Source organism: Bradyrhizobium sp. USDA 3397, from assembly GCF_054060965.1.
The window spans coordinates 5,243,262-5,356,043 of record NZ_JBSSDS010000001.1; the positions used below are offsets into that span (position 1 = coordinate 5,243,262).

Sequence of the window (112,782 nt, forward strand, 5' to 3'; positions counted from 1 at the left end):
GTGTGGTCGCGACCGCCGAAGCGGCGGCCGATCTCGGGCAGCGAGCGCAGCGTCAGCGTCTTGGCGAGATACATCGCCACCTGGCGCGGGCGAACCACATTGGCGGTGCGGCGCGAGGACAAGAGGTCGGAGCGGCTGACATTATACTGCCGCGCCACCACGCGCTGGATGTCCTCGATCTTGATCCGCTTGGGCTCCTGCGGCCGCACCAGGTCGCGCACCTCGTGCTCGGCCATCTCCAGCGTCACCGGCCGGTTGTTGAGCTTGGAATGCGCCAGCAGGCGGTTGATCGCGCCTTCGAGGTCGCGGCCGTTATGGGTGATGGTGCGCGCCAGATAATGCAGCACCTCCTCGGGCACCTCGAACGTGGCGTGATGGGCGCGGGCCGCCGCGACGCGCGACTTCAGGATGCCGTGGCGCAGCTCCTCGCCGAGCGATCCCATCTCGACCACGAGCCCGCCGGCGAGCCGCGAGCGGACGCGATCGTCGAGGCTCTCCAGATCCGACGGCGGACGGTCGGCCGCGATCACGACCTGGCGGCCGGCGTCGATCAGCGCGTTCAGCGTGTGGCAGAACTCGGCCTGCGTCGACTTGCCCTGCAGGAATTGGAGGTCGTCGATGACAAGCACGTCGATGCCGCGCAGCGCTTCCTTGAAGGCCAGCGCCGTCTGCGTCTTCAGCGCGGCGACGAAGCCGTACATGAATTTTTCGGCCGTGAGATACAGCACCTTGCGCTCGTTGCCGGAATTGCCGGCCCAGGTCACGGCCTGCAAGAGATGCGTCTTGCCGAGGCCGACGCCGGCATGGATGTAGAGCGGGTTGAACATCACGGGGTCGCCCCGACGCCCTTCGGCGACCTGGCGCGCGGCCGCATGGGCCAGCGTGTTGGAGCGGCCGACGACGAAGCTGGCGAAGGTCAGGCGCGGATCGAGCGGCGAGCCGCCGAGCGCGTCGTGATTGGCCGAGACCGGCGCGGTCGCGGTCGAACGCAATTCCGGCGTCGGCGCGCGGCGCGCCTCGACCGGCACCGGCGCTTCCTTCGGCTGCGCCGAGGGGCGCACGGCGGAGCGCACCGTGAGATCGATGCGATGCACTTCCGGCATCTCGGCCTGCCAGCACGACAGCACGCGCTCGGCATAATGGGCCTGAATCCAGCTCTTCAGGAACCGCGTCGGCACCGAGAGCCGCACGCTCTCGTCCTGCACGCCTTCCAGATCCATGCGTGCAAACCAGCTGGTGTAGACGTCCTCGCCAACGCTCGAGCGCAGCCGACCCTTCACGCGTGACCAGCGATCCTGTTCCATTGTCATCGTCAGAAAACTTCTCTTGAGAGATATAGTTGCGTTTGTGAGCGCCATGCAGGGTTCTTGCCACGGTCCCTGAAGTGGCGCGACCTCGAGCGAGTCCATCGTCGGGCATAGCTCGACCGTTCGGCGCGAACGCCGCGGGTCAGATCAGCGATGTCAGAGATGGAGGGGTCGCGAGGTCAGCGCGTACTCGGCGCTCCGTCACACGCGGGAGGCTGGAGATCCGACGGAGCTGAAACGGCATCGTTGGAAAAGGAAACGTGCTGAAATACCGCGTTGAGTCCGTAAGACATGATACCTCCCCGTCCTGCCGTGATCGCTCACGACAAGGTCCTGCGTGTCCTGAAGACAACCGCGCCGTACTCCTGTCGCGGATGCCTGCCCAAATGTACTAGCCGTCCGCTCGACTTCGCCACCTTGTGTGCCGGGATAGCTTCGCGATGTCTCTCTTGTACGCCTTGGCGCGACGGGATGGATAAGAACCCGCTTGGAGACATTCAGACAAAGTACTACCCTTCCCACATTGCTATGGGTTCGTCCGACAATCACTTGTTGAAGCGTCGCCTACGTGCACATCGCCGCCGATTTGCACGCTCGCCCCGTTTCCGATACCGCGCTGGTCTCAAGATCGTGGGCGCCGCTGACGACCTAAGGAATACACTAAGCGGAAAGACTCGCAACGAATTGATTCACACTTGAGCCAGCAAAAAAACTTGACGTCAGTTAACGTCGCACGTGGGTTGTGCACAGGCTCGGAGCAAGTTTTTGGATTCGTGCACAGAATCGAAAATGCCGGACCTCATGTGACAATTCTCCGCCACCGCCGATTTTTTTTACAAATTTGTCACGCGTTCGACGCGCGGGCCGAATTTTCCAAATGCTTGCGGTCGCTATGTCGATAAGTGATTAACGAGACATCGTTTTTTGAGTCTCGTTTCACAGGGTAACTCCATCGTCACACGCATTCCTGTGAATCTACGGTGTGCAGAACTCTCGTCCGCCACCGATTCAATTCGCGCCCGCCTCACAGGGGTTTTTTGCAACGCAGTGAAGTTTCCGCTGTTGCAGAACATCAGCAGGTAAAATTACGAAACGAAGACTGACGGACGATGCAAATCGTCCAAGCGACGCGTGAGCCTCGCGCGACTGCTTGCGTAAATATGACAGCCAACGAAAAAGCCCGGCGCGAGGCCGGGCTGTTTGACGCGCTGACCGGATCGACCGATCAGGCGATGTCGCCAAGATGACTTAGCAAGATTTACTTCGCGAGCTTGGCGATCTGCGCGGTGAGGCGCGAGACTTTGCGGCTGGCGTTGTTCTTGTGAATGATGTTGCGCTGGGCGGCGCGCATCAAGGCGGGCTCGGCCGTCGCGAGCGCCTTCACGGCAGCGGCGCGGTCGCCGCTCTTGATGGCTTCCTCGACGTTGCGCACGGCGCCACGCATCTGGGTGCGGCGCGACTTGTTGACGGCGGTGCGGCGGGCGATCTTGCGCGTCGCTTTCTTGGCGGAAGTGGTATTGGCCATGGTCTCAATGTCCTTTGCGGGTACCGGTCGCGTCTTGGTCGGGTAGCGCCGGCTTGCTTGACCGCGGAATCGACGCTCGGATTTAGGGTGTTCGGTTGCTGGGCCGTTCCCGGAACATGAGCGACCGCCTTGCGGCTGTCTCTGAGGCTCCAAGGTGTCTTCAAGCTCGGATGAGTCCTGAAGCCCAGGGTGCCTGCAACTGCTCAAAGAACAGCGGCGGCAGGATTGCGCCCACCGCCAGTTGGCGCCCTTATAGAGAGGGTCTTTCGCACCGTCAACGCTTTAGGGCGCCGGAAACGCGCCTTTGGCGGCCTGGATGAGTGCCGTAACGCCCTGAAGAGGTTGAATTTCTGCCGTCGGCCGGCTATTGGCTGGCATCGTTCCGAAAAGGTCGTCCGCTCGGACGGCCATCGTAGGTGAGGCATGATCCGCGGCTTTTTCCGACTGATTGGGCTGTTGCTGCTCGCTGGCGGGTTCATCTTCATGGTCTATGACGGCGCCCGCTGGGTGGCCGACCAGACCCTCAAATTCACCCGCTTCGGCCAGTTCTGGAACGACATCAATCAGGCCAGCCAATCGGCCTTCCGCACCTGGGTCGAGGCCAAGGCGCCCTGGCTCTGGACATCGGTGATCCGCCTGGTGCTGGAGCAGCCGGTCTTCGCCGTCCTCGGCATTCTGGGAATCCTCCTGATGATCCTGTTCCGCCCGCGGAAACCGCTGATCGGCTATTCCCGGGATTGAGCTCGCGTGAGCGCGTAACCGAGCTGCCTCTTACCCTCCCCTGGAGGGGGAGGGTCGGCTCACATTTGAGCGCAGCGAAAATGTGAGACGGGTGGGGTGACAGTCTCTCCACGTCCACACTGCCCGAGTGGAGAGATCACCCCACCCCGCTCGCGCTGCGCGCGATCGACCCTCCCCCTCCAGGGGAGGGTTGGAGCCTCCACTCAACGCTTTATTAACCATAACCGGTGCATCACTGGAGCTGTCTCGTTTCGAGGATGGGTCCGGTGCCGGTTGCACGCGCGTTTCGATGGTCGAACTTGGCGTCCTTGGCAGCGTCCGCCGCGCTCGCTTTGGGCGGCTGCATGCAGACCGCAACTCCCGTCGCGATGGTGCAGCCTCGTCCCGATCTCGATGCCATGGCCTATGGCCAGCCCTATAATGCGCCGCGGCCGGTCGTCGTCGCCAACAACGGCGGTGGCGCGATCGCAGCGCTCAGCAATTCTTTTGCCGCTTCACCCGCACCGATGCCGGTCGGCTACGCCGCGCCGATGGCGGTGCCGGTGCGCAATGGCACCTCCTATCATCTCGACGCCGGCGACAAGCTTCGCGTCGTGGTCTACGGCCAGGAAGGTCTCACCAACAGCTATGCGATCGACGCCGGCGGCTCCATCACCATGCCGCTGATCGGTGCGGTGCCGGCCCGCGGCCGCACCACGGCGGGGTTGGCCGGCGAGATCGCCGCACGCCTGCGCAACGGCTACATCCGCGAGCCTTCGGTGGCGGTCGAGATCGAGACCTATCGTCCGTTCTTCATCCTCGGCGAGGTCCTCGCGCCCGGGCAATATCCTTACGTGCCGAACATGACGGTCGAGAGCGCGGTCGCCATCGCCGGCGGCTTCTCGCCGCGCGCCAAGCGTGACATGGTCACCGTCACGCACACCGAGAACGGCGGCGCCATGCGCGCCGTGGTGCCGCTCGGCACGCCGCTCGCGCCCGGCGACACCGTGTTCGTCGGCGAGCGCTGGTTTTAGGACTCTCTCCCCTCGTCATTCCGGGGCGCGCGTTAGCGCGAACCCGGAATCCATTCCTCTACCAACTCTGCCGCCTGATGGATTCCGGGCCCGCGCCTGTCGGCGCGTCCCGGAATGACGGTGGAAAGAGGCGGGGCTCTACCTCAAATGCTTCGCAAAAAACGCCATGCTGCGCGGCCAGGCGATGTCGGCGCTGGCCTTGTCGTAGCTGGCGCGCTCGTCGCAATGGAAACCATGCTGGGCGCCCGGATAGATGTGAACTTCGACCTCGGGCCGCTTGGTCTTGATGGTCTCGACATCGGCGAGCGGAATGCCGGCATCCTTCTCGCCGAAATGCAGTTGGGTCGGCACCTTCGGCACCTCGTCGGCGAAGCGCACGACAGCGCCGCCGTAATAGCCGATTGCCGCCTTCAGGCCGGTCAGTCGCGTCGCCGCGACGAAGGCGATGCTGCCGCCTAAGCAGAAGCCGATGATGCCGATGGGCCCGACGCTCTTCACCGCATCGATCGCAGCTTGCGTGTCGCGCAGCATCGCGGCCCAGTCCGGATTGGCCACGAACTTGCGCGCCTCTGCGATCTCGTCGGGCGAATAGCCCGACTGGAAGTTCGGCGCCGTCCGATCGAAGATCGACGGCGCGATCGCGACATAGCCTTCCCCGGCAAGGCGGTCGCAGACCGAGCGGATGTGGTGATTGACCCCAAAGATCTCCTGGATCACCACCACCGCGCCCTTCGGCGTGCCGGCGGGATCAGCGCGATAGGCGCCGAGCTGGAAATTGTCCGAGGCCGTCAGCTTGATGTCCTGTCCCACGCGGGTTGTCCTTCTTGGTTGGTCGTTGCTATGAAGTTCGATCGTTCCACGAACTCGTCATGCCCGGGCTTGTCCCGGGCATCCACGTCCTTCGTGCTGCACCAAAGATCTTGGATGGCCGGGACAAGCCCGGCCATGACGATGGCAACTTCAACGCAGGAAAGCGCGAATACGACTTCTCCACGACTTGAAAAACCGATCTCACTCCCACATCCAGTTCTCGCCGTAGTCCTCCTTCCATCCGGCCAGCCGGCCGTGACGGAACTGCAGAAACAGGCGATGGCGATAGGGGATCAGGCCGCTGCCGCCGATGTTGCGCAAGGCGAGATAGATCTCGTGGCCGGGACGTCCCCGCACATATTGCAGCTGCTGCCCGAGGGCGCGCGCGGTCTGTTCGGCATCCATGCCGAAGGCGAGCGGAATGTTGTTCGACAAGGTCGTGACGAAAGGCTGGCGCTGCGGCACGGCGCCGATCGGCTCGGCCTGTGCGGATAGCGACAGCAACATCGTCCCCGCAGCCAGCATCATCAGCTTCATCGCCTGTGTCCCTGCTCGATCGGCCTATGCCGGCAAGTTCTTCAGGAAAGGCACGACCGCGTCAACAAAAGCCTGGGGCTGATCGATGTTGACGGCGTGGCCGGCGGCGGGGATCACGACCTTTTGTGCGCCCGGGATCTTCGCGGCCATGTAGTCGGACGCGGCGAGGAACGGGGTGTCGTCGGCGCCGACAACGATCAGGCTGGGCACCTTGATCTCAGGCAACAGCTCCATCACGCGCGCATCGCGCTGGGTCAGCATGCCGCGCGCGGCGAGCGCAAGGCCCCTAGCGTTGCGATGGCTCGCGGTTGCGCGCTCGCGCGTCGCCGCTTTCAAGACCTCGAGGCCTTCGCGGTCGAGCCGGTCGGCGGTGGCGAGCGCCCGCGCGTTCCAGGCTTCGCGCGCATCGTCCTTCCTGAAGCCGGGGCCGGTGTCGATGATCAGCAGCGCGCGGGCCCGCTCCGGATGTGCGCGGTAGAACGCCAGCGACATGTAGCCGCCGAGCGAAAGCCCGCCGATGATGGCGCGCTTGGCGCCGACCGCATCGAGGATCGCCGCCATGTCACCGACCGTGAGGTCTTCGCTATAAGCACTCGCATCGTCAGGGTAATCGGACTGGCCGTGGCCGCGCATGTCCCACAGGATCAGCGTGTGGTCCTTCGCCAGCGCGTCGATTTGCCCATGCCACATCGCCGAGGTCGAGGAATAGCCGTGGGTGAGCAGCAGCGGCGGCCCGTTGCCATGAACCTCGTAGTAGATGTTGACGCCGTCGCGATTGATCTCCGGCATTGTTTCCGGCCCTTTCTTTTCTCGCCACCAACTCGGTGCTTCACCCTCCCCTGGAGGGGTCCGGGACGAGCGCAGCTCGCCCGCGGGTCGGCTCACATGGAGCGCTGCGAAATGTGAGACGGGGTGGGGTGACGGTCTCTCCACCTCCAACAGTGTTCGTGTGGAGAGATCACTCCACCCCGCTCGCGCTCCGCGCGATCGACCCTTCCCCTCCAGGGAGGGTAAGGTTTGCGTGCGGCTGCACCTTAGCTCGCCAAGTTACCTCGAAGAAACTGCCTGAATGCGATGGCACGCATGCCGGAGCACGCGCTGTTGTGTCCAGTGGCTGCGTCGCGGCCTTTGGCGCGGCGCACAACGAGCGAGTGTGGCGGTCGTTTTTTCGACTCGTTCCAAATTGCGTTTGCCTCCGCGTCGGAACGCGATCATTCTCGCCGGCAAGGCTGACGCCAGCCCGGTGGGCGTCCGCCATTCAAGTTGCCGCCGTAAGCGGCTTCATGCACCGGCAGGGAAAGACGCCTATGCCAACTCTCACCATCAACGGGCGGAGTCTGTCCGTGGATGCGGCGAACGATACGCCGCTCCTCTGGGCGATCCGCGAGCAATTGCAGATGACCGGCACCAAGTTCGGCTGCGGTGCCGGGCTGTGCGGGGCCTGCACCGTGCACGTCAACGGCGAAGCGGTGCGCTCGTGCCAGACCATGCTCAGTGACGTCGCCGGCAAGAAGATCACCACCATCGAAGGTCTCTCCGCCAAGGGCGATCATCCCTTGCAGAAGGCCTGGATCGCCGAGCAGGTGCCGCAATGCGGCTATTGCCAGTCCGGCCAGATCATGCAGGCGGCCTCGCTGCTCGCCAAGAATCCCAATCCAACCAAGGAAGAGGTGGTCGCCCATATGGACGGCAATCTCTGCCGCTGCATGACCTATTCGCGGATCCAGAAGGCGATCATGCGCGCCGCATCCGAGATGCGCACCGCCTCGGCCACCTCGAGCGAGCGGAGGCCCACATGAACGAGCATGTGAAGAAATTGACACCCGAGACGACGGATCTCAGCCGCCGCTCCTTCCTCGTCGGCACCGCCGCGACCGGCCTCGTGCTCGGCTATGCCGGCGTGCCCGGCATCGAATCGGCAGCCGCCGCGCCCGCCAATTTCGAGCCGAGCGTCTGGTACGCGATCGCGCCGGACGGGCTGGTCACCGTGACCTGCGGCAAGGCGGATATGGGCCAGCACATCGCCTCCACCATGGCGCAGATCGTCTGCGAGGAATTGGGCGCGAAATGGAGCGACATGCGCGTGCAGCTCGCCTCCAACGATCCCAAGTTCAACGATCCCGTGCTCGGCGCGCAGATCACCGGCGGCAGCTGGTCGACCATGATGAACTTCGAAGCGATGAGCCGGGCCGGTGCGGCCGGGCGCATCGCATTGACTGAAGGTGCCGCCGCCGCCATGGGCGTGCCGGCATCGGAGCTCGTGGTGCGCGATTCCATGATCGTGCATCCGAAATCGAAGAAGCAGATGTCGTTTGCCGATGTCGTGAAAAGCGGCAAGGCGACGAAAACCTTCACGCCCGACGAGCTGAAGGCGATCAAGCTGAAATCGCCGGACCAGTACACCATGATTGGCGTCTCGGTTCCGCAGCTCGACATCCCCTCCAAGACCAACGGCACGGCCAAGTACGGCATCGACGTGATGCTGCCGGGCATGGCCTATGGCGCCCTGGTCACGCCGCCGGTGCGCTTCGGCGCCACCGTGAAATCGGTCGACGACAGCGCGGCAAAGAAGGTGCCGGGCTTCATCAAGGCCGTCACGCTCGACGACAAGACCGGGACGACGTCGGGCTGGGTCGTCGCGGTCGCCAGCACCTACGCCAACGCCAAGAAGGCCGCGCAGGCGCTGAAGATCGCCTATGACGCGGGTCCGAACGCGAAGCTGTCGAGCGAGTCGCTGCTCGGCGAGGCCAAGCGGCTCCAGAAGCTGGACGATTCCGGCCAGTTCTTCGTCAAGGACGGCGATCCCAATGCAGCCTTCGGTTCGGCGGCCAAGGTGGTGGAGGCGGAATACACCACCAGCATCAACATCCACGCGCCGCTGGAGCCGATGAACGCCACTGCGGAGTTCAAGGGCGACATCCTGCACATCTATTCCGGCAACCAGTTTGCGACGCGCTCCGGCGCGATCGCGGCGGGAGCTGCCGGGATCGATCCGAAATTCGTGGTCATGCACCAGATGTGGCTGGGCGGCGGCTTCGGCCGGCGTCTCGATGCCGACATGATGATTCCGGCGGTGCAGGCGGCCAAGGCCGTCGGCAAGCCGGTGAAGGTGATCTATTCGCGCGAGAACGACATGACGATGGATTTCTCGCGTCCGCTCACCTATCAAAAGGTGAAGGCCGGCGTGGACGGCGATGGCAAGCTCATTGCGATCAGCCACGACGTGGTCTCGGCCTGGCCGACCGCGCGCTGGGGAATTCCCGATTTCCTGACGCCCTCGGTCGACAAGAAGGGCCCGCTCGATTCCTTTACGGTGAACGGGGCGGACTTCTTCTACACCGTGCCCAACCATTATGTGCGCGCGATCAAGAACGAGCTCGCGCACAACGCCACGCCGTCCGGCCAGCTTCGCTCGGTGGCGCCGGGCTGGACCTTCTGGGCGGTCGAAAGCATGATCGACGAGATCGCGGCAGCCACGGGCAAGGATCCCGCCCAGTTCCGCATCTCGTTGCTCGACGGTGCCGGCAAGAACGACGGCGGCGCGCAGCGCTTGCGCAACACGCTGCTCGCCGCGATGGGACTGTCCGGCTATGGCACCAAGCAATTGCCGAAAGGCGAGGGCATGGGCGTCGCCTGCGTCTCCTCGCAGGAGCGGGCGACCGCGAGCTGGACGGCGTGCGTGGCTCACGTCGCCGTCGCGCCGTCGGGGGAGGTGACCGTGAAGAAGCTCACGGTCGCAACCGACGTCGGCACGCAGGTGCATCCCGACAATGTCCGCGCCCAGGTCGAGGGTGCGGCGCTGTGGGGCCTGTCGCTGGCGATGTACGAGAAGGCGACGCTGAAGGACGGTGGCATCGAGCAGACCAATTTCGATGGCTACACGCCCTTGCGCATGAGCCAGACGCCCGAGGTCGCGATCGCCGTGATCGCCAATGGCGAGAAGGCCACCGGCGTCGGCGAGCCCGCGGTCACCGTGGTCGCGCCGGCCATCGGCAACGCCATCTTCAATGCCAGCGGCGCCCGCGTCCGGGCGCTACCGATCACCGCGGAGGCCGTGAAGGCGAGCATGAAGGCGTAAGCCGAGCCGCTATGGCTGAATGAGCTGATCCGCCGGAGGGCATGCCCTCCGGCGGATTGGTTTTGGGTGCGCTCGGTATTTATTTCGTCGTCATGCCCGGGCTTGTCCCGGGCATCCACGTTCTTCGCACGTCTAGCCCAAGGCCGTGGATGGCCGGGACAAGCCCGGCCATGACGGAGAGAAAATTCCTCTTTTCCATCAATGCCCGTTCTACTGTGCATGGGGTTGTTTGGCCGGTTGTGAAATTCCCCCCTGAACCCCAATCCGTAAAATTGCGTGCAATTCCCCAAGGTTCCATTGAGCACGCCTCTTAAGGGCCAGAGAACCTGATCCGGCTTAGGCTCATCGGCCAATACGCCCGAGTTTCCGGTCCTTGTGGGGAAGCCATGAACGCCACAGCCAAATCCGCCGCCAAACGCCGGCTCCTGCTCGCCTCCGATCGGAGCGACGGGAGCAGCGAGCTCGCCAGCATCCTGAAAGCGGTCGGCGACGTCTCCACGGTGAAGACGGACGAGATCCCCGCCCAGCCCTCGCGCGATCTCTCCGGCCTCGTGGTCGACATCAACCTGCGCTCGCCCGACAGCGTGCAGCGGGTCCGCAACAAGCTGCGCGGCGACGCCTATCGTTCGATGCCGCGGCTGTTCGTGCTCGCGGACGCCCTGCATCACGGCACCATGCAGGCCTGGGCGCTAGGAGCCACCGACACCATTTCACGCCCGCTCCAGGCTGAGGCCATCCTGCAGCGCATCCGCGCCGCCTTCCCGGACACCGCGGCCTATGACGCGACCGATCGCGGCAAGACGCTCAACCGCGGGGTCGAGGCGGCGCATGCGGTGCTGACCAAGATGTTCGAGAAGCTGCCGCTCGGAGTGCCTCTGACCTTCGACGACGTCATCGCCGCCGAGAGCAAGATCCTGAAGGCGATCAAGCATTCCTCGCTGCGCGAATGGCTCACCACGGTCGGCTGTCACCATGTCGGCAGCTACCGCCATTGCCTGTTCGTCACCGGCTTCGCCGTCGCCTTTGCCCAGCATCTCGGCATGCGCGAGGACGACCAGCGCCGCCTGACCCGCGCCGCGCTGCTGCACGACGTCGGCAAGGCCTTCGTTCCGGCCTGGCTGCTCGACAAGCCCGGCAAGCTCACCGACGAGGAGATGGCCGAGGTCCGCCAGCATCCGCGCCGCGGCTATGACGCGCTCGCCGCGCAAGGCGGCTTCCCGCCGGAGATGCTCGACGTGGTGCTGCATCACCACGAATTCCTCGACGGCTCCGGCTATCCGAACGGCCTGTCGTCGAACCAGATCAGCGACATCGTGCGCCTGACGACGATCGTCGACATCTACGCCGCGCTGGTCGAGAAGCGCGCCTACCGCATGCCCTTCACCCACTCCCGCGCCTTCACGATGATGGAAGGCATGGGCGGCAAGCTCGACCAGCAGCTGCTGCAGGCGTTCCGCCCGGTCGCGCTGGGGTCGTTCTAGCCGGGATGCCGTAGGGTGGGTTAGCCTCGCGGCTGCGCGAAGCGCAGGCGCCAGGCGTAACCCACCATGCCTCCGCAATTGCCGAACAAAGTTGGTGGGTTACGCCTTCGGCTAACCCACCCCACGAGCTCACCCCACCAGCTTCCGCAGCTCCGCCTTCGCCACCTTCTCCAGTGTCGAGCGCGGCATGTCGTCAACGAGCCTGATCTCGCGCGGCAGCTTGAAGTCGGCGAGGCCCTTGCGGCAGGCTTCCATCACGCGATCATGCAGATCGGGTGCAGCGCCCGCGACGCCGCCCTGCGGGATGATGAAGACCACCGGCACCTCGTCCAGCATCGGATGCGTCTTCGCCACCACTGCGGCCTCGCGCACGCCCGGCACGAGTGCGATCACCTGCTCGATCTCTGAGGCCGCAACGTTCTCGCCGCCCACCTTCAGCATGTCCTTGGCGCGGTCGCCGAACTTGATGAAGCCGTTCTGCAATCGCTCGACGCGGTCGCCGGTGAGAAAGAAGCCGTGCTCGTCAAAACTCTCGCGCGTCGCCTTCTCGTTGTGCAGGTACTCGGCGAACAGCGACAGGCCGGGGATGCCCTTGATCGCGAGGTTGCCCGTGCCGCCGACCTCCGTCGGTCGTCCGTCGTCGTCGGTGATGCGGATCTGATATTCGGGCGCCGCGCGGCCGATAGACATCGGGATGTTGGGCTGATCGACCTCGCCGACGATGCCGTGGGTGATGGTCTCGGTCATGCCCCACCAGCCGATCATCTTGACGCCGAAGGCGGCAAAGGCCGGCGGCTCGTTGATGGCGGTGCCCCACAGGCGGAACTTGTGGTCTTTCGGGATCTCCTGCTCGAGCAGCGCCTTCATGCAGAACGGAATCGTCGAGGTCCAGGTTGCGCCATGCTCGCGCGCGACGCCCCAGAACCGGCTGGCGGAGAAGCGCGGCTGGATCACGCAAGTGGCGCCGACCCACAGCGTCGCCAGCATGGAATAGGCCAGCGCATTGGTATGGAACAGGGGCAGGTAGGCCTGGTGCACGTCGCCGGCGTGAAGGTCCTCGTGCGCGGCGTTGATCTTGGCGCCCCACAGCGCGTTGGCATGGGTCCACAGCACCGCCTTGGGTCGCGACGTCGTGCCCGAGGTGTATTGCACGCTGCATGGCGCCAGCGGATCGGACGCGCGCCGGGGACGATCGGCACTGTCGGCGAACAGCGATTCGAAGCTGTCGCCGGGCGAGACGCCCCGCGCGGGGGCCGCGCCCGCATCGTGCGAGGTCACCGCCAGCCACCTTATGTTGCGGCAGTTCTGCGCGACGGCTTCCGCATAGGCCGGCTGCGTGATCGCGGCGACCGCGCCGCAATGATCGGCGAAATACGCGATCTCGGCCGGCGCCGAGCGCGTGTTGGTGGTGACCGCGACGGCCCCGAGCTCGACGCAAGCGAACCAGGCCAGCATCGCCTCGATGCAATTGTCGAGATGGATGAGCACATACTCGCCCGGCTTGATGCCGCGCCTGGCGAGGCCGGCCGCGAGCGCGCCGACGCGCTCGTGAAATTCGCCGTAGCTCCAGCGCCGCGCCGGCGCGTCGAACGGCGCCCAGATCAGGAATGGATGATCACGCCGGACTTCGGCGCGCAGCTTGAGCAGCCAGGGCACGTCGAGCCCGTCGAACGGGCCCACGATTCCGGCTGTGATCTGTTGAACTGGCATGGCTCCTCCCGGTGCAGCCTGCATCCTGCTGGCGGCTGCCTTTTGATTATTGCGTCTTCCTGCCATTGGACGACGCGGGAAGCAAATCGGGGGTATGCGTGAGCGCGCTCTCTCGGCCGTCATTGCGAGCGCAGCGAAGCAATCCAGACTCTCTCCACGGAGGCAGTCTGGATTGCTTCGTCGCAAGCGCTCCTCGTAATGACGGCGTTCGGGGGCGCGGCGGCTCTAGCCGGCGTCCCCGTACGACGAGATTTCGATCAAACTGCCATCGGGATCGCGGCAATAGACCGAGCGCAGCGTGCCGCGGGCGCCTTGCCTCGGGCCCGGACCTTCCTCGATCGCGACGCCATGTGCCTGCAAATGCGCCACCACCTCGTCCGGTGTGGCCGAGGTGAGAAAGCACAAATCTTCGCTGCCGGCGGTCGGATGGCTCGCGGTGAACCACTCCACCTTGTCGGCATCGCGTTGTCGGACGTTGATCCTCTGGTTACCGAATTCAAGGAAAGTCCGCGGCGCTTTGCCGCCGCCGGGATCGAACACCTTGACTTCCATGCCGAGAATCCTGCCGTACCACGCAGCACTTGCCGCGACGTCGCTGACATTGATCACGAGATGATCCAGGGCATGAACCTTGACCGGCATGTCTCATCCTTTCGTCGTGATGTGCCCCGCGCACTTTCCGCACGCGGCAAGCTTTGTTACAACCGCAGCGACGCGGCTTTCAAGCCATCCGACTTCAAGAACAACACTGGGAGAACCCTTGAGATGATCACTCGCCGTACCGCGCTGGGCCTGCTCGCCGCCAGTCCGCTTGCAGCCACCCCGCTGTCGAAGGCCCTTGCCGCCGATTATCCGGTCCGTCCAGTGAAATGGGTGGTGGGCTATCCGCCGGGCGGCGCCACGGACATCCTGGCACGGCTGATCGGCCAGCGCCTGTCGGAAAAGCTCGGCCAGCAATTCGTGGTCGAGAACAAGCCCGGCGCCGGGAACAACATCGCGACCGAATCGGTCATCAATGCCGAGCCCGACGGCTACACGCTGCAGCTGGTCAATCCGGCCAACTACATCAACGCCTCGCTCTACAAGAATCTGAAGTTCAACTTCGTGAACGATATCGCGCCGGTCGCCTCGTTCCAGCGCGTGCCGAACGTGATGACCGTCAACAAGGACGTGCCGGCCAAGAACGTCGCCGAGTTCATCGAGTACGTGAAGGCCAATCCCGGCAAGGTGAACATGGCCTCGTCCGGCAACGGCACCTCGGTGCATCTGTCCGGCGAGATGTTCATGGCCATGACCGGCTGCAAGATGCAGCACGTGCCCTATCGCGGCGCCGCGCCCGCGATCACCGACATGCTCGCCGGCCAGGTGCAGGTGATCTTCGACAACATGCCCTCGATCATTCAGCACATCCGCTCCGGCAGCCTGCGCGCGATCGGTGTCACCACCACGGAACGCTCGCCGCAGCTGCCCGACGTGCAGCCGATCGCCGACACCGTCAAGGGCTATGAGGCGAGCGCGTTGTTCGGCATGGGCGCGCCGAAGAACACGCCGAAGGAAATCATCGCCAAGCTCAACGCCGAGGTCAACGCGGTGCTCAAGGACCCCGACATGGCCAAGCGCCTGGTCGAGCTCGGCGGCGAGCCGCGGGTGCAGACGCCCGAGGCGTTCGGCGAGGAGATCAAGGCCGAGACCGAGAAGTGGAAGAAGGTCGTCGACTTCGCCGGCCTGAAGGTCGAGTAGAAATCTCGTGATGACGAGGAAGAGAGCCCTGCCGTTCGGCAGGGCTTTTTTCTTGGCTGCATTGCCGGCAACCCGATCACGCTCTCGTGCGGATCCGCGCCTGCGCCTTCCGGCTTGACGTTGCCGCGCTCGCGTCTATACTAAACCACATGGTTAAGTATCAGGACGAGACGCTGGACCGGACTTTTGCGGCGCTGTCAGACCCGACGCGGCGTGCCTTGCTGGCGCGCCTCGGCGAGCAGGACGGCCTGTCGGTGAGCGAGCTGGCGGCCCCGTTTGCGGTATCGCTGCCGGCGATCATGAAGCATCTCGACGTGCTCACCGATGCCGGGCTGATCGTGCGCGAGAAGACCGGGCGCACGGTCGCCTGCCGGCTGACCGCGCAGCCGATGGAGCAGGCGATGAACTGGCTCAATCGCTATGCGCAGTTCTGGTCCCACAATCTTGATCGCCTTGCCGCCTTCGTGGAGGAAGAGACATGGCCAACGCAGCCGCCAACACCGCCGAACGCCCGGCAGAACGACCAAGCCTCACGCTCACGCGCCGGCTCCGCGCACCGCCGCAAAAGGTCTACGCCGCCTGGACGCAAGCCGCGCAGCTAGCGCAATGGTTCGGGCCGCCGAACATGAAGCCGGCGACGCTTCAAGCCGAGCTCGACGTTCGCGTCGGCGGCCGGTTTCGCATCAGCTTCACCGGGGACGACGGCGAATATTTCGAGGCCGGCGGCCGCTATCGCGAGGTGGTGCTGAACGAGCTTCTGGTCTTCACCTGGGCCTGGCACTCGACGCCGGAGCGTGAATCGCTGGTGACGATCTCGATGAAGCCGGACGCTGCCGGCACCTTGATGATCTTCCATCACGCCCAGTTCTTCGACGAGACCGCGCGCGACAACCACGAGCGCGGCTGGAGCTCGATTTTCGACAAGCTCGATGCTTTCGTCGCCTGACCCCAAGGAGAACGCCATGCAGCAACATCAGATCGTCTCGCGCGAGCAATGGATCGTCGCGCGCAAGGCCCTTCTGGCCCATGAGAAGGAATTGACCCAGGCCCGCGAACGGCTTGCCGACGAGCGCCGCCGGCTCCCCTGGGTCAAGGTCGACAAGGCATACGAATTCGAAGGGCCGAACGGCATTGTGTCCCTGGGCGATCTGTTCAAGGGCCGGCCGCAGCTCATCGTGCAGCACGTGATGTTCGCACCCGATTGGGACGCGGCCTGCAAGAGCTGCTCGTTCTGGGCAGACGGGTTCGAGCGCATGGTGCCGCATTTGGCCGCGCGCGACACCGCCATGGTTGCGGTCTCGCTGGCGCCAAGCGCAAAGCTCGAAAACTTCAAGAAGCGGATGGGCTGGACCTTCGACTGGGTTTCCTCGGGCGGCAACGACTTCAACCGCGATTACGGCGTGACGTTCTCACAGGAAGAGGTCGCGACCGGCAAGCCGATGTACAATTTCGGGACCACGCCGCTCTACGGCCCCGAGCTGCCCGGCATCAGCGTGTTCTTCCGCGACGAGGCCGGCGCGATCTTCCACACCTATTCCTGCTTCGCCCGCGGCCTCGACATGATGAACGCCGCTTATCAATATCTCGATCTCACCCCGCTCGGCCGTCATGAGGAAGGCCTGCCCTATCCGATGGACTGGGTGCGCCTGAGCGACCAGTACGAGCCGCAGCCGGCGAAGGGTGCGTGCTGCCACGGGTGAGGGGAGCGCTCGACGCACATCAAAGGTGTCATCGCCCGGCTTGACCGGGCGATCCAGTATTCCGAGACGGCGGTGATGAATCGAGAGGCCGCGGCGTACTGGATTCCCCGCCTGCCGCCTACGCTAAAGCTTCGGCGCCCCTGGACCTCAACCCCGGCGAAGCCTTGGCGTAGCCGGGTCGCGGGGAATGACAGCTACGGGTGAGCTGCAGGGTGTGCGTTGCCCGATAGCTACCGCTTCGCTTCCGCCTGCTCCGCCGCGTTGCACGAGATCAGCATCGTGTAAGGCCGGGCGTTGGCGGCGATGTCGGTGGTCTTGCGCTCGCTCTTTGGCTCGGCGGTCTGATAGGGCACGATCGAATTGTCGAGGAAATCGCGCAGCACTCCGGTCTTGATGGCGAAATTGATGTTTTCAGGGATGTTGCCGGTCGCCACCGCGATCCGCAAGGCTGGAATCTTGCCCGTGACCACGCCGACGACCTGACCCGTGTTGTCGAACAGCGGCCCGCCGCTATTGCCGGGCTGCACGGGTGCGCTGATCTGCAGGAAGCGCGAGTCGTTGCGCATGCCGCTGAGCGAGCTCACGATCCCGGTGGTCACGCTGAAGTCCGAGGTCAGGATGCCGTGATAGGGAAAGCCGATCGCGATCACGGAATCGCCGGAGCGGATCGAGCGGTCGCGGATCCGGGCAAAATCCTTGAAGGTCGTTGTCGACGGCGCCTGCAACAAAGCGAGATCGTTGTTGGCGTCGCTCGAGACGACGCGCAGCACCATTGCGGCCTCGCCGGTGAGATTGCCCTTGATGTCGCCGACGCAGCCGTCGATCACATGATGGTTGGTGACGATGTGCCCGCTCGTGCTGACGACGAAGCCGCTGCCGCTCCTGGCTCGGGCAGGTTTGCCGCCGGCCGGCCCTGCCGCCTGCTTCTCCGCCGTGACCGCCGGCTTGGCCGCACCCTTGGTGAAATCGCCTGCCTTGCTGAGCCCATCTGCCTTCACCCGCGTGACGCAGTTCGCCAGCGCCGCGATCAGGGGCGCCGTCGACGTCAGCACAAATTGGAGTGGCTTGCTGCCGTTGGTCGTCACCACCATCAGGCTTGCCTTCTGGAAGGTGCGAGCGACGTTGGGGGGCAGGATGGTCGTCACCATGTTGGTGGTGCCGGCGGTCGCAAACAACCTCGCCTGCTCCTGGCCGTCGAAGATGAAGTCGATGGGCGCGGTATCGCCCTTGTTAAAGCGAAAGCTGGGGCTGGCAAAGCTCAGCAGCCAGGAGCCGGCCGCATTCTGCGCGACGAAGAGACTCACGCCGTTGGCGTAAGGTGCGGTCGCCGCGCAATGGGAGAACGCGCCCGTCTCGTCATTGCTGAATGCGCCGCCAGCCCAGTTGCCGACATTGACGGTGCCGAACGGCCCCGCCGCGTTCGCCCCGACCAAACTCACCTGCAACACGAACGCAACGACCAACGACCTCAACCACATACCCCAGCCCCCGGCAAACGCACTTGCATCCATCTTATCCGCGAGGGCAGGTGAGGCGCAACCGTCAGTTGTCCGCTCTCGTCCGGCTGGCCGCGACAATTCAGGCTTGCATATACTTTGCAGTACCGTATACTTTGCAATACAAAGTAACGAGGCTCTTGCCTCGTAATGTCCGGGTGGAACGAGGTTTTGGCGTTGCCGATGCGCGATCTCGACAAGGCGCTGGCCGACATCGTGACGATCCGCAGCCAGATCGCGGCGGGTACCGCCTTCCGCGGTTACGGCCCGGCGACGATGGCGGCGACCGGTGCTGTGGCGCTCATCACCGCCCTCCTGCAATTCTGGTTGTTGGATGATCCCACCGGCGAGCCGCTCGTTTTCTTCATCGGCTGGTTCATCGCCGCCGCGCTGTCTGGGCTGATCATCGGCATCGAGATGCGCGCCCGGTCGCGACGCCATCATTCCGGTCTCGCCGACGCGATGATCCACCAGGCGGTCGAGCAGTTCCTGCCGGCGGGCATTGCCGGCGTTCTGCTCGCGGTGGTGATGTGGAAGTTCGCGAGCGAGACGCTGTGGCTGCTGCCGGGCCTGTGGCAGATCCTGGTGTCGCTCGGCATCTTTGCCTCGGTCCGCTCGCTGCCGCGCACCGTCGCGCTCGCCGGCGCCTGGTATTTCGTGTCCGGCTTCGCGGTCGTGGTGCTCGCGAGCCGAACCCACACGCTGTCGCCATGGACCATGGGCCTACCTTTCCTGATCGGCCAATCGCTGATGGCGGCCATTCTGCATTTTGCGTCGGGAGACAACGATGTCGAAGACTGACAGCGCGCCCTTCTCCTATGAAGGGCTCGACCGCGTGATCCACGAGAAGGCGAGGCTCGGGCTTCTGACCTCGTTGATGGCGCATCCGAAGGGGCTGGCGTTCGGCGATCTCAAGCAGCTCTGCGGCCTCACCGATGGCAATCTCAGCCGGCACCTTGCCGTGCTGCAGGAAGCCGGCCTCGTCGAGGTGACCAAGGGCTACGAGGGCAATCGCCCGCACACCAGCTGCCGCCTCACCAAGGCCGGCCGCCGCCGCTTCCTCGACTATCTCGCCGTGCTCGAGCGGCTGGTGCGCGACGCGGCGAAGGCCGCCGGCCGCGAAGCGCCGCCGCTCGGCCGTCTCGGCATCGCCTCGACCTGATCTCCCCCTTTTTTGACCGGAGACTTTGCAATGCAAAGTGACATCACGTCCCATAACGAGAAGCTTCATGTCGGCATCATCATGGACGGCAACGGCCGCTGGGCGACGCGGCGCGGCCTGTCGCGCGTGCGCGGTCACGAGGCCGGCGTCGAGACCATCCGCCGCATCGTCGAGGCCGCGCCCAAGCAGGGCATCGGCACGCTGACGCTTTACGCCTTCTCCACCGACAATTGGCGGCGGCCGAAGGCCGAGGTCGCGGCGCTGATGACCTTGCTGCGCTTCTACCTCGCGAACGAAGTGCAGAGCCTCGTCAAGAACGGCGTGCGCCTCTCCGTCATCGGCCGCCGCGATCGCCTGCCCGACGGCATCGCCGCCGCGATCGCGCGCGCCGAGGCGGCCACCGCCGATGGCCGCACGCTGCACGTGCGCATCGCCGTCGATTATTCCGCGCGCGATGCCATCCTCCATGCCGCGGCCAAGGCGGCCGCGCTGACCAGCCTGACGCGCGAAGCCTTCTCGCAGCTCGTGACGGGCGAGGCTGGCCTTCGCGACGTCGACCTCATCATCCGCACCTCCGGCGAGAAGCGGCTGTCGGACTTCCTGCTGTGGGAAGGCGCCTATGCCGAGCTGTACTTCACCGAGCGGATGTGGCCCGAATTCGACGCGGGCGATCTTGCCGAGGCGCTCGCCGCCTTCCATTGCCGCGAGCGCCGCTTCGGCGGGCTGCAAGCCATTATGCCCGAAGAGGCACCCTCGCTCTCGCGGGTGTGACGCGCCTCGCGCACCAGCCGGCTCTCTGCCGATTGCCGCCTGGCTTGGATCGTGCTCTAGTCTTCCGGCGTTGTGTACGGGAGCGTTCGCACCATGCGCGCAGTCCTCGATTATTGCACCGGCGGAACGGAGCGGCAGCTTGCCGCCGGCACCATCATCGTCGCCGAGGGTGGCACCTCCGGCCATCTCTACGTGCTGATGCAAGGTAGGCTCGAGGTGCTCAAGGGCGAGATGGTGGTCGCCACCGTCACCGAGCCCGGCGCGGTGTTGGGTGAGATGTCCGTGCTGCTGGGCCAGCCGCACACCGCAACGGTACGGGCCTGCTCCGACGCCATCGTCTACGAATTCGAGGATGCCGCCGCGTTCCTCGAGAGGGAGCCGGGCGTGGCGCTGCTGATCGCAAAAATGCTGGCGCAGCGGCTCAACGTCGCCAACACCTACCTCGCCGATCTGAAGCGGCAATATGCCGGCCACGGCACGCATCTGGCAATGGTCGGCGAAGTGCTCCAGAGCATGATCAACCTACCGCCGGCTGAGGTTTCGCCAGGCTCGGATCGGCAATCCGATCCAAGAATGTGAGCCAGTCGGGCGGCGCCTCGATGGGGGTGGCGGGCCGCCGCAGCGGCGCCTTCAGGTCGATCCATTGCGCCTCGCCGGCCGCCAGCCAGAATGCCTTGTCGGCATCGAGATCGAGCACGATGCAGGTCGGGGGACGGCCAGGTTGCAGGCCCGTGTTGAAGACCCAGGTCTGGCCCAGCCGGTCGAACCACGATCCATTGCTGATGAAGGGCGATTGATGCACATGGCCCGAGATCACCATCGACGGCTGGTATTGCATGATCCACTGCACCAGCTCGACGTCGCCGAAGAAGCGCTTGCCGCCCCAGCTCGTCGGTGAATCCGCCGGCGGCGCATGATGCGCCCAGATCCAGCGCTGCGGCCTGATGGCTCCGGCATCGCGCAACTGCTCGATGAGGCGTTGCTTGACCTGGGGTCCGTCCCACCACGGGCACACCGTGAACAGGGTATCGCCGACCGTCAGGCCGTCGCCGTCGCAGGCGATGCCGAGCTCGCGCACCTCCGAGATCCAGCGCGAAATCTTCTCACCTTCGGCGTTGCGCTCGTCGAGATCGTGATTGCCGGAGCAGAGGATCACGCGGGTCGTCGCGGCCAGCAGCGCGAGATACTTCTTCACCACCACGATCTGGGCGCGGAAATCCACCATCGAGCCGATGTCGAGCGCGTCGCCGGCGAAGATCACGAGGTCGAATTGCGGCGCCGCGCTGACCAGCCAGTCGAGCTGCGGCAGAGAATAGTGCAGGTCGGCCACGACCAGGCAGCGCATGGAAAATCCGACGGCCAGAGAGCAAAATGTCAGGGAATTCCAAAAACGGCATAAAGCAAGAAGCAGACCAGCCCGGCCGCCCCTTTGCATCAATCCAATGAGCGACAGCATGCTGCGTCCCGTCGCAGAGCGCAAGGGGCGGCAATGCGGGGCTGGACCGGATCGCCGAATTCTGGTGTCGTGGCCTGCTCTCAACACCTGTGTTCACATGACCTCCTTCAAGACCATTCGCGCCCGCGCCGAGAAGCGCAAGGGCGGGCCCAAGGCGCTGGACAAGTTGATGCCGGCCAAGCCGGACCTCAAGCAGCTGGCCAAGCTCGGCGACGATCGTATCCTCGCCGAAATGACCAAGCGGGTGTTCTGCGCCGGCTTTGCCTGGAGCGTGATCGATTCCAAATGGGACGGCTTTGAGCAGGCCTTCCTGCATTTCCAGCCCGCCAAGCTCACCTTCCAGCCCGAAGACTATTGGGAGGGCCTATTGCGCGACGCGCGCATCGTGCGCAACGGTGCCAAGATCATGTCGGTGCGCGACAACGCCGCCTTCGTGCAGGAGATCGCGAAGGAGCACGGCAGCTTCGGCAAGTTTCTGGCGAAATGGCCGTCCTCCGACGAGATCGGCCTGCTCGACCTCCTCAACAAACGCGGCAGCCGGCTGGGCGGCAACACCGGCCAGATGCTGCTCCGCTTCGTCGGCTGGGACGGCTTCGTGACGTCGAAGGACGTCGTGGCCTGCCTGCGCGCTGCCGGTCTCGACATCGCCGAGGAGGTCAAGTCGAAGGGCGATCTCGCCAAGGTGCAGGCGCAGTTCAACGCCTGGGCCGAGGAGACCGGCCTGCCGTACACATATCTGTCACGCATCTGCGCGCTGTCGGTCGGCGAGAACAGCAGCGAGTAGCGCGTCGATCGACAGATCGTGTGCATCCTGTGGCGATCTTGTGCTGCGAACGCGGCCGATGAAACCCGCGATCACGAAATACATTTCGCAGGAACATTTATCCGCAGCACCTGTTCGGGACTCTGAGCCAGGCGCATAAGGGCGCAGGGAATGCTCGCTCCCGCCTGGCTCGATGAAACCGGATACAACAACGGAGCAGTCCATGAAGCTCACATCTGAACAGGTGAAGCAGACCGTCAACCAGCTCGGCGCTCAGGTGCTGCCCGACGAACATCCGGCGATGCCGCAGCTCAACAGCATGTTCGGCGAGCACACCTTCTTCGTCGACGAGATGGGCCTCAAGGTGCTCGAGCCGACGGGGTCGCTCGGCAGCGACCGCCAGAGTGGCGAGGTCGTCAGCCTCGCCGATTGGGGCGATTCCGACCTGACGCGCCTGATGGCGCATGAGCCCGAACCGACCGGCGTGATCGTGGTGTTCGAGCATGTGAGGCATTGAGCAGCCCGACGGGACGTTTTGGAGACACGTGCGCCACGGCACTCCCGTGGCGCGCGGCTTTGGCGTGACTGGTGACGTGGTGATCAGCTCCACCGTCTTGCGAACGATCTGGTGCCGATCGCATTATCTGCCGCGAATGCTCTGTGCGTAGCGCCACATTTCTCCGCGACAGGCCGGAAACAGCGCAACGATCGTGAGCGAAACCGCATATGAAAGGCAGAAGCAGGCTGCCAATTCCGGGATCCCTCCGATCGAACGCGCTAGCCAGCGATGCAGCAGAGACACCGTCACCACGGAAGCGAGCGCTCCGGCGAGATGAGGCCCGACCACTTTCATGAGGTCTCGATGATGCACCGGGCCGCGTCGCCCAATCAGCCACCACAGGATGGGCGTGCGCACGCACTCGCTGATGGAATATGCGCTGGCGACGCCGACTGGTCCGAACGGCAGCCCGCATATGAAGGCGAGAATCGATGTTGAGACATTGAACAGGCCCCATCGCATGTATTCCTTGGCGCGGCCCTGGCTGAGGAAAAGCCAGTTGGCGGGGCTGTTGCTGGTCTGCAGCAGACCGGCGATGCTGAGGGCGACGAAGATCGGCGCAGCCTCGCTCCATTGGTCGCCGAGCAGGGTTTCGACCAGCGTATCGGCGGTCGCGATCATGAAGCCGACGCCAGGCAACACGAGCAGGAGCGCCGGCAGCACCGCGCGACGGAACGAATCCCGATAGCGCTCCGGCTCCTTCAGCAGGCCCGACAGCGTCGGCAGCATGATTCGCACCATCGGATTGCTGACTTGCTGAAGCGGAAACAGCAGCAACCGGTAGGCGCGGTTATACGCGCCAAGCGAGGCAGCCCCCCAGACCTTGCCGATCAACACCCCGTCGGTATTGCGGGACAGGAATTCGGCAAGATTGTAGCCGGTCACGCCGAGCCCGAAGTTCAGCATGTCGCGTGCAGCCTTGATCGAGCCGGGCCTCGACGGCAACCATCCCGAACTCAGCCACGCGCCGCTCGCGAGCACCAGACCTGATGTCAGGCTGCCGGCGAGAATGGCCCAATAGCTGTGATAGACGTACGCGACCGCGGCAGAGGTCAGTAATCCAGTCAGTGCGGCCGCGGACTCCAGGCCTGCCAGCGTCCAGAATCTCATCTGTCGCGTCAGCAACGACAAATGCTGGACGTCAGCGCCGCTGAGCAGCAACGTGACGCTCATACCAGATGTCAGTGGGGCGAGATTTGGCGCGCTGTAGAACCTGGCGACGAGCGGCGATAGCGCCACCTGTGTGGCCGCCAGTAGCGCGCCGACCGAGAGGTTCACCCAGAACAGCGCACTCAGCTCGTTGTGCGTCAACTCGTCCTTCTGCACGGTCGCGTGTCCAAGACCGAGATCCTGGAACAGCACCGCGAAGGCGAGCACCGGCGAAGCCATTGCATAAGTACCAAAGTCGACTGGCGTCAGTAGGCGCGAGAGCAGGATCACAGATCCGGTCTGCGTCGCTACACGCACGACCTGAGTGACGATCGCAGCGAGCGCACCTTTCCGTACGTTCCGGGACTGCTCGTCCTCGGACAAGCGCATGTTGAGTTGAGTCACGATCAGCTCCTCGAGCGGCGAACAACGAAAATTTCAAGCGCAGTTCGAAAGCAAGACGGTGAATCAAACGACAGTTTATCTTTTCGATTTCATGCGATTGGCGCTTCATTCATGTGCGATCAACCGGACGCCCTCATGCGCGGATCACCGCACGAGAGGGACATCGAGGCTATCGCGCGTGAGCAGCGTCGCGAAACGCCGACGACTATCCGTCAGTACGTGTCAATTGAATGGCGCGACCAAACTGCGTTCGCAAAAAACTTTACGTCGATCGCGCTCGAACGAACAGCCAATGGAGTGCATCTTGCTCAGAGCAGCGCGTCGAAACCGAAAAAGAGGCTGGTCTGTCAGCTTCACGTCAGGCAGTGCCTCGAAGATCGACACAGAACCGCTCGCAATAGTGTCAAACCTCTAGTCTTCGCGGTTCTCGTGCAACGTGTTCTTCAATGGGAATTTCGATGACGATCTGAGTTCCCGGACTCGCCTTGCTCTCGAGCAGCAAGCGCCCGTTGAGCGATGAGATGACGAGATTGAACGCGATGTGCAGTCCCAGACCGGCATTGCCTTTCTCGCGGCTTGTCGTGACGAATGGATCGAAGATGTGCGCCTGCAGGTGGTCAGGGATTCCGACGCCTTCATCAGCGCAGACAAGGCGGACTAATGTCGGATTCGGTTGGCTGACCGTGATCACGAACCGGCCGCCTCTCTTGTCAGGATACGCATGCGCTGCAGTGTTGAGGGCGAGATTGCTGATCACCTGAGCAAGCGCTCCGGGATAGCTGTTGAGCTTGATTCCCGCCGGGCAGTGTACCTCCACGGTCAGGGCATGATGCGACAGCAATGGCCCGAGCCGGGACATCAACTCCGATAGCCAATCCCTGAGCTCGAAACTGCGCCGGTCCTCATCGGCTTGATGGACCGCGACCTGCCTGAAGCTGTGCACCATTTCGGATGCTCGGTGCAGATTTTCGAAGGTCAGGTTGAGCCCCTGCTTGAGCCGGTCAATGCCCTTGGTTAGATCGGACCGCCGGACCGATGCTCCGCCCAATGCATCACTCATCGTTTGCAGGTCATCCTGCATGGCCGTCGAGGTCGTCAAGGCGAGGCCGAGCGGGGTGCTGACCTCGTGAGCGACACCTGCCACCAATTGCCCGAGCGAGGCGAGCTTTTCCGCCTGCACGAGATGCTCCTGGGTCGCGCGCAGATCGCGCAACGATTTCTCGGAGCGTTCCTTTTCGCGTTGAAGCGCCTCGGATGTCCGGAACTGCTTTCGCGCCCGGTACTCGCGCGCAGCCACCGCGTAGAGCGACAATGCGTAGGCGTTGCCGACGAGAGAGTGGTTGATGAAGCTCAGGCCGGTCGGCATTGTCGACGCGAATGTCTCGGCGACCAGCAACGCCACCCACGACAGCAGGCAGAAGATCGCCAGCGAGCCGATCCGCAAGGGCAGCATGGTCGAGACGAACAGTATGATCATCATCATGCCGGGCGCGGCAAAGGTGAAGCCCGAGGGAAGCACGAGATAGATGCTCGGCAGAATGCAGCCGGGGATGACGCAATAGATGAGAAAGATCGTCTCCGCCCATGGCTTCATCCGGCGCCGCGACAGCAGCGCCGTCAGCGGGAGCAGGATGAACACGGCGGTTCCACCGCGGATTGCGAGCGTGGTCGGCACGACTTCGGGGTAGAGCACCCAATCCCAGAGCGTGTAGCTGGCATAGGTGGCGGCGCCGAGCAGCATCGCGATCTGCGTCCATCCGAGACTGCCCCGGACATATTGGTCGACAAACCGGCGTTCCTCGATGCTGTCTTCGAAGCGCAGTCCGAGGCGTATCAATAAGGCAAGCATCCAAACTCAATCGCGAAAAGTCATGTCTGGTGTATCTACGACAGGTTTGGCGCCGCGTCGCGGATAAAGATGCCGCGTTCACCGAAGGGGCCTCAAGCCGCGTTCAGATGCCCAGCGTCAGCTGCGGCTCCGACTCGCCGGCGGCGTGGAGCGACGACAGCGAGACCCCCAGCAGCCTGACGCGCTTGGGCAGCGGCATCTCGGCTTCGAGCAGGCCGCAGGCCAGCCGCTCCAGATCGTCGCGCCCGGCAACGGCCGCCGCGACGGATCGGCTGCGCGTGATGATCTCGAAATCGGCGAACTTGATCTTCAGGGTGACGGTGCGGCCGCGATTGCCCGTCGCCTCGCAATGCCGCCAGACCTTGTCGACGAGCGGCCTTAGCTCGGCGGCAAGCGCGTCGAACGCATCGAGGTCGGTCGAGAACGTGTTCTCCGCGCCGACCGATTTGCGGATCCGGTTGGCGCGGACCGGCCGCTCGTCGACACCGCGTGATATCCAATAATAATACGCGCCCGACTTGCCGAAATTCGCGTTCATGAACTCCAGCGATTGGTTGCGGATGTCCCGGCCGGTGAACAGGCCGAGCGCGTTCATCTTCGCCGCCGTCGCCGGACCGATGCCGTGGAATTTGCCGACCGGCAGCGGCTCGACGAAGGCCGGCCCCATCTCCGGCGAGATCACGAACTGGCCGTTGGGCTTGCGATGATCGGACGCGAGCTTGGCCAGAAACTTGTTGTAGGAGATACCCGCCGACGCGGTGAGGCCGGTCTTGGCCTTGATCTTCGCGCGGATCTCGAGCGCGATGTCCCGCGCCAGCGGGATGCCTTGCAGGCTCTCCGTCACGTCGAGATAGGCTTCGTCCAGCGACAGCGGCTCGATGACGGGCGTGTGCTCGGCAAAGATGTCGCGGATTTGCCTGGAGATCGCCTTGTAGACCTCGAAGCGCGGCCTGACGAAGATCAGGTCGGGACATTGCCGCTTCGCCGTCACCGACGGCATGGCCGAGCGAACGCCGAACTTGCGGGCCTCGTAGCTCGCGGCAGCAACGACGCCGCGTTCCGCGGAGCCGCCGACCGCGACCGGCTTGCCGCGCAGCTCCGGATTGTCGCGCTGCTCCACCGATGCATAGAACGCATCCATGTCGATATGGATGATCTTGCGCACGGGCGAGGGCTCGCCGGTCGTCGGGTCGGATTCGCTCATCGCAAGATGATACAATCGCGCGGGGAGATGCGCGAGCCGAGGATGCTTCCGTCGATCAGGCGGTTGAATTTGAGCTGCACTATCGCGGCAGGGCAAAGCCATCTCAGGCTTGCGACGACAGCCGCTCGTCAGTTCCGTTCAGTCGAGATAGTTTCGTCTCGGCCGCGATCGCTTGGGAGAGGCGGAGGCTCTTACTTGCCACGGATGAACTCGAGGAGCTGGCTTGAGGCTCCGTCGCCAACGCGCTGCGCACCTGCGACCGTGAGGTGATTGACGTCCCAATAGAGCCAGAGGCCGTCCATGGCGGTCGGACACTCGGCTTCTCCGCACAAATAACGTTCTGGATAGAGCAGAAATATCTGGTTCGGGTAGCGGCTCCGGATCTCCTCGAGCATGGCATGGAATTCGCGATTGTCGGCCTGCACGCGATCGAGGGGCACGGCAGGACAGGGCTTGGTTGGTGCGTGCCAGAGGGGTCCCGGTGCGAAGCGGGACATCGGGCTGCGGCAGCCCGGCTCGACTCCGGGCGCTATGATCAGGATGCGCCGTCCGCTGCCGCCGAGCTCATTTATCGTGTTCTCGATGCCGGCCCGCCAGACTTGCAGGGCCGGTGCATCGACCTCCGGCGTGAGCTCGTTGCGGAGCGCATTGCCGTAAGTCATCCAGGATTGGCTGAGCACGATTGGAGCCTGGTTCTGCCTGATCGCGGCGAGGTAGGTATCGCGCTGGCGTTTGCAGTCCTGCGAGCCGTCGAACGCTGTTCGCACCAGCCCGACGAGCAACGGACAACCTTCGGCCGTATAGGCCTCTCCCCGGACGGCGGCGCGCTTTGCCGCCGGGTCCAGCGCTGCGACATAATGCTCGGCGAAGGAGTCGCCGAACACTTGCACGCCAACGGGGTCGCTCAATGAACCGAAGGCACATTTCGATTGTGCGCTCTTGGCGCACGGCCAGAAGCCGAATCGCTGCAGATCGGCGACCTCGCGGGCCTGTGCCGGGAGCCGCCATGGCCAGCCATCTTGACGGTTGGCCACAAATGCAACAACCGCGAGCGCGACGATCGTCGCAGCGGCGGGGCCGGCGACTCGCAACAGTGACGAGCGACCCGCGCGATACGGCTGTTCGATCAGCCGATACATCAGCGCAGCCAGCGCCATCGCGAGGGCGACGATCAGCACTTTAACCGCAACCGACTTGGCGTCGTCGCCCATGATGTAGTTTGCGTAGACGATCAGGGGCCAGTGCACGAGGTAGAGCGAGTAGGACACCAGCCCGATCCCCGTACTCAGCGGATTGGTCAGGACAGGCGAAAGGACGTGACGCTCGCCCGCCAAGATCACGCAGGCTGCACCCAGGCATGGGATGAGGGCCGTCGCGCCAGGGAAGGAGGTCGCATTGTCAAAGCTGACGACCGCGTAAGCGATCAAGGCGAATCCGGCGGCAGCCAACAGCGAGCGCGCTCCGGCCGAGAAGGTCAGCCTCTGCTCCGCAAAGACGACCAGGGCTCCGATCGCAAATTCGAAGGCGCGACAGGTCGGCAGGTAGAAAGCACCCGAGCTGTCGGTTGCGAGTGTCGCTTGCGCGACGCCAAGCGAAAGGATTGCAATGCCAAGAATGAGCAAAGGTAGTGCGCGACCGAGTTGTCTGCGTCCCAGCAGAATGAAGACGGGCCAAAACAGATAGAATTGCTCCTCGACAGCCAGCGACCAGAAGTGAAGTACGGGGCTGGGATCGGTCGAGCTGGCAAAATATGCGTGGCTGCCGCGCCAGAAGTAGAAATTCGAGACCGATACCAGCGTAGCCACGACGTCTTGAGTCAGGCCCTTGAATAGCTCCGGGGAGAACCAGAGGCCGCCGACGGCCAAAATGCCGATGATGGTGACGATTGCTGCGGGAAAGAGGCGCCGGATGCGGCGCTCGTAAAATCGGGGAATCGAAAATTCGCCGCGGTCAGCCTCGCTGAGAATGATCCGAGAGATCAGATAGCCGGACACGACGAAAAACAGGTCGACCCCCACAAAGCCGCCGCCGAACGGCGGAACGTCCAGGTGATAGAAGAATACGCTCAAGACGGCGATCGCCCGGAGCCCGTCAATGTCGTGTCGATGGGATAGCTTTGTAACCAAGTGCTGGATCCACTGGCGGCGGTTCGTCCGACTACGGATACACGCGCGCCGCTTGCCTTTAGCGCGCCTGCATGCGTTCCTCAACTGCGGAACGGGCTGAGTTCTCCCCCAATCGGGCTCGCCCCGGTCAAGCCGTTCTCCGTCAAAGCCGGCAACCCATCCGGCGCTGCTGCGAAAAGACGCAGGACTTTGCCATGGCGCGCAGCGCATCGCTTCTCGTCGCTCGCAGCCGCAACGACGCTGCGTTCCGCGGAGCCGCCGACCGCAGCCGGCTGGCCGCGCAGCTCCCGATTGTCGCGCTGCTCCACCGATGCATAGAACGCATCCATGTCGATATGGATGATCTTCACGGCCGCGGCTGCGCCAGGCATCGTGTCGGATTTGCTCATGGCTAGATGATACAATCCGGTGATGAGAAGCGAGGTGATGGATGTTTCAGTTGTTGATCTTCGTCGCGGGCGTGGTCGGCACGGGCTGGCTGATCGGCGCGACCAATCCGCCCGGCGCGTGGTATGCGAGCCTTGCCAAGCCCGGCTTTGTCCCACCGAACTGGGCGTTCCCGATTGCGTGGACGATCCTTTACGTCCTGATCGCTGTTGCGGGATGGCGAACCTTTCGCCGTGAGCCCAGGGGCAAGGCGATGCTGGCCTGGGCGGCGCAAATGGCGCTGAATTTCATCTGGTCTCCCGTCATGTTCACGATGCACCAGATCGGCGCCGCGCTGGTCATCCTCATCGGCCTGTTCGTCGCGATCGTAACTTACATTGCCATTGAGATGTCACGCGACAGGCTGGCCGCCGCCTTGTTCATGCCCTACGCCGCCTGGGTCGCGTTCGCCGGCGTGCTCAATGCGGCGATCTGGCGATTGAATTGAGGCGTTCACTTGAGAGTTCTTCAAAGAAGAATCTCAGGCTTGTGAGTGGCAAGCATGGCCGCGAAACCTAATATGTGCCCGCGGAGGACAAGCCAATGCAATACAGCTCCGAGCTCATTCACACGATGCGTCAAGCGCTGGAGACCGTGATGGCGAGCGTACCCGCCCATCAATCGGTGTTCGGCCTGAAAGCTGCCGTCGCCGAATGCATCCTGAACGCCGCCGCACACGGCCAGACCTCATATGACGGGCTGGTGACGTCCGCCTCCGACCAGATCCAGGCGATCGTCGCGATGCTGACGTGAGGGCGAGGCAGGTGGTACTTGGCCAGGTGATACTTGGCCAGGTGATACTTGTCCGTGATGCTTGGCAACCTCTGCCTGTCTGAGCGCGTCACGGCGCTGACGTAAGCTGGTCTGCAACATGCTGGCAACTATGCCCGCCGCCGCGCCGACACCCGCTAGGCACGCGGTGATAACTTGCTGCGTCGTCCGATCGGTCGGCGGCTTCTCCAGCATCTCCATGACCTGAGCGAGCGAAATCGGTCACGCGAAGTGGACGGTGCAGCCTGCAATGGCAACGCAGCAGGAAGCGCAGCGGCGAAGGTGACGAGGCGACCGCGAATTTGGTCGGAAGACGGGACATGAGCTATGAATGCGTGCAATGCACGGGTCAGGCTTGGCGCAGGAGTCTCTACAACGGGTCCATCGGCGACGAGCGTGCACGTTGTCGATCCGAAGCTTCGAAAACGTACAGCGAATATCAAAAAGGGCAGATACCAATCGCGAAACGTGAGTCAGCCGATGGAAAACCAGCAGGCCTTGCGGCGTCCTGCGAACAACTCGTTGTCGAAGAAAAGGCGGCCGGCCGAAATCCGGTTCGAATAGCGTTCGCAGCTGTCACTCTCATAGGTAGGCTCAGGGCATTCGCCGATCCCGCGTCCGCTTCGCCGACTGCAAAAGGAGCGTTATCTATGAGCACCGCGAGCGACGCCCGTTTCTGGGACAGGTCGTCACGGAAATATGCCAAGAGTGCGGTCGCGGATCCGGCTGGATATGAGCGCACGCTCGATCGGACCAGTGCCTTGCTAAAGCCGGGCGACCGGGTGCTTGAGCTGGGCTGCGGAACCGGGACGACGGCGCTGAGGCTCGCAGCCGATGTGCAAAGCTATCTTGCGACGGACTTTTCCGCCGAGATGATCGAGATCGCCAGGGAGAAGCACGGCGCCTCCTCCATCCCGGGGCTTGCCTTCCAGACCGGGACGGTGGAGACGCTCGCCCCTGAGGCCGGGCCGTTCGATGCGGTCCTGGGCTTCAACTATCTCCACCTGGTCCGCGACCTGCCCGGCACCTTGCGGCGCATCAATGCGCTGCTCGCACCGGAGGGCCTGTTCATTTCGAAGACGCCGTGCCTCGGGGACATGAACCCGCTCATCCGGCTAGCGTTGCTGCCTGCAATGCGCGCGATCGGCATGGCGCCTTATGCCGGTGCTTTCCGGGCATCGGAGCTGGGCGAACTGATGGAGGCCGCGGGCTTCGAGATTCTAGCCACGGAAAACCACGCGACCAAAGGCAACGAGGCCCGGCCATATATCGCGGCGCGCAAGCGCCAAGGCAGGATGCGATGAAGCTGCCGAGCGGCCAGTCTGTCGACGCTGCGATCCACGCAGTGCCGCTCGACCACTGGCGCACCCGACACGATTCGAACGTGTGACCTTTGCCTTCGGAGGGCAACGCTCTATCCAGCTGAGCTACGGGTGCAGAGAGGCCTGATGTAGCCGATTGGCGCGGGGCGGGCAACCGCTTCTCGCAGGATCAAGCTCAAGCCGTTTTGCGCCTGACCAGGGCCGGAACCGCCTCTCCGTCGCGGGTGGCGATTTCGGCAAGCACCCGGTCGGCGCAGATGACGCGGTTGCGGCCGAGGCGTTTGGCGACATAGAGCGCCTCGTCGGCCGCGCCGAGCAGCCGGTCGGGGCCGCCGTCGGCACCGCCGGGAATATGGCTTGCGACGCCGACGCTGAGGGTAACGTGGTCGCCGGCGCCGATCGCGCCATGGGCGATCGCCAAGGCCATCACGGCGCAGCGGATCGCCTCGGCCACCATGCAGGCGCTGTCGCAATCCATGTCGGGGAGGATCAGCGCAAACTCCTCGCCGCCATAGCGGCTGGCGAGGTCGAGCGGGCGCACCGCGTGCCGGTTGACGACGGAAGCGACCGCGCGCAGGCACTCGTCGCCGCTCTGGTGGCCGTGCTGGTCGTTGAACAGCTTGAAATGGTCGACGTCGACGAACAGCAGGGCCAGCGGCTTCTGCGTGCGCTGGGCGCGGGCCCATTCGCCGAGCAGCATCTGGTCGAAGGCGCGGCGGTTCGCGAGGCCAGTGAGCCCGTCCTTGGTGGCGAGCTCCTTCAGCGCCATCTCGGCGCGCTTCTGGTCGGTGAGGTCGCGCAGAGTCTCCACCACCGCGATCAGGTTGCCGGCCTCGTCGTGGATCGGGCCGGCGTCGATGGCGAGATAGAGCTGGCTGCCGAGTTTGGGCATCACGCACCAGTTCTCCGCGGAGAAGCCGAGCCCGTTGTGGCCGCGCGCGGCATATTCCGAATAATACTCCGGCAACTGCTCGGGCCGGTCGAGCGCGACGAGGTCGGCAAGGCAGGGGCGCTTCGTCTCGTAGAACGCCTGCCAGTGCTTGCTGGTGCCGATCACTTCGGCGGCCCCGACGCCGGTCAGCCGCTCGCAGGCTCTGTTCCAGATCACGACGCGGCGCTTCGGGTCGATCACGAACGTCGGCACCACAAGGTGCTGCATTAGCCGCACGGCGTAGGAATCGGCGACATCGAGAATCTTGCGCGACTTCGGCATCAGGCCACCGCAGCCACGGGTAAGGCCCCGGGCGAGCCATCGCCGGCGCCGAACAGCTTGCGTACCTCGCTGGCCGGCTTCGGTGCACTGAACAGATAGCCCTGCATCTGCGTGCAGCCGAGCGCGCGCAGCATGTCGCGCTGCGCCTCAGTCTCGACGCCCTCGGCGACCGTGGTCATGCTGCTGGCGGCCGCGATGTTCACCACCGCCTGCACGATGACGGGCGAGCCGGTGGCCTCGGCGATGTCGACGACGAAGCAGCGATCGATCTTGATCTTGTCGAACGGGAAGCGCTTCAGGTAGCTCAGCGAGGAATAGCCGGTGCCGAAATCGTCGAGCGCGATGCGCACGCCGATCGACCGCAGCTGGTGCAGGATCGAGAGCGCCGCCTCGTCGTCGCGGATCAGCACGGCCTCGGTGATCTCAAGCTCGAGCCGGCGCGGGTCGAGGCCGGAGGCGGCGAGCGCGCCCGCGATCCGCAGCGCCAGCGTGTCGCATTTGAGCTGCACGGGCGAGACGTTGACCGCGACGCGCACATGCGCCGGCCAGGTCGCGGCCTCGTTGCAGGCCATGCGCAGCACCCAGTCGCCGAGCTCGTTGATCAGGCCGGTGTCCTCGGCGACCGGAATGAACTCGGCCGGCGACACCATGCCGCGCTCGGGATGGCGCCAGCGCAGCAGCGCCTCGCAGCCGGACACTTCGTTGGTGCGCAGGTCGACCAGGGGCTGATAGTGGATCTCGAAGCCGCCGTTCACCAGCGCCTGGCGCAAATCCTGTTCCATGCTGAGGCGCGCCTTGGCGCTCGCGTCCATCGCCGGCTCGAAGAAGCGGTGGGTGCGGCGGCCTTCGGCCTTGGCGCCGTACATCGCGAGGTCGGCGTTCTTGATGAGTTGATCGAGGTCCGAGCCGTCCTGCGGCGCCAGCGCAATGCCGATGCTGGCATCGGTCGAGAGCTGGTGGCCGAGGCAATGATAGGGCTGGCGGATCGCCTGGTAGATCTTCGTCACGAAGGACAGCACGTCCGCGGGGGACTGGATCCCGGTCTGGATCACCGCGAACTCGTCGCCGCCGAGCCGCGCGATCAGGTCGCCCTGCGTCAGGCAACCGCGCAGCCGGGCCGCGATCGCCTTCAACAGCTCGTCGCCGACATGGTGGCCGAGCGAATCGTTGATGCCCTTGAATTCGTCGACGTCGATGTAGAGCAGCGCGAATTGGCAGCCGTCCGCGACATGCGCAAGCTGGCGTTCGATCTGCTCGCGGAACAGCGTGCGGTTCGGCAGGTCGGTCAGCGCATCGTAATGCGCCATATGCGCGATCTTCTCGTCGGCACGCCGACGCTCGGTGACGTCGTCGATGACGTGAATGAGGTAGCGCGGTTCGCCGGCTTCATCGCGGAGGCCGATCCGGGTCGAGGTAATGTAGCGCAGGCCCATGCCGGGCATCTGCCAGGCGTGCTCGTCCTTGAACAATCCGTTGGCCGATGCCAGCGCCCTGCTGTCGTCCTCGGTGATGTGGGCAGCGGCCGCCTCGGGGAAGATGTCGAAGGCGGTCTTGCCGACGACGTCCTGGCGGGAGTGACCGAACAGCTGTTCGGCGACGACGTTGAGCAAGAGATATTGCCGGGTCCGGGCATCCTTCACGGTGATCTGCGAGGGGATATGGTCGATGATCTCGCGCAGGAAGGTGTAGTTGCGGTCGCGCTCCTGTTCGAGCTTGCGGCGCTCGGTGATCTCTTCGATGGTGGCGACCCATCCGCCCTGTGCGAGCGGCGTGTTGATGACCTGAAAGGCGCGGCCATTGGCCAGTTGATGGGTCAGCGTCGCGACTGTGCCCTCGGCGGCGACCCGCATGACCTCGGCGCAGAAGGCCTCGACGTCGCCGTCGAAGGCGCCGCGCTCCTTGCGATGATACATCGCCTCACGGATGTGACAGCCGGGCTTGATGACGTCGTGCGACAGGCCGAACATGTCGGCGTAGCGGCGGTTGCAGGTGACGATGGTGCCGCACGCGTCGTACAGGACCAGCCCCTGCGACATGTTGTTGAGGGCAGTATCGAGCCGCAGCCGCTCCGCCTCGATCCGCTGCTGGGCCTCGCGGTTCTGCTGGTTGATCTGGCGAATGATCAGATAGAGGATCAGCGCGATTACGCCGGCCGAGAAGCCTGCCGTTGTCACCAAGAAGCCGGTTTGCTGCCGCCAGTCCGCAAGTGCCGCTGCCGTGGTACTGGTGGCGATGATGACCAGCGGGAAATGCGTCAGCGACGCAGCCGAGCCGAGCCGCTCCTCACCGGTGACGGGGCTCCTGCCGCGGAGCGTCTGCTGACCGCCTTCGGCCAGCGCTTTCTGCATCAGCGGCCCGTCCTTGAAGTTCCGCCCGATCAGCTCCTCGGCGTGCGGATAGCGCGCCAGCATCTTGCCCTCGCGATCGAGCAGCGAGATGGCCGTGCCGTCGGCGAGCGCGACCGACGCGAAATATTGCTGGTAGCTGTTTGGGTCGATCCGCCGCACCATGGCGCCGAGGAATGTGCCGTCCGCGCCGCGCAGCCGGCGTGCGACGACCGTGGTCCATTTGCCGATGATGAGGCTGCGGACCGATTCCAGGATGACCGGCTCGGCCGCCGGGTTGAACTTGAACGACTGGAAATAGGCGCGCGCGGAGATGTTGATCTTGGGCAGCGGCTGGGCCCGCGACCAGTTGATCAGATCGCCCTCGGCATCGTAGATCGCGATGTCGCCGAGATACGACACGGAGCTGATCTTGCCGCGCAGCATCTGGTTTGCCGCAGGCCCGGACATGCGCTCGCGGAACGTCGCAGGCGAGGTGATCTCAGGCAGGTTCATCTGCCCGATCAGGTCGGCGGCAACGACCTCGGAATCCTCGAATTGCTGATCGAAATGCCGCGCGATCAGCTTCACCGTGTTTTCAAGCTCGCGTTCGCGGTTGGCGAGGGTCCGCTCGCGAAACTCGCCGATGGCAACGGCCGTGGCGATGAAGATGCCGGCCACCAGAAACACGCCGCACAGGGTCAGCCACAGGACAGGACCACGGCGCGCCAAGGCCTCCCAGCCGTTTCTCGCGGCTCGAGACATTCCGGCTGCTACGCTGGCAAAGACCTGGCGCATTCCCCCTCGCTGGAGGATCACGAATACACCGCACAAATGGCGCAAACCTTAGGAAAGCCAGTTACCTAAGCATTAATCCGGCTGGTGTGATCGCATCAATCGTAGCGCTACGCGCATCGCACGCGACGGTTGTGTTCGCGCGCCGCAATCGCGGCGCCGCATGGTAAATCATCGGCTAATGCGAGGGGCCGGCAGACTTCTTGCCGCCGCCATGGCGCAGCCGTCCGACCACGCCGGTCGGGAAGAAATAGACGCTGGCGATGAACAGCAGCCCGAGCCACAGCAGCCAGCGGTCGGGATGCAGCAGCCCCGGCAGCAGCGGCAGCCCGGCTTCGCCCGCCGCCTTGGAGGCGACGCCCATCAGCGATTGCAGATAGTTCTGGGCGAGGATGAAGATGGTGGCGCCGATGATCGCGCCGTAGATCGTGCCCATGCCGCCGATCACCACCATCAGCAGGATGTCGAGCATGATGGAGAAGCTCAGCGAGGTGTCGGGACCGGCATAGCGCAGCCACAGCGCGTTCAGGATGCCGGCGCTGGCCGCGACGAGGGCGGCGAGGCAGTTGGCGTAGGTCAGGTGGAACACAGTGCGGAAGCCGAGCGCCTCGGCGCGGAAACGATTTTCGCGGATCGCCTGCAGCACGCGCCCGAACGGCGAGTTCACCACGCGCAGCAGCGCGAGGATCATCAGGCCCGAGATCGCGAACACCAGGTAGAAGGTCAGGATGCGGCCGTTGATCTCGAAGCCGAACAGGTTCTTGGAGATCAGCACCGTGCCGGGGCGCAGCAGCTCCGGTAGCTGGAAACTGCGCCCGTCCTCACCGCCGGTCAGCCAGGACAGCTGCGAGGCCAGCACCTGGAAGGCCGAGGCGACCGCGAGCGTGATCATGGCGAAGAAGATCGCCGCGACCCGCAGCGAGAACAGCCCGATGGCGAGCGCAAGCAGGGCTGCGAGCGGCAGGCCGGCGACGATGCCGGTGGCGACTGCGGCCCAGTTCGGACCCATGCCGTACAGCGCGATGGCGATCGCGTAGCTGCCGATGCCGTAGAACATGGTGTGGGCGAACGACACCGAGCCGGTATAGCCGAGCAACAGATCGTAGGAGGCGACTAGCGCTGCGAACACGCAGATCTTGGCCGCGACGTTCAGCGCCTTGGCGCCCGGGAACAGGAACGGCGTTGCCGCCAGCGCCAGGATGATGACGACGAGAACGAGCGTCAGGACGCGGCTGCGCGGCGGATCGCCTGAGAGGATCATCATCGGCTGGTCACCGCATAGAGGCCGCGCGGCCGCCACATCAGAATGGCGACCATCAGCAGGATGTTGGAGACGAGGGCGAGCTTCGGCACCAGGAAGCCGCCGTAATTGGCGACCATGGCGACCAGAATGGCGCCGATGAAGCAGCCGCCGATCGATCCTAGCCCGCCGATGATGACGACGATGAAGATCAGGACGGTGAGGTCGTCACTCATGGAGGCGTGCACCTGCTCGCGATAGAGCGCCCACATCACGCCGCCGAGTCCGGCCAGCGCCGATCCGGTCATGAACACGCCGAGGAACAGGCGGCGGATGCGGTAGCCGAGCGCCTCCACCATCTCGCGGTTCTCGACGCCGGCACGGATCAGGAGGCCGAGCTTGGTGCGGTTGAGCACGAGCTGGATCGCGATGAAGACGGAAAGCCCGATCAGCATCGCCAGCACGCGGTACTTGGCGATCGCGACGTCGCCGATGATGAAGGAGCCGCGCAGCGAGGCTGGCAGCGGCATCGGGATGATCTGCGGTCCCCACAGCGCATAGAGCGTCTGTTCCGCAACAATGAGGCCGCCGGTCGTCATCAGGATCTGCTTCAGGTGCTGGCCGTAGACGGGGAGGATCAGCACGCGCTCGACGACGAGGCCGAGCGCGCCGGAGACCGCCATCGAGAGCAGCGCAGCCGGGGCCAGCACCGCGAGGTTCGTTAGAAGCGAGTCGGCCTGGATGGACGCCGCGAACGGCGCCAGCACCAGGGTCGCGACATAGGCGCCGACGGCGATGAAGGCGCCGTGGCCGAAATTGAGCACGTCCATCAGGCCGAACACCAGCGTTAGCCCTGAGGCCATGATGAAGATCATCATGCCCATGGCGAGGCTCGCGACGGTCAGGGTCAGCCAGGACGAGGTCGATCCGATCAGCGGGATCATCAGCAGCGCGAGCGCGAGCGGCAGCAGGATCGGCGCGAGATCGCGCTTCGGCTTCGGCAGCGGATCGGTTGCGGCAAGGTCTGTCACTGATGCGCCTCCAGGCTCAGGCCGAGCAGCCGCTCCTGCAGCGGCACGTCGGCGGCGAGTGCCGCCATCTCGCCGCGATGAACGATGGTGCCGTTGTCCATCACCAGCACGTTGTCCCCGAGCTCGCGGGCGGCAAAGAAATTCTGCTCGACCATCAGGATCGTCGCGCCCTTTCGCTTGATCTCCTTCAGGCACTCGATCAGCGCCATCACGATGGCGGGCGCGAGGCCCTTGGTCGGCTCGTCGATCAGGAGCAGCTTGCGCGGCTCGACGATCGCGCGGGCGATGGACAACATTTGTTTCTGCCCGCCCGACAGGCTTCCCGCGCGCGACAGCCAGAAGCGGCGCAGCGCCGGGAAGAAGCCGAAGATCCAATCCAGCTGCTTGTCGTCGAGCGGCGCGTCGCGCGCCGCCAGCACCAGGTTCTCCTTCACGGTGAGATCGGAGAACACTGCCATGCTCTCCGGCACGTAGCCGACGCCGAGCCGCGCGATGTCGGGCGTAGCAAGGCTCTCGATGCGCTGGCCTGCCAGGGTGATCTCGCCTTTCGAGGCCTGCCACAGGCCCATGATGGTGCGCAGCGTCGTGGTCTTGCCGGCGCCGTTGCGGCCGAGCAGCATCGTGACCTGTCCTTCCGGCACCGTGAGATCGATGCCCTGGAGGATGTGATAGCGCCCGATATGGGTGTGCACGCCGGAAAGCTTGAGGAGATCGCTCATGCTGCGCTCCCTGCAGCGTTCTTGGGCGCGATGCCGAGATAGGCTTCCTGCACGATCGGCGAGGCGATCACCTCGGCGGGCGCGCCGTCCGCCACCAGCTGCCCGTTATGCAGCACGATGATGCGGTCGGCGAGCGAGCGCACCACGTCCATCTTGTGCTCGACCAGGAGGATGATCTTGCTCCTGTCCTGCTTGAGCTGCGCGATCAGGTTCAGGACGATCGGCACCTCGTCGATGCTCATGCCGGCGGTCGGTTCGTCGAACATGAAGACTTTCGGCTCCAGCGCGATCATCAGCGCCACCTCGAGCTTGCGCTGGTCGCCATGCGACAGCGCGGTCGCAGTGACGCCGCGGCGATTGCCGAGCGCGACCTGGTCGAGAATGGCGTCGGCGCGCGCGATCAGGTCGCGGCGCACCGTCCATGGCCGCAGCATGTCGTAGTGCGTGCCCGCCGCCGCCTGCACCGCGAGGCGGACGTTCTCTTCCACTGAGAGATTCGGGAAGAGATTGGTGAGCTGGAACGCGCGTCCGAGGCCCGCACGGGTGCGCATCGGTGCGGAATGCTCGGTGATGTCGGTGCCGTCGAACAGGATGCTGCCGCCGGATGCCCGCAGCTGGCCCGAGATCAGATTGAAATAGGTGGTCTTGCCGGCGCCGTTCGGCCCGACGATGGCGGTCAGCTCGCCCGGACGAAACGTGCAGGAGACATTGTTGACCGCGACATGGCCGCCAAAGCGGATGGTGAGGTCGCGGGTTTCCAGGGTGAGCGGCATGGGTGTCTGGCAAAGGATGAAACGAGATAGATCCGCAGGTCACGGTGCGCTCCCTCCCCCGCTTGCGGGGGAGGGCTGGGGAGAGGGCTATCTCCGCGGGCGAGAACCCCCAAGAGGAGAAAGCCCTCACCCGGCGCGCGGGACGATGCTTCGCATCGCCCGGGACGCGCCGACCTCTCCCGCAAGCGGGAGAGGTGAAGAGGCACCTACCGCTTGTTCTTGATCGGAACGTTCATGTCCTCGATCTTCAGCTCGCGCACCGGCTCGAGCACGGCCCAGGCGACGTTCGGATCGACCTTGACCTTGAAGTGATACATGCTCTGCAGCGCCTGATGGTCCTCTTTCCGGAACACCATCTTGCCCTTGGGCGTGTCGAACTCGAGGCCCTCCATCGCGCTGATCAGCTTCTCGGTGTCGGTCGACTTCGCCTTGGTGACGGCGGCGACGACGGACATCGCGGCCGCAAAGCCGCCCGCGGTGAAGAAGTCCGGCGGCGCGTTGAAGCGCTTCTGGTGCTCGGCGACCAGCCAGTCGTTCACCGGGTTTTTCGGGATCTCGTAGAAATAATAGGTCGCGCCCTCCATGCCGGGCAGACCCTTATAGGCGGCGAGCGCCGGCAGGATGTTGCCGCCGGTGGAGAGCTCGATGCCGTAGCGCTTCGGGTCCATGTCCTGAAGCTTGGCCAGCGGATTGCCGGCGCCGGCCCAGATCACCCAGATCACCTTGCGGCCGGGCTTGTCCTTCAGCGCGTCGAACAGGCGCTGGCCGACCGCGGTGAAGTCGGTCGTCGAGGTCGGGGCGTATTCTTCGGCGGCGAGCGTCGCGCCGGTCTTGGCGAGCGCCTCCTTGAACGCGGCGACGCCGTCGCGGCCGAAGGCGTAGTCCTGCGCCAGCGTCGCCACGGTGACGCCCTGCTTGCCGATCGCGACTGCGTTGGAGATCGCATCCTGCGAGGAGTTGCGCGCCGTGCGGAAGATGTAGCGATTCCACTTCTCGCCGGTAATCTGGTCCGCGACCGCCGGCTCGACGATCAGGATCTTCTTGTTCTCCTCGGCCACGGGAAGAATGGCGAGCGCCGCGGCCGACGACGTTGTGCCGATCGCGATGTCGGCCTTGTCGTCCTGATAGGCTTCAGCGAGCGCGGCCTTGGCCAGGTCGGGCTTGCCCTGGTCGTCCTTGGTGATGATGACGATCTTGCGGCCGTCGAGCGTCATGCTGCCCTTGGTGGCGTACTCGAGACCCATCTTCAGGCCGGTCTCGGTCTGCTTGGCGTAGGCTTCGAGCGGACCGGTCTTGCCGTAGATCAGCGCGATCTTGAGATCGTCGGCGAGCGCGGAGGTGCCCGCGCCGAGCGCGAGGATGGTTGTTGTTATGATGAGTGATCGACGCACGATGGTCCCTCCTGATTTAAAAGTTTCTACCAACAGCGATTTGCACAACGTTACGAACATTGCAATTGAACCTTCCGACCGAGCGCGCTTGCGCGTGAACATGCATCATTTTTAGGCCTGGCTCTCTTTGCGCGCCGCGCCGGCCTCGATCTGGCGCCAGTCCGACTGCGCTTCCTCCGCGCTTTCAAAGATGTGCGGCGCGACGCCGCGTTTCTCCAAGGCTTCGCCGAGCTTGATGCGCAGGAAACCCGACGTCGTGTAGCGCGACACGCCGGAATAGAAGCGATCGACGAGGCTGCGCACCATGGCCGAATAATCGTCCATCAGTTCCGGCAGGATGGAAAAATTGTCATAATTGACGATGGCGTAGACGCGGCGTCCGAGCGGCGCCAGGCGGCCCTCGACGATGGCGGCGATGGTGTCGATCTCCGCCTTGCTGCGCAGCGGGTAGCGCTCGAGATTGACGAAGAACAGGTTCTGCTGCTCGTCCAGTGTGAAGCGCTGGTCGAGCGGGATGGTGAGCAGGCGCTCGCGCAAATCCATCAGCCCGTCCCCGAAGATGCGCGCGTCCATCAGTGCGGGGTCGCGCGGGATCAGCGGCTTGAAATCCATCAGGCGCAGGATGTCGCGCTCGATGTCGATGCCGGGCGCGACCTCGACGAGCTCGAGCCCGTCTTCCCGGAGCTCGAATACGCAGCGCTCGGTGACGTAAAGGGTGCGTTGCTTGCGCGCGGCGGCAAACGGGCCGCTGAAGGTGACGTGCTCGACGGTCTCGACGAACTTGCGCGACGTGGCCTCGTCCAGGATGACGAGCTTGCCGTCCCTCACCACGATGCGCTGCTTGCCGGCGCCGAATGTGCCCACGAAGATCACTTCCTTGGCGTTCTGGCTGATGTTGATGAAGCCGCCGGCCCCGGCGAGCTTCGGTCCGAACTTGCTGACATTGAGGTTGCCGGCGCGGTCGACCTGGGCAAGGCCGAGGAATGCGGCATCGAGGCCGCCGCCGTCGTAGAAGTCGAACTGGTACGGCTGGTCGATCACCGCCTGCGTGTTGATCGCCGCGCCGAAATCGATGCCGCTCGCCGGGATGCCGCCGATCACGCCCGGCTCCGCCGTCAGCGTGATGAGGTCGATGATGCGCTCTTCATTGGCGACCGAGGCGATCCCCTCGGGCATGCCGATGCCGAGATTGACAACGCTGTTGGCCTTCAGCTCCAGCGCCGCGCGCCGGGCGATGATCTTGCGCTCGCTGATCGGCATCACCGGTAGCGAGGCGGCGCGGACCCGGATCTCGCTCGAGAAAGCCGGATTGTATTGCGTGCCGAAAGTCTGCCAGTGGTTCTCGGGCCTCGACACCACCACGCAGTCGACGAGGATGCCGGGAATCTTGACTTGACGCGGATTGAGGCTGCCGGCCTCGGCGACACGCTCGACCTGGGCGATGACGATGCCGCCGGAATTATGCGCCGCCATGGCGATGGCGAGCGCCTCCAGTGTCAGGGCCTCCTTCTCCATGGTGAGATTGCCGTCGGGATCGCCGGTGGTGGCGCGGATGATCCCGACATCGATCGGGAACGTCTTGTAGAGCAGGCATTCCTCGCCGCGCAGCGTGATCAGCTCCACCAGGTCCTCGGTGGTGCGTGCGTTCAGCTTGCCGCCGCCGTGCCGGGGATCGACGAAGGTACCCATGCCGACGCGGGTGATGTGGCCAGGCCGGTGCGCGGCGATGTCGCGGAACAGATGGGTGATGACGCCCTGCGGCAGGTTGTAGGCCTCGATCTGATTCGCAATCGCGAGCTGCTGCAGTTTCGGCGCAAGGCCCCAATGCCCGCCGATCACGCGCCGCACCAGGCCTTCATGTCCGAAATGATTGAGGCCGCGCTGCTTGCCGTCGCCCTGTCCAGCCGCATAGACCAGCGTCAGATTGCGCGGCTTGCCTTGCGTATAGGGCGCATCGCCCTCGTGGGACAGATAGAGCTCCTCCAGTGCGACGGCGATCTCCTCGGCAAAGCCGATGCCGACGAAGCCGCCAGTTGCCACCGTGTCGCCGTCGCGGATCAGCATGACGGCTTCATTCGCCGAGACGACCTTGCCCTTCTCGGAATTGCGCAAGTAAGGCAGAGCTGGATGATGGCTCACGGCGTTCCTCCTGCTCCCTGGACCGTAGGCCTTGTTGTGCTTGATCTTATCGCGAAGCGCTGCCCCGGAACAGGTTGCTCCTCGCGAAGGAAAGACGGCAAAGCGGAGAGCAAGGTCCGCGCCAGATCCCGCAACGTCGCGCAAAACCGCTGAAATCTGCGGCAATTGCCTGCGATCTGTCCCGGAAGAGCAGCCGGGTGCGGTGTCCGGAATCCGAGACTCCGGACAGTCCGGTGTCTCGAAACTCAGACGGGCGCCGATCCCGCGGCGAGGCCGAACTTGGCGAGCTTCTTGTAAAAGGTCGCGCGCGAGATCCGCAGCATCCGGGCGGCCTCGGCGATCTGGCCGTTGCTGGCGGCGAGCGCCTGCTCGAGCGTGTGCTTCTCGAACTCGGCCTCGGCCTCGGCATAGGGCACCACCAATCCGGCCGGGCGCTCGGCCGGTGCGAGCCTGACCTCGCTGCCGATGGGAAGAATGCGGGCGACATCCTCGCCGGTGAGCCGCCCGGAATCGCTGAGGATCAGCGCGCGCTCGAGGATGTTGCGGAGCTCGCGGACATTGCCCGGCCAATCGTAGCGGGCGAGCGCGGCGAGCGCGCTCGGCGTGATCTTCGCCTTGACGTAATCGCCCGACGCGCTGATGTCGTCGAGCAGCCGGGCGCAAATGTCGGGGAGATCGTCGAGGCACTGACGCAGCGGCGGCAGGTCGACCGAAAGCACGTTGAGGCGGTAGTAGAGATCGGCGCGAAATGCGCCGTCGCTGACACGCTTGCGCAGGTCCACATTGGTCGCGGCGATGACGCGGACGTCGACCCTAGTGATCTTGTCCGAGCCGAGCGGCTCGATCTCGCGCTCCTGCAGCACCCGCAGCAGCTTGGCCTGCAATTGCAGCGGCATCTCGCCGATCTCGTCGAGGAACAGCGTGCCGCCGTCGGCGATGCGGAACTTGCCCTCGCGTCCCCGTCGGTCGGCGCCGGTATAGGCGCCCGGCGCAGTGCCGAAGAACTCCGACTCGATCAGCGTCTCGGGGATCGCGGCGACGTTGACGCTGACGAACGGCTTGTCGGCGCGCGAGGAGGCGTTGTGGATCGCCTGTGCCAGCATCTCCTTGCCCGTCCCGGTTTCGCCGGTGAGCAGGACGGTGACGCTCTGCCGCGCGGCGCGGCTGGCGATCTCCTTGGCCCGCGCGATCGCCGGCGTCGTGCCGACGAAATCGGCGAAGGTGAAGCGCGCCGCGCGGGCGTTGGACAATTGCCGCCGCGCCAGCCGCAGATCGCTCTCGAGCTGGGCGACGCGGGCGAGCAGGGGCTTCAGGCTTTCGAGATGATCATAGAGTACGAAGCCGATCGCGCCGATCACCGTCCCGTTCTCGTCCTCGATCGGCATGCGAGTGACGACGAGCTGCTCGCCGCCGAGCTCCATAATGTCGAGCAGGATCGGCTCGCCGGTCTCGGCCACCTTCCGCATCAGGCTGTTCGGGATGACCTCCTCGATCGACCGGCCGATCGCCTCGCTGGCATGGTCGAGACCGAGCGCGGCAAGATATTTCTCGTTGACGTAGACGACGCGCCCGCCGCGATCGATCGCAATCGCGCCCTCGCAGAGCTTCTCCAGCCGCTCGAACAGCGTCTCCATCGCGCGCGCACGGAGATAGGCGGAATCGCTGATCGAGGAGGTGGCGGCAGGCATGAGATACCTCGGGGAGGTCCGCCCGTGTATTAGCAAAAGTGCAGCGATTTCAAAGGGGGAATTCGGCATCGGGGTGCGCCCCATACTCAGCCGTCGTCCCGGACAAGCGAAGCGCAGATCCGGGACCCATACCCCCAGGGAGATGTGACTACGGGGACTCGGAGTGACGTCTTGGCGCCAAACCACGTCTTGTGGTTATGGGTCCCGGGCTCGCGCTTTGCGCGCCCCGGGACGACAGCGGTATGTGTTGCGCCGGCGCCGCCCCTACCGCCGGTACCCGCTCGCCCGCGAATAGCCCTGGCGGTTCTGTTGCGCCGGGCGGCTTGCCATGCTGACCCGCGCTTCGCTCGAGGAGGGCGTTGCGAGCTTCAGCTCCTCCAGGAAGATCGGCCGGGAGAAATAATAGCCCTGTGCGTAGCGGATCTTGGTCGCCGCCTGCAGATAGGCCAGCTCCTCGTAGGTTTCGAGGCCTTCGGCGATCACCGTCATGCCGAGCGCCTCGCTCAAGGATTCGATCGCGCGCAGGATGCCCTGGCTGCGCGGGCGCTTATGAATGTCGGTGATGAAGGAGCGGTCGATCTTGATCTCGTCGGCGGTGATGTCGGCCAGCGCCGAGAGCGAGGAATAGCCGGTGCCGAAATCGTCGATGGAGACGCCGACGCCGAGCTTGCGGAACATCGGCAGAATCTCGTCCTGAAAATGATTCTTGGCGACGAAAGCATCTTCCGTCACCTCGATCATGAACCGCTGGGGAAAGCCGGTCTCTTCCAGCGCCTGCGCAAAGCTGCGCATGAACTCGGGATTTCCGGCCTGCTTGGCGGCGACGTTGATGCTGATGGTCGCTTCCGGGCCGAACGTGTCGTTGATCAGGTCGATCGACTTGACGATCTCGGCGAGCACGAGATGGGTCAGCTCGTCGATCAGGCCGAGCTCACCGGCAAGATCGATGAACGAGCCGGGCGCCTGGATCACGCCTTCGTCGTCGCGCAGGCGGACCAAAGCCTCGATGCCCTTCACCGCTTGCGTTCGGATATCGACCTTGGACTGGAAGGCGCAGCAGAAGCGCTTTTCCAGGATGGCGAGCCGCAGCGACTGCTCGACCTTCATCCGCGCCTGCGCCTCTCGCTCCATGCTGGCATCGAAGAAGGCGGCCAGTCCCTTGCCGTTGTTCTTGATGCGGTACATCGCGATGTCCGCGTTCTGCCGCAGCGTCTCGAAGCTGCGTCCATGGTCGGGATAGAGGCTGATGCCGACTGAGGTCGAGGCGAATACTTCCGAATGGTCGATGAAGAACGGCGCGGTCAGCCGCTCCAGCGTCGATTGCATGAATTCGGCGACTTCCTCCTGGCTCTGGATCGGTGACAGCAGCAGCAGGAATTCGTCCCCCGAGATGCGCGAGAGCATGTCGGAATCGCGCAAGTCCCGTCCGAGCCGCTTCGACAGCTCGACCAGCAGCGCGTCGCCCACGGCGTGGCCGTAATAATCGTTGATGTGCTTGAAATTGTCGACGTCGAGGAAGGCCAACGCAAAGCCTCCGCCGCCGTCGTCGCGCGCGAGCAGGGCGTTGGCGCGGTGCTCGATCACGCGGCGCGAGGGCAGCCCGGTCAGCTCGTCGAAATAGGCCGAGCGGAACAGCTGGTCCTCGAAATTCTTCTGCTCGGTGATGTCGGAGGACGCCGAGATCAGCAGCTCGCGTCCGTCGAGACGAACGGGGCGATGGGTCGTGAGCAGCACCTTTCGCGCAGCGCCGACGTGAAGCGCTTCCTCGGTCACGACCGGCTGCCCGTCGCTCAGGGCCTGGCGGCAGGCTTCGCGCCGCGGCGTCAGATCGGGTGAAGGACGGCTGCCATCCAGGCCGAGCTGCGCGGCGGCGGCATCGTTGACCAGCAACAGCTCGCCATGCGCGTCCTGCACGGTGAGGCCGGCCGGCAGCATTCTAACGATTTCCTTGAGAAAACCGAGCTCCGCTTCAGTCGCGCCGGAATATTGGTTGTCGTTCATAGAAGTCATGAATCTTGTTGTTTCAGCGCGCCTTTGCAATGGGCGCGATCTTCCGCGGTTCCCTCTTAAGTTTGGTTAAGGGGTCAGGAGAAATACGGGGGTGTTTTGGAGAAAACTTGCGACGATCCGACGCGCGCTGGCGATCGTCATTAACGGAGCGTCAACGCCGCATGAAAAACTGCGATCGGAGTGCTTTCGAGTCTGACGCAGGATCAGGTGTGGCTATGGGCACCGACTGGCTCCACAGCGTCATGGCCGGGCTTGTCCCGGCCATCCACGCCGTTCACGCGGCACAAAGAACGTGGATGCCCGGGCCAAGCCCGGGCATGACGACCTCTGCAAAATCCAAATGCGATTGCCCTGCGCAAGCGGGGGAGGGAGCGCACCTCCCACGTTGCGACACTTGAGCCTTACCGCTCGTCGCTTCGTGGAATTCGACACTGCATGATGCAATGCAGCCCGGTTTTCAGATACGAGATCTCGGTTTTGCCGTCGAAAGCCGACAGTGCCGACTTCAAGAGCTTGGTGCCGAAGCCGGGCTCCGACACCTTGTCCACGCTCGGTCCTTCGGTTTCGTCCCAGGTGATCGTCAGGCGGTCGTCGGTGATGGTCCATGACACCTGCAACAGACCGCGCGGTGAGGAGAATGCGCCGTACTTGCCTGCATTGGTGGCAAGCTCGTGAAACATCAATGACAGCGTGACCGCGAGCTTGGGCGGCAGGAACAGCCGCTCGCCGTTGAGCGTGAAACGGACATGGCCGTAAGGCCCGAGCTCGGAGATCAGGAGGTCGCGGATGTCGCAGCCGGCCTTGTCGATCCGCGAAATCAGATCATCGGTTGCGGCCAGCGAGCGCAGCCGCGGATCGACCCGAGCCCAGACCTGCGGCTGGTCGTGCAACACCTGGTGCACCACGGCATGCACCGTCGACAGCTTGTTCTTCAGCCGATGCTGGAGCTCCTCGACCAGCAGCTTGCGATAATCTTCTTCCTCGATCAGGCGTCTGGAAATTCGGCGCTGCTCGGCCAGCATGGTGCGATAGTGCTCGACACCCCAGATGGTGATCGCGCACACGGCCCAGTAAAGCGCCAGCAGGACAAACCGCGCGCGATCGGCAAACGCATCGCCGAAATTCAGCGCGACGCCGAGCACGCCGCCGACGAGCGCCGTCACGATGCCGATCCGGAATCCGCCCAGGGCCGCAGCAAAGAAGACGGCCGGGAAGTACGGCGTGAAATAGATGTCGGGACGAACCTGAGCGAGGCCCCAGCGGACCAGGGTTGCAGCCGACAGGCAGACCACCGCAAAGCCGATGCTCAGAGCGAGCGAGGGCGGCGCCGCACCCTGCCAGCCCTTGCGGAACTCCTCGATCAGCTTCCTCATGCCCTGCCTGGTTGCGATAGGCGTTCGACGATCGAGCGGCCCGTGAGGATGTTACGCATGCCGCCCATACAAGCATAGCTTGCCTTGTCGGAAGCGGGCAGGAATAGTGACCGCTGCGGCGACGGCGGCGGCCGGCATTCGCCATTTGGCATCAAATCACTCGAAAACAGGAAAATTCCATGGGCAGGCTGGACGGCAAGGTTGCGGTGATCACGGGGGCGACGAGCGGCATCGGATTGCGCACTGCGGAAGTCTTCGTTGCCGAAGGTGCCAAAATTGTGATCGCAGGCCGGCGCGTACCGGAAGGCGAGGCGCTGGCGAAGCAGCTCGGGGAAAGCTGCATCTTCCGTCAGACCGACGTCACCGTCGAAGCGCAGATGCAGGCGCTGATCGCGCTCGCGGCCGACAAGTTCGGCAGGATCGATTGCCTGTTCAATAATGCCGGCGGGCCGGCGCAGACCGGCGGCATCGAAGGGCTCGAGGTCGAGCGGTTCGATGCGGCCATGGCGACGCTGGTGCGCAGTGTCATGCTCGGCATGAAGCACGCCGCGCCCTACATGAAGAAGCAGGGCGGAGGCAGCATCATCAACAATGGCAGCATTGCCGGCCGCCTCGCCGGCTTCTCGTCGTCGATGGTCTATGGCGCGGCCAAGGCGGCGGTGATCCATCTCACCAAATGCGTGGCGATGGAGCTCGGCGAATCCAATGTTCGCGTCAATTCGATCTCGCCCGGCGCGATCGCGACCGGCATCTTCGGCAAGGCGCTGGGGCTCTCGACCGATGCCGCCGAGAAGACGCCGGCGGTGATGCGCGAGGTCTACAAGACCGCGCAGCCGATCCCCCGCGCGGGTCTTCCTGAAGATATCGCCCAGGCCGCAGTGTTCCTGGCCAGCGACGAATCCAGCTTCATCAACGGCCACGACCTCGTCGTCGACGGCGCCATGACCGGCGGCCGCAACTGGAGTCAACAGCAGCAGGGCTATGTGGCCTTGCGCAAGGCGTTCGATCAAGGGGCGTAGGCGGCGGCAGATGACGGTGCAGTAGGGTGGGCAAAGCGAAGCGTGCCCACCATTCTTTCCGTCGCGGCAAATCGTGGGCACGGCGCTCCGCGCCTTTGCCCACCCTACGAGTTCTACTGCGCAAGGCGTTCGACAAGGGGGTGTAGCGGATAGTCTCGTGCCCCGGACGTGGTGCGGCGCGAAGCGCCGCTCCGCAGAGCCGGGGGCCCATCCATCCGCAGCTTGCCTGTGGCAATCTGGGTCCCGGCTCGCGCTTCGCGCGTCCTGGACACGAAAAGCTACACCGCCTTCACCTTCACCCGCAGCCCGTCCCGCGGCTTCGGGATCGGCCACATCTGCCAGTCCGGCTTGTAGCCTGGCGCGAGCGACACCTCGATATTCTCCAGGAAATGCCGCGCGAAACATTTCGCCTGCATGTAGGCGAAGTGCAGGCCGAGGCACATATGCGCGCCGCCGCCAAACGGCACGAAGGCGAAACGGTGACGGCCACGCTGTGCGTCCTCGGTGAAGCGCAGGGGATCGAAGCGGTCCGGCTCCGGCCAGATCTCCTTCATGTGGTGGGTATAGAGCGGGTTGATGCCGATCGCCGTGCCGGCGGGGATCGCAAAACCCTTGAAGCTGAAATCGCGCATCGCGCGGCGCGGCATCGACGGCACCGGCGGCTTGAGCCGCAGCGCTTCCTTGAACGCCATCTCGGTCAGCGGCATCTTCTCGAGATCGTCGAAGCTGGTCGGCGCGCCGGAGGCGAGGCCGAGCGCGAGCACCTCCGCGCGCAGCCGGTCCTGCCAGTCCGGATTGGCGGCGAGCTCGCCGATGAAGGAGGTCAGCGACGAGGTCAGCGTGTCGTGCGCGGCCATCATCAGGAAGCTCATATGGTCGATGATGTCCTGGTCCGACAGCAGCGCGCCGTTCTCATGGGTGGCGCGGCAGAGCTGCGAGAACAGATCGTCGCCGCCGTGATTGCCGCGCCGCAGCGGAATCTGCTCGCGGAAATAGGCGATGATGCGCTTGCGTCCCTTCACCCCCCGCGCCATCTGGGTGCCGGGCAGGGGGCGGCGGATCGGGGTGACGGCGGCGGCCACCATGTCGACGAAGGCGCGGTTGATCTCGTCGACCTCGGGCCCGATATCGGCGCCGAGGAACGAGGCCGCGGCGAGATCGAGCGTGAGCTGCTTCATCGCCGGATAAAGCTGCATCTCGCCGGGCTTTGCCTTCCACTGCGCGACGCGCGCGGAGATGCCGCGGTCGAGGTCGCCGAGATAGGACTTCATCGGCCCGGACTTGAACGCGACCGAGAGCGCCTTGCGATGCAGGCGATGCTCCTCGAAATCCAGCAGCATCAATCCGCGCGGAAACAACAGCCCCAGCACCTTGTCCCAGCCATGGGTCGAGGAGAACAGCTTCTGCTGGTCGAACAGCACGAGCTCGTTGGCCTCGGGCCCCAGCAGCACGACATTGGTCTCGCCGAAAAAGTGCGTGCGGTAGACCAGGCCGTACTTGGCGCCGTTCGCCTCGATATGGCCCTTGGGATCGGCGAGCACCTGAAAGGTCTTGCCGATGATCGGCCAGCCTTCGTCGCCGGGAATGTGGGTCAGCTCGTTGCGCCTGGGCGGAGTGAACGGAAGCGCAGGGGCGGCCACATTCTGCATCGACATGACGATTGCTCCGATTGCCTAGCCCAGCAAACATAGCACGATCCGGGCGCGATGAGCTGCGGTCGTCTTGCGCACAAAATCGTCACTCCCACCGCCGTCGTCCCCGCGGAGGCGGGGACCCATAACCACAGGGAGGAGTTTTGGTGCGAGGCTGGTAGCTCCGAGTCTTCGTAAATCCGCATCCTGTGGTTATGGGTCCCGGGCTCGCGCTGCGCGCGCCCCGGGACGACGAGTGGAGTGCCTAACGCTTCGCCGCTTCCTTCTGCAGATCCGGCGCGTTGACGGCGGGAATGGCGACACGGCCGGGGCCGGTCACCTTCAGCGCCTCGGCGGCCTTCTCGTTCTCCATGATCTTGGCCATCACAGCCTGGCCGGCACGCTCGAAGATCGCGCGGTTCTCGATCACGAATTTCTGCGACTTGCGAAGACCGTCGATATAGCCGTTGATCTCCGGCACAACGTAGCGCGCCACCATGTCCCAGCTCCGGCGGGTGTTTTCCGGATTGGCCCAGTCGTGCACGAAGCCGATGATGGCGCCGACGCCGCCGGAGACCTGCATCACGTTCTTGATGGTCTTGACGAGATCGTCGGGCGTGCCGATCGTGGACGCCGCGCCCTCGACGAAGGCGGTCTTGTCGACGGCCTCGTCGGGCGAGGAGAACGCGGTGAGGCCCGGCCGCTGCAGCGTGCCGACATTATATTCGTTGTGCCAGCGCATCAGGCCGGCGCCGGCCTCGCGGCGGGCTTGTTCACGTGTCTCGGCGATGTGCCAGGTCAGGAGCACGCGCCAGTCGGCGCGACGCACCGTGGTTCCGTGCTTCTTGGCGGCATCCTCGGCGAACTGCCATTGCTGCTGCAGCGACATCAGGCCCTGCGTCGTCATCGAGCCCAGCGAGATGATGCCGATGCCGTATTTGCCGGCCAGCGTCATGCCGGAGGGCGAGATCTGCGAGGCCACCACGAACGGCATCTCCTCCTGCAAAGGCAGGATCTGCAGCGCGGCGTCGTTCATCGTGAACCAGTCGCTCCTGGCGGTGACGCGCTCGCCGTTGAAAAGGCGGCGGATGATGCCGATCGCCTCGTCCTGACGGTCGCGCTGCGTCATCGGATCGATGCCGAGCGTGTGCGCATCGGAGGCGAGCGCGCCCGGTCCGGAGCCGAAAATGGCGCGGCCGCCGGTCATGTGGTCGAGCTGCACCATGCGCTGGGCGACGTTGAAGGGATGGTGATAGGGCAGCGACACCACGCCGGTGCCGAGCTTGATCCGCTTGGTGCGCTCGCCGGCGGCGGCCAGGAACATCTCGGGCGAGGCGATCATCTCCCAGCCCGAGGAATGATGCTCGCCGCACCAAAACTCGTCGTAGCCGAGCGCGTCCAGCTGCTCGACCAGATCGAGATCGCGCCGGAACTGGAGCATCGGATGCTCCCCGATCGGGTGATGCGGGGCAAGAAAGGCTCCGAACTTCAGGCGCGCCATGGCGGTCTCTCCGGCTGAATTTTCTGTTTGTTGGTCGTGTCAGGCTACGTGCCTGACGGCACGAACGCAATCACGCGATGTCCCGCGCGGTGGAATGCAGGCATGCGCGGCGGCAAGCGAGACGTTGCGTAGTCCTCGCCCGCTTCGCGCTTCATCACGATTACGACACGCAGCGCCATTGGGCGGGTCCCTTCATTCGCGTTCGACACCTCCACGTCGAAGCCTCACAATCAGCGCGCGCAGAATTCCTCGCCTCGCTCGTGTCATTTGTGACATTCGTCATGATCGGCGCCCCATTTCCCGCGCGGATGCGCCGCGCACCGGCACGAGATTGCGACGTTGCGGTTAATGCGTGCGGATTCTTGCGGATTCTCAGCCAATTTCCCGAGATTGACAGCGCACGGTCTTTTTATTTTGCGCCGCAGCAACTATCTGGTTGGGCTGGACGTTGAACGTCGCCCACCAGGAACTTGCCGTGTCGTTAGCCAGAAACATCGACCTCTTGAGACGTCTGCCCCGGCTGGACGGACTGCGCTTCGCCGAGCCCGGCCGCGGTGCAGATGGATCTAGCCCGCTGCAGGAGGTCACCGGCTTCGGCGACAATCCCGGCGCCTTGCGCATGTTCGCGTTCGTGCCGGCGCAATTGCAGCGGCCGCGCGCGCTCGTCGTCGTGCTGCATGGCTGCGGGCAAACGGCGGCCGCTTACGATCTCGGCGCGGGCTGGTCGACGCTCGCGCAACATTACGGCTTTGCGCTATTGATGCCCGAGCAGCAGCGCATCAACAATGCCAACACCTGCTTCAACTGGTTCAATCCGGAGGACACCGCGCGGGACAGCGGCGAGCCGCGTTCGATCCGCGCGATGATCGCGCACATGGTGAAGACGCATCGCATCGATCCCAGGCGCGTCTTCATCACCGGCCTGTCGGCCGGCGGCGGCATGACCTCGGTGATGCTCGCGACCTATCCGGAAGTTTTCGCGGCCGGCGCGATCATTGCCGGGCTGCCTTACGGCATCGCCTCGAACTTGCGCGAGGCGCTCGACGGCATGTTTCATTCCCCGGCGCGCCCTTCGCGCGAGCTCGGCGATCTCGTGCGCAGCGCCTCCGACCATCGCGGCCCTTGGCCGAGGGTCTCGGTGTGGCACGGCAGCGCCGACCGCACCGTCAATCCCGGCAATGCCAACGAGATCGTCAAGCAATGGCTCGACCTGCACGGCCTGCCCGAACTGCCGATGGCGGAGACCAATGTCGACGGCTATCCGCGCCAGGCCTGGTGGGACGAGGACGGCGAGACGCTGGTCGAGTCCTATGCCATCACCGACATGGCGCACGGCACGCCGCTGGGGCTCGCCGACAACGATCAGCGCTACGGCATCGAAGGCGCCTTCCTGATCGAGGCCGGCATCTCCTCGTCCTACCACATCGCAAAGTTCTTCGGCCTCACCGGCTGGATTGCGGACGCCGCGACGACGAAGGCGGAAGCCAAATCCACGACGAAGTCCGCGACGAAGCCTGCCGCGAAGCCGGCGCTCTCGCCCGCGCCGCATCTCGCCCGCTCGATCCGCACCCTCGTCGCCGCGGAGCCGGCCGAGCCGCAGGGCGAGAAGGCGCGCGGCTTCGACCTCGGCCAGATCATCACGCGCGCGCTCACGGCCGCGGGGCTGATGAAGTAGCCCCGCTGTCGTCCCGGACAAGCGCGCCTGAAGCGCGCGCCGATCCGGGACCCATAGCCACAGGACAAAGTTGGGCACGAAGAGGTGACTCCGAGTCCCCGTAACCACATCTCCCCGTGGTTATGGATCCCGGATCTGCGCTTGCGCTTGTCCGGGATGACAGCGGAGTTTGTAGCGGCGGCTTCAATTCAGCTCCGCGAAAAGCTACCCCGTCTGATCGATCACCTCGACCGGCGTCACGCTGATTTCGCCGCCTGCGACTTTCCGCGTCATCTCCTGATAGTGCTTGAAGAAGTCGCGCGATTGCAGCGTTTTCTGCGCAGTATCGTCGGCGACGCTGGCGAAGTGGAGATAACTGCCGTCGTCGCGATGCTTCAGGCAACGATAGCCGATCCTTCCCTTCAGCTCCGCATCGGCGTCGATCGCCCTGATGAAGCGGCCGATCTCGCGGTGCCACTCCTCCGTCGTGCCGTTCTTGAACTCGTATCTGATCATGAAGTGCTTCATGTGACGCTCCCTGTTCGTCTTGTGCGTCATCATCTGCGCGCTCGATACGATCCCGCAAGTATGGACAAAATTGATAGTATGGACTTTTTTGCCGTTGCTCCTATCCTCGTCGCATAGCGTTTTCGAGCGAAGTGGTACCGGTTCGCGTAGAGAAAACGCGTCAAAACAAGAATCTTCCACATGGAGGAAACGACATGGCGAAGACGTCTCCCGCGCGCATCTGTCCGGTTGCGGCGTTTCAGAAGATGATCAGCGGCAAATACAAGCTGCGCATCGTCTGGGATCTCAAGGACGGCCCGCGCCGCTACGGCGAGATCAGAAGCGGCTTGCTGCGCGGCGCGTCAGGCAGCGCCGAGATCACCCCGCGCGTGCTCAGCCGCGAATTGAAGGCGTTGACGATGAGCGGCCTGATCGACCGCAAGGATTTCGGCGAGGTGCCGCCGAAGGTCGAGTACCGCCTGACGCGAAAAGGAAAGAGTTTTGTGCCCGTCGTCGCGGCGATCCGCGAATGGGGTGAACGAAACCTCGGCGAGCCCGTGCTCACCGAGGCTGCCGAATAGCGCATGATCCGGACCCGAAGGGCCGCGCTCGCGTAAAGAGTGAAGCGGTTTTCCGACTAGATCATGCGCGAGCAATAAGCCTACATCTCGCCGGTGATGAACGGATTGGTCATCCGCTCCTGGCCGATGCTCGAGCCGGCGCCGTGGCCGCAGATGAAGCCGACATCGTCGCCGAGCGGCAGCAATTTCGTCTTGATCGAACTGATCAGCGTGGCGTGACTGCCGCCGGGCAGGTCGGTGCGTCCGACCGAGCCGGCGAACAGGACGTCGCCGACATGGGCAAACCGCAGATCATTGTTGAAGAACACCACGCTGCCGGGTGAATGACCTGGACAATGCAGGATGTCGAACTGCAAGCCGCCGATCGACACGCTGTCGCCCTCGTCGAGCCAGCGGTCGGGCGTGAAATCGCGTCCTCCGGTCATGCCGAAGCGCGCGCCGCTCGCCACGACGTTGTCGAGCAGGAACTTGTCCGCGACATGCGGTCCCTCGATCGGCACCTTGAGCGCATCGCGCAGCTCGGCCGCGCCGCCGACGTGGTCGATATGACCATGGGTCAGCCAGATCTTCTCCACGGTGACGCCGGTCTGCTTGATCGCGTCCAGGATCTTCGGCACGTCGCCGCCGGGATCGATCACCACGGCCTTCTTGGAAGGCTCGTCCCAGATGATGGTGCAGTTCTGTTCGAACAGCGTCACGGGAACGATGATCGCGCCCGCCTTCGCTTGCCGGGATTCTTGAGTGTCGTTTTGCTCGGTCATGGCCTCACAATGCCGATTTTTGCCGAGCCGCCAAGCAAAAGATTCGTCCCCGCACCGGGGAACAACCGTCACACGGCCGTCCCAATTGGCCTGCCAATTTGAACCGGGGCGTTGCTGTCGCGTTCTCCCGCGCAAGGCGTCAGATTTGGGTGGTCTTCGGCATGGCTCACGACAACGAGAATTGGTGGCGCGACGGCATCTTCTATCAGATTTATCCGCGCTCGTTTCAGGACTCGGACGGAGACGGCGTCGGCGATCTCGCCGGCATCCTCAAGCGGCTGCCTTACGTCAAATCGCTCGGCGTCGATGCGATCTGGCTGTCGCCGATCTTTCCCTCGCCGATGGCCGATTTCGGCTACGACATCTCGGACTATGTCGGCATCGAGCCGCTGTTCGGCACGATGGCCGATTTCGACGCGTTGCTCGCGGCCGCCCACGACAATGGCCTGAAGCTGATCCTCGACCTCGTGCCGAACCACACCTCCGACCAGCACCCCTGGTTCATCGAGAGCCGGTCCTCGCGCGACAATCCCAAGCGCGACTGGTACATCTGGCGCGATCCGGCGCCAGGCGGGGGCGTGCCGAACAATTGGTTGTCCGAGTTCGGCGGCAGCGCGTGGGCTTTCGACGAGACCACGGGGCAATATTACTACCACGCCTTCCTCGCCCAGCAGCCGGACCTCAACTGGCGCAATCCGGACGTCCGCGCCGCGATCTACGACGTGATGCGGTTCTGGCTGGACAAGGGCGTCGACGGCTTTCGCGTCGACGTGATCTGGCACCTGATCAAGGACGCCGAATTCCGCGACAATCCGGCTAACCCGCACTACGTCGAGGGTCGTCCGCCGAACGAAAAAATCCTTACGCAATATTCCACCGACCAGCCGGAGGTGCATGACGTCATCGCCGAGATGCGGCGCGTCACCGATTCCTATGGCGCGCGCGTCCTGATCGGCGAGATCTATCTGCCGCTGCATCGCCTCATGGCCTATTACGGCAACGATCTCACCGGCGCGCAGATGCCGTTCAACTTCGCGCTGCTCTCGACCTTCTGGAGCGCCCGCTCGATCGAGAAGATCATCGAGGACTACGAAAAGGCGCTGCCGCGCGGTGCCTGGCCCAACTGGGTGCTCGGCAATCACGATCGCCCCCGCGTCGCGAGCCGCGTCGGGCCCGAGCAGGCCCGCGTCGCGGCCATGCTGCTGCTGACGCTGCGCGGCACGCCGACGCTGTACTACGGCGACGAGATCGGCATGCACCAGCTCGCGATCGCGCCGGAGGACGTGCGCGATCCCTTCGAGAAGAACGTGCCCGGCATCGGTGTCGGCCGCGACGGCTGCCGCACGCCGATGCAGTGGGATTCCTCGAACTTCGCCGGTTTTTCGCAAGCAAGGCCGTGGCTGCCGCTGCCGGAGGACCACATCCGCGAGAATGTCGCCAATCTCGAAGCCGATTCCCGCTCGATCCTCAGCCTCTACAAGCGCCTGATCGGCTTGCGGAAGAGCTGCCCTCCGCTGGTCACGGGCGATTATCATCCGATCGCCGCGCAAGGTGATCTCCTGATCTACCGCCGCGAGGCCGGCGGCAAGGCCGTGATCGTCGCGCTCAATCTCGGCCCCGATCCGGTCGCGGTGACCACCAGCGCGATCCGTTTCGGCAGCAGCATCTTGCTGTCGACGTTCCTGGATCGCGAAGGTGAGGAGATCGAAGGCGTGCTGGACCTGCGCGGCAACGAGGGCGTGGTGGTGGCGGCGCCGTAAACTGTCGTCCCGGGGCGCGCGTCGCTTCACAACCGCGGCCTGTGACTATGGATTCCGGGCTCGCGCCAGGTGGCGCGCCCCGGAATGACGGGTGGGGAGACGGTGTCCGCCCCTCATGGAATCGGCTATTCTCGCCGTATGGACAACACCGCCCGCATCACACTCGTGCCGCCGCCGGATCGTCGCCAGTCGGAGACGGCGCTGGCGATCGCGCGCGGCACCGCGCGTCTGTTGCGCTCGCTCGGCTTCTCCTGCATCAGCGAATTGCCGTTGCCGTCGGGCCGGCGTGCCGATCTCGTCGCGCTGAACGAGCGCGGCGAGATCTGGATCGTCGAGATCAAGTCGTCGGTCGAGGATTTGCGCGCCGATCAGAAATGGCACGAATACCGTGCCCATTGCGACCGGCTGTTCTTCGCCTTCACGCAGGATCTGCCCTGCGAGATCTTCCCCGGTGACACCGGCCTGATCGTCGCCGACGCCTACGGCGCGCACCTGCATTGCGAGGCGCCCGAGCACAAGCTCGCCGCCGCCACCCGCAAGCAGATGACGCTACGTTTCGCGATGGCGGCGGCCTTGCGGATCAACCGTCTGGTCGATCCGCAGGGCCACGCGGATTTTTGGGAATGAATGCGTAGGGTGGATTAGCGCAGCGTAATCCACCAATTGCCGCCGCACGCGGGAGAGGTGGATTACGCCTTCGGCTAATCCACACTACGAGACCTTTACCTCGGCGCGCGCTTGGCCAGGATCCGCTGCAGCGTACGCCGGTGCATGTTGAGCCGGCGCGCCGTTTCCGAGACGTTGCGGTTGCACATCTCGTAGATGCGCTGGATGTGCTCCCAGCGGACGCGGTCGGCCGACATCGGGTTGGCCGGCAGCTCGGATTTGTCCGTGTTGGTCGACAGCAGTGCGGCGACGACGTCGTCGGCATCCGCGGGCTTGGAGAGATAATCGATCGCGCCCATCTTCACCGCGGTTACCGCGGTGGCGATGTTGCCGTAGCCGGTCAGCACGATCGCGCGCGCATCCGGCCGCTTCTTCTTGAGCGCCGAGACCACGTCGAGGCCGTTGCCGTCGCCGAGCCGCAGATCCACCACCGCGAACGCCGGCGCCGATTTGCCGATCTGCGCAAGCCCGTCCGAGACCGTGTCGCATGATGTCACCGAAAAGCCGCGGCTCTCCATGGCTCGTGACAAACGCTCCAGAAACGGCTTGTCGTCTTCAACGATGAGCAGCGAGCGATCGGTCTGTTCGTTCAGTTCGGCAATGGCGTTCAAGGTTGTGTCCTCTCTCCAGCGCATTGACATATGGCGCCGCAACGGCGCGGTGCCAAGGCGCCAAATGGTCGATCCGCCCCGTTGTGCGACGCAAGGTCGCGGCTATCCTATTGTTTCTTCGAGCGTCTCGATAGCCTCAAAACGCTGTCGCGGCCATGTGATCTGAACCACCGCACCATGGTCCGGAAAGATCCGGTTGGTAAACGAGACCTTGGCGCCGGTGCGCTCCAGCAAGGTGCGCGCGATGAACACGCCGAGGCCGAGGCCACGCCGTTCGCCGCCGCCATCATCCTGGGGCCGTCGCCGCGACAGATAGGGCTCGCCGATCCGGTTGAGGATATCGGGTGGAATGCCCGGTCCGTCGTCGGAGATCACGAGCTCGATATGGTCCTGGTTCCACCAGGCGTTCACCTCGACGGTGCTGCGGGCGAAATCGACCGCGTTCTCGACGATGTTGCCGATGCCGTAGAGGATCGCGGGATTGCGTGAGCCGACGGGCTCGGTCGCCGCGGCCACGGCGATCCGCACCTTGATGTCGACGCCGAAATCGCGGTGCGGGGCCACCACCTCCTCCATCAGCTCCGACAGCTTCATGCGATCGAACGGGGCCCCGGTGGGGGAGAGCTGGGTGATCTTGCTGAGGATGTCGCGGCAGCGCTGGGTCTGCTCGCGCAAGGTCTTCAGGTCGGCGGCAATGGTTGGCTCCTTCACCGTCTTTTCCAGCTCGCGCGAGATCAGGAAGATCGTCGCGAGCGGCGTGCCGAGCTCGTGTGCGGCCGCGGCGGCAAGGCCATCGAGCTGGGTCAGGTGCTGCTCGCGCGTCAGCACCAGCTCGGTTGCGGCCAGCGCGTCCGCAAGCTTGCGCGCCTCCTCGGTCACCTGGAACGAGTAGAGGCTGGTGACGCCGATCGCGAGCGCAATCGAAAGCCAGACCCCGACGAGATAGACCGGCGGCAGCACCAGGGGATCCTCGGAATCCCACGGCAGCGGAAAATGGAAGAAGAACAGGACCGACGCGCAGGCCACCGCGAGCAGGCCGAGGCCGAAGGTGAAACGGGCCGGCAGCGCCGTGGCCGAAATCAGCACGGGCGCGAGGAACAGGAACGAGAACGGGTTCTGCAGTCCGCCGGTGAAGAACAACAGGCCGGCCAGCTCGACGATGTTCAGCGCAAGTAGGCCGGCCGCCTGCATCGGCTCCAGCCGCTGCATCGGATTGGCTGCGGTCTGGAGTGCGAGGTTGAGCGCCGCCGAGAGCGCGATGATGCTGACGCAGGGAATGATCTCGACGTTGAACTCCAGCCCCTGGGCCACGATGAAGATCGCGGCGAGCTGCCCCAGCACCGCCAGCCAGCGCAGCCGCAGGATCGTGTCCAGCCGGATATGCCGCTGCGCGTGATGGAAGTCGGAATCGGCAATTTTGGTCATATCGGCCAATGTGGCGGCGCTTTCCAAGGTCACGGACGCCAGGCTGAAGGAACCGCCCGGTGAGGAGCCCTTACATCGAGCCTTGCGCTCGCCGATGCAATAGCAGAAGAACGGCCAGCATGACCGAGAATGGCAAGGCTTCAAGTCGGCTGACTGTCGCGGATCAAGATTCGTCCGCGGCAATTGCGGTCGATCACCTCGTCAAGGTCTACAAGCAGACCCGCGCCGTCGACGACATCTCCTTTTCGCTGCCGCGCGGCAGCATCACCGGGCTGCTCGGCGGCAACGGCGCTGGCAAGACCACGACCATCGCGATGATCATGGGCTTGGTGCTGCCGACCTCCGGCCGCGTGCAGGTGCTCGGTCACGAGATGCCGGACGAGAGTGCGTCCGTGCTGGGGCGGATGAATTTCGAAAGCCCCTATGTGGACATGCCGATGCGGCTCACGGTGCGGCAGAACCTCACCGTGTTCGGCAAGCTCTATGCGGTGAAGAACCTCACTGAGCGCATTGCCAGGCTCGCCGCCGATCTCGACCTCGGCGATTTCATCGACCGCGCCAACGGCAAGCTCTCCGCCGGGCAGAAGACCCGCGTTGCGCTGGCGAAGGCGCTGATCAATCAGCCCGAGCTGCTGCTCCTGGACGAGCCGACCGCCTCGCTCGACCCAGATACCGCCGATTGGGTGCGGGCGCATCTGGAGCGGTATCGCCGGGACAACAACGCCACCATTCTCCTCGCCTCGCACAACATGCTCGAGGTCGAGCGGCTCTGCGACCGCGTCATCATCATGAAGCGCGGCCGCATCGAGGACGACGATACCCCCGAGGCGATCATGGCCCGCTACAACCGCACCACGCTGGAGGAGGTGTTTCTGGACGTCGCCCGCGGCCGGGCGAACGGGGCGAAGGAGGCGGTGCGGTGAGGGGGAGTTGTAGAGCCCTGGATAGGGTCCCGTCATTCCGGGGCGCGCGGAGCGCGAGCCCGGAATCCATAACCACAGGCGGCAGCTGCGAGGCGAGACTGGTAACTCCGAGTCTTCGCCAAATTCAATCCTGTGGTTATGAATCCTCAGATGCGCAATTGCGCATCATAGCCCGCGACTATGTCGCGTCCCGGGATGACACTTTCCATCCGAGCTATGGGCTGCCCCTATGACCGGCCTCTCCCTCCACCGCGGCATCTCGCTTCATCGCATCGGCGCGATGATCCTGCGCTATTGGTATCTGCTGCTGTCGTCCTGGCCGCGGCTGCTCGAGCTGCTCTATTGGCCGGCGCTGCAGGTCATCACCTGGGGCTTTCTCCAGTATTACATCGCCGAGAACGCCAATTTCTTCGCGCGCGCCGGCGGCACGCTGATCGGCGCCGTCATCCTCTGGGACATCCTGTTCCGCGGCCAGCTCGGCTTCTCGATCTCGTTCCTGGAGGAGATGTGGGCGCGCAACCTCGGCAATCTCATGATGAGCCCCTTGAGGCCGATCGAGTTTCTGCTGGCGCTGATGGTGATGAGCCTGATCCGGCTTGCGATCGGGATCATTCCGATGACCCTGCTCGCGCTGTTCCTGTTTCACTTCAACATCTATGCCCTCGGCCTGCCGCTGATCGCGTTCTTCTGCAATCTGATCTTCACGAGCTGGTCCGTCGGCATCTTCGTCTCCGGCCTCGTGGTGCGTAACGGCCTCGGCGCCGAGAGCATCGTCTGGACCTTGATGTTCGCAATCCTGCCGCTTGCCTGCGTCTACTATCCCGTCAGCGTGTTGCCGGTCTGGCTGCAATACGTCGCCTGGGCGTTGCCGCCCACCTATGCCTTCGAGGGAATGCGCGCGCTGCTGATCGAGCAGACGTTCAGGAGCGATCTGATGATGGAGGCGTTGCTCATCAACGCCGTCCTTTTGGTTGCATCTTTTGGGGCATTCCTTGCCCTTTTGCGCAGCGCAAAGCGGCACGGTTCGCTGCTGTCGGGCGGTGAATAAAGTCACTTTCCCGTGGATTCACGCTGATTTGGCGGTTTTCGGCACGTAGATGTACGGAACCATGCATTGACGCAATATTACGCATTCGGCAGTATGCTGCGATGCGAAGAGGAATATGACGATGCCTATTGGTGAGTTCGGCGGCGCACCGCCCCTGGCGGCAGAAGGCAGTCCGGTCCTGACGACGCCGATGTACTGGATGTACGAGATGGCGCACGCCTCTCTCAATCCGGCGCGTGCGGTCACCGACGCGACCAAGCTGCTGTTTCAGAATCCCCTCAATCCCTGGTCGCGCACCGAGGTCGGCAAGTCGGTCGCCGCGGCCTGCGAATTGTTCGAGCGCACCACGCGCCGCTACGGCAAGCCGGAATGGGGTCTCAACGACACCGAGGTCAACGGCATCCGCGTCCCCGTCGAGATCCGCTCGGTCTGGGAAAAGCCGTTCTGCAAGCTGCTCTACTTCGACCGCAAGTTCGCCCGTCCGCTGCGCAGCCCGCAGCCGCGCGTGCTGATCGTGGCGCCGATGTCCGGCCATTATGCCACGCTGCTGCGCGGCACCGTCGAAGCCTTCCTGCCGGCGCATGAGGTCTACATCACCGACTGGGCCGATGCCCGCATGGTGCCCTTGAGCGAAGGCCGCTTCGATCTTGATGATTACATCGACTATGTCATCGAGATGCTGCATGTGCTCGGCGGCAACACTCACGTGATGGCGGTGTGCCAGCCCTCCGTGCCCGTCGTCGCGGCGGTCTCGATCATGGAAGCGCGGCGCGATCCGTTCGTGCCGACCTCGATGACGCTGATGGGCGGCCCGATCGACACCCGTCGCAATCCGACCGCGGTGAACAACCTCGCCCAGGAACGCGGCATCGACTGGTTCCGCAACCACGTCATCACAAAGGTGCCGTTCCCGCATCCGGGCATGATGCGCGACGTCTATCCAGGATTCTTGCAGCTCAACGGCTTCATCAGCATGAATCTCGACCGGCACATGGATGCCCACAAGCAGCTGTTTGCCCATCTGGTGAAGGGCGACGGCGATCTCGCCGACAAGCATCGCGACTTCTACGACGAATATCTCGCGGTGATGGATCTGTCGGCCGAGTATTACCTGCAGACCGTCGACACCGTGTTCGTGAAGCACTCGTTGCCGAAGGGCGAGATGACCCATCGCGGAACCCGCGTCGATCCTTCCAAGGTCAAGCGCGTCGCGCTGATGACGGTCGAAGGCGAGAACGACGACATCTCCGGTCTCGGTCAGACCGAGGCGACGCACACATTGTGCAGCGCGATTCCCGATCATCGCCGCGTTCATTACGTCCAGAAGGGTGTCGGACATTACGGCGTGTTCAACGGATCGCGTTTCAAGTCGGAAATCGTGCCGCGGATTCACGACTTCATGGTTTCGGCTGCGAATCCTGCTTCGTTGCAGGCGCTTGCGGCTGAATAACCCTGAATTTCGGCTTTCCCGTCGAAATTTGAGCCTCTGCCAGGGGCTCCCGCGGGGGCAAGTTCCCGCCAGATTCGCGGTATTTAGGTAGCTTTATAGGAGTGAGTCTACCCTCACCTCTTGGGGGTGTCGCATGCGTGCAGCGGGGGCGAAAAAACCCGGTTCCAACCCCAGTCTATAGGGTCTCCCGGACGCCTGACCGCTGTATATTGGGCAAATGATTTGTTTTTGCGCCGAGCGCTTTCCCTGGCGGCGGTTATGGCAGAATCCGGGCGCTCTCCTGCCCCCCGGACTGACAGACATGGCCACCCGCGCACTCCTTTATCGTCGGCCCCACGAACCGAAGACCCTCGTCATCACCCACGGATCGCAATTTTTTGCGATTCGGCTGCGCCGGCACCGCCGCGCGCGCCGCTACACGCTCAGAATTCATCCGAGCGACCGCGAAGCCATCCTCACCATGCCGCCGCGCGGCACGCTCGCCGAAGCAAAGGACTTCGCACAGCGTCACGGTGCGTGGATTGCCGCGCGCCTCGGCCGCTTGCCGAAGGCCGCACCGTTCCAGCCGGGCACGGTGATACCGCTGCGCGGCACGCCGCATCGCATCGTTCATCGCGCCGGTACCCGCGGCACGGTGTGGACCGAGGTGCGCGACAGCGGTGAGCGCATTCTCTGCGTCGCCGGCGGCCTCGAGCATGTCGACCGCCGCGTCGGCGATTTCCTCAAGCGCGAGGCGCGCCGCGACCTGCAGCGCTCGGCGGAGGTCTACGCGGCCGAGCTCGGCGTCAGGGTCAAGCGCCTCTCGATCCGCGATCAGTCCAGCCGCTGGGGCTCCTGCACCTCGGCCGGCTCGCTGTCGTTCTCCTGGCGCCTGATCCTCGCCCCGCCCTTCGTGCTCGACTACCTCGCCGCGCACGAGGTCGCTCATCTCGTCGAGATGAACCACTCGCCGCGCTTCTGGCGCGTCTGCGGCAAGGTCTGCCCGTCGATGGAGCGCGCCAAGAAGTGGCTCGACACGTACGGGAATGATCTGCACCGGTACGGTGTGGAGGATTAGTTCCTCGCAGATCAGGCCGCGCTGCCAGCCCAGCAAACGCTGTCATCGCCCGCCTTGTGCGCACTTGCGCACTGGGGCGGGCGATCCAGTACGCCGCAGCAGCCGTTATGAATCTCGATGCCGCGGAGTACTGGATTCCCCGCCTTCGCGGGGAATGAGAGGAGAGGGTGGGCAGGCATCACCGCTCCATTCTCGCCACACTTCGCGACGATTGCGCCGCTTGCCTGATTAATCCCGGCGCATCAACCGCTTCGCAGCATCCAGCGTGCGTCTCGCCGGACGTCGCATTCTACTGTGCATGGGGTTGTTTTCGCAGTTTTGTTTTCAGGTCCCTGCTAGCCTCAGCCTGCGGCTACCGATTCCCGCCAAACAGCCGGTCCATCAGCCAGCCATCGAGCCCGGCTGCCGCCTCGGGGCGCACATTGGCGCGCGTCGGAGGCGGCGGGCGATAGCCGCCGGCGTTCGGTTGTGCCGGTGCGGCAGGTGTCGGCGGCGACACCTGCGAAGCTGCCTGCGCGAGGTTCGACAGGCCCCAGCCGCCGGGTGCGCTCGGCAGCGCTGCCACCGGCACGCCCTCGTGTGCGGCCTTCATGAAGCGCGACCAGACTTCGACCGGCAGGCCGCCGCCGGTCGCCTTCTTGGTCGGCGAGTTGTCGTCGTTGCCGAGCCAGACGCCGGTGACGAGGCTCGCGGTGTAGCCGATGAACCAGGCGTCGCGATAATCCTGGCTGGTGCCGGTCTTGCCCGCCGCCGGCCAGCCGGGGATCTCCGCCTTCTTCGCGGTGCCTGATATCAGCGTCTCCCGCATCATCGCGTTCATCATGCCGACATAGCGGGGGTCGACGACCTGATTGCGCTCTTCGGGTTGACGCATGTAGAGCAGCTTGCCGCCGACCGTCCTGATCCGCGTGACGACATGCGGCGCCACCGCGAGGCCGCCATTGGCGAACGGTGCATAGGCGCCGACCAGCTCGACAACCGAGACTTCGGACGTGCCGAGCGCGATCGAGGCGTTCGGCTCGAGCTTGGAGGAGATGCCGAGCCGGTGCGCGGTGCGCACCACGTTCTTCGGCCCGACCTCGAGGCCAAGACGGATGGCCACCGTGTTGAGCGACATCGCCAGCGCCTGCGTCAGCGTCACCGCGCCGAAATATTCATGGGTGTAGTTCTCAGGACGCCAGCCCTTGACCTCGATCGGCGCGTCCTGGCGCATGGTGTCGGGCGTCAGCCCCTGCTCGAGCGCGGTCAGGTACACGAATGGCTTGAACGAGGAGCCCGGCTGGCGCTTGGCCGTGACCGCGCGATTGTACTGGCTGTCGGAATAGTTCCGCCCGCCCACCATGGCGCGCACGGCGCCGTCGGGCGTCATGGCCACCAGCGCGCCCTGGCTGACGTTGAACTTCACGCTCTTGGCCGCGAGCTCGTCGATGATGGCCGCTTCCGCGACGCTCTGCAGCTTCGGATCGATCGTGGTCTCGACCTTGATGCTCTCGTCGATCTGCCCGACCAGATCGTCCAGCACCTCGCCGATCCAGTCGGCGACGTAGTTCACCGTGCCGGCGCCCGCCGGCTTCACGTTGTAGGAGGGATGGCCGATCGAGGCCTTCGCCTGCGCGTCGGTGATGAACTTCGCATCCGCCATCGCCGCGAGCACGATCTGGGCTCGCGCTTCGGCGCCTTCGGGGTTGCGGTTCGGGGCGAGGCGGGACGGCGACTTGACGAGGCCGGCCAGCATCGCGGCTTCCGCGACCGTCACGTTCTTGGCCGACTTGCCGAAATATTTCTGCGCCGCCGCCTCGACGCCGTAGGCGCCGGAGCCGAAATAGACCCGGTTCAGATAAAGCTCCAGGATCTCGTCCTTGGAATGCTTGCGCTCCAGCCAGATCGCGAGCTCCACCTCCTGCAGCTTGCGCTGAATGGTGCGCTCCTGGGTCAGGAACAGGTTTTTCGCGAGCTGCTGCGTCAAGGTCGAGCCGCCCTGCGAGACGCCGCGATGAAGCACGTTGGTGACGAGCGCGCGCAGGATGCCGACCGGGTCGATGCCGAAATGCGAATAGAAGCGGCGATCCTCGATGGCGATGAACGCCTTCGGCAGGTAAGGCGGCAGATCCTTCAGCGCGACATTGGCGCCGGCCATCTCGCCGCGCTGCGCCAGAATGCTGCCATCGATGCCGACGATCTGGATCGTCGGCGGGCGCTTCGGGATCTCCAGCGACTGGATCGGCGGCAGATGCGCGCCGACATAGATCACGACGCCAATCACCGCGATGACGCCCCACAGGCTCAGCACCGCGCCCCAATAGACCAGGCGGCCGAGACCGAACCCGCCACGCGACTTCGCTCGACGCTTGGCGCCGCTGCGGCTGGCTGATGCTTTGCGCTCGCGTGGCGCCTCGGTGCCGGCATCCTCGCTCTTGCGCTTGGCGGATGCTTTCGCAGATTTCTTCGGCTTGTCGTCGCCGCCGGGAACGCGGTCTGCTGGGGTGAGGCGCAGATCGGCGAGCGCCGCGGGCAAGCCGAACAGCGGCTCCTTCCGCGCACCCTTTTTCTTTCCCCACGCCATACGCAATACGCCCGTCAGCCCGCCCCACCGAGACGCTAGCGGTCGCTGTTTAAGGCCGGGTTACCCCGGCGTTAACGCGCGATTAGGAGATGCGGCATTCGCCGGCCGCAGTTCCGCTTCCGGGGCGGCAAGGCTAGGATCGCTCGTATCAATAAGAAGAGGGAGCGCCATGGGCCATATCGATCCGACCAAGGAGATCTTCGCGCAATTCCGGGAGAACGATCGCCCGGGCCCGATCCACATGCTCAACCTAGTCCGCCTGCGCAAGGAGGCGGCCTATCCCGACGGCCGCAAGGCCAGCGGCGCGGAAGCCTATGCGGCCTATGGCCGCGAAAGCGGCCCGGTGTTCGAACGGCTCGGCGGCCGCATCGTCTGGCAGGGCAAATTCGAGCTGATGCTGATCGGCCCGCAGGAGGAACGCTGGGACCATTGCTTCATCGCCGAATATCCAAGCGTCGCCGCCTTCGTCGAGATGATCCGCGACCCCGTCTATCGCGAGGCGGTGAAGCACCGCCAGGCCGCGGTGGAGGATTCGCGGCTGATCCGCCACGCCGTGCTGCCGGTCGGGAAGAACTTTGGGGAGATACCGACCTGAACGCCAAGTAGGAGGCTCTCTCGATCGTCATGGCCGGGCTTGACCCGGCCATCCACGGCTTCCTTGACGCCCCAAGAACGTGGATGCCCGGGCCTTCGCCTCGCCGAAGCGGCTCCGGCCGCGCAGGCGGGACAAGCCCCGGGCACGACGTCGCAGAGCCAGATGCTTCTAGCCCGACGGGCCGGTGTCTTCAATGATCGGTCCGAACAGCTCCCAGCGCTCGCCGTTGAACTTCATCATCTGCATCTGCTTGTTGACGCGGTAGTCGTTCGGCCCGGTGTTGATCTTGATGCCGGGCAGCGCCAGGCTCGGCGTGTAGCCCTTGATATTGGCGGCCTGCTTCATGATGTTCGCACGCGTCAGATCGTCGCCGCATTGCTTCAAGACCTGCACCAAGAGCTCCGCCACCGAATAGGCGTAGGTGTTGATGGTGTTGAGCTTGTCACCTTCCGGGAAATACTTGTCCATGAAAGCGAAGAAAGCCTTCACGCCGGGGTCGTCCTTCCACTGCGGGTCGCTCGGCTCCTTGCCGTAATTGGTCGAGATGATGCCCTTGGAGATGTCGAGGCCTGCCGGCTTCAGCGTCGCCGAAATCGGGCTCGCATTGATGTCGAGGATGTGCACCGGCGTCCAGCCGAGATCGGCAAGCTTCTTGATCGCCTGCGCCGCGAATTTCGGCGTCGAGGCGTTATAGAACAGGTCGACGCCCATCGACTTCAGCTTCACCACCTGCGAGTCAACGGTGGGGTCGGTCACCTCATACGACACCTCGCCGACGATCATGTTGGCCTTGTCGCCGAGGCCGCTCTTGAGGCCGGCAAGATAGTCGCGGCCCATGTCGTCGTTCTGGTAGAGCACGCCGATCTTGGCGTTGGGGTGATTGGCGAGAATGTATTTTGCGTAGATCCGCCCCTCGGACACATAGTTGGGATTGTAAGCGATGGTCCAGGGATAGTTCTGCGGATCGTTGAAGCGCGCGGCGCCGGTCGAGGCCAGCAGCTGAGGTACCTTCTTGCCGTTGAGGTACTTCTGCACGGCGGCGTTCGCGGCTGTGCCGATCAGCTGAAAGGTGAACAGGACCTCATCGCCCTCGACCAGCTTGCGCACCTGCTCGACGGTCTTCGGCGGCGAATAGGCGTCGTCATACTGGATCAGGTTGATCTTGCGGCCGTTGATGCCGCCCTGATCGTTGATCATCCTGAAGTATGCGGCCTGGGTCTTGCCGATATTGGCGTAGACCGAATAGGCGCCGGAGAACGGCACGGTCTGGCCAATCTTGATCTCGGTGTCGCTTGCGCCGGTGTCGTATTTCTTCTGGGCGAGGGCCTGGCTGGTTGAGACTGCGACGGCGAGCGCCGCCGTGGCAGCTAAGAAGACTCTGCGATTGTTCATATTGGAACGTTCCTCCTGACGGAATTATCGGCCGATGGTCTTTCTCCGTTAATTGCAACGGTCGCCATCGCTGCCGAAGATTGTGGAGGAAGCTTCGCCGCAGCGCAAGGATCGCGGCGCTGTGCCGTAGCGTCTCAGGCGAGAAACATCGCAATCAGCGCGATTGCCGCAGGCAGCGCCTGCACGATCAGAATCCGCGTGCTGACGGTCGCCGCGCCATAGGCGCCGGCCACGATCACGCAGAGCAGGAAGAACACCTTGATCTGGAACGCGAAGGCCGGGTTGCCGTGGAACAGGCCCCAGACCAGGCCGACCGCGAGGAAGCCGTTATAGAGGCCCTGATTGGCGGCCAGCACCCTGGTGATCTCGGCCTTCTCGGGCGAATTCCGAAACACCTTCAGGCCCAGCGGCTTGTCCCAGAGAAACATCTCCAGGACGAGGAAGAAGACGTGCAGCGCGGCGACCAGCGCCACCAGGACATTGGCGATCAGAATCAAGGTGAGCTCCCCCAAAGCATCAGCTTTCGGGTGGACGTTAGCACGGCCGCCGTGGCAAGTGCGATCGATGTGTTTCGATTGCTGGTGCCGCAATGTCCGCTCGATCAACCAAGGTGCCTGAACGCTTCGGCCTCGATCGCCTGACGACGCCGATCGGGATTGCGCTGCTCGTCACCGACGCCGAGGGCAAGCTGCGCGCGCTCGACTGGGAAGACTATGAGCACCGCATGCGCGATCTGCTGCGCCTGCACTATGGCGCGGTGGATCTGCGTGATCAGCCTGCGCCGTCGGACATGCGGACCGCACTGTCGCGCTATTTCGACGGTGATCTCGGTCAGCTCCAGAGCATCGCATGGCGTATCGCCGGCACGCCGTTCCAGCAAAAAGTCTGGACCGCGCTCGCGCAGATCCCCGCCGGCACCACGATGAGTTACGGCGCGCTCGCCGCGAAGATCGACATGCCCAGGGCGATCCGCGCCGTCGGCCATGCCAACGGCTCAAATCCGATCAGTGTGGTGCTCCCCTGCCATCGCCTGATCGGCGCGGACGGTTCGCTGGTGAAGTATGGTGGTGGCCTCGAGCGCAAGCGTTGGCTGCTGCGGCACGAGGGAGTGGAGGTTTAGGTCGCGCTCGTCATTCCGGGGCGCGCGTAGCGCGAACCCGGAATCCATTTATCCGCGTCACTAGTGGCCCGATGGATTCCGGGTTCGCCGCTGCGCGGCGCTCCGGAATGACGAGTGGAGAGAGATGCGCGCCTCCGAATGAAGATAGGCGCGCCCATCCGTTCACGCCGCCGGCTGCACCGCCTTGTCGCCGGCCATCACATGGGTCAGCGCGCTCTTGATCGCGGCCTGGCGCGTCGGCGCGTTGATCTGCGCGCCCAGGAGGTCGGTGACGTAGAACACGTCGCGTGCGCGCTCGCCGAAAGTCGCGACATGGGCCGAGGCGATGTTGAGATTGAGCTTGGAGATCGCGGTGGTCAGCTCGTAGAGCAGGCCGGGCCGGTCGAGCCCGGAGACCTCGATCACGGTGTAGCGATCGGACCATTGGTTGTTGATCGTCACCTCTGGTTCGATCACGAACGGCTTTGCCTTGCTGCGCACGGTGCGCCGCGCCACCACTTCCGGCAGGCGCAGCTTGCCCTCCAGCACGTCCTCGATCATCTCGCCGATGCGCGTGGCGCGCCGACCCTCGTCCTCATCGCGGTCGTATTCGCGCGAGATCGAGATGGTGTCGAGCGCGCGGCCGTCGGTCGTGGTGTAGATCTGGGCGTCGACGATGTTGGCGCCGGCCGAGGCGCAGGCGCCGGCGATGATCGACAGCAGCCAGGGATGGTCGGCGGCGAAGATCGTCAGCTCCGTGACGCCGCGCACCTCGTCGAAACCGACATTGATCGCGAGCTTGTGGCCGGCCTGCTCGCTGGAGCGGACGAAGCGGGCATGGCGGATCTTGCGCGGCAGCTCGACCTTGAGCCAGTAGGCCGGATAGTGCCGGCCGATATAGGCGTCGAGCTCGTCGTTCGGCCATTCGGCGAAGGCCATGCGGAATTCGGCGTGCGCGGCGGCGAGGCGCTTGCCGCGGTCGACCTCCGAGAAGCCGCCGGTCAGCACCGGCTCGGTCTCGTAGTATAGCGAGCGCAAGAGCTGCGCCTTCCAGCCGTTCCACACGCCCGGGCCGACGCCGCGGATGTCGGCGGTGGTCAGGATGGTCAGCAGCTTCATCTGCTCAACCGACTGCACCACGGCAGCGAAATTCTCGATGGTCTTGCGATCGGAGAGGTCGCGCGACTGTGCGACCGTGGACATCGTCAGATGCTCCTCGATCAGCCAGGCCACGAGCTCGGTGTCGGCCGGGCTGAAGCCGAGCCGCGGGCAGAGCCGCCGCGCCACCTTGGCGCCGGCGATGGAGTGGTCCTCGGGACGGCCCTTGGCGACGTCGTGCAGCAGCGTTGCGATGTAGATCACCGCGCGGTGCTCGGGCCGGATCTTGCGGAACAGGTCGCTCGCCAGCGCGAACTCCTCGATGCCGCCGCGCTCGATGTCCTGCAGGAAGCCGATGCAGCGGATCAGGTGCTCGTCGACGGTGTAGTGATGATACATGTTGAACTGCATCATCGAGACGATCTTGCCGAAGGCGCGGATGAAGTGACCGAGCACGCCGGTCTCGTTCATCCGCCGCAGCACGATCTCGGCATTGTCCGAGGTCAGGATCTCCATGAACAGCCGGTTGGCCTCGGGATTTTCGCGCAAGCCCGCGTTGATCAGGCCGAGCGAGCGCGTCACGTCGCGCATCGCATCCGGATGGAAGGCGAGGTTGTTCTTCTGCGCGAGGCGGAAGATGCGGATCAGATTGACCGGGTCGTGCTTGAACACGTCGGGCGCGGCGACGTTGATGCGGTTGTTGTCGACGATGAAGTCGTCGCTGTCGGGGACGCGCCGCTTCACGGTGCTCGGTCGCAGCCGCGCCATCACCCGGCTCAGCACCGGCGCGGGCTTGGCCTGCTGGTCCTCGAGCTTGGCGCAGAGGATGGCGGTGAGATTGCCGACTTCCTTGGCGACCAGGAAGTAGTGCTTCATGAAGCGCTCGACGTCCTGCATGCCCGGATGCGAGGTGTAGCCGAGACGGATCGCGATCTCGCGCTGGAGATCGAAGGAGAGGCGCTCCTCGGCGCGGCCAGAGTAGAAATGCAGATTGCAGCGCACCGACCAGAGGAAGTCGGCGCAGCGGCGGAAGGTGCGATATTCCTGCGCGTCGAACACGCCGCGCCCGACCAGCTCGTGGGTGTCGCGGACGCGGTAGACGTATTTGGCGATCCAGAACAGTGTGTGCAGGTCGCGCAAAGCCCCCTTGCCGTCCTTGACGTTGGGCTCGACCAGATAACGCGACTGGCCGCCGCGGCGGTGGCGCTCCTCGCGCTCGGCGAGCTTTGCGGTGACGAATTCGGACGCAGTGCCCTGCACCACTTCCTTGTCGAAGCGCTCGACCAGCTCGTCATAGAGCGGCTTGTCGCCGGTGAGGAACCGCGTCTCCAGGATCGCGGTGCGGATCGTCATGTCGCCGCGCGCCTGCCGGATCGATTCGTCGACCGATCGCGTGGCGTGACCGACCTTCAAGCCCATGTCCCAGAGGCAATAGAGGATCGCTTCGGCGACCTGCTCGCCCCAGGCGGTCTGCTTGTAAGGCAGGATGAAGAGCAGATCGATGTCCGATTCCGGCGCCATCAGGCCGCGGCCGTAGCCGCCGGTCGCCACCACCGCCATGCGCTCGGCCCCGCTCGGGATCGGCGAGCGGTAGAGATGGCGCGTCGCGGCCGAATACAGGATGCGGATGATCTCGTCCTGCACGTGGCACAGCCGCTCGGCGCAGCGGCGGCCGTGGCGGTCCTTCAGAAGGATCGCCTGGGCGGCGGCGCGCGCCGCGATCAGCTCCGCCTTGAGCAATAGCGCCATCGCCGTGCGGAACGCGTCCTCGCGCCCCTCGTGCTTCTCGGCAAGCGCATCGACCGCGGCGGTGATCCGCGCGGTATCGAAGCGCTCGTCCACCTGTGGCTTCTGCTCAGTCGCGACGCTGTCCATGTCTCACCGGATATAAGAGGTGACAGGCGCTGTCACGAGACATTCGCAAGGGGACGACCGGCGAGTTTGGCCACGCAGAGGAATCGGCTCCGCCCCCGGGTATCGGTGCCTGGGTAACGTCATGAATGTGCTCAGATTTTTTCATGAATCCCCGGCGGCTCATGACTGCCTCCACCAATCATGGGCTGACACCAAACCGATGGCGCTCTATACCGCTCGTTGATATTCCGGGAGAGAACAACATGGACGCTGCAGAGCTGCGCCAGATGCAGGCCCCGATCAAGGAGCGCTACAAGACCGATCCCAAGGCTGCGCTGATCACGCTGAAGGCCAAGGGCTCCACCGATAGCGACGGCATCGCCTGCAAGGTCGAGACCGGCCGCGCCATCGCAACGGCCGGCCTCCACCCCGCCACCGGCGGTTCCGGCCTCGAGCTCTGCTCCGGCGACATGCTGCTCGAAGCCCTGGTCGCCTGTGCCGGCGTCACGCTGAAATCGGTCGCGACCGCGATCGAGGTGCCCTTGAAGACCGGCAACGTCTACGCCGAGGGCGATCTCGATTTCCGCGGCACGCTCGGCGTCGACAAGGAGACCCCGGTCGGTTTCGCCGAGATCCGTCTCCGCTTCGAGGTCGACACCGACGCCGCCCAGGACAAGCTCGACCTGCTGCTCAAGCTCACCGAGCGCTATTGCGTGGTCTACCAGACCATCAAGAACGGCCCGAAGGTTTCGGTGTCGATGCAAAGGATGTAAGACGCAGGCCGTCATCCCACCGATTGGTGTCGTCCCGGGGCGCGCCGCTTGGCGCGAGCCCGGGACCCATAATCCCCGGCCGTCGGGATTTCGGACGGTCGTTGCTCCAGCTCTCAAACATGTCGGCCTGTGGTTATGGATTCTCAGGTGCGCAATTGCGCACCGGAGCTCGCGCTTCGCGCGCCCCGGAATGACAGATAGAAATGTCCCTCGACCTCCACTTCCTCCTCTTCCTGCTCCTGCGCATGGCGATCGCGGCGGCGTTCGTGGTGACGGCATCGATCATCACCGAGCGCTCGGGACCCGTGATCGGCGCGCTGATCGCGACCCTGCCGGTCTCGGCCGGGCCGTCCTACGTCTTCCTTGCGATCGATCATGACGCCGCGTTCGTCGCGCAGGGCGCGCTGGCGAGCCTGCCCGTCAATGCGGCGACGATCTTGATGTGCCTCACTTACGTTGTGCTGTCGCAGCGGCACGCTCTCGTGGTGAGTTGCGGAAGCGCTTTCGCGGTATGGATCGGGATGGCCTCGATCATCCGCTCATTCGACTGGTCGCTCGCCGCGGGGCTCGCCGCCAATCTGATCGCGTTCGGCATTTGCATTCCACTGCTCGCGCGCTATCGCCATGTGAAGATGCCGCTGGTGACGCGTCGCTGGTATGATGTGCCGATGCGCGCTGCGCTGGTTGCGACCCTCGTCGCCATCGTGGTTTCGACATCGAGCTGGGTCGGCCCGCGCATCAGCGGCATCATTGCGCTGTTTCCCGTGGTGTTCTCCAGCATCATGGTCATCCTGCATCCGCGCATCGGTGGACCGCCGACCGCCGCCGTGCTCGCCAACTCCGCCTGGGGCCTGCTCGGATTTGGCATGGCGATTGCGGTCCTGCACGTTGCAGTCGTGAAATTTGGATTGGCGGTAGGTCTTTCGCTCGCGCTTGCAAGCTGCGTGGTGTGGAACCTGATGCTGTGGTGGCGTGGACGCAGAAGGCTGCGCATCGAAACGTAAGCATTGTGTCCAGGATTTTGCGGCCTTTAGCCGGTAGTTCCGCGGTGTTTGACGGCGGGTTTCCGATAGTGTCGTTAATTTAATCTTCGTGTCTTGACCCTACACTTGCTCGTTGTCCGTAGAGACGGCGCCGTTGAGGGCTACATTTCCACCAGTACGAAAAGTTGTGAACGTCGAGCCGAAAGGCTCGAGCGCGAGCGCGACGCTGCGCACGCCATGCAAATGATTTCTCGTCGAGGAGATACTTGAATGTTCGGTCGCAAGTCCAACACTGATGCACAAGCGCGGCTCGATGCCATCGGCCGATCGCAGGCGATGATCGAATTCAATCTTGATGGGACGATCGTCACGGCCAACAAGAATTTTCTCGACGCACTCGGCTACCGGCTTGAGGAGATCCAGGGCAAGCATCACTCGATGTTCGTGCCGGCCGACCAGCGCGACAGCGCCGAGTACAAGGCATTCTGGGCTGCATTGAACCGTGGCGAGTATCAGGCGCGCGAGTTCAAGCGGATCGCGAAAGACGGCCGCGAGGTCTGGATCGAGGCATCCTACAATCCGGTGCTCGACGGCAACGGCAAGACGGTGATGGTCGCCAAGATTGCGACCGACATCACCGAGAAGAAGATCCGCAGCATGACGGACGCCTCCAAGATCGCTGCGATCGGCCGCGCCCAGGCCGTCATCGAGTTCAAGCTCGACGGCACCATCGTCTCGGCCAACGAGAATTTCTGCAAGGCGCTCGGCTATTCGTTCGACGAGATCAAGGGCAAGCATCACAGCCTGTTCGTGGCCGAGGCCGATCGAAACAGCCCGCCCTATCGCGAATTCTGGGCCGCGCTCAACCGCGGCGAATACCAGGCGGGCGAGTTCAAGCGCATCGGCAAGGGCGGCCGCGAGGTCTGGATCCTCGCCTCCTACAATCCGTTGCTCGACGAAAACGGCAAGCCGTACGGCGTGGTCAAGTTCGCGACCGACGTCACTGCGGAGAAGCTGAAGAATGCCGATCTCGCCGGCCAGATCGCGGCGATCGACAAGGCCCAGGCCGTGATCGAGTTCAACATGGACGGCACGATCATCACCGCCAATGCCAACTTCCTCGGCGCGCTCGGCTATTCGCTGGCCGAGATCAAGGGCCGCCACCACAGCATGTTCGTCGAGCCCTCCGAGCGCGACGGCGCCGGCTATCGCGAGTTCTGGGCGGCGCTCAATCGCGGCCAGTATCAGGCGGCCGAATACAAGCGCATCGGCAAGGGCGGCAAGGAGGTCTACATCCAGGCCTCCTACAATCCGATCCTCGACCTCAACGGCAAGCCGTTCAAGGTCGTCAAATACGCCACCGACGTCACCAAGCAGGTCCTGGTCCGCATGGGCAATGAGCGCGTGCGCGGCATGATGGAATCGGTCGCCGCCGGCTCGGAGGAGCTCAACGCCTCGGTGCGGGAGATCTCCGAGGCCATGACCAAGTCGCGCGAGACCGCGATGAGCGCGGTCGAGCAGGTCGGCGCCGCCGACGCGCAGGCCCAGCGCCTCACCGAGGCCGCGCAGGCGATGAGCGGCATCGTCGAGATGATCAACAACATCACGGGGCAGATCAACCTGCTCGCGCTCAACGCCACGATCGAATCGGCGCGCGCGGGCGAGGCCGGCCGCGGCTTCGCGGTGGTCGCTTCCGAGGTCAAGAGCCTCGCCAACCAGGCCAAGCAGGCGACCGACAAGATCGGCCAGGAGATCGGCAGCCTCAACAGCATCTCCGGCGACGTCGTCAGCGCGCTCGGCTCGATCAAGCAGGCGATCAACAATGTCAGCGAGTACGTGACCTCGACCGCCGCCGCGATCGAGGAGCAGAGCACGGTGACCAACGAGATGTCGACCAGCATGCAGCGCGCCGCCGCGGAAGCCGCCGCGATCGCGGCGAGGGGCTAGGCCGGGCTCGGAATTGTAGGGTGGGCCAAAGGTGCGCTCTTTGCGCGCCGTGCCCACCATATCTCCCCGATCGCTTCAGGGAGCGGTGGGCACGCTCCGCTTTGCCCACCCTCCGGCATCATCACTGCTTCGGCAGCTTCGCCTTCAGCGCATACAGCGCATCCAGCGCCTCGCGCGGCGACATCTCGTCGGGGTGCAGCGCCTTCACCGCCTCCATCAGCAGCTCCGCTTCGCTCGGCGGCGCGGCTTCAGTGGCGGCGCGCGAAGGGACAGCGAACAGCGGCAGATCGTCCACCAGGGCTCGCGCGGTCTGGCCGCGGTCCTGCGCCTCCAGCTTCGACAGCACCGATTTGGCGCGCGTGATCACCGCCGGCGGCAGGCCGGCGAGTTTCGCCACCTGGATGCCGTAGGAGCGGTCGGCCGAGCCCGGCAGCACCTCGTGCAGGAACACGACGTTGCCCTGCCATTCCTTCACCCGCACCGTGGCGTTGAACATCCGCGGCAGTTTCGCCGCGAGCGCGGTCAGCTCGTGATAATGCGTCGCGAACAAGGTTCGGCAGCGGTTGCTCTCGTGCAGATGCTCGATCGCGGCCCAGGCGATCGAGAGGCCGTCGAAGGTCGCGGTGCCGCGGCCGATCTCATCGAGGATGACGAGCGAGCGCTCGCCGGCCTGGTTCAGGATCGCCGCGGTCTCGACCATCTCCACCATGAAGGTGGAGCGGCCGCGGGCGAGATCGTCGGCGGCGCCGACGCGCGAGAACAGGCGGTCGACGATGCCGATCCGCGCGCGCGTCGCCGGCACGAAGCTGCCGATCTGGGCCATCAAGGCGATCAGCGCGTTCTGGCGCAGGAAGGTCGATTTACCGGCCATGTTGGGACCGGTGAGCAGCCAGAGCTGGCCTGCCCCCACCCTACCCTCCCCCGCCTGCGGGGGAGGGTAGGGTTGAGGTACGGGAGAGAGGTCGCAGGCATTGGCGATGAACGGCTCGCCGTTGCGCTTCAGGGCCTGCTCGACCACGGGATGGCGGCCGGCCTCGATCGCAAAGCCGAGGGAATCGTCCACCTCCGGTCGCACGTAATTCTCGTCGACGGCGAGCTTGGCCAGCGAGGTCGCGACGTCGAGCAGCGCAAAACCTTGCGCCGCGGCGCGCAGATCGTCGCTGATCGCGAGCGCCTTGGCGCAGAGCCGCTCGAAGATCTCGAGCTCGAGGCCGAGCGCGCGGTCGCCGGCATTGGCGATCTTGGCCTCGATCTCTCCTAACTCGGCGGTGGTGAAGCGCACCTGTCCCGCCAGCGTCTGGCGATGGATGAAGGTCGCGTTCAGCGGCGGCGACATCAGCTTGTCGCCGTGCTGGGCGGTAACCTCGACGAAATAGCCGAGCACGTTGTTGTGCCGGATCTTGAGGCCCTTGACGCCGGTTTGGTCGGCGTAACGGGCCTGCATCGAGGCCACGACCAGACGTGAGGCATCACGCAGGTTGCGCGCTTCGTCCAGCGCCGGCTCGTAGCCCTGGCGCACGAAGCCGCCGTCGCGCTTGATCAGCGGCAGCTGCTCGTCGAGCGCGCTGGCGAACTCGGCAGCAAGCGCGCGCGACGGCCGCTGCAGCGCCGCCATCACCGCCGCGATTTCCTGCGGCGGCCGATCCATTTCGGAGAGCCGCGTCAGCACCTGGTCGGCGGCGATGATGCCGTCGCGGATGCCGGCGAGGTCGCGCGGCCCGCCGCGGCCGACCGAGAGCCGTGCCAGAGCGCGCGACATGTCGGGCGCGCCGCGCAGGATGCTGCGGATGTCCTCGCGCGCGGCGGAATCGGCCACGAAGGCGCTGACCGCATCTAACCGGCGGGCGATCGCCGGCGCATCGGTCAGCGGCGCCGCCAGACGCTGCGCCAGCAGGCGGGAGCCTGCCGAGGTCACGGTGCAGTCGATCGCATCCAGCAACGAGCCGCGGCGTTCGCCGGCGAGCGTGCGCGTCAGCTCGAGATTGGCGCGCGTCGCCGGGTCGATCGCCATGGTCGCGCCCGAGGCCTCACGCGCGGGCGGCGACAGCGGCGGATGCTTACCGACCTGGGTGCGGTCGACATAGGTGACGGCGGCGGCCGCGGCGGTGGCTTCCAGGCGCGTCAGCTGCGCGAGCCCGTCCATGGTCGCGACGGCAAAATAGTCGCACAGCCGCTTCTCGGCGGTGGCGCCGTCGAAGACGTCGCGGGTCAGCGGCGTCACCGCCGGCAGCTCGCGCAAGGTCTGGCCGAGCTCGTTGTCGCTGTAGAGGGCGTCCGTGACGATCGCCTCGTTCGGGTTGATGCGCGCCAGCGTCGCGGCGAGCTCGCTACCCGAGACCTCGGTGACCATGAATTCGGCCGTCGAGATGTCGATCCAGGCAAGGCCGAAGCGGTCGCCGCCGGCGGAGGAGCGTGCCCGCGCGATCGCCAGCAGGTAATTGTTGGCACGCGCATCGAGCAGCGTGTCCTCGGTCAGCGTGCCCGGCGTCACCAGCCGCACCACGCCGCGGCGCACCACGCTCTTGTTGCCGCGCGCTTTCGCAGCCGCGGGATCCTCGGTCTGCTCGCAGACCGCGACCCGATGCCCGGCGCTGATGAGACGATGCAGATAATCCTCTGAGCGCTCGACCGGCACGCCGCACATCGGGATATCCGCGCCCTGGTGCTTGCCGCGCTTGGTCAGGACGATGCCGAGCGTCCTCGAGGCGATCTCGGCGTCCTCGAAGAACAGCTCGTAAAAGTCGCCCATCCGGTAGAACAGCAGCAAGCCCTGATGAGCTGCCTTGATCTCCAGATACTGCTCCATCATCGGCGTGACGCGCGCGGCAGTCTCGGCCTGCGGCGCGGGCGTGTCGTCGGCGGGCGGAACTTGTATCGGCTGTTGCATCGTCATGGGCGGCGCAACCTACAAAATTTCGCCACTTGCTCCTATCGCTTTGGCCGGAGCGGCGAGGTTTTCCACGTTGTCCGCAGTGGGGACGCGAGGTGCTGCCACATTCTCGGTCGTCATTTCGCGTTCGCGCCAAATGGCACGCCCCGGAATGACGGCTGCCCCGCGAAACCGTCAATTGACCTGCCGCGGGCGCCCTCCTAAAACTCCGCCGACGTTGAAGAATTTGGCCGGATCGCGGCATTCAGGGAGAACAACGATGCGTGACGTCTTTATCTGCGATGCCGTGCGGACCCCGATCGGCCGTTTCGGCGGCTCGCTCGCCAAGGTGCGTGCCGACGATCTCGCCGCCGCCCCGATCAAGGCGCTGATGGCCAAGCACCCCAAGCTCGACTGGGCGCAGGTGGACGAAGTGTTCTTCGGCTGCGCCAACCAGGCCGGCGAGGACAATCGCAACGTCGCGCGCATGGCGCTGCTGCTGGCGGGCCTGCCGGATTCGGTTCCCGGCCAGACCCTGAACCGGCTTTGTGCCTCGGGCCTCGATGCGGTCGGCGCCGCGGGCCGCGCCATCCGTTCCGGCGAGATTGAGTTCGCCATTGCCGGCGGCGTCGAGTCGATGACCCGCGCGCCGTTCGTGATGGGCAAGGCGCAGGAAGCCTTCTCGCGCTCGGCCGAGATCTTCGACACCACGATCGGCTGGCGCTTCATCAATCCGCTGCTGAAGGCGCAGTACGGCGTCGACGCCATGCCGGAGACCGGCGAGAACGTCGCCGAGGAGTTCCAGGTCTCGCGCGCCGATCAGGACGCCTTCGCCATCCGCTCGCAGCAGCGCGCAGGCGCTGCGATCGCAGCCGGCTATTTCGCGGAAGAAATCACGCCCATCACCATTCCCGGCGGCAAGGCCGGCCCGATCACCATCGACAAGGACGAGCATCCGCGCCCCGAGACCACGCTGGAAGGTCTCGCCAAGTTGAAGCCGATTGTGCGCAATCCTGGCACTGTGACCGCCGGCAACGCCTCCGGCGTCAATGACGGCGCCGCCGCCATGATCCTGGCCTCGGAAGCCGCAGTTAAGAAGCACGGCCTGACCCCGCGGGCCCGCATCCTCGGTCTTGCGTCGGCCGGCGTGCCGCCGCGGATCATGGGTATCGGCCCGGTGCCCGCGACCCGCAAGCTGATGGAGCGCCTCGGCAAGAAGATCAGCGATTTCGACCTGATCGAGCTGAACGAAGCTTTCGCTTCGCAAGGCATCGCCTGCATGCGCCAGCTCGGCGTCGCCGATGACGCCGATTTCGTCAATCCGCATGGCGGCGCCATCGCGCTTGGCCATCCGCTCGGCATGAGCGGCGCCCGCCTCGCGCTCACAGCCGTGCACGGCATGGAGAAGCGCGGCGGCAAGCTGGCGCTCGCCACCATGTGCGTCGGCGTCGGCCAGGGCGTCGCGGTTGCGATCGAAAAGCTGAATTGAACTCTCTCTTCCCTCTCCCCGCTTGCGGGGAGAGGGTTGGGGTGAGGGGGAGTCTCCGCAAGGACGGTGACAGTTGGACTCGCGGAGAGCCCCCCTCACCCGGAATTTGCTGTCGCAAATTCCGGCCTCTCCCCGCAAGCGGGGAGAGGCGAAGAGCCCGGGCTCGCTCAATTCTCTCGCGTCCCGGAAAGACAGGGAGGAAATAACCTGTGATCATCGAGCGCGAGAAGGACGTCACGGCCGCGGCCCTGGCGGTGATGGAGCGGACATCCGATCCGCGGCTGCGCGATATCATGGTCTCCCTGGTCAAGCATTTGCACGCCTTCGTCCGCGATGTCAGGCTGACCGAGAAGGAGTTCCGCGATGCCACGGCAATCGTGGCCGAGCTCGGCAAGCTGACCACCGATACGCATAACGAAGTCGTGCTGATGGCGGGGTCGCTTGGCGTTTCCTCGCTGGTGTGCCTGCTCAACAACGGCGATCAGGGCAATACGGAGACCGATCACTCATTGCTCGGGCCGTTCTGGCGGTTGAATTCGCCCCGGGTCGAGAATGGCGGATCCATCGTGCGCTCGGAAACACCGGGCGCCACGCTGTTCGTCCGCGGCCGCGTCGTCGATAAGGACGGCCGTCCGGTCGCCGGTGCCGAGGTCGATGTCTGGCACGCCTCGCCGGTCGGCCTTTACGAGAACCAGGACCCCGAGCAGGCCGACATGAACCTGCGCGGCAAGTTCACGACAGATTCCGACGGGCGCTTTTCCTTCCGGTCAGTGATGATGGTCGGCTATCCCATTCCGACCGATGGTGTCGTCGGCCGCCTGCTCGCGGCGCAGGCCCGCCACCCCTATCGTCCCGCGCATCTGCATGCCCTGATCTTCAAGCCCGGATTCAAGGTGCTGATCTCGCAGGTCTATGATCCCAGCGACCCCCATATCGACAGCGACGTGCAGTTCGGTGTGACACAGGCGCTGATCGGCAAGTTCGTGCGCCACGACACGCCGCATCCGACGGCGAAGGACGCCTCCGTGCCCTGGTATTCGCTCGACCATGCCTACCGGCTCGAGGCCGGAGAGGCGGTGCTTCCACGCGCGCCGATCAGGTAGGAGCGGCCGGCGGCCATGCGCAGGAACGCCGCTAAACCGGCTTTCCCAAATTAGTTATATCCTATAATGATTGGCGAAAGCGTTGACCGGCCGGACCATGATGGCCGGGGAGGAGTTCGCCAATGACATTCATCTATCCCACCGGCAGCAACGCGGCGCATCCGCTGCCGCTGTCGCCCGACTACAAGAGCTCGATCAAGCGCGCGCCGCACAAGCCCTTGATCCCGATGCCCCATACGCTGTCGGAGCTGACCGGGCCGGTCTACGGCCACGAGACCGTGCGCGCGGGCGACAACGACCTCACCCGCCAGCACGTGGGCGAGCCGCTCGGCGAGCGCATCATCGTGCATGGCCATGTGCGCGACGAGGACGGCCGCGGCGTGCCGAACTCGCTCGTCGAGATCTGGCAGGCTAATTCCTGCGGCCGTTATGTCCACGTCCGTGATCAGCATCCGGCGCCGCTCGATCCGAATTTCACCGGCGCGGGCCGCACCGTGAGCGATGCGTCCGGCTATTATCGCTTCGTCACCATCAAGCCCGGCGCCTATCCCTGGGGCAATCACCACAACGCCTGGCGGCCTGCGCACATCCATCTGTCGGTGTTCGGCCATTCCTTCGTCACGCGCCTCGTGACGCAGATGTATTTCCCGAACGATCCCTTGTTCCCGTTCGACCCGATCTTCAACTCGGTGCCGGACGAGAAGGCGCGGGCGCGGATGGTCTCGTCGTTCGACTTGGAGAATACCCAGCCCGAATGGGCGCTGTGCTACCGCTTCGACATCGTGCTGCGCGGCAAGGACGCCACCCCCATGGAGAACCATTAAGTGCAAGAGTCCGCGAAGCCCGACGGGATCACCCCATCGCAGACGGTCGGTCCCTTCTTCAAATACGGCCTGACGCCGACCGGCGAGTACGCCTGGAACGACGCGTTCACAAACTCGACGCTGACGCCCGATGTCACCGGCGATCGCATCCGCATCGAGGGCCGGGTGTTCGATGGCGACGGTGTGGCCGTCCCCGATTGCATGCTGGAGATCTGGCAGGCGGATGCGCAGGGCCGATTCGCCGATCCCCAGGACAAGCGCGCGCTGCCGAATGCGAGCTTCCGCGGCTTTGCCCGCTGTGGCACCGACAAGGACGGCAACTATTCTTTCGAGACCATCAGGCCGGGCGTTGTGCCGGATCCCGAGGGCAAGCCGCAGGCGCCGCACATCCTGCTTGCGGTGTTTGGCCGCGGCATGCTCAGGCATCTCTACACCCGCATCTATTTCAACGACGAGGCCGGCAACGCCGCCGATCCCGTGCTGGCGCTGGTGCCTGCCGATCGCCGCGCCACGATCACTGCGGTCCGCGAGGCCGGCAAGCCGGTCTACCGGCTCGACCTGCACCTGCAGGGCGACAACGAGACGGTGTTCTTCGACGTATGAGGGCAGGGCGTGCCGGGGAGGCCTGCTCCTCGGCACACATATCTCATTCGGCGCATCGGAGCCGGTGCTGCGTTGCCGCATCAGACTCGAACGTTGATTTTGCGCGGTTGTGCGTCAGCCTCGCTGACTCAATACCGATGCCTTGATGTCCATTTCCCCGTATTCATGCGGGGTTCGTGAAATACAATTCCGGCGCGAATCAATCCCGTATTTACCGTAGTCGTCTAGGATGGCCGCAGTTTCGACGCCGACCTGGATTGTTTCATGAAATTTCGTCTGTCCTTGTCCTCTGCGATCGTCGCGTTTGGCGTCGTTCTCGCCATTGGTTTCGCCGCCGTTGTTTCGACCAGCCTGTACGCCCTAAAAGAGCTCAAGGTCGGCGGTCCGCTCTATTCCGACATCAAGCTCGGCAACGACCTCATCGCCGACATCCTACCGCCGCCCGAATACATCATCGAAGCCTATCTCGAGGCGACGCTGGCCATGCGCGAGCCGGACCAGCTGGCGGCCCACGGCGAACGTCTGGTGCAGCTCCGCAAGGACTACGACGAGCGCAAGGCGTTCTGGGTCTCCTCCAGCCTTTCGGCCGACCTCAAGACCGCGCTGGTGTCGAAATCCGATGCGGAGGTGCAGAAATTCTGGAAGGCGTCGGATCAGCTTCTGCCCGCCCTCAAGGCCAAGGACGCGGCGGCCTCCGAGCGCGTCTATGCGCAGCTCAAGGAGGCCTATACCGCGCATCGCGCCGTCATCGACAGCATCGTCGAGAGTGCCAACAAGCGGAATGCCGCCATGGAGAAGCTGGCCGCGGACCGCGACAGCGCGATGCTCTATATCCTCCTCGGCGTCTCCATCGCCGTTCTCGCCTTCGTCACCGCCGGCCTGCTGGGTGTGGCCCTCGGCGTGGTGCGCCCGATCGTGCGCATGACGGACACGATGCAGAAGCTCGCGACCGGCGATCTCGCCGCCGACATTCCGTTCGCCCAGCGCCAGGACGAGGTCGGCTCGATGGCGGGCGCGCTTGTGGTGTTCAAGCAGGCGGCGGTCGAGAACTCCCGTCTGCGCGAGGAGCAGTTGCGGCAGGAGCAGGCGGCGGCGCTCGCCAAGCGCTCCGCCCTGCATCAGATGGCCGAAACGGTCGAACGCGAGACCGGCCGCTCGGTCGATACCGCGACTGCGGCGACGCAGGGCGTGGAGCAAGCCGCTTCCGGCCTCTCTGAGATCGCAAAGTCGCTCTCTGCGCAGTCGCAGGCGGTGGCGGCGGCCTCGACGCAGGCGCTCGGCAGTTCGCAGGCCGTCTCGGCTGCGGCCGAAGAACTGAGCGCCTCGATCCGCGAGATCACGAGCCAGGTCGCGCGGACCAGCACCGTCACCAAATCGGCGGTCGCCGGCCGCGAGCAGGCGCGTTCGACCATTCAGGCGCTGGCCGGATCGGTGAAGAAGATCGCGGAGGTCTCCGACCTCATCGGCGGCATCGCAGGCCAGACCAACCTGCTGGCGCTCAACGCGACGATCGAGGCGGCGCGCGCCGGCGAGGCCGGCCGCGGCTTTGCGGTTGTTGCCGCCGAAGTGAAATCCCTGTCCGACCAGACCGCCAAATCCACCGAGGAGATCGGGCGGCTGATTGCCGAGATCCAGGCCTCGACGCAGGCCGCGGTCGACGCCGTCGAGGCCATGGGAGGCCACATCATCGAGATCGACGGCGTGGCGACTTCGGTCGCTGCCGCGATGGAACAGCAGGATGCCGCGACCCGGGAGATCACGCGGTCGATTTCCGAATCGGCCTCCGCCGCACAGGAGGTCTCGGCCAAGATCGGCGACGTCAGCCGCGATGCCGCCTCCGTCAACCAGCGCGCCGCGGATGTGAGGCAGGCGATCGCCGGGATGACGGCCAATCTCGATCAACTGCGTGCGATCGTCGTGCGGACGGTGCGCGACTCGACCGAAGCAGCCTGAGCCGGCGGCAGCCGCTGGTGCCCGGGCATGTGATCGTGCAGTATGACGGGGGACAGGGGCATCGTGGTTCATGACATCTCCACAATTGCCGGCGGTAGTTGAGCCCGCCCGACTGACGGCCGCGCTGCGCCGGGGCGGCGCGCTGGATGCAGGCGCCGTCCGCGAGGTAAAGGTGCTGCATCAACGCGACACCGTGGTGTCGCATATCGTCAGGCTTGGGGTGCGCTATGTCGGCGAATCCGCCGGTGCTCCGCAGTCGCTGATCCTCAAGACGCCCAATGCCGCTTTCGCCAAGCGCCTCGCCAATGGCGGCCGGCGCGAGGTGGGCTATTACACGCAGCTGGTGCCGCAGATGCCGCCGGGACTCGTCCCGCGCTGCTTTGACGGGCATTTCGACGAGGACAGCTTCGCCTGGCATCTGCTGCTGGAAGATCTCACCGACAGCCACGAGATCGCGACCACCTGGCCGGTGCCGCCGTCGCGCGAGCAGACGTTCGCCATCGTCACGACGCTGGCGCGCTGGCATGCAGCCTGGTGGGACCATCCGAGCCTCGGCGACACCGTCGGCACCTGGGCGAGCGTGGAGGACCGCGCGCAACGCATGGAGACGTTCGCGGGGCTTTACGATCGCTTTGCCGATCTTCTCGGCGATCGCCTCAGCGAAGAGCGGCGGATCCTCTACCGTCGGCTGATCGACCAGTCGGAGCGGCTGTCCCAGCGTTACCATGCACGCCGCCACCTCAGCATCACGCATGGCGACGCCCATGTCTGGAATTTCCTGCTGCCGCGCACGGGCGTCGATGACACCGTGCGCATCTTTGATTTCGACCTTTGGAGCATCGACATTCCGACCCACGACCTCGCCTACATGATGGCGATGCATTGGTATCCGGAACGCCGGCAGGCGCTCGAACGGCTGCTGCTCAATCTCTACCACGACACGCTGGTCGAGAGCGGCATCAGCGGCTACACCCGCGGCGCGCTCGATCGCGACTACCGCTGGGCGGTGCTCTGGCAGATCACGCGGCCGGTCTGGCAGTGGAGCATCAACATCCCGCCGCTGATCTGGTGGAACAATCTGGAACGGGCGTTTGCGGCCGTGGACGATTTGGGCTGCGAGGAGCTGTTGTAGCGCTGATCGTGTGGCAAGTCGTCATTGCGAGGAGCGCTTGCGACGAAGCAATCCAGGGTGTTTTCGCGGATACAATCTGGATTGCTTCGCTGCGCTCGCAATGACGGTGTGAAGCGCCAAAGTCCGATAACTACTCCATCACCGCATGCTCCGGCCCCGCCGCCTGCTTGCGCAGCGTGGCCTTGGTCGAGCCGATCAGCAGAGCGAGCGGGATGGTGCAGAGGATGAAGAGCATCACCAGCTGGTAGTCGTGCGCGAAAGCGATGATCTGCGCCTGCACGCTGACCATCCGGTCGGCCATGGCGCGGCCGGCGTCGGTGGACAAATTGATCAGGCCGCTGACACCAGGCATCTGCAGCGCGTGGTTGAACGGATTGACGTGCTCGGAGAGGATCGCATAGGTCCGCCGCGTGCCCTGCGACAGCTCGGCGATGACGACGGAAATGCCGACCGAGCTCGCGACGTTGCGCACCAGGGTCAGCATCGCGGTGCCGTCGGTGCGCAGCTCGTTCGACAGCGTCAGGAACGCCACGGTCGAGAGCGGCACGAAGACGAGGCCGAAGCCAAAGCCCTGGATGACGCTGACGGTGACGATCTCCGGCACCTGGGTCAGATCGGTCCAGCCGGTCATCTGGAACAGCGAGCCCGCCGTCAGCGTCAGGCCGCAGATGATCAGCGTGCGCGCCTCGATATGACGCATCATGCGGCCGACCAGCATCATGGCGAAGAAGGTGCCGATGCCGCGGGTCGCCAGCAGCAGGCCGGCGGTGATGATGGGATAGCCGATCACGTTCTGCATGTAGGGCGAGGCGAGCGCCATGGTCGAGAACAGCACGAGCCCCATCACGATCATGAACAGGCAGCCGGTGACGAAGTTGCGGTCGCGGAACAGGGCGAAGCGGATGAAGGGGGTCGAGGTCGTGAAGGAATGCGCGAGGAAGAAGTACAACGCGACGGCCGAGACGATGAACTCGGCGAGGATCTCGTTCGATTCCAGCCAGCCCAATTGCTCGCCGCGGTCGAGCGCGAGCTGCAGCGCGCCGATCGCAACCGCCAGCGCGGCGAAACCGAACCAGTCGAATCTGAGGCTGAGGTTCTTCTCGGTCTCGTCCATGAAGACGATCAGCCCGAGCACGGTGATGGCGCCGAACGGCAGATTGACGAAGAAGACCCAGTGCCAGGAATAGGTCTCGGTGAGCCAAGCCCCGAGTGAGGGGCCCATGATCGGGCCCATCATCACGCCCATGCCCCAGATCGACATCGCCTTGGCGCGTTCCTGGAGCGTGTAATAGTCGAGCATGACCGATTGTGACAGCGGCACCAGCGCCGCGCCGAACATGCCCTGCAGCAGGCGGAACAGCACCATCTGGTTGATGTCCTGCGCGAGGCCGCACAGCACCGACGCCATGGTGAAGCCGGCCGAGCAGATGATGAAGATGCGCTTGCGGCCGAAGCGGTTGGCGATCCAGCCGACCGGCGCCGTCATGATCGCGGCGGCGACGATGTAGGAGGTCAGCACCCAGTTGATCTGGTCCTGCGAGGCCGACAGCGTGCCCTGCATGTAGGGCAGCGCGACGTTGGCGATGGTGGTGTCCAGCGCCTGCATGATGGTCGCGGTCATGGCGCAGATCGTCACCATGTTCCGGCGCAGGCCGGGGACCATCAGGCTGGCATTGGGGCCGGACATCGCGCCAGTCCTTGCTTATTCTTGATCCTGGCCCGCGGTCGCGGACAGGCCGAGCAGGCCGGCGAGCGTTCGCTTGTGTCCGGTGTCGATGGTGGCGTAGACGCTCATGCCGGCTTTCAGCTTCCGCACATATTTGTCGTTCTCGTCGAAATAGATGCGGATCGGGACGCGCTGCACCACCTTGACGAAATTGCCCATGGCGTTCTGCGGCGGCAGGATCGCGAATTGCGCGCCGGTGCCGGGCGAGAGCGAGCCGATCTTGCCCTTGAAGACATGGTTGGGGAACGCGTCAACCTCGAGCGTGACCGCCTGGCCTTCGGTGACATAGGTGAGGTCGCTCTCCTTCGGATTGGCATCGACCCAGGGATGGGCGACGTCGATGATGGAGAACACCGGCGTGCCGGCGGGGACATAGCGGCCGAGCTGAATCTGCTCGACCTGGGTCGCTACACCATCCATCGGCGCGCGCAAGACGGTATGGTCGAGGTTGCGCTGCGCGTCATCCAGCTTGGCTTTCGCCTGAGCGTAGGGCGGGAATTGCTCGAGCGGCAGATCAGGGTTGCCGAGCAACTGGGTCTTTGCGTTGGAGAGCTGCTGCTTGATGTACTGCGCCTGCGCCCCGGCGGTGACTAGTGCATTGGAGGCGTTGTCGAGATCGAGCTGGGAGCCGAAATTGTTCTTCACCAGCGCCTGCTTGCGCTCGACGTCGCGCTGCTTCAGATCGATGCCCTGCTGGGCGAGGCCCAGCATGTCGCCATAGATCTTGATGTTGGCGACGAGGTTGTCATAGGTCGTGCGCGCCTGCGCGAGCTGCGCCTTGGCCTCCTCGACCGCGAGGCGGAACGGAACAGGGTCGATCTCGAACAGTTCGTCGCCCCGCTTGACTGACTGGCCTTCCTTCACGATCACTTTCAGGATCTTGCCGGAGATGTCGGGCGTCACCAACACCTTCTGTGCGCCGACATAGGCATCGTCGGTGCCGACATAGCGGCCTCCATGCAGGTAGAAGGTGACGCCTCCGATGGCGACAATGACCGGCAGCACGACCAGGAGCAGGAATCGGCGATAGCGGCGCAGGCCCGCCAGCAGGCGGCGGCGCGGTTCGGTGCCGGCCTTCTTGGTCGGCTTGCCGCTGTCGCTCTTCGGCTCGGGCTGGAACTTGATGACCTGATCAGCCATGGCGCTGCTCCTTGCGTGCTTGCTCCGTGCCGGATGTCTGGATCGCGGTTCGCACGTTTTCCTTGATGGTTTCGAGTTGGGTGAGGAGGCGGTGCGCATCCGCCGGATTGATGCCGTCGAGCGCGTTCGCCGTCAGCTCCGACTTCAGGCCACTCATGCGGCCGAGCAATTGCCGTCCGGCCTTCTTGAGATACAGGCGCTTGACCCGGCGGTCCGAAGCGTCGCTGCGGCGCTCGATCCAGTCGTTGTCGCAGAGCTTGTCGATCAGCCGCGTCAGCGTGATCGGCTGCATCTCCAGCAGCTCGGCGAGCTCGGACTGCTTCATCCCCTCGCTGCGCTCCACCTTGGCCAGCACTGCCCATTGTGCCCGGGTGATGCCGAAGCGCGAGGCCTCCTTGTCGGCATAGACGCGCAAGAGGCGATAGAGCTCACCGAGCGTGAACAGGAAATTCTGGTCGACCGACCCGCGCGTCATGAGCGTCGTCTCCAATAAGCTTTGCATATAATAAGCAAGCTTATGATTATTTCACGGACCGGTGGCGCGGTGCTGTCCCGCGGGAGGAGCATGGCTGGCAGCCGGGCGGCTCGTCGTGCTTTGGGTTCCCCGGCCGAAATGCTAGAAGACGGCGACATGAGCCTCGCAAAGCCGGCATTCCCCGCGCCCGACCATGATCACGGCCGCTGCACCGCGGACGCGCTTGCGCATGCCGAGGTGGTCTGCCAGCAGCGCGCGCAGAAATTCACGCCGATCCGCCGCCAGGTGCTGGGTGCTTTGCTCTCCAGCCACCGCCCGCTCGGCGCCTACGAAATCATCGACGAGCTTGCCAAATCGATGGCGCGGCCGGCACCGATCACGATCTATCGTGCGCTCGATTTCCTGATGGCCAACGGCCTCGTGCATCGCATCGAAAGCCGCAACGCCTATCTCGCTTGCGCAGCCCACGACCACGATTCGACCTCGGCGGTGGCGTTCCTGATCTGCGAGCGCTGCGGTCTGGTCGGCGAGATTCCCTCGGCGTCCTTCGCCAAGGACCTCAACGCCGCCGCGCGCAGCTCAGGCTTCGCGCCAAAGCTGTCTGTGGTGGAGATCACGGGCGTCTGCACGCATTGTCAGAAAATGTCTTGAAGCAATAACGGCGCAAAGCCGGATTCTTGGAAAGAAATGTCCGCACCTCAAGCCATACCGTCCGCCGGTCGTCCCCTCAGTGCCGGCGCCATCGCCCTGATGCTCATGCTGTGCCTGACCTGGGGGTTCAACCAGATCGCGGTGAAGCTGGTGCTGCCGGACATCCCGCCGATGCTTCAGGCCACCATCCGCTCGATGGGCGCGCTGCCGGTGCTGTTCATCATCGGCACCTTTCGTGGCGTCAAGTTCTTCGAGCGTGACGGCACCTGGAAGCCGGGCCTGTTCGCCGGGCTGATGTTCGGCATCGAATTCGTGTTGATCTTCCAGGGGCTGCACTTCACGTCTGCTTCCCGTGCGGTGGTGTTCCTCTACACCGCGCCGTTCTTCGTGGCGCTCGGCTCCTATCAGGTGCTCGGCGAACGACTTGGCGCCTCGCAATGGCTGGGCCTCGCCATCAGCTTTGCCGGTGTCGCGCTTGCGATCGGCGTGCCGCAGCCCAATGTCGATTCGCATGTCCTGCTCGGCGATCTCATGATTGTCGGCGGCGCCGCGCTGTGGGCCGCGACGACGCTGGTCGCCAAGAGCACCCGTCTGCGCTTCGCCGCCCCCGAGAAGGCGCTGGGCTACCAGGTCGCGACCTCGATCCCCATCCTCGGGACCGCGGCCTGGCTGTTCGGCGAATCCATCACCCACACGCCGAGCCCGCTATCGCTCGGCCTGATGGCGTTCCAGGCGATCTGGGTGGTGGGAACCACGTTCACGCTTTGGTTCGCGCTGGTGAAGGCCTATTCGGCCAGCAAATTGTCCGCTTTTACCTTCATCACCCCTTTGTTTGGCGTGGTGGGTAGCTATTTCATCATGCACGACACCCTCAGCCTGACATTCGGGGCCGCAGCGGTCCTTGTAATTGCTGGGCTTTTCCTGGTTAACCGTCCCAGCCCATCGGCTGCGGCGCCGCGTGATGCATTGCTGAACGTCACCAAAACCTGATATTTGGACCGCCATGAACAAGCTCGAAAACCCTCTCGATTCAGACATTGCGGGCCCGGCGCCCCGGCACCGGACCACCCAGGTCAAGGTCGGCAACGTCGCTGTGGGCGGCGGTGCGCCGATCGTCGTGCAGTCGATGACCAACACCGACACCGCCGATGTCGAAAGCACCATCGCCCAGGTCGCAGCGCTCGCGCGCGCCGGCTCCGAAATGGTCCGCATCACCGTGGACCGCGAGGAAGCCGCGGCCGCCGTTCCGTACATCCGCGATGGCCTCGCCAAGCGCGGCATCAATACGCCGCTGATCGGCGACTTCCATTATATCGGGCACAAGCTGCTCGCGGCCTATCCGGCCTGCGCGGAAGCATTGGCCAAATACCGCATCAATCCCGGCAATGTCGGCTTCAAGGACAAGCGCGACACCCAGTTCGCCGACATCATCGAGATCGCGAACAAGAACAACAAGCCGGTGCGCATCGGCGCCAATTGGGGCTCGCTCGACCAGGAGCTCTTGACCAAGCTGATGGACGAGAACGCGGCCTCGCCCAACCCGCGCGACGTGCGCGCGGTGACGCGCGAGGCCATGGTGCAGTCGGCGCTGCTCTCGGCCGCGCGCGCCGAAGAGCTCGGCATGCCCAAGGACCGCATCATCCTCTCCGCGAAAGTCTCTGCGGTGCAGGATCTGATCGCGGTCTACCAGGATCTTGCGGCGCGTTCGGACTACGCCATCCATCTCGGTCTCACCGAAGCCGGCATGGGCTCGAAGGGCATCGTGGCGTCCTCGGCCGCGCTCGGCATCCTCCTGCAGCAGGGCATCGGCGACACCATCCGCATCTCGCTGACGCCCGAGCCCGGCGGCGACCGCACCCGCGAGGTGCAGGTCGGCCAGGAGCTCTTGCAGACCATGGGCTTCCGCACCTTCGTGCCGCTGGTTGCGGCCTGCCCCGGCTGCGGCCGCACCACCTCGACCACGTTCCAAGAACTGGCCCGCTCGATCCAGGATTTCATCCGCGACGAGATGCCGACCTGGAAGACCAAATACCCCGGTGTCGAGGAGCTCAACGTCGCGGTGATGGGCTGCATCGTCAACGGCCCCGGCGAGTCCAAGCACGCCAATATCGGCATCTCGCTGCCCGGCACCGGCGAAGCGCCGGCCGCGCCCGTCTTCGTCGACGGCAAGAAGTTCCGCACGCTGCGCGGCCCGACCATCTCCGCCGACTTCAAGGCGCTGGTGATCGACTACATCGACCAGCGCTACGGCCAAGGCGCCAAGGTGCCGGCGCCTGCGGCGGAGTAAGCATCTCTTCAACATCGGAATCGTAGGACGGGTTAGCGCAGCATAACCCGCCTTATTTTTTGCGGACGCGAAGTGGCGGGTTACGCTTCGCTAACCCGCCCTACATTGCTACGATGGCTCCCAATCAAGAACGATCGGGAGACACGCCATGAGCTCACTCGCCGGCAAGCAGGGCCCGCGCTATCGCCACACCGCTGAAGGCGGCGCGCCCTACGAGACCATCGCCGTCGAGAAGCTCACGCCCATCATCGGCGCGGAAATCAGTGGCGTCGATATCGGCAAGCTCGTCGATGGCGATGCCCGCTCCAACCGGCAGATGGACGAGATCCACCGTGCGCTGGCCGAGAACCTCGTCATCTTCTTCCGCGACCAGCACATCACGCCGCAGCAGCATCTCGCCTTCGGCCGCAAGTTCGGCGAGTTGCATTTTCATCCCGCAGCCCCCCACGAGGACGAAGACCCCGCCTTGATGAAGATCTATGCGGACAAGAACTCGCCGCGCGCCAATGGCGAGGGCTGGCACTCCGACGTGTCCTGCGATCTCGAGCCGCCAATGGGCTCGATCCTCTACATCAAGCAATGCCCGCCGCGCGGCGGGGACACGCTGTTCGCCAACATGTATGCGGCCTATGAGGCGCTCTCGGAGCGCATGAAGGCCTATCTCGACGGCTTGACGGCGCTGCACGACGGCGAGCCGATCTATCGCGGGCTCTATGCCAATTATGGCGTTGCCGATCGTCCCTCCTATCCCCATGCCGAGCATCCCGTCGTGCGCACGCATCCGGTCACGGCTAAGAAGGCGCTCTACGTCAACCGCGGCTTCACCCGCCACATCAACGGCATCCCGCGCGACGAGAGCGATGCGATGCTCGCCTATCTCTACCAGCACGCCGAAAACCCGCTGTTCCAGTGCCGCTTCCGCTGGACCGAGAACGCGATCGCGTTCTGGGACAACCGCTGCACCCAGCACCGCGCGATGTGGGACTACTGGCCGCATACGCGTTCCGGCACGCGCGTGACGGTGAAGGGGGAGCGGCCGGTGTAATGGGCCGGGCTCGGGAGACCAATATCAATCAGTCGGCTTCGCGCAAAAGGAAAGCCCCGGACGCGAGACCGGGGCTTCGTTTGTCGAAGAACGGCCAAAGTCAGTACTTGGCGGCGATCGGACCACCGAAGCGGTAATTGATGCGGGCGGTGACGATGTCGACATCCTGGCGGATCGTATCACCGCGCGTGACCCCCGGAACGATCGACGAGCTAAAGGTGATGTCGCGATGGCCCATGAACAGGTGATCGTATTCGAGCGCCAGCGACCAGTTCGGCGCGAAACCGTATTCGATGCCGGTACCCACGACGCCGCCCCAGCGGGTCTCGGTGGCGCGATCAAACACCTCGCCGGTGCTGGTGGTCACGCCCTCGTACTTGTCGCGGGTGACCGCGGCGCCGCCCTTCACGTACCAGAGAACGTTGTTCCAGCTGTAGCCGACCTGGCCGGTGAATAGGCCGAGCGCATCAACCTTGGAGCGGTTGGTGAAATTGCCGTAGAACAAGCTGGAATTGGAGCCGGTGAAGTCGGCCCAGTTGCCCTGCGCCTCAACACCGAACACCCAATTGGTGGCCTGCCAGCGATAGCCGATCTGACCACCGACGGTGGCGCCACTCGCATCGTGACAGCCTTCCCGGAAGGGCGGCGCAACGGTGAAGCCGGCATCGTTGTAGATGTTCCAGCACTTGTCGGCCCAGCCGCCACCGCCGTTGATGCCGACGTAGAAGCCGCTCCAGTCGTAGATGGGAGCGATTGCGGGTGCCTTGGTGTAGGGGCGGGCTGCAAGGTCAGCGGCCGAAGCAGTGCCTGTGAACAGCACCATCAGAGAGGCGGTTGCGAATGCGAGTTTCTTCATTTGACCCCGTAGACATTCAATGGACGATTCGAATTCAACCCGCCCTAAATACCGCCTAATTGCGCATTCGTCCGTCGCTCCGCCGCAACAGTCGCCGACAATCTCCACGAGCGCGCGAACCGCGCGATTGCCAGTGCCGCATCGCGCGGCGACACAATCGGGATTTTCATTTTTTCTCAAATAGTTGGTTGCTCGCGCGATGGCCGGCCTGATCGCCAAGACAGGGCGTCCTGGGGTCAGACGGCGCGTTGACGCTCGGACCTCCCTGCGTCAAGTTGATCAAGAGCAAAAAGCACCTTCGAAGATCGGGGCGTGCTTCGTGCCGGGGGACTTCAACTTCCTCACCGAAAGCCGTGCCGGAACCGGCATGCGTGAGCAGCAGCGGAGTAGCGCTTGAGGCACCTACGGAGCGTCATCGTCGCGCTGGTCGCCTCGATCGTTATGTCATCGCTTGCATTCGTCGAGGCCGGCGAGGCTGCTATCGCGCGAAAGAGTGCGAAACTTGGGCCGAAACCCTCACCTTCGTTCAGGTGTGAGACGCCCAAATTCCGGATCGTCGTCGATGTCGGCCACACCCCGGACTCCTACGGTGCGCTCAGCGCCCGCAACGATCCGGAGTTCGGCTACAACTTCCGCCTCGCACGGCTCATCACGGCCAAGCTCAAATCCGAAGGCTTTGCCGCAACCCGCCTCCTCGTCACCGATGGCAAGGCACGGCCGAGCCTGTTCAAGCGCGTCGGTGCTGCGAATGAAGGCCGCGCCGATCTGTTTCTGTCGGTCCATCATGATTCGGTGCCGGACAAGCTGCTCGAGACCTGGGAATTCGACGGCGCAAAGAGCTATTTCAGCGATCGCTTTTCGGGCCATTCGCTATTCGTATCGCGGCAGAATCCGCACTTCGCCACCAGCCTGATGCTGGCCCGGATGATCGGCCGGCAATTGAAGCAGCAGGGCCTGCACTATGCGAGCCAGTACACCCTGCCGGTGATGGGCCGCTACCGCCGCCAGCTGCTCGACAAGGACGTCGGCGTCTACCGCTATGACGGGCTGGTCGTGCTGTCGCGCACGCGCAGCGCCGCCGTGCTGCTCGAGGCCGGCTCGATCATCAATCGCGACGAGGAAATGGAGATGAACTCGCCGGAGCGGCAGGAGACTGTCGCGGGCGCCGTTGCGGCTGCGATGAGGGAGTTTTGCGAGAAGCGGTAAGGAGTCGTCATTGCGAGCGCAGCGAAGCAATCCAGAGTCTTTCCGCGGCGGCAGTCTGGATTGGTTCGCTGCGCTCGCAATGACGAGGAAGCTACAGCGGCCCGCCGCGATATTCCCTATTCGCCAGGCTCGCCTCCTCCAGATCCAGATCGCGCTCGATCCGCCGGCGCGTCTCGTCGGTGATTTGGCCGTCGCGCAGCAGGTTGTGGATGAACTTGCGCTCGGCGGCGATCAGGTCGCGGGTCAGAGCGGTGCCGGCGGCGGAGACGTCGTGACGGTTGGGATTGAGCGAGTCTGGGAGCTGGTTGAGGCGGATGTCGTGGCGGGCGCGCATTAGCCGCATCACCTCGTCGGAAACCGCTTTCTCCGCAGTGAGCGCATCGAGCGATTTCAGCGCGGCCTCCAGCGCCTGACGGCGCGCGGCGATCTCCGCTTCGTGCTCGGTAGCATGCTCGTGACGACCGGCCTCGGCGACGCCGAGCCACCGCACGATCGGCGGCAGCGTCAGGCCGACGCCGATCAGCGTCACGAAGATGACACCGAACGCGACGAACAGGATCAGGTCGCGATACGGAAACGCTTCGCCGTTCGGCAGCGTGAACGGCAGCGCCAGCGCGGCGGCGAGCGACACCGCGCCGCGCACGCCGGTAAAGGCGAGCACGAACGGCCATTGCCATGGCGGCGACGGATCGCGCTCGCGCAGCGACCTGGAGAGCATTCGCGGCAGATAAGTTGCGGGATAGAGCCAGGCAAAACGCGCGATCACGACGATCACCAGGACCAATGCAGTTGCGATGAGAATGTCGTCGAGCGGAAAAGTCTTCGATTTCTCGTAGAGCGCGCGCATCTGGAAGCCGGTGAGCAGGAACAGCATGCCCTCGATCAGGTAGATCACGAGATCCCAGAAGAAGATGCCTTGCAGGCGCGTCGCCGAGGAGATCAGCAATGGGCCGTTCCAGCTGACGTAGAGCCCGCAGGCTACGGTTGCGATCACGCCGGAGCCGCCGACATGCTCGGGCAGCCAGTACGAGACATAGGGCGTGATCAGTGACAGTGTCAGCTCGACCTGCGGATCTCCAGACCATTTGCGAAGGCGCAAGGAGAGCCAGCCGACGCCGATGCCGAAGGCGATCTCGCCGGCGACGATGAGGAGGAATTCACCGGCCGCGAGCGGCAGCGAGAAGTGGCCGATGAGGATCGCGGCGAGCGCGAAGCGGTAGAGGATCAGCGCGGTGGCATCGTTGGCGAGACCTTCGCCCTCGAGCACGACCAGGATGCGGCGCGGCATGTTCAGGCGGCGGGCGATCGCGAGCGGCGCCACCACGTCGGGGGGCGCGACGATGGCCCCGAGCAGGAAGCCGACGGTCCAGGGCAGGCCGATCATATAATGCGTGGCGGCCGCCACCATCGCCGTGGTGAAGATCACGGCGCCGACCGCGAGCAGCACGATCGGACGCAGGTTCTTCTTGAATTCGCGCCAGCTCATCGCGACGCTGGCCGAGTAGATCAGTGGTGGCAGCACCACCAGCAGCACCAGCTCCGGCGGCAGCTCCACCGTCGGCATGCCCGGCACGAAAGCAAGGCCGACGCCCGCCAGCATCAGCAGGATGGCAGGGGCGACGTTGAAGCGGCGTGCGGCCAGTGCCACGCCTGCCAGCACGGCAAGCAGGATGAGAAAGGTCTGAAACTTCGCTTCCATGATGGTCTGTCTTGACCCGGAAGCGACGGCTAGGTCAATGCGCGGCTCACGCCAGCCGTTCGGCCACCATCCGCCCAATCCGCGCGAACGCGGATGTGATCTGCGTCGCGTTCGGCGTGCCGCCCTGGGTATAGGCCGCGATCAGGATCGGCATATCCGGCTTCGGCCAGGCGACCGCGATGTCGCCCGAGGCGTCCTTGCCGTTGTTGCCGGTCTTGTCGCCGATCTTCCAGCCTGCCGGGAGTCCGCCACGCAGTCGGTTTGCGCCGGTCTTGCAGTTCACCATCCAGTCGGTGAGCAGGGTCCGCGAAGCAGGCGACAGCGCCTCGCCCGTGACCAGCCGGCGCAAATTTCCCGCCATCGCCGCCGGCGTCGTGGTGTCCCGGGGGTCGCCGGGCTGCGAGCGGTTGAGCTCGGGCTCGTTGTGGTCGAGCCGCGAGGTGGTATCTCCGAGCGACCGCCAGAATGCGGTCAGCACGGCGGGGCCGCCGATCCGCGCCAGCAGCAGATTGGCGCAGGTGTTGTCGCTGAGCTCGACGATGGCCTTGCACATCTCGCCGACCGACATCTTGCCGGCCGCGAGATTTTCCCTCGCCACCGGCGCGTATTCCAGCAGATCTGCCTGGCCATAGCGGATCATGGCCGCGAGTTGCTCCTCGCCGCGATCGACCCGCGCCAGCACGTTGGCGGCGAGCGAAGCCTTGAACGTCGAGCACATCACGAACCGTTCGTCGGCGCGCCAGGCGAGCTTCTTGCCGGTTGCGAGATTCTCCGCATAGAGCCCGATCCGCCCGCCGCTCTCGCGCTCGTAGGATTCGAATTCTGATGGGGCATCCCCGGCGAGCGCAGGAGAGGCGGCCAACCAGGCGAATGAGGCGAGCAGGGAGCGGCGGTCGACAAGCATGGTGATTTCCAGGCTAGCAGAGGTGGGAGATGGAGCGGACGCTGCATCCGCGTCGTCATTGCGAGCGCAGCGAGGCAATCCAGACTGTCTCCGCGGTGAGATTCTGGATTGCTTCGCTGCGTTCGCAATGACGGAGAATTGGATAGCGAGTGCGTCCGAATTCGGGCAGCAGGACGGCGCCCGTCACTCCCTCAAATCATATCGGTACGACTTCGACACGATCTGCCAGCCGTCGGCGAGCTTCATCGCCACGAGATAATCGGTGAAATAGCGCGGCGGCAGCTGGCAGCGCACCTTGATGAAAGCGGTCTTGTCGTCCGAACGGTCGATGGTGACGATGAAGTCCTCGCGCGGCTTGCCTTCGGCCTTGGCCGAGGCGCGCTTGCGCACGCGGTCGAGCCAGTCCGACACGGTCAGAACCTGGAGCTCGCCCTTTTCGACCCAGCGCAGATCGGCGGAGGGATGGAAGATGGCGCCGAGCTTGTCGGCGTCGCCCTCGTAAAGTCCGTCAAAATAGGATTGCACGACGGCTTCGACGCTCGACCGGTCCTGGCTCATGGATCGTTCCTTTGCATGATGGCTTCGGGCCAACTTAGTCGCACACGTCGAAATGCGCTATGGGTGTGTCAGCGATTTGCGCGAAGGCGTCACGATGACAGAATCAGAAAATTCGAACGCTCGCATTCTTGTCGGCGAATGCTTTTGCCGCGCCGTGCGCTTCGAGGTGGCCGATGCGTTCGCCTATGCGATGAACTGCCACTGCTCGAACTGCCGGCGCACCACCGGTGCCGCCTTCAAGCCCTTCGCCGGCATCCGGCAAGACAGGCTTCGTATTGTCAGGGGGTGGCGACCTCCGGATGATTTTCGGCGACGACACCACCCATGACGCGCATTGTGGCCGCTGCGGCTCGCTGCTCTATTCCCGGGTCCGGGAAGGAGAGTGGGTCCACGTCGCCATGGGAACCCTGGTCGATGCCCCCTCGATCCGGCCGAGCGCCCATATTTTCGTCGGCTCGAAGGCGCCTTGGCATGAAATTGCGGACGATCTGCCGCAATATCGGGAGCACATCGGGGTTGTCTGACGGAACCCGGTCCGCACCGCCGTCCGTTGGCGAACCGCGACAGCGCTGGCGCGACAAACAAGAGAGGTCGTACGGCCTGCCGTCGGGGTCCGCTTCGTGACCTCCATCACAAGCGCCGGCGGAGGATGTTGCTAAAGCGGTCCCAAAGGGCCGGACGGCCCGGAACCATCGGAAGTCGTGTCATGCGCAGCTTGCTCAGACTTTGTCCGCTTTTCGTCGCCCTCGGCCTGATGTTCGGCGCCGGGCCGGCTGTTGCCGGAAAGCGCGTGGCGCTGGTGCTGGCCAATTCGGCCTATCAGCACGCGCCCTCGCTCGCCAATCCTGTCAATGACGGGTCGGTGATGGCCAAAACCCTGAAGGAGGCCGGCTTCGACCTCGTCGACTCCCGGCACGATCTGTCGGCGCTGGAGACACGGCGCGTGCTCCGCGACTTCGCCGACGCGACCCGCGACGCCGAAATCGCCGTGGTCTACTACGCCGGCCACGGCATCGAGGTGGAGGGCTCGAACTATCTGATCCCGGTGGATGCCAAGCTCGAGCGGGACACCGACGTCTTTGACGAGGCGCTCTCCCTCGACCGTGTCCTGGTCGCGGTCGAGCCCGCCAAGCAATTGCGTCTGGTGATCCTCGATGCCTGCCGCGATAATCCGTTCAGCAAACGGATGAAGCGCACGGTCGCTTCGCGCGGCATCGGCCGCGGCCTCGCCCAGGTCGAGCCGTCCAGCCCCAACACGCTGATCGCCTATTCGGCCAAGGCCGGCTTCACCGCGCAGGACGGCGACGGTGCCAACAGCCCGTTCACCATCGCGCTGTCGAAGCATCTGACGACGCCGGGCCTCGACGTCCGCCGCGCCTTCGGCTTCGTGCGCGACGATGTGCTGAAGTCGACCGGCAACAAGCAGGAGCCGTTCGTCTACGGCTCGCTGGGTGGCGAGGACGTGCCGCTGGTGCCGGTCAAGCTGGCGCCGGCGGCGCCCGTAGCCAATCCCCAGGCCGATATCCGCCGCGACTACGAGCTCGCGCTCCAGGTCGGCAACCGGCCGGCTTGGGAAGCCTTCCTCGCCCAGCATCCCGACGGGTTCTATGCGAGCCTTGCCAAGCTCCAGCTCGAGAAGATCGGCGCGGAGCAGGCGCATGCGGCGGCGATCGCGAAAGCGAAGCAGGCCGAGGCCGAGCGCGACCGCCTTGCTGCGCTCGGCGCGCAGAAGGATGCGCAAGCCAGGGCCGCGGCCGATGCGAAGGCCGCCGAGCAGGCGCAGCTTGCCGCGCAGAAGGCCAAGGAGCAGGCACAGCAGCAGGCGGCCGCCGCCGAGCAACAGCGCGTCAACCTCGCCGCCACGGCGCCGGGCGTTGCGCCGGGCAACACCACGAACGCCTCCGGCACCAACGTCGCCGCACTCACCCCGGCGACCGCGCCGGCCGATCTCAACCGCTCGGTGCAGAGCGAGCTCGGCCGCGTCGGCTGCTTCTCCGGGCAGGCCGACGGCAATTGGAATACGTCCTCGCAGCGGTCGCTGTCGCAGTTCAACCGCTATGCCGGCACCAAGCTCGACGTGAAGGTGGCGAGCACCGACGCGCTCGATGCGGTCAAGGCCAAGCCGTCGCGGGTCTGCCCGCTGGTCTGCGAGCACGGTTTCAAGGTCGAAGGCGACAAGTGCACCAGGATCGTTTGCGGCAACGGCTATGTGCTGAACGACGACAATGAATGCGAGAGGAAGCGCGCCGCCAAGCCCGCGTCAAAGCCCGCGACCTCGCGGCGCGACGACGGCGAGGACCGCCCCGCGCGGCAGCGGGCCGGTGCTGGAGCGGGCGGCTACGGTGCAGCTGCGGCGGCTGGCGCGGGTCGTGCCTCGAGCGGCAGTGGTCAGATCTTTTGCAACGCTCTGCTCTGCCGGCCTGTAAGGCCCGGTTGCCGTCTCGTCTATCGCGGCGGCGGCGGCCCCCACGTCGACGCCAATGCAGAGGTCTGCAACTGAAATGGCACGGCTTTCCTGACCACTCGAACAATAACCTAAAGCGCGATGACGATTCATCCTAATCGCATCGCGCTTTAGCTCAGTTCTTCCGCTCGGCCACGAAACGCGCGGCGGCCTGCAAAATTGCGGCGCGGTCGCCGAAGATCGAGACGGCGCTGTCGGCGCGCGCGAGCAGGTCGCGCACGCGCTGCTTGGCGCCTTCGATCCCGAGCTGGGTTACGAAGGTGGTCTTGCCGAGCGCGGCATCGGCGCCGGCCGGCTTGCCGAGCGCGGCCGCATCGCCCTCGACGTCGAGCAGATCGTCGGCGATCTGGAAGGCTTCGCCGAGCGCGCGGCCGTAATCGTCGAGCGCCTGATATTCCGCCTTCGAGGCCTGGCCGAGGATCGCGCCGGCAATGCAGCCGTAGCGCAAGAGCGCGCCGGTCTTCATCTGCTGGATACGGGCGACGTCGATCGGCTCGTTGCCGCCAAAGCGGCCTTCGCCGGCGAGATCGAGGATCTGCCCGCCGACCATGCCGCCGATGCCGGCGCAGCGCGCTAGCGCGCGCGTCAAGAGCAGCCGCACATTGGCGTCGCGATGGACCTCGTCGCGGGTGATGATGTCGAAGGCGAGCGTCAGGAGGCCGTCGCCGGCGAGGATCGCGGTGGCGTCGTCGGTCTGCTTGTGCAGGGTGGGGCGGCCACGGCGCAGGTCCGAATTGTCCATGGCCGGCAGGTCGTCATGGATCAGCGAGTAGCAATGGATGCATTCGAGCGCGGCGCCTACGAGCAATGCCGCCTCGCGCGGCACGCCGAACACGGCGGCGCTCTCGACCACCAGGAACGGCCGCAGGCGCTTGCCGCCGTTCAGGCTCGAATAGCGCATTGCGTCCATCAGTCGCTTGGGCCGGGCGATTTCGTCATGCAGGATGTCGTCCGACAGCAGGCGCCCGAGCAGGGCTTCGGTGTCATCAGCGGTCTTGTCCAGACGTTTGGCGAAATCGGACGGGGACGTGCCGGTCATCAAGAAGGGCTCCAGAACTAAAATTCGGCGGGACAATCCTTTATGCGCCCGCGCCAGTCAATCGTTTGGAAGGCCTAAAAAGTGCTGGAAAAGGCCCGAATTATCACAGACTTAATACTCCAGCCCGTGGCCGCTCTTCAGTTTGCACCGGAAAGGTCGATTTGCGCATCGTCAAAATCCTGCTGGTGGTGCTCGCGCTCGTGGTCCTCGCGCCCTATGTGATCGCGCCGTTCTACCGCACCGGTCACCCAGTTTCGACGTTGATGGCCTGGCGCAGCTTGCGCGGCGCGCCGGTGCATCGGGAGTGGATCGATCTCGCTGATATGTCGCCCTCTCTGCCGCGCGCGGTGGTGGCGGCCGAGGATGCCCATTTCTGCAAGCATCACGGCATCGATTGGGGGGCGCTGCGCGAGGCGATCGACGACGCCAGGGAGGACGGCACCGCCTTCCGGGGCGCCTCCACCATCACCCAGCAGGTCGCGAAGAACCTGTTCCTCTGGCAGGGGCGCGACTTCGTTCGCAAGGCGCTCGAATTCCCGCTGGCGCTATGGATCGACCTGGTCCTGCCCAAGCAGCGGATTCTCGAAATCTACCTCAACATCGCCGAGCTCGGCCCGCAGGGGCAGTTCGGGGTCGAGGCGGCCAGCGCCTATGCCTTCGGCAAATCGGCCGAAAGCCTCTCGCCCCGCGAGGCGGCGCTTCTGGCCTCAATCCTGCCGAATCCGGTCAAGCGCAGCGCCCGGACCCCGGGACCGGGCGTCCGGCGGCTGGCCGCCACCTATATGGCGCGGGGGCAGGCGAGCTCGCTTGCGACCTGCTGGCGCGAAAATCGCTGATTTTTGGCCCGTTCCGGGCGCATTTTCCGGCCCAAGAGCCTAGCTTTACGGCCAGCCTTCCTCTATAAGCGCGGCCTTGATCGGCATTCAGCTCGCCTCGTTATTTGCGGGTGCTGAGCCGTCCCTTCGCGGACGATGCCCTGATGACACCAATCCCTAGAGGATATTGAAATGGCCGTTCCGAGAAGAAAAACCTCGCCGTCGCGCCGTGGCATGCGCCGCTCGGCGGACGCCATCAAGAAGCCGACCTATGTGGAAGACAAGGACTCCGGCGAGCTCCGTCGTCCGCACCATCTCGACCTCAAGACCGGCATGTACAAGGGCCGTCAGGTCCTGAAGAAGAAAGAGTCCTGAAGCCAGGATCTTTCTCGGGCGGGAGATCGGACCCGCCCGATTTCGGCCAACCCATGAGATAGACGGTGACGGCGGCGGAGCGGATGCTTCGCCGCTGCATTGTTCTGTCCGGATATCTTGATCGAGAAGGCATCAAGCCGATGGTCGGTTTCCCGCTGCTCCTGATTCCGCTCGCGGTCTACAACATCATCGCCTTCCTGATGCCGACCGTGTCCTTCACGGACGTGCTGTTCAAGGTGCCTATGGTGTCCGGAGAGGTCTGGCCGGTCACGCTCGCCGATCTCCTGCTCGCGCTCGGCGTCGTCTTGCTGCTGTTAGAGGTGGTCAAGGGTGCGCGGCCGGGCTCGAAATTCCTGATGGATCATTTGCTGTCGCTGATCATCTTCGGCGCGGCCGCTGCCGAATTCGTGATGTGGCCCAAATTCGGCAACTCCACCTTCTTTCTGCTGGTGCTGCTGGCGATGGCGGACTTCTTCGCGGGCATCGCCCAGCGCACGCGCCGCCGCGTCACCTATGTCGCCGAGACCACGGTGCCGGCGCCGCGCAAGGCCAAGCGCAGGGGCGAAGCGCCGGTGGAGGATGTGGAGTCCGAGCGCAAGTTCGAGCCTGTGATTGCGCCGCAGCCGGCGCCGTCCGCGCCTACCGCGCAATCCGTCGCCGAATCCGTGCTGATGGATCACCCGGCGCCCAAGCCAGTGCAGGGCGCCCCCTCGCCGGAAATTCCCTCGCCGCAGCTGCAGCCGGGGAACGGCACGCCGTCTTCCGACACGCCGCCGCGCTGATTTCTCTGAATTGGCTCGCATCTCACCGCCGCGGCAGTGTGCTCCCTCGCACCGTTCTCACGGGGAGAGGGTTGGGGTGAGGGGCCTCTCTCCGCGGATGCGATAGCCGCGGGACCTCTACCCCTCACCCGGGATCGCACCGGACGATGCTCGCATCGCCGAGGCGATCCGACCTCTCCCCGCAAGCGGCGAGAGGTAAGAAGCGCGCTCTCACTTCAATCAATCTTAAGCCACCTGACGCGTGCGCGCGCTGACGGTTCCGAGCGGGCGCTTGCTGCCATAGGCCATCAGCGCATCCTCGGGAGAGGCGCGGCGGAGCCGGCTCGTTTGCGGCAGCTGCTCGGCATTGGCGATCAATTGTGTGACGAAGCTCGGATCGGGGCGCGGCAGCGGCGCCTTGCGGACCCACTGCAACGTCGGCATCAGCGGCACCAGGGCCGTGCCTGTGCCGTTGTCCGCCGCGTCCGGTCGATCAGTACCCAACATCGCAATCACCGTTGATCCGGCGAGACTGTCGCGTTTCGGGACGCAGGCGCCGGTGCGAGTCCTGTACTCGCAAGGCCTATGCCGGCCGGACCGGATTGGTTCCGACGCCTTCGGAAACGTGGTTTCCAAATTGTTTATCAACTTTGCCTAGGTTCGGCAGCGAATCTGGCTCTATCCTGTGCCGGCTCAGGACTTCTCCACTGTCCCGAAACGAGGCGACTTTGACCCCTGGATTGCCGCAAGCCTCCGACATCCTGGCCGCGCTCGGTCAGGCCGTGTTCGCCTGGGATATCGCCAGCGATGCCATCGTCTGGGGTGAGCAGGTCAGCGCCGTTTTCCCCGGCATTCCCGCCGAGCGGCTTTCGACCGGCGCCGAATTCGCCAAGCTGATCGAGCCCGCGCAAACGCTGCGGACGGCGGCACTGGCACTGACGTCCCCGGTGCACGGCGCCGACGGCACCCCTTACCGAATCGAGTACGGCGTGCGCATGAGCGCCTCCGATCCCGTGATCTGGATCGAGGAGACCGGCCGCTGGTTCGCAGGTCCCGACGGCCGTCCCACGCGAGCGATCGGCTCCGTCCGCATCAACAATGAGCGCCACGCCCGGGACGAGGAATTGAGTAGGCTGGCCCGGCTCGATCCGCTGACCGGCGAGCTCAACCGCTCGCATCTGATCGCGGCGCTGGCCGAGGCGATCGAGGAGACGACGCGCTTCCGCTCGACAGCGGCCTTCATGCTGGTTGGCATCGATCATCTCGCCCGCGTCAACGATGCCTTCGGCTTCGACGTCGCCGACGCCGTGATCCTCGACGTCGCCAAGCGCATTCGCGCGCGCCTGCGCGGCGGCGACGTGCTCGGGCGCTTCTCCGGCAACAAGTTCGGCCTGATCCTGAAGAACTGCACTGTCGACGACATGAACGTGGCCGCCGAGCGCTTCCTCGCCGGCATCCGCGACGAGGTGGTGCCGACCAAATCCGGTCCGGTCTCGGTCACCGCCTCGATCGGCGCGGTCAGCCTGCCGCGTTATGCCCGCAACACCGACGAGGCCGTCAACCGCGCCCATGAGACGCTCGACGCCGCCAAGCGCCGCCGCTCCGGCTCGTTCGCGGCCTGGCGTCCGGATGCCGCGCGCGACGCACAGCGCCGCGTCAACATCCGCGTCACCGACGAGATCGTCACCGCGCTCAACGAGCGCCGCATCAGGCTCGCCTATGAACCCGTGGTCTCGGCTGTCTCGCGCGAGCGCGCATTCCATGAATGCCTGGTGCGGATGGACCAGGGCGACGGCCAGGTGCTGCTCGCGCCCGACATCGTGCCGGTCGCCGAACGGCTCGGCCTGATCCGCCTGGTCGATCACCGCGTGCTCGAGCTCGTGGTCGCCGAGCTCGCGGCGGCGCCCGACGTCTGTCTCAGCCTCAACATCTCGCCGGATACGACCATGGATCCGGACTGGTGGGCGGGGATCGAATCGCTGATGCTGGCCCATCCCGGCGTTGCCGAGCGGCTGATCGTCGAGATCACCGAGACGGTCGCGATCCAGGACATCGACGACGTCCGCGCCTTCGTCAGCCGCCTCAAGCATTTCGGCAGCCGCATCGCCATCGACGATTTCGGCGCCGGCTACACCTCGTTCCGCAATCTGCGCAAGCTCGGCGTGGACATCGTCAAGATCGACGGCGCCTTCGTGCAGAACATCACCCATTCCGCCGACGACCGCGCCTTCGTGCAGACTCTGATCGACCTCGCCCGCCGCCTCGACATCAAGACCGTCGCCGAATGGGTGCAGGACGACGAAGCCGCAAACATGCTGCGCGATTGGGGCTGCGACTACATCCAAGGCCGCCTGATCGGGCTGGCATCGGCGGAGCGCCCATGGGGCCTGCCGTCGGACAGCGCGCTGCCTGCGGCGGGCTGAGATGGCGTAGGGTGGGTTAGCCGAAGGCGTAACCCACCACTTTACGATCCGCGTCGAGAGAGAAGTGGTGGATTACGCCTTCGGCTAATCCACCCTACAGACCCTCACGCCCCCTCGTCCAGCGCCACCAGCTCGCGCTTCTTGCGCAGCGACGGCAGCAGCGGCGCGATCAGCAGCACCAGGGCAAGCGCGAGGCACGCGCCCGAGATCGGCCGCTGCACGAAGGTCCAGAGATCGCCCTGCGACAGGATCAGCGACTTGCGCAAATTGTTCTCCATCATCGGACCCAGCACGAAGGCCAGCACCAGCGGTGCCGGCTCGTAGCCGAGCTTTCGCATGAAATAGCCGATGATCCCGAACGCGATCATCACATAGACGTCGAACACGTTGTTGCTCGAGCAGTAGACGCCGAGGATCGTGAACAGGATGATCAGGGGGAACAGGATGTTGTAGGGCAGCTTGAGCAGCTGCACCCACATGCCGATCATCGGCAGGTTCAGGATCAGCAGCATGACGTTGCCGATATACATGCTGGCGACGATGCCCCAGAACAGGCCGGGGTTCTGCGTGATCATCAGCGGGCCCGGCTGCAGGCCGTGAATGACGAAGGCCCCGAGCAGCAGCGCCATCACCACGTTCGGCGGGATGCCGAGCGTCATCAGCGGAATGAAGGCGCCGCCGGCCGCGGCGTTGTTCGCCGATTCCGGGCCGGCGACGCCCTCGATCGCGCCATGGCCGAACCTTTCAGGCGTCTTCGACAGCCGCTTCTCCAGCGCGTAGGACGCGAATGACGAGACCACGGCGCCGCCGCCCGGCAGGATGCCGAGGAAAAAGCCGAGGATGGTGCCGCGGCCGACCGGACCTGCGCTCGCCTTCCAGTCCTCCTTGCTCGGCAGGAGATGGGTGATCCTGGTGTTGATGACGTCGCGCTTGATCGCCTGCTCGGTGTTGAGCAGCACCTCGGCGACGCCGAACAGGCCCATCACCACGGGCACGAGGCCGATGCCGTCGATCAGCTCCATGCGGCCGAAGGTCAGCCGCGGCTGCGCGGTGATGCTGTCGAGCCCGATCAGCCCGAGCACGACGCCGATGCACGCCATCAGCAATGCCTTCGGCATCGAGCCCTGGGTGAGGAAGGTGAGCACGACAAGGCCGAGCACCATCAGGCTGAAATACTCGGCCGGGCCGAAGGCAATGGCGAGGCTGGCAAGCCTCGGCGCCACCAGCATCAAGGCAACCAGCGCAAAGGTGCCGGCGACGAAGGAGCCGAACGCGGCGATGCCGAGCGCGGGGCCCGCGCGGCCCTGCTTCGCCATCTGGTGGCCGTCGATGCAGGTCACGACCGAGGCGGCTTCGCCGGGAATGTTGACCAGGATCGAGGTGGTCGAGCCGCCATACATCGAGCCGTAATAGATGCCGGCCATCATGATGATGCCGGATTCCGGCGTTCCAGACAGCGTCACAGGCAGCAGCAGCGACATCGCCGAGATCGGGCCGATGCCGGGCAGCACGCCGACCAGCGTGCCGATGAAGACGCCGATGAAGCAATAGAGCAGGTTGACCGGCAGCAGCGCGACGCCGAATCCATGTACCACGTTGACGAGCGTATCCATGGGGTCAGCCGATCCCGAACAGGCCTGACGGCAACTGGATCAACAGCAGTCGCTTGAGCACCCACCACATGCCCAATGGCACCAGCAGCGCGATCGGAATCGCCAGCGTCCAGCGCACCGGATCGATCAGCCGCAACAGCAGCAGCATCAGCGGGATCGATGACAGCAGGAATCCCAGCGGCTCCAGCGCGAAGGCGAATGCGGTGAGGCAGGCGATGAGGACAAGCGGCTTGCTCCAGCGCACGTTCTCCCAGCGCGAGGCCAGCGTCGGCCCGCCCTCGGTGATCGCCGAGACGATGATGGCGCCCGCGAACACGCACATCAGGATGCCCGTGTAGAACAGCACATAGCCGGGGCCGGGATCGTTGATGGTGCCGAGCTTGAGCTTCAAGCCCGACCAGATCACGAAGCCGCCGAGTGCGAGCCCGATCAGCCCGCCCCAGAGTTCGGAGTTGCTGAGGCGGAGCTTGACGTTGGTACGGGTGGTCATCGCGATCTCTCGTGCCCCGGACGCAGCGCAGCGCGAAGCGGTGCGCTGCAGAGCCGGGGCCCATGCGTGTGGAGGAAAGGGTGGATCCCCGCTCTGCAGTGCATCGCTGAAGAAGCGCTGCATCGCGTCCGGGACACACTAGTAGCTCGATCCTACTTCTTCGCGAGCCCGAGCGTCTCGATCACCTTGCGCTCGGACGCCGTGACCTCGACGATGAACTTCTTGTAGTCCTCGGTGTTCTTGTAGTTCGGCACCATGTCGTATTTCGCGAGCGTGGCGATCACCGCGGGATCCTCGACTGCCTTCTTGAAGGCATCGTGCAGCTTGGCGACGATCTTGGGATCCATTCCTTTCGGGCCGGCGATACCGAACGGGGAATCATAGACCATGGGATAGCCGAGCTCCTTCAGCGTCGGCACGTCGGGATAGTTCGGCGACCGTGCCCCGGTCCACACCATCAGGAGCCGCAGCTTGCCGGCGTCGACCAGCGGCCGCCATCCCGTGGAATCCGCCTGCAGCATGGTGTGCTGTCCCAGCACCGCGGCATTGGTCTCCGCACCGCCCTTGAAAGGGACCTGGGTCAGCTTGATGCCGGACATCGCGGCGATCTGCTCCATGCCGATATGCAGCGAGGTGCCGGCGCCGGGCGTGGCATAGGTCACCTTGCCCGGATTTGCCTTTGCGAACTCCACCACGTCCTTCCAGCTCTTGAACTGCGATTCCGCGCTGGTGGTCACGCCGAACGTGTAGCCGGTGAGATGGACGATATAGGTGAAATCCTTTGCCGGATCCCACGACACCTCCTGCATCAAGGGCAGACGAAACACGGTGATCGGGATCTGCGAGATGGTATAGCCGTCCGGCTTCGCCGCCGCCGCCATCGTCGCGGGCCCGACCGTGCCGCTGCCGCCGGCCTTGTTGTCGATCACGATCGGCTGGCCCAGCACCTTCGAGGCGCTGTCGGCGATCGCGCGCATCGAGAGATCAGTCGATCCGCCGGCCGGCCAAGGCACGATCAACGTGATCGGTTTCGTCGGGTAGTCCTGCGCATTAACGGCCGTGGAGAGCAATGCGCCCATGACGGCGTGCACCGCGGCAAATGCAATCGTCTTCAGCCCGTATCCCGACATCGAAAGCCTCCCTCGCGGCGGTCTCTCTGGGGGCGCCGTCTCTCGTTGCGAGGCGATTGTTCCTGAATTTGACGGAGAAGAAAAGCGTGTTGCGCGCATCGCTGTGCGGCCGTCGGTCAGCTAACGCCGACAGAGCCGACATCTGCGACAATTCGTCGTTTGGCCGCGTGCCGAGAGGCGGAATTTGAGCGGCCGAAGCGGGTCAGGCCACCCGCCGAACCGTGTTCAGCGTCTCGATGGTGCGGTCGACTTCCGAGGCGAGACACGGCTTGCCGAAGTAATAGCCTTGCACCGCGGTGCAGCCGCATTCGCGGACGAAGTCGAGCTGTTCCTCGGTTTCCACGCCCTCCGCCGTGGTCTCGACGCCGAGCACGGAGCCGAGGCTCGCGATCGTTCTGACGATGGCAACGCTCTCCGGGCTTTCGCCGAGCGTTCCGACGAAGGAGCGATCGATCTTGATGCGGTCGAACGGAAACTTGCGCAGATAGCTCAGGGAGGAATAGCCGACCCCGAAATCGTCGAGGCTGACGCGCACCCCGAGTGCGCGGAGCTGGTGCAGGATGTCGATGGTCGCCTTGCTGTCGTCCAGCAGCGCCGTCTCCGTGACCTCGAGCTCGAGCCGCTGCGGCGGCAGGCCGGCTTCCGCGAGCGCGCTCGTGACCATCGCCACCAGCCCGCGGGAGCGGAACTGCACCGGAGACAGGTTCACCGCGACGGTGACGCCGGGCCAGGACGCGGCGGTGGCGCAGGCCGTGCGCAGCACCCATTCGCCGATCGGAACGATCAGCCCGTTCTCCTCCGCAATCGGGATGAACTCGGCCGGAGAGACGAAGCCGCGCGAGGGATGCTTCCAGCGCAGCAATGCCTCGAAGCCGGTGAGCTCGGAGGAATCGAGCCGCATCTGCGGCTGGAACACCAGGTGGAATTCACGCCCTTCCAGCGCGCCGATCAGGTCCTGCTCCAGCGCGTGCCGGCTGCGCGCCTGTTCCTCCATCTCGGGCTCGAACAGCTGATAGGCTCCGCGCCCCTTGGCCTTGGCCTGGTACAGCGCGAGGTCGGCGCATTTCATCAGCTCATCGGCATCGAGTCCGTGGTCGGGTGCGATCGCGATGCCGACGGAGACGCCGACATGGATCGACTGGCTTTCCAGCGGCGGCGGATGACCGATGATCTCGACCAGGCGGCGGGCGAGCGCCTCGGCCGATTGCGGCTGCGGCCCGCGCTGGAGAACGGCGAACTCGTCGCCGCCAAGCCGCGCGACGGTGTCGTGCTCGCCGACATTCTCCTTGAGGCGCGCCGCGACCCAGCGCAGCAGGCGGTCGCCGGCGGCGTGGCCGAGGCGGTCGTTGACGGTCTTGAAATTGTCGAGGTCGAAGCACAGCACGGCCATGGCGCCGCCGGCGATCGCGACCTGGTTCAGTCCCTCGCCCATCTTCTCGCGGAACAGCGTGCGGTTG

The 112,782-nt window shown here is 64.8% G+C and carries 96 protein-coding genes, 1 tRNA gene and 3 pseudogenes (2 of these 100 running past the window's edge); 49 read left to right on the top strand and 51 right to left on the bottom strand.

Going from position 1 to position 112,782, the window contains the following annotated elements; genetic code table 11:
* Positions 1-1,310, bottom strand: the 5' portion of a protein-coding gene (gene dnaA / locus ACVWYQ_RS24225) for a chromosomal replication initiator protein DnaA (RefSeq protein ID WP_157284864.1). 100 nt of this gene lie to the left of the window's left edge; only the first 1,310 of its 1,410 coding nucleotides appear in the window; the start codon lies at positions 1,308-1,310; its stop codon lies beyond the left edge, outside the window.
* A gap of 1,255 nt (positions 1,311-2,565) precedes the next feature.
* On the bottom strand, positions 2,566-2,832 hold the full coding sequence (gene rpsT, locus ACVWYQ_RS24230) for a 30S ribosomal protein S20 (RefSeq protein WP_157284863.1): 267 nt from the start codon (positions 2,830-2,832) through the stop codon (positions 2,566-2,568).
* 423 nt (positions 2,833-3,255) lie between these two features.
* On the opposite strand from rpsT, the gene ACVWYQ_RS24235 reads away from it, so the two are divergent.
* A complete protein-coding gene (locus tag ACVWYQ_RS24235; protein ID WP_025033220.1) occupies positions 3,256-3,573 on the top strand; it encodes a hypothetical protein in 318 nt (105 codons plus the stop codon).
* Positions 3,574-3,839: 266 nt separating this feature from the next.
* Positions 3,840-4,586, top strand: a complete 747-nt coding sequence (locus tag ACVWYQ_RS24240) for a polysaccharide biosynthesis/export family protein (RefSeq protein ID WP_275511839.1) — start codon at positions 3,840-3,842, stop codon at positions 4,584-4,586.
* 138 nt (positions 4,587-4,724) lie between these two features.
* Here ACVWYQ_RS24240 and ACVWYQ_RS24245 read toward each other — a convergent pair whose 3' ends face one another.
* The 3 genes from ACVWYQ_RS24245 to ACVWYQ_RS24255 form a co-directional block, all read right to left on the bottom strand.
* Positions 4,725-5,396: a dienelactone hydrolase family protein gene (locus tag ACVWYQ_RS24245; protein ID WP_271541607.1), complete on the bottom strand. Its 672-nt coding sequence runs from the start codon at positions 5,394-5,396 to the stop codon at positions 4,725-4,727.
* A gap of 201 nt (positions 5,397-5,597) precedes the next feature.
* Positions 5,598-5,933 (bottom strand): hypothetical protein, encoded by a 336-nt coding sequence (locus ACVWYQ_RS24250; protein WP_157284861.1) that lies wholly within the window; start codon positions 5,931-5,933, stop codon positions 5,598-5,600.
* Positions 5,934-5,957: 24 nt separating this feature from the next.
* The gene (locus ACVWYQ_RS24255) at positions 5,958-6,722 is read right to left on the bottom strand and encodes an alpha/beta fold hydrolase (RefSeq protein ID WP_404654521.1); all 765 of its coding nucleotides are present in this window, start codon (positions 6,720-6,722) and stop codon (positions 5,958-5,960) included.
* Positions 6,723-7,240: 518 nt separating this feature from the next.
* Here ACVWYQ_RS24255 and ACVWYQ_RS24260 point away from each other — a divergent pair.
* From ACVWYQ_RS24260 to ACVWYQ_RS24270, 3 genes are all read left to right on the top strand, one after another.
* Positions 7,241-7,732, top strand: coding sequence for a (2Fe-2S)-binding protein (locus ACVWYQ_RS24260; RefSeq protein WP_025033225.1), 492 nt, complete (start codon positions 7,241-7,243; stop codon positions 7,730-7,732).
* Positions 7,729-10,011 (top strand): molybdopterin cofactor-binding domain-containing protein, encoded by a 2,283-nt coding sequence (locus ACVWYQ_RS24265; protein ID WP_456726453.1) that lies wholly within the window; start codon positions 7,729-7,731, stop codon positions 10,009-10,011. Before ACVWYQ_RS24260 ends, ACVWYQ_RS24265 begins: the two co-directional genes overlap by 4 nt.
* Before the next feature lie 386 nt (positions 10,012-10,397).
* Positions 10,398-11,492, top strand: coding sequence for an HD-GYP domain-containing protein (locus ACVWYQ_RS24270; protein WP_036024045.1), 1,095 nt, complete (start codon positions 10,398-10,400; stop codon positions 11,490-11,492).
* A 129-nt stretch (positions 11,493-11,621) separates the two neighbouring features.
* Here ACVWYQ_RS24270 and ACVWYQ_RS24275 read toward each other — a convergent pair whose 3' ends face one another.
* Together ACVWYQ_RS24275 and ACVWYQ_RS24280 are read right to left on the bottom strand one after the other, a co-directional pair.
* The gene (locus ACVWYQ_RS24275) at positions 11,622-13,202 is read right to left on the bottom strand and encodes an AMP-binding protein (RefSeq protein ID WP_456726454.1); all 1,581 of its coding nucleotides are present in this window, start codon (positions 13,200-13,202) and stop codon (positions 11,622-11,624) included.
* 225 nt (positions 13,203-13,427) lie between these two features.
* The gene (locus ACVWYQ_RS24280) at positions 13,428-13,844 is read right to left on the bottom strand and encodes a VOC family protein (RefSeq protein WP_271541617.1); all 417 of its coding nucleotides are present in this window, start codon (positions 13,842-13,844) and stop codon (positions 13,428-13,430) included.
* 123 nt (positions 13,845-13,967) lie between these two features.
* On the opposite strand from ACVWYQ_RS24280, the gene ACVWYQ_RS24285 reads away from it, so the two are divergent.
* From ACVWYQ_RS24285 to ACVWYQ_RS24300, 4 genes and pseudogenes are all read left to right on the top strand, one after another.
* Positions 13,968-14,942 (top strand): Bug family tripartite tricarboxylate transporter substrate binding protein, encoded by a 975-nt coding sequence (locus ACVWYQ_RS24285; protein WP_157284857.1) that lies wholly within the window; start codon positions 13,968-13,970, stop codon positions 14,940-14,942.
* A 149-nt stretch (positions 14,943-15,091) separates the two neighbouring features.
* Positions 15,092-15,544: an ArsR/SmtB family transcription factor gene (locus ACVWYQ_RS24290; RefSeq protein WP_036038647.1), complete on the top strand. Its 453-nt coding sequence runs from the start codon at positions 15,092-15,094 to the stop codon at positions 15,542-15,544.
* An 8-nt stretch (positions 15,545-15,552) separates the two neighbouring features.
* Positions 15,553-15,888, top strand: a pseudogene (locus ACVWYQ_RS24295) (SRPBCC family protein); the annotation flags it as partial.
* Between the two features lie 16 nt (positions 15,889-15,904).
* Positions 15,905-16,642, top strand: coding sequence for a DUF899 domain-containing protein (locus ACVWYQ_RS24300; protein ID WP_271541619.1), 738 nt, complete (start codon positions 15,905-15,907; stop codon positions 16,640-16,642).
* A 230-nt stretch (positions 16,643-16,872) separates the two neighbouring features.
* On the opposite strand, the gene ACVWYQ_RS24305 is transcribed toward ACVWYQ_RS24300, so the two are convergent.
* Positions 16,873-18,120 (bottom strand): S1C family serine protease, encoded by a 1,248-nt coding sequence (locus ACVWYQ_RS24305; RefSeq protein WP_271541621.1) that lies wholly within the window; start codon positions 18,118-18,120, stop codon positions 16,873-16,875.
* A gap of 201 nt (positions 18,121-18,321) precedes the next feature.
* Here ACVWYQ_RS24305 and ACVWYQ_RS24310 point away from each other — a divergent pair, with 201 nt between their 5' ends.
* From ACVWYQ_RS24310 to ACVWYQ_RS24325, 4 genes are all read left to right on the top strand, one after another.
* Positions 18,322-18,939: a hypothetical protein gene (locus ACVWYQ_RS24310; protein ID WP_271541623.1), complete on the top strand. Its 618-nt coding sequence runs from the start codon at positions 18,322-18,324 to the stop codon at positions 18,937-18,939.
* Complete coding sequence (locus ACVWYQ_RS24315) at positions 18,926-19,300, top strand: transcriptional regulator (RefSeq protein WP_036024038.1); 375 nt, start codon at positions 18,926-18,928, stop codon at positions 19,298-19,300. Before ACVWYQ_RS24310 ends, ACVWYQ_RS24315 begins: the two co-directional genes overlap by 14 nt.
* A 30-nt stretch (positions 19,301-19,330) precedes the next feature.
* Complete coding sequence (locus ACVWYQ_RS24320) at positions 19,331-20,071, top strand: di-trans,poly-cis-decaprenylcistransferase (RefSeq protein ID WP_271541626.1); 741 nt, start codon at positions 19,331-19,333, stop codon at positions 20,069-20,071.
* 93 nt (positions 20,072-20,164) lie between these two features.
* Positions 20,165-20,650: a Crp/Fnr family transcriptional regulator gene (locus ACVWYQ_RS24325; RefSeq protein ID WP_036002505.1), complete on the top strand. Its 486-nt coding sequence runs from the start codon at positions 20,165-20,167 to the stop codon at positions 20,648-20,650.
* Here the strand turns inward: ACVWYQ_RS24325 and ACVWYQ_RS24330 are convergent.
* Complete coding sequence (locus ACVWYQ_RS24330) at positions 20,589-21,416, bottom strand: metallophosphoesterase family protein (RefSeq protein WP_404545173.1); 828 nt, start codon at positions 21,414-21,416, stop codon at positions 20,589-20,591. The genes ACVWYQ_RS24325 and ACVWYQ_RS24330 overlap by 62 nt on opposite strands.
* Before the next feature lie 208 nt (positions 21,417-21,624).
* Here ACVWYQ_RS24330 and ACVWYQ_RS24335 point away from each other — a divergent pair, with 208 nt between their 5' ends.
* Both ACVWYQ_RS24335 and ACVWYQ_RS24340 read left to right on the top strand, forming a co-directional pair.
* Entirely contained in the window at positions 21,625-22,311 is a 687-nt protein-coding gene (locus ACVWYQ_RS24335) for a DNA-3-methyladenine glycosylase I (RefSeq protein ID WP_157284851.1), read from the top strand.
* Between the two features lie 202 nt (positions 22,312-22,513).
* Positions 22,514-22,807, top strand: a complete 294-nt coding sequence (locus tag ACVWYQ_RS24340) for a hypothetical protein (RefSeq protein WP_036024052.1) — start codon at positions 22,514-22,516, stop codon at positions 22,805-22,807.
* A gap of 123 nt (positions 22,808-22,930) precedes the next feature.
* On the opposite strand, the gene ACVWYQ_RS24345 is transcribed toward ACVWYQ_RS24340, so the two are convergent.
* The 5 genes and pseudogenes from ACVWYQ_RS24345 to ACVWYQ_RS24365 form a co-directional block, all read right to left on the bottom strand.
* A complete protein-coding gene (locus ACVWYQ_RS24345; protein WP_456726455.1) occupies positions 22,931-24,403 on the bottom strand; it encodes a lipopolysaccharide biosynthesis protein in 1,473 nt (490 codons plus the stop codon).
* A gap of 403 nt (positions 24,404-24,806) precedes the next feature.
* Positions 24,807-26,252, bottom strand: a complete 1,446-nt coding sequence (locus tag ACVWYQ_RS24350; protein ID WP_456726456.1) for a sensor histidine kinase — start codon at positions 26,250-26,252, stop codon at positions 24,807-24,809.
* 103 nt (positions 26,253-26,355) lie between these two features.
* Positions 26,356-27,456 (bottom strand): DNA polymerase IV, encoded by a 1,101-nt coding sequence (gene dinB / locus ACVWYQ_RS24355; RefSeq protein WP_271541636.1) that lies wholly within the window; start codon positions 27,454-27,456, stop codon positions 26,356-26,358.
* Positions 27,457-27,647: 191 nt separating this feature from the next.
* Positions 27,648-29,792 carry an acyltransferase family protein gene (locus tag ACVWYQ_RS24360; RefSeq protein WP_404545176.1) on the bottom strand — a complete coding sequence of 715 codons (2,145 nt, stop codon included), beginning with the start codon at positions 29,790-29,792 and terminating at the stop codon, positions 27,648-27,650.
* Positions 29,792-29,971, bottom strand: a pseudogene (locus ACVWYQ_RS24365) (Y-family DNA polymerase); the annotation flags it as partial. The pseudogene ACVWYQ_RS24365 and the gene ACVWYQ_RS24360, both read right to left, overlap by 1 nt.
* A gap of 41 nt (positions 29,972-30,012) precedes the next feature.
* On the opposite strand from ACVWYQ_RS24365, the gene ACVWYQ_RS24370 reads away from it, so the two are divergent.
* The 3 genes from ACVWYQ_RS24370 to ACVWYQ_RS24380 all read left to right on the top strand — a co-directional run bounded on the left by ACVWYQ_RS24370 (position 30,013) and on the right by ACVWYQ_RS24380 (position 32,083).
* Positions 30,013-30,456 carry a TspO/MBR family protein gene (locus tag ACVWYQ_RS24370; RefSeq protein ID WP_271541640.1) on the top strand — a complete coding sequence of 148 codons (444 nt, stop codon included), beginning with the start codon at positions 30,013-30,015 and terminating at the stop codon, positions 30,454-30,456.
* A 95-nt stretch (positions 30,457-30,551) separates the two neighbouring features.
* Positions 30,552-30,761 carry a hypothetical protein gene (locus tag ACVWYQ_RS24375; RefSeq protein ID WP_157284847.1) on the top strand — a complete coding sequence of 70 codons (210 nt, stop codon included), beginning with the start codon at positions 30,552-30,554 and terminating at the stop codon, positions 30,759-30,761.
* A gap of 668 nt (positions 30,762-31,429) precedes the next feature.
* Complete coding sequence (locus ACVWYQ_RS24380; protein WP_271541645.1) at positions 31,430-32,083, top strand: class I SAM-dependent methyltransferase; 654 nt, start codon at positions 31,430-31,432, stop codon at positions 32,081-32,083.
* 56 nt (positions 32,084-32,139) lie between these two features.
* Here ACVWYQ_RS24380 and ACVWYQ_RS24385 read toward each other — a convergent pair.
* From ACVWYQ_RS24385 to ACVWYQ_RS24440, 12 genes are all read right to left on the bottom strand, one after another.
* Positions 32,140-32,216 (bottom strand) — tRNA-Arg (locus tag ACVWYQ_RS24385).
* A gap of 60 nt (positions 32,217-32,276) precedes the next feature.
* On the bottom strand, positions 32,277-33,314 hold the full coding sequence (locus ACVWYQ_RS24390; RefSeq protein ID WP_271541647.1) for a sensor domain-containing diguanylate cyclase: 1,038 nt from the start codon (positions 33,312-33,314) through the stop codon (positions 32,277-32,279).
* Positions 33,314-36,436 (bottom strand): bifunctional diguanylate cyclase/phosphodiesterase, encoded by a 3,123-nt coding sequence (locus tag ACVWYQ_RS24395; RefSeq protein ID WP_271541649.1) that lies wholly within the window; start codon positions 36,434-36,436, stop codon positions 33,314-33,316. Before ACVWYQ_RS24395 ends, ACVWYQ_RS24390 begins: the two co-directional genes overlap by 1 nt.
* A 175-nt stretch (positions 36,437-36,611) precedes the next feature.
* Positions 36,612-37,697: a branched-chain amino acid ABC transporter permease gene (locus ACVWYQ_RS24400; RefSeq protein WP_157285318.1), complete on the bottom strand. Its 1,086-nt coding sequence runs from the start codon at positions 37,695-37,697 to the stop codon at positions 36,612-36,614.
* On the bottom strand, positions 37,694-38,704 hold the full coding sequence (locus ACVWYQ_RS24405; RefSeq protein ID WP_271541651.1) for a branched-chain amino acid ABC transporter permease: 1,011 nt from the start codon (positions 38,702-38,704) through the stop codon (positions 37,694-37,696). Before ACVWYQ_RS24405 ends, ACVWYQ_RS24400 begins: the two co-directional genes overlap by 4 nt.
* A complete protein-coding gene (locus ACVWYQ_RS24410) occupies positions 38,701-39,423 on the bottom strand; it encodes an ABC transporter ATP-binding protein (protein ID WP_109142068.1) in 723 nt (240 codons plus the stop codon). The genes ACVWYQ_RS24405 and ACVWYQ_RS24410 overlap by 4 nt, the downstream gene beginning before the upstream one ends.
* Positions 39,420-40,196: an ABC transporter ATP-binding protein gene (locus tag ACVWYQ_RS24415; RefSeq protein ID WP_456726457.1), complete on the bottom strand. Its 777-nt coding sequence runs from the start codon at positions 40,194-40,196 to the stop codon at positions 39,420-39,422. The genes ACVWYQ_RS24410 and ACVWYQ_RS24415 overlap by 4 nt, the downstream gene beginning before the upstream one ends.
* Positions 40,197-40,402: 206 nt before the next feature.
* Positions 40,403-41,587, bottom strand: coding sequence for a substrate-binding domain-containing protein (locus ACVWYQ_RS24420; RefSeq protein ID WP_275501779.1), 1,185 nt, complete (start codon positions 41,585-41,587; stop codon positions 40,403-40,405).
* A gap of 111 nt (positions 41,588-41,698) precedes the next feature.
* Entirely contained in the window at positions 41,699-43,726 is a 2,028-nt protein-coding gene (locus ACVWYQ_RS24425) for an acyl CoA:acetate/3-ketoacid CoA transferase (RefSeq protein ID WP_456726458.1), read from the bottom strand.
* A 245-nt stretch (positions 43,727-43,971) separates the two neighbouring features.
* Positions 43,972-45,414 (bottom strand): sigma-54 interaction domain-containing protein, encoded by a 1,443-nt coding sequence (locus tag ACVWYQ_RS24430; protein WP_456726459.1) that lies wholly within the window; start codon positions 45,412-45,414, stop codon positions 43,972-43,974.
* A gap of 264 nt (positions 45,415-45,678) precedes the next feature.
* Positions 45,679-47,415 (bottom strand): putative bifunctional diguanylate cyclase/phosphodiesterase, encoded by a 1,737-nt coding sequence (locus ACVWYQ_RS24435; RefSeq protein WP_404654536.1) that lies wholly within the window; start codon positions 47,413-47,415, stop codon positions 45,679-45,681.
* Between the two features lie 410 nt (positions 47,416-47,825).
* Positions 47,826-48,797, bottom strand: coding sequence for a sensor histidine kinase (locus ACVWYQ_RS24440; protein WP_456726460.1), 972 nt, complete (start codon positions 48,795-48,797; stop codon positions 47,826-47,828).
* Positions 48,798-48,976: 179 nt separating this feature from the next.
* On the opposite strand from ACVWYQ_RS24440, the gene ACVWYQ_RS24445 reads away from it, so the two are divergent.
* The gene (locus tag ACVWYQ_RS24445) at positions 48,977-49,816 is read left to right on the top strand and encodes an SDR family NAD(P)-dependent oxidoreductase (protein ID WP_275501787.1); all 840 of its coding nucleotides are present in this window, start codon (positions 48,977-48,979) and stop codon (positions 49,814-49,816) included.
* A gap of 278 nt (positions 49,817-50,094) precedes the next feature.
* Here ACVWYQ_RS24445 and ACVWYQ_RS24450 read toward each other — a convergent pair whose 3' ends face one another.
* The 3 genes from ACVWYQ_RS24450 to ACVWYQ_RS24460 all read right to left on the bottom strand — a co-directional run bounded on the left by ACVWYQ_RS24450 (position 50,095) and on the right by ACVWYQ_RS24460 (position 53,127).
* The gene (locus tag ACVWYQ_RS24450) at positions 50,095-51,471 is read right to left on the bottom strand and encodes a cytochrome P450 (RefSeq protein WP_456726461.1); all 1,377 of its coding nucleotides are present in this window, start codon (positions 51,469-51,471) and stop codon (positions 50,095-50,097) included.
* A 241-nt stretch (positions 51,472-51,712) separates the two neighbouring features.
* Positions 51,713-52,948 carry an LLM class flavin-dependent oxidoreductase gene (locus ACVWYQ_RS24455; protein ID WP_157285327.1) on the bottom strand — a complete coding sequence of 412 codons (1,236 nt, stop codon included), beginning with the start codon at positions 52,946-52,948 and terminating at the stop codon, positions 51,713-51,715.
* A 44-nt stretch (positions 52,949-52,992) separates the two neighbouring features.
* Positions 52,993-53,127 carry a hypothetical protein gene (locus ACVWYQ_RS24460; RefSeq protein WP_456726462.1) on the bottom strand — a complete coding sequence of 45 codons (135 nt, stop codon included), beginning with the start codon at positions 53,125-53,127 and terminating at the stop codon, positions 52,993-52,995.
* 296 nt (positions 53,128-53,423) lie between these two features.
* On the opposite strand from ACVWYQ_RS24460, the gene ACVWYQ_RS24465 reads away from it, so the two are divergent.
* Entirely contained in the window at positions 53,424-54,623 is a 1,200-nt protein-coding gene (locus ACVWYQ_RS24465) for an extracellular catalytic domain type 1 short-chain-length polyhydroxyalkanoate depolymerase (protein ID WP_404545193.1), read from the top strand.
* A 204-nt stretch (positions 54,624-54,827) separates the two neighbouring features.
* Here ACVWYQ_RS24465 and ACVWYQ_RS24470 read toward each other — a convergent pair whose 3' ends face one another.
* On the bottom strand, positions 54,828-55,130 hold the full coding sequence (locus ACVWYQ_RS24470; RefSeq protein WP_456726463.1) for a hypothetical protein: 303 nt from the start codon (positions 55,128-55,130) through the stop codon (positions 54,828-54,830).
* A gap of 194 nt (positions 55,131-55,324) precedes the next feature.
* Between ACVWYQ_RS24470 and ACVWYQ_RS24475 the strand changes: the two genes are divergently transcribed.
* Positions 55,325-55,690 carry a winged helix-turn-helix transcriptional regulator gene (locus ACVWYQ_RS24475; protein WP_271541672.1) on the top strand — a complete coding sequence of 122 codons (366 nt, stop codon included), beginning with the start codon at positions 55,325-55,327 and terminating at the stop codon, positions 55,688-55,690.
* A gap of 80 nt (positions 55,691-55,770) precedes the next feature.
* Here the strand turns inward: ACVWYQ_RS24475 and ACVWYQ_RS24480 are convergent, their stop codons facing one another.
* Complete coding sequence (locus ACVWYQ_RS24480; protein WP_271541674.1) at positions 55,771-56,451, bottom strand: MBL fold metallo-hydrolase; 681 nt, start codon at positions 56,449-56,451, stop codon at positions 55,771-55,773.
* A gap of 161 nt (positions 56,452-56,612) precedes the next feature.
* On the opposite strand from ACVWYQ_RS24480, the gene ACVWYQ_RS24485 reads away from it, so the two are divergent.
* Together ACVWYQ_RS24485 and ACVWYQ_RS24490 are read left to right on the top strand one after the other, a co-directional pair.
* On the top strand, positions 56,613-58,211 hold the full coding sequence (locus ACVWYQ_RS24485; protein ID WP_271541676.1) for an alpha-amylase family glycosyl hydrolase: 1,599 nt from the start codon (positions 56,613-56,615) through the stop codon (positions 58,209-58,211).
* Positions 58,212-58,349: 138 nt separating this feature from the next.
* A complete protein-coding gene (locus tag ACVWYQ_RS24490; protein WP_271541678.1) occupies positions 58,350-58,838 on the top strand; it encodes an MmcB family DNA repair protein in 489 nt (162 codons plus the stop codon).
* A gap of 95 nt (positions 58,839-58,933) precedes the next feature.
* Here ACVWYQ_RS24490 and ACVWYQ_RS24495 read toward each other — a convergent pair whose 3' ends face one another.
* The gene (locus ACVWYQ_RS24495) at positions 58,934-59,488 is read right to left on the bottom strand and encodes an ActR/PrrA/RegA family redox response regulator transcription factor (RefSeq protein ID WP_271541680.1); all 555 of its coding nucleotides are present in this window, start codon (positions 59,486-59,488) and stop codon (positions 58,934-58,936) included.
* A gap of 102 nt (positions 59,489-59,590) precedes the next feature.
* A complete protein-coding gene (locus ACVWYQ_RS24500; RefSeq protein WP_271541842.1) occupies positions 59,591-60,913 on the bottom strand; it encodes an ActS/PrrB/RegB family redox-sensitive histidine kinase in 1,323 nt (440 codons plus the stop codon).
* 119 nt (positions 60,914-61,032) lie between these two features.
* Here ACVWYQ_RS24500 and ACVWYQ_RS24505 point away from each other — a divergent pair, with 119 nt between their 5' ends.
* The 4 genes from ACVWYQ_RS24505 (at position 61,033) to ACVWYQ_RS24520 (ending at position 65,391) form a co-directional block, all read left to right on the top strand.
* Positions 61,033-61,836 (top strand): ABC transporter ATP-binding protein, encoded by an 804-nt coding sequence (locus tag ACVWYQ_RS24505; RefSeq protein ID WP_271541682.1) that lies wholly within the window; start codon positions 61,033-61,035, stop codon positions 61,834-61,836.
* A 229-nt stretch (positions 61,837-62,065) separates the two neighbouring features.
* On the top strand, positions 62,066-62,884 hold the full coding sequence (locus ACVWYQ_RS24510) for an ABC transporter permease (protein WP_271541684.1): 819 nt from the start codon (positions 62,066-62,068) through the stop codon (positions 62,882-62,884).
* Positions 62,885-63,005: 121 nt separating this feature from the next.
* Positions 63,006-64,334, top strand: a complete 1,329-nt coding sequence (locus tag ACVWYQ_RS24515) for a polyhydroxyalkanoate depolymerase (protein WP_025033269.1) — start codon at positions 63,006-63,008, stop codon at positions 64,332-64,334.
* 217 nt (positions 64,335-64,551) lie between these two features.
* Positions 64,552-65,391, top strand: a complete 840-nt coding sequence (locus tag ACVWYQ_RS24520; RefSeq protein ID WP_271541686.1) for a M48 family metallopeptidase — start codon at positions 64,552-64,554, stop codon at positions 65,389-65,391.
* Positions 65,392-65,743: 352 nt separating this feature from the next.
* On the opposite strand, the gene ACVWYQ_RS24525 is transcribed toward ACVWYQ_RS24520, so the two are convergent.
* Positions 65,744-67,954: a transglycosylase domain-containing protein gene (locus tag ACVWYQ_RS24525; RefSeq protein ID WP_456726464.1), complete on the bottom strand. Its 2,211-nt coding sequence runs from the start codon at positions 67,952-67,954 to the stop codon at positions 65,744-65,746.
* A gap of 169 nt (positions 67,955-68,123) precedes the next feature.
* On the opposite strand from ACVWYQ_RS24525, the gene ACVWYQ_RS24530 reads away from it, so the two are divergent.
* The gene (locus tag ACVWYQ_RS24530; RefSeq protein ID WP_025033272.1) at positions 68,124-68,549 is read left to right on the top strand and encodes a DUF1330 domain-containing protein; all 426 of its coding nucleotides are present in this window, start codon (positions 68,124-68,126) and stop codon (positions 68,547-68,549) included.
* Positions 68,550-68,717: 168 nt separating this feature from the next.
* Here ACVWYQ_RS24530 and ACVWYQ_RS24535 read toward each other — a convergent pair whose 3' ends face one another.
* Together ACVWYQ_RS24535 and ACVWYQ_RS24540 are read right to left on the bottom strand one after the other, a co-directional pair.
* Positions 68,718-69,941 carry an ABC transporter substrate-binding protein gene (locus ACVWYQ_RS24535; RefSeq protein WP_456726465.1) on the bottom strand — a complete coding sequence of 408 codons (1,224 nt, stop codon included), beginning with the start codon at positions 69,939-69,941 and terminating at the stop codon, positions 68,718-68,720.
* A 134-nt stretch (positions 69,942-70,075) separates the two neighbouring features.
* A complete protein-coding gene (locus ACVWYQ_RS24540; RefSeq protein WP_404546407.1) occupies positions 70,076-70,432 on the bottom strand; it encodes a DUF1304 domain-containing protein in 357 nt (118 codons plus the stop codon).
* A gap of 98 nt (positions 70,433-70,530) precedes the next feature.
* Here ACVWYQ_RS24540 and ACVWYQ_RS24545 point away from each other — a divergent pair, with 98 nt between their 5' ends.
* A complete protein-coding gene (locus ACVWYQ_RS24545) occupies positions 70,531-71,061 on the top strand; it encodes a methylated-DNA--[protein]-cysteine S-methyltransferase (protein ID WP_456726466.1) in 531 nt (176 codons plus the stop codon).
* Between the two features lie 162 nt (positions 71,062-71,223).
* Here the strand turns inward: ACVWYQ_RS24545 and ACVWYQ_RS24550 are convergent, their stop codons facing one another.
* Positions 71,224-74,013 (bottom strand): [protein-PII] uridylyltransferase, encoded by a 2,790-nt coding sequence (locus ACVWYQ_RS24550; RefSeq protein WP_157285340.1) that lies wholly within the window; start codon positions 74,011-74,013, stop codon positions 71,224-71,226.
* Between the two features lie 242 nt (positions 74,014-74,255).
* On the opposite strand from ACVWYQ_RS24550, the gene ACVWYQ_RS24555 reads away from it, so the two are divergent.
* From ACVWYQ_RS24555 to ACVWYQ_RS24565, 3 genes are all read left to right on the top strand, one after another.
* Positions 74,256-74,765, top strand: coding sequence for an OsmC family protein (locus tag ACVWYQ_RS24555; protein WP_404654550.1), 510 nt, complete (start codon positions 74,256-74,258; stop codon positions 74,763-74,765).
* Positions 74,766-74,968: 203 nt separating this feature from the next.
* On the top strand, positions 74,969-75,769 hold the full coding sequence (locus ACVWYQ_RS24560; RefSeq protein ID WP_456726467.1) for a hypothetical protein: 801 nt from the start codon (positions 74,969-74,971) through the stop codon (positions 75,767-75,769).
* Between the two features lie 249 nt (positions 75,770-76,018).
* Complete coding sequence (locus tag ACVWYQ_RS24565) at positions 76,019-77,695, top strand: methyl-accepting chemotaxis protein (protein WP_404545211.1); 1,677 nt, start codon at positions 76,019-76,021, stop codon at positions 77,693-77,695.
* A gap of 121 nt (positions 77,696-77,816) precedes the next feature.
* Here the strand turns inward: ACVWYQ_RS24565 and mutS are convergent, their stop codons facing one another.
* A complete protein-coding gene (gene mutS, locus ACVWYQ_RS24570) occupies positions 77,817-80,588 on the bottom strand; it encodes a DNA mismatch repair protein MutS (RefSeq protein WP_404545214.1) in 2,772 nt (923 codons plus the stop codon).
* 256 nt (positions 80,589-80,844) lie between these two features.
* Between mutS and pcaF the strand changes: the two genes are divergently transcribed.
* The 6 genes from pcaF (at position 80,845) to ACVWYQ_RS24600 (ending at position 87,668) form a co-directional block, all read left to right on the top strand.
* The gene (gene pcaF / locus ACVWYQ_RS24575; RefSeq protein ID WP_404545215.1) at positions 80,845-82,053 is read left to right on the top strand and encodes a 3-oxoadipyl-CoA thiolase; all 1,209 of its coding nucleotides are present in this window, start codon (positions 80,845-80,847) and stop codon (positions 82,051-82,053) included.
* A 209-nt stretch (positions 82,054-82,262) separates the two neighbouring features.
* The gene (locus ACVWYQ_RS24580; protein ID WP_404545217.1) at positions 82,263-83,156 is read left to right on the top strand and encodes a dioxygenase family protein; all 894 of its coding nucleotides are present in this window, start codon (positions 82,263-82,265) and stop codon (positions 83,154-83,156) included.
* Positions 83,157-83,278: 122 nt separating this feature from the next.
* Complete coding sequence (gene pcaH / locus ACVWYQ_RS24585) at positions 83,279-83,980, top strand: protocatechuate 3,4-dioxygenase subunit beta (protein ID WP_404545218.1); 702 nt, start codon at positions 83,279-83,281, stop codon at positions 83,978-83,980.
* Entirely contained in the window at positions 83,981-84,583 is a 603-nt protein-coding gene (pcaG, locus tag ACVWYQ_RS24590) for a protocatechuate 3,4-dioxygenase subunit alpha (protein ID WP_271541708.1), read from the top strand. It begins immediately after the preceding gene.
* Between the two features lie 264 nt (positions 84,584-84,847).
* On the top strand, positions 84,848-86,536 hold the full coding sequence (locus tag ACVWYQ_RS24595) for a methyl-accepting chemotaxis protein (RefSeq protein ID WP_404545220.1): 1,689 nt from the start codon (positions 84,848-84,850) through the stop codon (positions 86,534-86,536).
* Positions 86,537-86,606: 70 nt separating this feature from the next.
* A complete protein-coding gene (locus ACVWYQ_RS24600; RefSeq protein WP_456726468.1) occupies positions 86,607-87,668 on the top strand; it encodes a phosphotransferase in 1,062 nt (353 codons plus the stop codon).
* 130 nt (positions 87,669-87,798) lie between these two features.
* Here ACVWYQ_RS24600 and ACVWYQ_RS24605 read toward each other — a convergent pair whose 3' ends face one another.
* The 3 genes from ACVWYQ_RS24605 to ACVWYQ_RS24615 are packed head-to-tail and all read right to left on the bottom strand — an operon-like array spanning position 87,799 to position 91,009.
* Positions 87,799-89,355: an MDR family MFS transporter gene (locus ACVWYQ_RS24605; RefSeq protein ID WP_404545223.1), complete on the bottom strand. Its 1,557-nt coding sequence runs from the start codon at positions 89,353-89,355 to the stop codon at positions 87,799-87,801.
* A 15-nt stretch (positions 89,356-89,370) separates the two neighbouring features.
* On the bottom strand, positions 89,371-90,534 hold the full coding sequence (locus ACVWYQ_RS24610) for an HlyD family secretion protein (protein WP_404545225.1): 1,164 nt from the start codon (positions 90,532-90,534) through the stop codon (positions 89,371-89,373).
* On the bottom strand, positions 90,527-91,009 hold the full coding sequence (locus ACVWYQ_RS24615; protein ID WP_157285353.1) for a MarR family winged helix-turn-helix transcriptional regulator: 483 nt from the start codon (positions 91,007-91,009) through the stop codon (positions 90,527-90,529). Before ACVWYQ_RS24615 ends, ACVWYQ_RS24610 begins: the two co-directional genes overlap by 8 nt.
* A 156-nt stretch (positions 91,010-91,165) precedes the next feature.
* Here ACVWYQ_RS24615 and ACVWYQ_RS24620 point away from each other — a divergent pair, with 156 nt between their 5' ends.
* The 4 genes from ACVWYQ_RS24620 (at position 91,166) to ACVWYQ_RS24635 (ending at position 94,992) form a co-directional block, all read left to right on the top strand.
* Positions 91,166-91,660 carry a Fur family transcriptional regulator gene (locus tag ACVWYQ_RS24620; RefSeq protein WP_404545227.1) on the top strand — a complete coding sequence of 165 codons (495 nt, stop codon included), beginning with the start codon at positions 91,166-91,168 and terminating at the stop codon, positions 91,658-91,660.
* A 36-nt stretch (positions 91,661-91,696) separates the two neighbouring features.
* Positions 91,697-92,650, top strand: coding sequence for a DMT family transporter (locus ACVWYQ_RS24625; RefSeq protein ID WP_271541718.1), 954 nt, complete (start codon positions 91,697-91,699; stop codon positions 92,648-92,650).
* A 13-nt stretch (positions 92,651-92,663) separates the two neighbouring features.
* Positions 92,664-93,947, top strand: coding sequence for a flavodoxin-dependent (E)-4-hydroxy-3-methylbut-2-enyl-diphosphate synthase (gene ispG, locus ACVWYQ_RS24630; protein WP_271541720.1), 1,284 nt, complete (start codon positions 92,664-92,666; stop codon positions 93,945-93,947).
* A 148-nt stretch (positions 93,948-94,095) separates the two neighbouring features.
* Complete coding sequence (locus ACVWYQ_RS24635; protein WP_271541722.1) at positions 94,096-94,992, top strand: TauD/TfdA dioxygenase family protein; 897 nt, start codon at positions 94,096-94,098, stop codon at positions 94,990-94,992.
* Between the two features lie 100 nt (positions 94,993-95,092).
* Here the strand turns inward: ACVWYQ_RS24635 and ACVWYQ_RS24640 are convergent, their stop codons facing one another.
* Positions 95,093-95,848: an outer membrane protein gene (locus tag ACVWYQ_RS24640; RefSeq protein ID WP_271541724.1), complete on the bottom strand. Its 756-nt coding sequence runs from the start codon at positions 95,846-95,848 to the stop codon at positions 95,093-95,095.
* Between the two features lie 441 nt (positions 95,849-96,289).
* On the opposite strand from ACVWYQ_RS24640, the gene ACVWYQ_RS24645 reads away from it, so the two are divergent.
* Complete coding sequence (locus ACVWYQ_RS24645) at positions 96,290-97,054, top strand: N-acetylmuramoyl-L-alanine amidase (protein WP_404546409.1); 765 nt, start codon at positions 96,290-96,292, stop codon at positions 97,052-97,054.
* 91 nt (positions 97,055-97,145) lie between these two features.
* On the opposite strand, the gene ACVWYQ_RS24650 is transcribed toward ACVWYQ_RS24645, so the two are convergent.
* The 3 genes from ACVWYQ_RS24650 to ACVWYQ_RS24660 form a co-directional block, all read right to left on the bottom strand.
* A complete protein-coding gene (locus tag ACVWYQ_RS24650) occupies positions 97,146-98,753 on the bottom strand; it encodes a Na+/H+ antiporter (RefSeq protein ID WP_271541729.1) in 1,608 nt (535 codons plus the stop codon).
* 46 nt (positions 98,754-98,799) lie between these two features.
* Positions 98,800-99,657 carry a class A beta-lactamase gene (gene bla, locus ACVWYQ_RS24655; RefSeq protein WP_456726469.1) on the bottom strand — a complete coding sequence of 286 codons (858 nt, stop codon included), beginning with the start codon at positions 99,655-99,657 and terminating at the stop codon, positions 98,800-98,802.
* A 183-nt stretch (positions 99,658-99,840) separates the two neighbouring features.
* A complete protein-coding gene (locus ACVWYQ_RS24660) occupies positions 99,841-100,215 on the bottom strand; it encodes a nuclear transport factor 2 family protein (protein ID WP_404545235.1) in 375 nt (124 codons plus the stop codon).
* A 94-nt stretch (positions 100,216-100,309) separates the two neighbouring features.
* Here ACVWYQ_RS24660 and ACVWYQ_RS24665 point away from each other — a divergent pair.
* Positions 100,310-100,739: pseudogene (locus tag ACVWYQ_RS24665) on the top strand (GFA family protein).
* Between the two features lie 182 nt (positions 100,740-100,921).
* A complete protein-coding gene (locus ACVWYQ_RS24670; protein ID WP_404545237.1) occupies positions 100,922-102,715 on the top strand; it encodes a caspase family protein in 1,794 nt (597 codons plus the stop codon).
* Between the two features lie 79 nt (positions 102,716-102,794).
* Here the strand turns inward: ACVWYQ_RS24670 and ACVWYQ_RS24675 are convergent, their stop codons facing one another.
* The gene (locus tag ACVWYQ_RS24675; protein ID WP_109142099.1) at positions 102,795-103,718 is read right to left on the bottom strand and encodes a polyprenyl synthetase family protein; all 924 of its coding nucleotides are present in this window, start codon (positions 103,716-103,718) and stop codon (positions 102,795-102,797) included.
* Positions 103,719-103,879: 161 nt separating this feature from the next.
* On the opposite strand from ACVWYQ_RS24675, the gene mtgA reads away from it, so the two are divergent.
* The 3 genes from mtgA (at position 103,880) to ACVWYQ_RS24690 (ending at position 105,690) form a co-directional block, all read left to right on the top strand.
* Positions 103,880-104,554, top strand: coding sequence for a monofunctional biosynthetic peptidoglycan transglycosylase (mtgA, locus tag ACVWYQ_RS24680; protein WP_271541738.1), 675 nt, complete (start codon positions 103,880-103,882; stop codon positions 104,552-104,554).
* Between the two features lie 171 nt (positions 104,555-104,725).
* Positions 104,726-104,908 (top strand): 50S ribosomal protein L32, encoded by a 183-nt coding sequence (gene rpmF, locus ACVWYQ_RS24685; RefSeq protein WP_007598106.1) that lies wholly within the window; start codon positions 104,726-104,728, stop codon positions 104,906-104,908.
* Positions 104,909-105,048: 140 nt separating this feature from the next.
* Positions 105,049-105,690: a hypothetical protein gene (locus tag ACVWYQ_RS24690; protein ID WP_271541740.1), complete on the top strand. Its 642-nt coding sequence runs from the start codon at positions 105,049-105,051 to the stop codon at positions 105,688-105,690.
* Between the two features lie 225 nt (positions 105,691-105,915).
* Here the strand turns inward: ACVWYQ_RS24690 and ACVWYQ_RS24695 are convergent, their stop codons facing one another.
* Positions 105,916-106,176: a hypothetical protein gene (locus ACVWYQ_RS24695; RefSeq protein ID WP_271541742.1), complete on the bottom strand. Its 261-nt coding sequence runs from the start codon at positions 106,174-106,176 to the stop codon at positions 105,916-105,918.
* A 221-nt stretch (positions 106,177-106,397) separates the two neighbouring features.
* Between ACVWYQ_RS24695 and ACVWYQ_RS24700 the strand changes: the two genes are divergently transcribed.
* Positions 106,398-108,092 (top strand): bifunctional diguanylate cyclase/phosphodiesterase, encoded by a 1,695-nt coding sequence (locus ACVWYQ_RS24700; RefSeq protein WP_271541744.1) that lies wholly within the window; start codon positions 106,398-106,400, stop codon positions 108,090-108,092.
* A 104-nt stretch (positions 108,093-108,196) separates the two neighbouring features.
* Here the strand turns inward: ACVWYQ_RS24700 and ACVWYQ_RS24705 are convergent, their stop codons facing one another.
* The 4 genes from ACVWYQ_RS24705 to ACVWYQ_RS24720 form a co-directional block, all read right to left on the bottom strand.
* Positions 108,197-109,705, bottom strand: coding sequence for a tripartite tricarboxylate transporter permease (locus ACVWYQ_RS24705; RefSeq protein ID WP_271541746.1), 1,509 nt, complete (start codon positions 109,703-109,705; stop codon positions 108,197-108,199).
* 4 nt (positions 109,706-109,709) lie between these two features.
* The gene (locus ACVWYQ_RS24710) at positions 109,710-110,195 is read right to left on the bottom strand and encodes a tripartite tricarboxylate transporter TctB family protein (protein WP_271541748.1); all 486 of its coding nucleotides are present in this window, start codon (positions 110,193-110,195) and stop codon (positions 109,710-109,712) included.
* A 152-nt stretch (positions 110,196-110,347) separates the two neighbouring features.
* The gene (locus ACVWYQ_RS24715; RefSeq protein ID WP_271541750.1) at positions 110,348-111,325 is read right to left on the bottom strand and encodes a tripartite tricarboxylate transporter substrate binding protein; all 978 of its coding nucleotides are present in this window, start codon (positions 111,323-111,325) and stop codon (positions 110,348-110,350) included.
* A 202-nt stretch (positions 111,326-111,527) separates the two neighbouring features.
* Positions 111,528-112,782 carry the 3' end of a PAS-domain containing protein gene (locus ACVWYQ_RS24720; protein WP_404545242.1) on the bottom strand. 1,613 nt of this gene lie beyond the right edge of the window, so only the last 1,255 of its 2,868 coding nucleotides appear in the window; the start codon falls outside the window, past its right edge; its stop codon occupies positions 111,528-111,530.

Excerpts from the sequence above, each read along its gene's own strand:
- ACVWYQ_RS24565 (WP_404545211.1), top strand. The coding sequence starts at position 76,019 with ATGTTCGGTCGCAAGTCCAACACTGATGCACAAGCGCGGCTCGATGCC.
- ACVWYQ_RS24455 (WP_157285327.1), bottom strand. The coding sequence starts at position 52,948 with ATGGCGCGCCTGAAGTTCGGAGCCTTTCTTGCCCCGCATCACCCGATC.
- ACVWYQ_RS24305 (WP_271541621.1), bottom strand. The coding sequence starts at position 18,120 with ATGTGGTTGAGGTCGTTGGTCGTTGCGTTCGTGTTGCAGGTGAGTTTG.
- ACVWYQ_RS24325 (WP_036002505.1), top strand. The coding sequence starts at position 20,165 with ATGCGCGCAGTCCTCGATTATTGCACCGGCGGAACGGAGCGGCAGCTT.
- ACVWYQ_RS24560 (WP_456726467.1), top strand. The coding sequence starts at position 74,969 with ATGTCCCTCGACCTCCACTTCCTCCTCTTCCTGCTCCTGCGCATGGCG.
- ACVWYQ_RS24625 (WP_271541718.1), top strand. The coding sequence starts at position 91,697 with ATGTCCGCACCTCAAGCCATACCGTCCGCCGGTCGTCCCCTCAGTGCC.
- ACVWYQ_RS24715 (WP_271541750.1), bottom strand. The coding sequence starts at position 111,325 with ATGTCGGGATACGGGCTGAAGACGATTGCATTTGCCGCGGTGCACGCC.
- ACVWYQ_RS24640 (WP_271541724.1), bottom strand. The coding sequence starts at position 95,848 with ATGAAGAAACTCGCATTCGCAACCGCCTCTCTGATGGTGCTGTTCACA.
- ACVWYQ_RS24375 (WP_157284847.1), top strand. The coding sequence starts at position 30,552 with ATGCAATACAGCTCCGAGCTCATTCACACGATGCGTCAAGCGCTGGAG.
- ACVWYQ_RS24360 (WP_404545176.1), bottom strand. The coding sequence starts at position 29,792 with ATGCGCTGCGCGCCATGGCAAAGTCCTGCGTCTTTTCGCAGCAGCGCC.
- ACVWYQ_RS24435 (WP_404654536.1), bottom strand. The coding sequence starts at position 47,415 with ATGAACGACAACCAATATTCCGGCGCGACTGAAGCGGAGCTCGGTTTT.
- ACVWYQ_RS24450 (WP_456726461.1), bottom strand. The coding sequence starts at position 51,471 with ATGTCGATGCAGAATGTGGCCGCCCCTGCGCTTCCGTTCACTCCGCCC.
- ACVWYQ_RS24605 (WP_404545223.1), bottom strand. The coding sequence starts at position 89,355 with ATGTCCGGCCCCAATGCCAGCCTGATGGTCCCCGGCCTGCGCCGGAAC.
- ACVWYQ_RS24535 (WP_456726465.1), bottom strand. The coding sequence starts at position 69,941 with ATGAACAATCGCAGAGTCTTCTTAGCTGCCACGGCGGCGCTCGCCGTC.
- ACVWYQ_RS24615 (WP_157285353.1), bottom strand. The coding sequence starts at position 91,009 with ATGACGCGCGGGTCGGTCGACCAGAATTTCCTGTTCACGCTCGGTGAG.
- ACVWYQ_RS24275 (WP_456726454.1), bottom strand. The coding sequence starts at position 13,202 with ATGCCAGTTCAACAGATCACAGCCGGAATCGTGGGCCCGTTCGACGGG.
- ACVWYQ_RS24415 (WP_456726457.1), bottom strand. The coding sequence starts at position 40,196 with ATGCCGCTCACCCTGGAAACCCGCGACCTCACCATCCGCTTTGGCGGC.
- ACVWYQ_RS24340 (WP_036024052.1), top strand. The coding sequence starts at position 22,514 with ATGAAGCTCACATCTGAACAGGTGAAGCAGACCGTCAACCAGCTCGGC.
- ACVWYQ_RS24285 (WP_157284857.1), top strand. The coding sequence starts at position 13,968 with ATGATCACTCGCCGTACCGCGCTGGGCCTGCTCGCCGCCAGTCCGCTT.
- ACVWYQ_RS24400 (WP_157285318.1), bottom strand. The coding sequence starts at position 37,697 with ATGATGATCCTCTCAGGCGATCCGCCGCGCAGCCGCGTCCTGACGCTC.
- ACVWYQ_RS24260 (WP_025033225.1), top strand. The coding sequence starts at position 7,241 with ATGCCAACTCTCACCATCAACGGGCGGAGTCTGTCCGTGGATGCGGCG.
- ACVWYQ_RS24320 (WP_271541626.1), top strand. The coding sequence starts at position 19,331 with ATGCAAAGTGACATCACGTCCCATAACGAGAAGCTTCATGTCGGCATC.
- ACVWYQ_RS24520 (WP_271541686.1), top strand. The coding sequence starts at position 64,552 with ATGATTTGTTTTTGCGCCGAGCGCTTTCCCTGGCGGCGGTTATGGCAG.
- ACVWYQ_RS24440 (WP_456726460.1), bottom strand. The coding sequence starts at position 48,797 with ATGAGGAAGCTGATCGAGGAGTTCCGCAAGGGCTGGCAGGGTGCGGCG.
- ACVWYQ_RS24525 (WP_456726464.1), bottom strand. The coding sequence starts at position 67,954 with ATGGCGTGGGGAAAGAAAAAGGGTGCGCGGAAGGAGCCGCTGTTCGGC.
- ACVWYQ_RS24705 (WP_271541746.1), bottom strand. The coding sequence starts at position 109,705 with ATGGATACGCTCGTCAACGTGGTACATGGATTCGGCGTCGCGCTGCTG.
- ACVWYQ_RS24690 (WP_271541740.1), top strand. The coding sequence starts at position 105,049 with ATGGTCGGTTTCCCGCTGCTCCTGATTCCGCTCGCGGTCTACAACATC.
- ACVWYQ_RS24290 (WP_036038647.1), top strand. The coding sequence starts at position 15,092 with ATGGTTAAGTATCAGGACGAGACGCTGGACCGGACTTTTGCGGCGCTG.
- ACVWYQ_RS24710 (WP_271541748.1), bottom strand. The coding sequence starts at position 110,195 with ATGACCACCCGTACCAACGTCAAGCTCCGCCTCAGCAACTCCGAACTC.
- mutS (WP_404545214.1), bottom strand. The coding sequence starts at position 80,588 with ATGACGATGCAACAGCCGATACAAGTTCCGCCCGCCGACGACACGCCC.
- ACVWYQ_RS24445 (WP_275501787.1), top strand. The coding sequence starts at position 48,977 with ATGGGCAGGCTGGACGGCAAGGTTGCGGTGATCACGGGGGCGACGAGC.
- ACVWYQ_RS24635 (WP_271541722.1), top strand. The coding sequence starts at position 94,096 with ATGAGCTCACTCGCCGGCAAGCAGGGCCCGCGCTATCGCCACACCGCT.
- ACVWYQ_RS24670 (WP_404545237.1), top strand. The coding sequence starts at position 100,922 with ATGCGCAGCTTGCTCAGACTTTGTCCGCTTTTCGTCGCCCTCGGCCTG.
- ACVWYQ_RS24350 (WP_456726456.1), bottom strand. The coding sequence starts at position 26,252 with ATGCTTGCCTTATTGATACGCCTCGGACTGCGCTTCGAAGACAGCATC.
- ACVWYQ_RS24315 (WP_036024038.1), top strand. The coding sequence starts at position 18,926 with ATGTCGAAGACTGACAGCGCGCCCTTCTCCTATGAAGGGCTCGACCGC.
- ACVWYQ_RS24595 (WP_404545220.1), top strand. The coding sequence starts at position 84,848 with ATGAAATTTCGTCTGTCCTTGTCCTCTGCGATCGTCGCGTTTGGCGTC.
- ACVWYQ_RS24490 (WP_271541678.1), top strand. The coding sequence starts at position 58,350 with ATGGACAACACCGCCCGCATCACACTCGTGCCGCCGCCGGATCGTCGC.
- ACVWYQ_RS24395 (WP_271541649.1), bottom strand. The coding sequence starts at position 36,436 with ATGCGCCAGGTCTTTGCCAGCGTAGCAGCCGGAATGTCTCGAGCCGCG.
- ACVWYQ_RS24330 (WP_404545173.1), bottom strand. The coding sequence starts at position 21,416 with ATGCGCTGCCTGGTCGTGGCCGACCTGCACTATTCTCTGCCGCAGCTC.
- ACVWYQ_RS24255 (WP_404654521.1), bottom strand. The coding sequence starts at position 6,722 with ATGCCGGAGATCAATCGCGACGGCGTCAACATCTACTACGAGGTTCAT.
- ACVWYQ_RS24620 (WP_404545227.1), top strand. The coding sequence starts at position 91,166 with ATGAGCCTCGCAAAGCCGGCATTCCCCGCGCCCGACCATGATCACGGC.
- ACVWYQ_RS24695 (WP_271541742.1), bottom strand. The coding sequence starts at position 106,176 with ATGTTGGGTACTGATCGACCGGACGCGGCGGACAACGGCACAGGCACG.
- ACVWYQ_RS24470 (WP_456726463.1), bottom strand. The coding sequence starts at position 55,130 with ATGAAGCACTTCATGATCAGATACGAGTTCAAGAACGGCACGACGGAG.
- ACVWYQ_RS24600 (WP_456726468.1), top strand. The coding sequence starts at position 86,607 with ATGACATCTCCACAATTGCCGGCGGTAGTTGAGCCCGCCCGACTGACG.
- ACVWYQ_RS24475 (WP_271541672.1), top strand. The coding sequence starts at position 55,325 with ATGGCGAAGACGTCTCCCGCGCGCATCTGTCCGGTTGCGGCGTTTCAG.
- ACVWYQ_RS24550 (WP_157285340.1), bottom strand. The coding sequence starts at position 74,013 with ATGGACAGCGTCGCGACTGAGCAGAAGCCACAGGTGGACGAGCGCTTC.
- ACVWYQ_RS24530 (WP_025033272.1), top strand. The coding sequence starts at position 68,124 with ATGGGCCATATCGATCCGACCAAGGAGATCTTCGCGCAATTCCGGGAG.
- ACVWYQ_RS24545 (WP_456726466.1), top strand. The coding sequence starts at position 70,531 with ATGTCCGCTCGATCAACCAAGGTGCCTGAACGCTTCGGCCTCGATCGC.
- ACVWYQ_RS24610 (WP_404545225.1), bottom strand. The coding sequence starts at position 90,534 with ATGGCTGATCAGGTCATCAAGTTCCAGCCCGAGCCGAAGAGCGACAGC.
- ispG (WP_271541720.1), top strand. The coding sequence starts at position 92,664 with ATGAACAAGCTCGAAAACCCTCTCGATTCAGACATTGCGGGCCCGGCG.
- ACVWYQ_RS24250 (WP_157284861.1), bottom strand. The coding sequence starts at position 5,933 with ATGAAGCTGATGATGCTGGCTGCGGGGACGATGTTGCTGTCGCTATCC.
- ACVWYQ_RS24370 (WP_271541640.1), top strand. The coding sequence starts at position 30,013 with ATGTTTCAGTTGTTGATCTTCGTCGCGGGCGTGGTCGGCACGGGCTGG.
- bla (WP_456726469.1), bottom strand. The coding sequence starts at position 99,657 with ATGCTTGTCGACCGCCGCTCCCTGCTCGCCTCATTCGCCTGGTTGGCC.
- rpmF (WP_007598106.1), top strand. The coding sequence starts at position 104,726 with ATGGCCGTTCCGAGAAGAAAAACCTCGCCGTCGCGCCGTGGCATGCGC.
- ACVWYQ_RS24660 (WP_404545235.1), bottom strand. The coding sequence starts at position 100,215 with ATGAGCCAGGACCGGTCGAGCGTCGAAGCCGTCGTGCAATCCTATTTT.
- ACVWYQ_RS24310 (WP_271541623.1), top strand. The coding sequence starts at position 18,322 with ATGCGCGATCTCGACAAGGCGCTGGCCGACATCGTGACGATCCGCAGC.
- pcaF (WP_404545215.1), top strand. The coding sequence starts at position 80,845 with ATGCGTGACGTCTTTATCTGCGATGCCGTGCGGACCCCGATCGGCCGT.
- ACVWYQ_RS24335 (WP_157284851.1), top strand. The coding sequence starts at position 21,625 with ATGACCTCCTTCAAGACCATTCGCGCCCGCGCCGAGAAGCGCAAGGGC.
- ACVWYQ_RS24510 (WP_271541684.1), top strand. The coding sequence starts at position 62,066 with ATGACCGGCCTCTCCCTCCACCGCGGCATCTCGCTTCATCGCATCGGC.
- ACVWYQ_RS24300 (WP_271541619.1), top strand. The coding sequence starts at position 15,905 with ATGCAGCAACATCAGATCGTCTCGCGCGAGCAATGGATCGTCGCGCGC.
- ACVWYQ_RS24650 (WP_271541729.1), bottom strand. The coding sequence starts at position 98,753 with ATGGAAGCGAAGTTTCAGACCTTTCTCATCCTGCTTGCCGTGCTGGCA.
- ACVWYQ_RS24485 (WP_271541676.1), top strand. The coding sequence starts at position 56,613 with ATGGCTCACGACAACGAGAATTGGTGGCGCGACGGCATCTTCTATCAG.
- ACVWYQ_RS24505 (WP_271541682.1), top strand. The coding sequence starts at position 61,033 with ATGACCGAGAATGGCAAGGCTTCAAGTCGGCTGACTGTCGCGGATCAA.
- ACVWYQ_RS24675 (WP_109142099.1), bottom strand. The coding sequence starts at position 103,718 with ATGACCGGCACGTCCCCGTCCGATTTCGCCAAACGTCTGGACAAGACC.
- ACVWYQ_RS24460 (WP_456726462.1), bottom strand. The coding sequence starts at position 53,127 with ATGGCGCTGCGTGTCGTAATCGTGATGAAGCGCGAAGCGGGCGAGGAC.
- ACVWYQ_RS24390 (WP_271541647.1), bottom strand. The coding sequence starts at position 33,314 with ATGCCGAAGTCGCGCAAGATTCTCGATGTCGCCGATTCCTACGCCGTG.
- ACVWYQ_RS24480 (WP_271541674.1), bottom strand. The coding sequence starts at position 56,451 with ATGACCGAGCAAAACGACACTCAAGAATCCCGGCAAGCGAAGGCGGGC.
- ACVWYQ_RS24410 (WP_109142068.1), bottom strand. The coding sequence starts at position 39,423 with ATGAGCGATCTCCTCAAGCTTTCCGGCGTGCACACCCATATCGGGCGC.
- ACVWYQ_RS24270 (WP_036024045.1), top strand. The coding sequence starts at position 10,398 with ATGAACGCCACAGCCAAATCCGCCGCCAAACGCCGGCTCCTGCTCGCC.
- ACVWYQ_RS24235 (WP_025033220.1), top strand. The coding sequence starts at position 3,256 with ATGATCCGCGGCTTTTTCCGACTGATTGGGCTGTTGCTGCTCGCTGGC.
- dinB (WP_271541636.1), bottom strand. The coding sequence starts at position 27,456 with ATGAGCGAATCCGACCCGACGACCGGCGAGCCCTCGCCCGTGCGCAAG.
- ACVWYQ_RS24515 (WP_025033269.1), top strand. The coding sequence starts at position 63,006 with ATGCCTATTGGTGAGTTCGGCGGCGCACCGCCCCTGGCGGCAGAAGGC.
- rpsT (WP_157284863.1), bottom strand. The coding sequence starts at position 2,832 with ATGGCCAATACCACTTCCGCCAAGAAAGCGACGCGCAAGATCGCCCGC.
- ACVWYQ_RS24430 (WP_456726459.1), bottom strand. The coding sequence starts at position 45,414 with ATGCCTGCCGCCACCTCCTCGATCAGCGATTCCGCCTATCTCCGTGCG.
- ACVWYQ_RS24500 (WP_271541842.1), bottom strand. The coding sequence starts at position 60,913 with ATGACCAAAATTGCCGATTCCGACTTCCATCACGCGCAGCGGCATATC.
- ACVWYQ_RS24280 (WP_271541617.1), bottom strand. The coding sequence starts at position 13,844 with ATGCCGGTCAAGGTTCATGCCCTGGATCATCTCGTGATCAATGTCAGC.
- ACVWYQ_RS24555 (WP_404654550.1), top strand. The coding sequence starts at position 74,256 with ATGGACGCTGCAGAGCTGCGCCAGATGCAGGCCCCGATCAAGGAGCGC.
- ACVWYQ_RS24380 (WP_271541645.1), top strand. The coding sequence starts at position 31,430 with ATGAGCACCGCGAGCGACGCCCGTTTCTGGGACAGGTCGTCACGGAAA.
- pcaH (WP_404545218.1), top strand. The coding sequence starts at position 83,279 with ATGACATTCATCTATCCCACCGGCAGCAACGCGGCGCATCCGCTGCCG.
- ACVWYQ_RS24645 (WP_404546409.1), top strand. The coding sequence starts at position 96,290 with ATGTCATCGCTTGCATTCGTCGAGGCCGGCGAGGCTGCTATCGCGCGA.
- ACVWYQ_RS24265 (WP_456726453.1), top strand. The coding sequence starts at position 7,729 with ATGAACGAGCATGTGAAGAAATTGACACCCGAGACGACGGATCTCAGC.